Origin of the sequence: Algoriphagus persicinus, assembly GCF_035156415.1 — a bacterium.
GTDB lineage: Bacteria > Bacteroidota > Bacteroidia > Cytophagales > Cyclobacteriaceae > Algoriphagus > Algoriphagus persicinus.
In genome coordinates, this window is sequence record NZ_JAYEEY010000013.1 from 57,672 (window position 1) to 153,400 (window position 95,729).

The window sequence follows — 95,729 nt, forward strand, 5'->3', positions numbered from 1 at the left end:
CAGTCACTGGAACAGTGATTGGTTCTGATGGACTTCCCCTTCCCGGTACATACGTGACCGTAAAAGGCACAGCCCGCGGTGTGGTCACAGATGTGGACGGCACTTATTCCATTCCGGTTGTTGCCTCAGAAACATTGGTTTTCTCCTTCATAGGGATGAAAACTCAGGAAATCGAAGTGGGAAATCAGTCAACTATTGATGTAACTCTAGACGAGGACATGGCTCAACTGGAAACAGTGGAGGTAGTGAGCTTCGGATACGGTACGGTGAAACGCACGGATATGACTGGCTCGGTCGCCTCCATCTCAGGCAAGGAACTCTCCAGAATACCCGTGGCTAGTGCCGCTCAGGCTATTACCGGTCGCCTCCCAGGTGTGAATGTACTTACTACGGATGGTTCTCCCGATGCGGATATAGTAATCCGGGTGCGTGGAGGTGGATCTATCACGCAGGACAATGCGCCACTTTATGTAGTGGATGGATTTATTGTGGGTAGCATCAGGGATATTCCTCCTACAGACATACAGAGTATTTCTGTATTGAAAGATGCAGCCGCCACGGCTATTTATGGTGCACAGGCTTCCAACGGAGTAATTGTAGTGACTACCAAAACGCCAATTGCAGGAAAAGTATCAGTTTCTTACAACAATTTTTTTCAATATAAAACTCTTCCCAAGGACCGTAGGTACGAAGTGTTAGATCCCTATGAGTATGTGATGGCAAATTATGAATACGCTAAATTGAGGTCAGATGCTGACCTAAGAAGATTTGAAAGATTCTATGGAGTCTATGATGATCTGGAGCTTTACAAAGAAAAGCCCGGAACAGACTGGCAAGAGGAATTATTCGGAGACCCGAAAATGTCCCTCTATAATAATATCTCCCTCTCAGGTGGTACTGATAAGACTAAAGTGATGTTGAGTTTGACCAACAACACCGATGAAGGTTTGATGATCAATTCGGGTTACACTAGAAATGTAATCAACTTCAAACTGAATCAGGAACTTGGTGAGCGATTGACTTTCGATGCTGGGGCACGTATCACCAACACCGTGGTAGATGGTGCCGGTACTTCTGGTAGTGCACAGATCAATATCAAAGATGCAGTGCAGACCAGACCAGTAAATGGTATTGCTGATGAATTGGAGATTGATGTAAATCAGCTGAACTCCGAGGATGATTTTCAATCATTTCTATTAAGCCTTGTCAGCCCTGTAGAACTCGCCAAGCAGGATTGGAGAAAACGTACGGATAATGATTATGTGTTCAATGCAGGCCTAACTTGGAATATCTTGGATGGCTTGGATTTCAAAACTACGTTCAACGGATCAAAGACTTTCAGGGATGAATTAAGATTTTATGGGCCATTGACAGGCGAGTCCTTTAACAATGGTGGTAGCTTGCCACTTGGGGTGAAAACCAATAGAGAAAGCAACTCTTACCGATGGCTGAACAGTGTAAACTGGAAAGTGAATGGTCTTGGAGACAAGCATCAGTTAGACTTCTTGTTTGGTCAGGAGATTTACTCTTCCGGAGGAACTTATGCAATGATCAGATCAGAGGATTTCAGATTGTCCATTACCCCTGAGGAGCTTTTTGCAAATATGACTTTCGGTAGAGTGGATCGATTGGAAACTAGAAATGAGACCAATTCCAACAGATCCTCGCTTTTTGGTAGAGTGAATTATCAGTTCAACAACAAATGGCTATTGACCGGTACGGTAAGAGCGGATGCTTCCAGCAAATTCGCAAAAGAAAACAGAGTAGGCGTGTTCCCGGCAGTGGCTGTGGGATGGAAAATCTCTGAAGAAGGATTTCTTCGCAACTCAACTTTCGTAGATGAACTGAAACTGCGGGTTTCTTATGGAGAGACAGGTAACGATCGCATTGATGCTACTGCTACGCAGTTCCTGTTTCAAGGATCGACCAATCGTGGTCCCGGCTTTGGCAATGTGGATAATGTATATTATACGCCAAGCAGCTCAGTATTGTACAATCCGGATTTGGTGTGGGAGACTACCATCAACAGAAACTTAGGGTTGGATTTTTCTCTTATGAAAGCCAAGATCGAAGGTAGCTTGGATTTCTATTCCAACACCACTAGCGACCTTTTACTACAATCAGCTATTCCACCAAACACTGGTTTCAATTCTCAGTGGGATAACATCGGTAGTACTTCCAACAAAGGGTTTGAATTGGGGATCAATGTTTATATAGTAGACAAACCTGATTTTTCTTTGTCTGTGAATTTTAACACAGGTGTGAACATTGCCAAAATCGTAGAGCTTGATGGTACACAGGAAAGGTTTTTCCAGTCCAACTGGGCAAGTACAGATTTGAACAATATTAACGATTACTATCTGCAAGTGGGTGGTAAGCTAGGAGATATCTACGGGTATGTCAGCGACGGCATGTACAGTGTAGATGATTTTCAGTCGTATGATGCTGTTTCGGGAAACTATATACTAAAAGAGGGGATTCCCACCTCAGGACCAGTAGTCGGAAATACCAATATCAAGCCTGGCTACATGAAGCTGAAGGATCTAAACGGAGATGGTGTAATCGATGCTAATGACCGTAGAGTTATTGGGAATGCACTTCCGAAAAACCAAGGTGGATTTGGTATTAATGCTAGATTCAAAGGCTTCGATACGCAGATTTTCTTCAATTACCAGTTTGGCAATGATGTCTATAACACAGGTAAAATCCAATATAACCAGTTTAGAAGAACTACTTATGGCAACTTGCTAACGACCATGAGTTCAGACAATCGCTTCACCTACATTGATGTGGAGGGTACCTATACAGGCACTCCAGGTGAAGTAGTGACTGATCTAGGCCAATTGGGAGAAATGAATGCAGATAAATCCATGTGGTCTCACAGTAGCTTCGGTATTGCCGGGGCGGTGATATCAGATTGGGCAGTAGAAGACGGATCATTCATCAGATTGAACAATCTTACAGTTGGCTATTCTTTTCCTAGCACATTGATTTCAAAAATCGGTTTGTCTCAGCTGAGAATTTACGGTACGGGAAGCAATTTGAAATTGTGGACAGATTACTCTGGATACGATCCCGAAGTAAGCACTAGCCGCAGCAGCACCTATGCGGCCCTGACTCCGGGCGTTGACTACTCCTCATTTCCACGAAGCCGTTCTTTCACGGTGGGGTTAAATGTTACATTTTAAGGGATCTGAATTTTAAACCAATGAAATCGAGCATGACGAAGAACGTCACCCAGAGGGATGATTATTCCAAATGCGAGATTCCATGTGGCCTTTGAAAAACAATTATAAGCACATGAAAATCAAACATATAATACTAGCAGTTGTAGTGGGTATGAGTTTCTCTTGCCAAGACTTTCTTGAGCCGGAATCGCTATCCACCTTCGATACGAATTACATTTATTCCAACGTGGATGATGCGCGTAAAGGGGTTAATGCGGTCTATTCCCACTTTGGTCAGGATGCCTTTCGCTCCAGACTTTCCAATAATATGGCTGGAAATACTGATATAGAGCATCAAAGTGGATGGACTAGCTCAGGAGATAGATATCAGATCTGGGATCTCAATGCGCAGGAGACCAACAGGGATTTGGACATCGTCTGGACCTATGCTTACCGGGCTATCCGGGATGCCAACATTTCCATAGAAGGCCTTCGTGCCAGTGGGAAACTAGAATCTGCCGATGTGGCTGAAGCAGCTACCATGAATCATCTGCTCGGTGAAGCAGTTACGCTGAAAGCTTATTGGTACAGTATTTTGGTGTATTACTTCGGTGATGTTCCCTATGTGAATGATGCTCCCAAGGCTGGCAATGAGTTTAACCTACCAAAAGAGGATCGCAACATTATTTTATCTGGAGTGATTGCAGATATGATGGAAGTAGAGGAAAAGATGCTTTGGGCAGACGCGACGCCATTTGGTATAGAGCAAGTCACTAGAGAATACACCCTGGGTATGATCGCAAGAATCGCTTTGCAGCGGGGAGGATATTACGTACAAGAAGATCTTTCCCAAGTGAGAGCAGGTGATTACCTAGACTATTATCAGATCGCTAAGGCCTATACAGAAAAATTGATGCAGCTGAAAGACCGGGAGCTTCCTTCTGATTACCGTCAGGTATTCCTGAACCAGTCTAAATTTATTTCTCCTGTCAATGCTGATGTGCTTTTCGAAGTGCCTTTTGCACTGGGAAATGGCGATGTAGCCTGGAATATCGGGATCACGGTAGAAGGTGGCCCTACAGCCGCTCACAGCTTTGGCTCCGGAAATAACTATATGGCTATTCCGCCGACTTACTATTTTTCTTTTGACACATTAGACACTAGAAGAGACGTGACTTGTGCGCTGTATAAGGTCAATACGAGCTTCGAAAAAGAGTTCGTCAATAGCAGCACAAATATCGCACAGGGTAAGTGGAGCAGATCATTTTTGGAGAATCCTCCAGGAGCATCCTCAGCCAAGGGTACCGGTATTAACTGGCCTATGATGCGCTATGCAGATATTTTATTGATGTATGCAGAAGCTGAAAATGAACTCAATGGGCCTACAGCAGGAGCACAGGAAGCCCTGAAAAGAGTCAGAAGAAGAGCCTTCAACGATGGGCTATGGGCTGCTCGCGTAGATGCTTATGCAGCAAATGCATCTACTAGCAAAGCAACTTTCTTTGAAGCGATAGTAGATGAGAGAGCATGGGAATTTGGCGGAGAGATGATACGAAAGTACGAATTGATCCGCTGGGGAAATTACTCCGAGAAAATGGCCGAAACGGTAGAAGGATTAAAGGAAATGGCTGATGAGGCATACAATGGGACGAGTGATTTGCCCGATTATATGTACTGGAAAGTCAATGAGTCAGGGCAGTTTGTATTACTAAATCCTAATAGTAAAGTAGTCGCTCCACCGGATGATACTTGGACACAGGTTCCTTTCTTACTGAGCCTGCACCACGAAACCCTTCAATATGATGAGTGGATCACCAAAGACTGGGCAAATTACATCAATGGGCCAAACCCAGGTGTTGTTCGCTACATTTTCCCTATCCCTTCCACAGCTATCAACAATAGCCAAGGTACATTGACCAATGATGGTTATGGATTTTAATGAGGCTGTCAATAATCTAACAGAGCAACAATGAAAATTCTAAATAGAAATTTAAATACGTCCCTACTAATGCTACTAATAGCTTTTTTAGCTTTGTCAGCATGTAAGGAGGAGGAAGAGATGTTCAATCAGACCAGGCTATTCAGACCGGTACTGAACGAGGACTTGTACTCAGTCGGCAATACCATTGTCGTGGATATGGGCAAAATGAAAAGCGCACTTTCCTATACGTTGGAAGTAAGCCGTGACACCTTCAACACCATTGAATATGTGATTGAGACGGATACGTCCTATGTGGAAATTAGTAAGAAGCTGATAGGTGAAGAGCTGTTTTGGAACACGCTGTATCAAATAAGATCTACAGCACATGCGGTTGATCCTGCCTTTGACAGTGAACCGGCAGATCTTGGAAATGTACGAACCCAGCGTTTCCCGACTATATTAAATAATCCGAAGATCTTTGATGTCACCGATATAGCAGCCAGAGTCACCTGGACGAAAGCCGGAGCATCAGTCACAGGAGTGAAGGTATTTGCTGCAGATGATCTGCAATTAAATACCCCTTTGTTTGACGAGCAGGCTGTTTCCGCTGAGGAGCAGGAAAATGCCGAGGTAATAGTCTCTGGGCTTGATCCTGAGACAGCATATCAACTAGCTATCTACAGCGGGGAGACTCTTAGAGGGTGGGTGAATTACACTACCAAAACCGCAGATATCGATCCTTCCGCCCCCGGAGTAATAGATGTGCGTGATAGCGATAGCCCAAGTGCTGTGGCAGATGCTGTGCTCGCGGCGGCTGATGGAGATCTTATTTTGGTGAAAAGAGGAATGACTTATGATTTGCCAAGGGACGCACTGGATAAATCAATTACTATTCGGGCGGCGTACGGCTTTGGGGAGCAAAAAGCGAAACTTTATACCACGGGTAACTGGAATATTGCCAAAGGAGCGCAAATCGATCATATCCGGTTCATTGATCTGGAAATACGGGGAGCTGACTATTCTGGAGATTACGTGTTCAATCCTAATACCAGTGGAGTAAATGTCAGAGAACTCCTGTTCGAAAACTGCAAAATGGGTACGTTCAGAGGAATAATAAGGATCCGAGGTACTGTTACGCTGGAAAATTACATCATCAGAAATACCCTTGTGGACAGCATTGGTGGATATGGACTATTAACTACTGATACCAATCCGGCTGATGGTGAGATGACTGCCAACGTACAGAATATTGTGTTCGAATCCTCTACTTTCAACAAAATTCAAGCTGGAATTACTTCCAGAAACAATTCAAATTCTATCCTGATCGATGGTTGTACATTCGGGAATTTCATCAAGAGCAGTAACAGGATCTTCCGGTATAGAGGAGGCGATGAAAATAACAATGTGGCTAATGGCATTACGATTACCAACAGCATTTTTGGTCACGGTTGGGATGAAAGCGAGTCAGAGAATTATTCCATTCGAGGTATGGAGGGATTGTCGAATACCAACTTTAATCTGGTGAACAACTATAGTACCGCGAATTTTAGCTTCTCAGATGGTGAGATTCCAGGTTTTCCTATAGGGAATTATTCAAAAGGTCAAAATGACCTATGGGTAAATCCGGCATTGAATAACTTTAACTTCAAGGATAATGGCTTTGCAGGAAGATTCGATACGGGAGATCTGCGCTGGAGAGTGACTTTGTAACAGAGATGGTATTGGGTTATTGTATTTGTAGAATGGGTGTGGTGTTACCACACCTTATTCTTTTCCACTATTCCGAATTCTAATGAAGATAATTACGAAGGTTTTTATAGGTCTATTTGTGCTGTGCAGCAGTTTCGCGTGCAATGATTCCCCACAGCCAGTCGCAGGGTTGGATGAGGAGGAAAATGATGATACTATCCCTCCTTATGAGGGGTTGCCTTATGCATTTCCGGGTGCTGAAGGTTTTGGACAGTTGACCTCTGGAGGACGTGGAGGCAAGGTGTATTATGTGGACAAACTAACCGATGACGGCTCCCTAGGTACTCTTCGCTACGCGGTCAACCAAGCAGGCAAGCGTACCATATTATTCAATACTGGCGGGACTATCCAACTCAAATCAAAGCTTCAGATTAATTTTGGAGATATTACTATTGCCGGACAAAGCGCACCTGGAGATGGGATTACGATCCGGGACTTTCCTGTGGTGATCAATGCCGACAATGTGATCATCCGGTACCTGAGATTTAGGATGGGTGACATGGGTAAGCAGCAAGCTGATGCACTGGAGGCACGTTTCCACCAAGATATCATCATAGACCACTGCTCGATGAGCTGGTCCACGGACGAGACGGCGACCTTCTACGCCAATGAGAATACCACACTTCAATGGAGTATAATCTCCGAAAGTCTAAAAAACTCGGTCCATGAAAAGGGCTCTCATGGCTATGGAGGAATCTGGGGAGGTAAGCATGCTTCGTTTCACCACAATCTCCTTGCTCATCATGACAGTAGAAACCCACGGCTGGGTGAGGAAGCAGGCAAGGCTTTTGCCCTGACAGATCTAGTAGATGTACGAAATAATGTCATCTACAACTGGGGTTCAAATAGCGCCTATGGTGGAGAGGCAATGAATGTAAACATCGTCAATAACTACTACAAACCTGGTCCTGCCACACCTACGGGGTCGAAGCGTAACAGGATAGTCTCCATCGATAAGAATAAAAATGAAGGGACAGAAGTTTATGACATCTGGGGAAAATTCTATGTGGATGGAAACCTGATTGAAGGGAGTACGCAGGCTTCTCAGGACAATTGGGCTTATGGAGTTTTGAACCAATTTCACAGCAGCTATGGGAATGTCCCACAGGAAGCAATAGATGGGATTCGTCTGGCTACTCCGCATTCCATTGATAATAATGTAACGACACATGCTGCGGTGGAAGCCTTAGCATTGGTGTTGACAAATGCTGGAAGTTCTCTGGTATGGGATGAAGTTGATTTGAGGATTTTGGAGAATGTGAAGAATAATTCTTATTCATTTGAAGGCTCAGTGGGCAGTACCAAGGGAATAATCGATTCGCAAGCAGATGTAGGTGGCTGGCCAGAGCTTTCTGCTGGCACGCCAGTTGTCGATACGGATAAAGATGGAATTCCAGACGACTGGGAATCCAAAAATAAGCTTGATCCAAACCTGGCTAGCGACGGATCTAAAATTAAGGAGGGAACCCCCTATACCTATTTGGAGATTTATCTGAATGGGTTGATCAAGGATTTTCCACTGAGAGATTGAAATGGAAAAATCAATTATAAACATATGAAATTCGAACACTTTGCACTGAACGTGACCAATGCTTCTGCTGCCTCACTTTGGTATGAGGAGCACTTAGGTTTGACAGTGATCAAGAAAATGGCCGAACCTCCATACATGACCTTCTTGGCTGATGATAGCGGTACCGTCATGATTGAAATTTATTCCAACCCCAAAGGTGAGATGCTTGATTTTGAGAAGCTACACCCTCTGGCTATTCATTTGGCTCTAGTGTCTGAAGACCCGGATTCGGACAGGGATCGCTTAGTCGGTGCAGGTGCAAAATTGATTTCAGATGACATTTTGCCTGATGGCTCTCATCTCATCATTGTCAAAGACCCTTGGGGACTGGCACTTCAATTATGCAAGCGATCCACACCCATGATTTAAAAAAATTATATTATGATTTTGAAAAAAATAGTTGGATTAGGAGTACTCCTGTTGATTTCGTTTGCTTGTAAAGCTCAGATAGTTAGCGAAGCAGAAAGCCAATTTCTCGCAGACAATAAGGGGAAAACGCTTGCATTCCCGGGCGCTGAGGGATTTGGGAAATTCACTACTGGTGGCAGGGGCGGCAAAGTATTGGTGGTGACTAACCTCAATGATGATGGACCAGGTTCGCTTCGGGATATGATCCAAAAGAAAGAACCTAGGATTATTGTTTTTGCTGTTGCAGGCAATATCAAGTTGAAATCAAGCCTCGATATCAATTATGGAGATTTGACTATCGCAGGGCAAAGTGCTCCAGGTGGCGGAATTACCCTTCAAGGTTACCCTATCAAAGTCAAAGGGGATAATGTGATTATTCGCTATCTCCGAAGCAGGCTGGGAGATGAAATGAATGTTCAGGATGATGCCATGAGCGCAATCCGGGTGAAAAATGTCATCATTGATCACTGTTCCTTGAGTTGGGCGACGGATGAATGCGGATCTTTTTATGACAATGAGAATTTCACCCTACAATGGACCATACTTTCAGAAAGCCTCAATAAATCAGTTCACGAAAAAGGCGAACACGGTTATGGAGGGATTTGGGGAGGAAAGAAAGCTTCTTTTCTATATAACCTTCTCGCAGACCATAATAGCCGCAATCCACGTTTCAATGGCGCCCGATACCACAAAGAGCCTGAAAGGGAATGGGTAGATTTCAGAAATAATGTGATCTACAATTGGAAGGGTAATAGCTCCTATGCGGGCGAGGAAGGACAATACAACATCGTCAATAATTACTACAAGGCAGGTCCTGCTACCAAGTCCAACCGCGATAGAATTGTGGAGCCCTATAAGCCTTTTGCAAAGTTCTATGTCAATGGTAATGTGGTAGAAGGATTTGAGAATGTCACTGCGGACAATAGTTTGGGAATACAGGAAGTTGACCCTAAGGAAGTAGAAGTAGCTGAAGTTTTTGATTTTGCGGGAGCAAAAACACTGACTGCAAAAAATGCATTTCATGCTGTTCTGGAGAATGCCGGAGCAAGCTTTAGTAGAGATGCGATCGATAAGAGAATAGTTAAAGAAGTTGCTGTAGGAGTGAATGAATATGGTGCAAATGGAATCATAGATTCACAGGAAGATGTGGGAGGTTGGCCAAAACTCGATCAAGGAACAGCAAAAGTAGATTCAGATCAAGATGGTATGCCAGATGATTGGGAGAAGAAAAATGGGCTTGATCCAAAGAATTCAGAGGATTCTAAGAAGTATGACCTAGATGAGGAATACAGTAACATAGAGGTTTATTTGAATAGCTTGGTTAAATAGTTTTTTACAAATCGGGTAAAATCGGATCGTAGATTTTACCTTAGTGGTTATCACGTGTTAGAATCTTAATTGTCAATGAATGATCTTCAAATTCCTTTTGAACAAATCAGCTCGACGCTGAAGGAAATTTTACTTAAGTATGGTTTAGAAAAAGAAAGGGCACAGCGATGTGCTCTTCTTTTTGCGAAAGCTGACCTGGATGGAGTTCGCTCTCATGGAGTGAATCGCTTCTTCCTATTCCTTGACTTTATCAAAAAAGGCTTAGTTAATCCAGAGAAAGAGCCTCTAATAGTAAGTCAACTTGGGATGTTTGAGCGCTGGGATGGTCAGGAAGGCGTGGGAAATCTAAATGCAGACTTTGCCATGAATCGGGCGATTCAACTCTCTAAAGAATTTGGGATTAGCTGCGTCACCTTACAAAATACCAATCACTGGATGCGAGGAGGGAATTTCGGTTGGCAAGCTGTGGAAGCAGGATGCATCGGTATTTGCTTTACGAATACGATCCCGAATATGCCAGCATGGGGTGGTAGTGAACCTAAAATCGGAAATAACCCGCTGGTGATAGCGATTCCGAGAGCAAAAGGGTCAGTGGTCTTGGATATGGCCTTTACCCAGTTCGCTTATGGCAAGCTGAGCATAGCTAAATCTAAAGGAGAGCAGATGCCTTATGACGCTGGCTTTGACGATGAAGGGAATCTGACCAAAGATCCTGAAACAGTCATCAACAACCATCTAGGATTACCGATTGGTCTATGGAAAGGCTCAGGCTTAAGCATGGTTTTAGATCTTCTTGCTGCAGTACTTTCAGGTGGTAATGCTTCTTTTGAAGTTGGGAAATCAGGTCATGAGAGTTCCGTGTCGCAGGTTTTTCTTTGCTTTGACCCATCCAAACTTGAACTCACTGACTGGATAGAAACTAAATCAGATGCTCTGATTGAAGACCTAAAAAGCTCAGCGACTTTCGGTCAACAATCAGTTAGATATCCTGGAGAAAATACATTAGAAACCCGAAATAAATATCTTAAAAATGGAGTACCGATCTCAGAGAAGCTTTGGGCAGAACTTCAAAATGAATTAAAATCATGAGGCAACTAAAAATTGGAATAGTAGGGACGGGTGCTATCACTGGCAAGCATGCAGATGCAATCAGAGAAATCGAACAGGCAGAATTGGTGGCTCTATGTAGCAGTTCGCCCGAGAGAGCTAAGACAGCAGAAGAGAAATTTGGCATTAAGACCTATTCCGATGTCTCTGACTTTTTAACTCATCCTGAGCTTGATATTGTATGCATTTGCACGGCAAGCGGGCATCACCTGGAAGCTGGTTTATTGGCAGCAAGAGCTGGGAAGCACTTGTTGATTGAGAAGCCGATTGAAATAAATCTTGGCAGAGCAGATCAGTTGATTGATGTCTGTGAGGAAAATGGAGTAAAGCTTGGAGTCATTTTTCAAAATAGATTCTCGCCAGATTACTTGAAGCTCAAATCGGCGATTGAAGAAGGTAAATTCGGGAAGCTACTAATGGGAAATGCGCATGTGAACTGGTATAGAGCTCCGGAATATTACAGTAATAGCCCTTGGAAAGGAACGATGGAAGGAGACGGAGGTGGAGCATTTATTAATCAGGGCATACACACGATTGATCTTTTACTCGATGTGATGGGAGATGTGAAGTCAGTTTTCGCAAAAGTAAAGACCGCACTTCATCCTATCGAAGGAGAGGATTTGGGTGCGGCGATAGTGACTTTTGCGAATAAAGCTTTGGGAAATATAACGGCTTCTACGGCACTTTATCCTGGTCTTGCGGAGCGTTTGGAGATTTTCGGGAAAAATGGAAGTGCCGTATTAGAAGCTGGAAAATTGATTCAATGGAGTATTCAGGGCGAAGAAAATCAGCCGATTATAGCAGACAACAATGCTGGCTCAGGGGCTGCCGATCCGATGGCGATAGGTCATGCACTGCATAAAGCACAGTGGGAGGATTACTTGAATGCAGTTGAGAAAAATGAATCGGTGTTGGTAGATGGAAAAATGGCCCGAAAATCAGTCGAGCTGATCCGAGCCATTTATAAATCTTCAGAACTTGAGAAGGAAGTTGAGCTCCCTTTTATTGATCACTCCTAAAGTGAGACGCCTCTTTTCCAAGGGATAAAATCATCTTGACCGAGTATCATAGCTTTAGATTTCTCTTCTCCACTAGCTATCTTGATTACTTTTTCTAAGATTTCTTCACCCATCTGCCGGATATTTTTCTCTCCAGAGATCACAAAACCTGTATTGATATCGATGATGTCAGGCATTCGCTGGGTTAGTTTGTGATTGGAGGAAACCTTGATCACAGGTGTTACCGGGTTACCGGTAGGAGTGCCGAGTCCGGTAGTGAAAAGAATCATATTAGCACCTGCTCCAGCCATGGCAGTGGTGCTTTCTACATCGTTTCCGGGAGTACAAAGCAAATTTAAACCTGGAGTTTTAACATATTCACCATAGTCCAGCACGTCAGTTACCGGCGAGGTTCCACCTTTTTTGGCCGCGCCGGAAGATTTCATTGCGTCCGTGATCAGTCCATCTTTGATATTTCCCGGGCTAGGATTCATATCAAAGCCTGAACCTGCTGCCTCTGCTGCGCCTGCATAAGCACGCATCAAAGAAGAGAAGCGCTCTGCTTTATCATCAGAAACGCAACGGTTGATCAGTTCTTGTTCTACACCGCAAAGCTCTGGGAATTCCGACAAAATCGCCGTTCCTCCCAAAGCTACTACCATATCAGCAGCATAGCCTACAGCCGGATTTGCGGAGATGCCCGAGAATCCGTCGGAGCCACCGCATTCCAAGCCTACGACCAGTTTGCTCAAATGCGCTGGTTGACGCGTTTGGGTATTTGCTTCTACCATTCCTATAAAGGTCTCTTTGATAGCTCTGGTGAGTAGTTGTTGCTCCGTTCCTTCTACTTGTTGCTCCAGGATGATCAATTTTTTCTTGAAGTCAGGATTGATTATTCGCAACTTTTCTTCCATGAAGGAAGATTGGGCATTTTGGCAACCTAAACTCAAGATCGTCGCTCCGGCTACATTTGGATTATTGATATAGCCGGCGATGAGCGCGCAAAGTGCCTGTGAATCCGTTCTCGTGCCGCCACAGCCCACTTGATGATTTAGGAATTTAATCCCATCAATATTGTCAAAAAGTCGCTCCTCGGTTTTTTCTACGAGCGTCTCGACAGAAACGGAGTCGAATGAATTGGTTTGCCCTGACTTATAAAGGCTGGCCATTTCCCTTACCATTTTCTTGAATGGGTTTGGCTTACCAAAACCCAGCTCCTCGAGAAAAGCTTCTTTGATAATATCCACGTTTCTATTTTCGCAGAACACCATAGGAATTACCAGCCAATAATTCCCTGTTCCCACCTGTCCATCAGGTCGGTGAAAACCCATAAAAGTTTTGTCTCTGAATTTGCTGATATCTGGTGCATCCCATTGGTAGTCACCGGATTTTTTTCCAAAATCTTCAGCTTGGTGCGTTACATTTTGGATGCTGAGCACACCGCCGGAGGGGATAGTCGAAAGAGCTTTACCTACAATTCCCCCATACATAAAGACCTGATCGCCCTTTTTCAGGTCATTTATTGCGAACTTATGTTTGGCAGGAATGAAGTCTTTTAGGGTGATTCTTAAACTATTATGTTCAAAGGTTTCGCCAGCCGCTAGGTCTTGCAAAGCGACCAAAACATTGTCTTTAGGATGAATTTGTAATGTTTTATGGTTCATTGGAATTATTCATTATATTGCGCAATCGATTGCGCAAAGTAAGTGATTGTTATGCAATAACGAAAATCATTAGTAAAATTAAAACTATTGGGAAGGTCTCCAAATTCGAAATGTACACTTAACAAAATAGAGATTGGCAATGCAGGGGAATTACAGAGAAGATTCATGTATTGCTGTTTTCTGCTTTTAAATACCTTTTATCATAGAGACTAAATCGTTTCCGTAAATCGGCCTGAAATATCAACTTAGAAAGACTTATTATTGTGTAGTATGTTTTATGTTCAATAAACCCATGAGAATCAAAAAACTTCAAATCCTTTCTTTTTGTGTAGTGCTATCGCTTTTCTTGTCCTGTCAGGCTACCGGAGAAAAGCGAGTTATTAAGCTCGGCCATGGACTTGGCATCACTCATCCAGTGCATGAAGCAATGTTGTTTTTGGCCAAAAAAGCAGAAGAGAAATCCGGCGGAAAAATGGTCGTGAAGATCTATCCAAATCAACAGTTGGGAAGTGAGCGTGAACTGGTTGAACTTCTTCAGATTGGCAGTTTGGGAATGACCAAGGTATCTTCTGCTGCCCTGGAGGGATTTGCCCCTACTATGCAGGTTTTTGGGATGCCCTACTTATTCAGAGATGATGCACATCAACTTGCTGTTTTGCAGGGTGAGATAGGTAAAAGACTTTTACTTGATCCTCAGAAGTATCTTTTACGAGGTCTTTGCTACTATGATTCTGGGAAAAGAAGCTTTTACACTAAAAATAAACCAATAGAAACTCCAGCGGATCTTGCAGGGTTGAAGATCCGAGTGATGGAAAGTAATACTGCCTCCAACATGGTGAAAAGTTTAGGAGGTTCTCCGACTCCGGTTTCCTATGGTGAACTTTACACGGCCTTGCAGCAAGGTATAGTAGATGGTGCTGAGAATAATGCGCCGAGTCTTTATACATCCAAGCATTATGAGGTCTGTAAGTTCTATAGCATAGATGAGCATACTGCTTTGCCGGATGTGATGATTGTAAGTACCAAAGTATGGGAAAGTCTAAATGCCCAGGAGCAACAATGGCTTCAAGAAGCGGCTGATGAATCTGCTACATACGAATATAAAATCTGGGCAGAAGCTACCGAAGAATCTTTAAGCGAATTGAAAAAGGCTGGAGTGACTATCAGCTATCCCGATAAGGAACCATTCCGGGAAGCTGTTGAATCAATGTATACTGATCTCAAAGTACAACAGCCTGAAATCTATAAAATCGTAGAGGAAATTCGCGCTGTAAAATAACAATTAACCCAAAGTATCAACCCTATGTTTTCACCCCAAACCAAGATAAACCTGGATAAGTGGATTGCCCATTTTCTGGTCGTTTTGATGGCACTTATGGTGCTCAATGTGACCTGGCAGGTGGTTTCTCGTTATGTTTTTCAAAGTCCAAGTTCATTCACTGATGAATTGTCTCGTTACATGTTGATCTGGGTAGGAATGCTTGGCGCAGCCTATGTGGCAGGCAGAAATGAGCACTTAGCGATCGACATTCTCCTTACTAAACTTAAAGAAAAAGCGCAAGACAAATTGATGATTTTGATCAACTGCTGCATTCTGGTTTTCGCGCTCGTGGTAATGGTAATTGGGGGCTCGAACCTAGTTTACCTGACGTTTATCTTGGAACAGAGATCAGCAGTCTTGCAGATACCTCTTGCCTATATCTATGGGATCATCCCTTTTAGCGGACTACTGGTGATATACTACCAAGTAGTTGCAATTAAATTTTTGGCAACTATCAAAACCGCAGTGTAATGGAAATATTGAGCGTATTAGTATTAGTGATTTCCTTTCTATTCTTCTTAGGAATAGGGGTTCCAGTGGCATGGAGTCTAGGACTTTCCAGTATGCTGACTTTGATGGTAACAGTGCAGACTATGCCTGCCATTACCACCATTGCACAGCGTATGGGGACGGGATTGGATAGCTTTTCCCTTCTGGCAATTCCTTTTTTTATTCTTGCAGGTGAATTGATGAACCGAGGAGGGATAGCCAATCGTTTGATAGAATTTGCAAAAGCGCTCACGGGAAGGATGCGGGGTGGTTTACTGCATGTGAATATCATTGCTGCGATGCTTATGGGAGCGATTGCAGGTTCTGCAGTGGCCGCTGCATCTTCAATGGGAGGTATTTTGGGAAAAAGAATGGAAAATGAAGGTTATCCTAAAGAACTGGGAGCCGCAGTGAATATCACTTCTTCTACTACTGGATTGATCATTCCACCTTCCAATGTTTTAATCGTATATTCTCTTGCTTCAGGGGGAGTTTCTGTAGCGGCATTATTTGTCGCCGGTTATTTACCTGGCTTGCTGGTTGGTGGCATGCTGATGGTGACTGCTGCAATAATGGTGAGAATTCACAAGCTTCCGGCTGGAGAAGGCTCTACATTAGGTCTGATTTTGAAAACCTTTTGGCAAGCAGTACCGAGTTTATTTCTATTGATTGTAGTGATAGGTGGGATTATCGGAGGTGTATTTACAGCTACAGAAGCTTCAGCTATAGCGGTGGTTTATTCCTTAGTCTTATCCTTGATCTATCGTGAGCTGAAAGTAAAAGACTTGCCTTCTGTATTACTAAAGTCTGCGGAGACTACGGCTGTGGTAATGCTTTTGATCGCCACTTCTATGGCTATGTCATGGGTGATGTCCAGTGAAGATATTCCACAAAATATATCCAATGCTCTTTTAGGATTGAGTGATAATATTTTTGTAATCCTTATTATGATCAATTTGCTATTGCTCTTTGTGGGGATCTTTATGGATATGACTCCGGCGGTATTGATTTTCACACCGATTTTTCTACCTGTTGTGACGGCGTTGGGAGTTGATCCGGTACACTTTGGTATCATGATGGTGCTCAATCTATGTATTGGACTTTGTACTCCGCCAGTAGGTTCTATTCTCTTTATTGGTGTAGGAGTGGCAAATACAACGATACAGAAAATCCTGAAACCCATGCTCCCATTCTATTTTGCAATGGTCTTGGCGTTGATTCTGATTATGCTTTTCCCAGAGATTACACTTTGGCTTCCGAGAGTATTTGGAGTATAACAGTCAATTTCGAATCCCAATCAAAAAGCGGTAGTTTAACGACTGCTGCTTTTTTGTTTTTGGCTGTTCCATATAGGGCATGTAGAGTGAGGAAATTTCCATTTGTAATTGTTTATACAATTGAAGAGGGGTCGATTATCGTTTATTCAGTTTTTAATACGTGGAAGAACCCAAGCAGAAAACCCTAGAAAATTAACCTCTTCGTTTTTTTTTTAGAAATGTGGAAATCAGGATTTTAAAAGAGATTTCATTTATCCGACATCCGACATCCGACATCCGACATCCGACATCAATCTACCTCTCCACCTCTTTGAGATTTTCCATCTTCTTATTTCTTAGGAAGCCATTAATATCTTCGAAGTGCTCTTTTACCCGCTTATTTCCGAATTCAAATACTTTGGTTACCAATCCATCCAAGAAATCTCTATCGTGAGATACGATGATTAGCGTACCGTCAAAGGCTATCAAGGCATCCTTGATGATATCTTTAGTCTTCATATCCAAATGGTTCGTTGGCTCATCGAGAATCAGCAAGTTTACAGGCTCAAGCAGAAGCTTGATCATAGCCAGACGAGTCTTTTCACCACCAGAAAGCACTTTCACTTTTTTGTTGATATCATCTCCTTTGAACATAAATGCGCCCAAAATATCCTTCACTTTGGTACGTACCTCGCCAACAGCAATATGATCGATGGTTTCAAAAATCGTCAAACTTTCATCCAACAGTGAGGCCTGATTCTGCGCGAAATAGCCGATCATGGAATTGTGTCCCAGCTCGCATTTGCCTTCAAAATCAATTTCCCCCATAATCGCCTTGATCATGGTGGATTTACCTTCGCCGTTTTTACCTACAAAAGATACTTTTTGTCCTCGCTCAATCGTCATGGAAGCATTCTTGAAAACCACATGCTCATCGTAGCTTTTGCTCATGTCTTCTGCGATCACAGGGTAATTGCCTGATCTAGGGGAAGGAGGGAAGCGGAGTTTCAGCGCTGAGCTATCTACTTCATCCACCTCAATGATTTCCATTTTCTCCAGCATTTTCACCCGGGATTGTACTTGAAGTGTTTTGGAATAAGTTCCTTTGAAGCGGTCTATAAATCCTTGGATATCGGCAATGACAGCCTGTTGCTCTTCGTATTGCTTTTGCTGCTGCTCACGACGTTCTCTCCGGAGTTCTAGGTAATGGCTGTATTTGGCTTTGTAGTCGTACATCCGTCCCATTGTTAATTCAATGGTACGCGTCGTAATATTATCCACAAAGGCTCTATCGTGGGAAATTACAACGACAGCTTTAGCTTTATTCAGGAGAAAATCCTCTAGCCACTGAATCGACTCAATATCGAGGTGGTTGGTAGGCTCATCAAGTAGGATAAGATCAGGCTGTTGCAAGAGGATCTTTGCTAACTCAATCCGCATTCTCCATCCTCCGGAAAATTCCGAAGTGGAGCGAGTGAGATCAGCTCTATCAAAACCCAAACCAAGCAAAACTTTCTCTACCTCAGCTTCATAGTTCACTTCCTCGATGGCGTAGAACTTTTCCGAAAGCTCAGATACCTGCTCGATTAGCTTGTAGTATCCATCGGATTCGTAGTCAGTTCGCACAGTCAATTCCTCATTGATCCGCTCGATCTCCGTCTTCATATTCAGGTAGCTGGCGAAGGCTTTGGAAGTTTCCTCCATCACAGAGCAATCATCCGAAGTCAGCAGGTGCTGAGGAAGGTATGCCACCACAAAGTCTTTGGGTGCAGAAACGGAGCCCGAACTGGGTTTGGTCTGACCTGCGATGATCTTTAAAAGGGTAGATTTGCCAGCACCATTTTTACCCATAAGGGCAATTTTATCGGTTTCGTTGATGGCAAAGGAAATATTACTAAAGAGTGTGGAACCGCTGTGAATGACGGCGACATTATCTACTGAAATCATGCTTTTGGAATTGAAGGGGCAAAGGTAAATTTTTAAAGCAGAAATCTTAAGTGAGAAATCAAAAAAAACTGCTCCGATCATTTCGCAGTGCTTTTCAAATATTTGGTGCTAAGAGAAGACTTGAACTTAATTTAGACAAAACTAAGATAGCTGAGACATTGAGGCCCCAACACGTTGGGTTTCAACCATCCTCATTACCCTCAAGGAAAATAATATTCAGCCATTCGTTGATTTTATATATTTTTAGTTTTAAATTTTACCTTGATTTTTAGTGATCTCTAAATGGATTTGAACCAGATATTAAAACTTTAAACGATATGTCGCTACCGTATAAATTTTTGCTCCTTTCCGTAATGGCTTTGTTTGTTTTTTCTCAAAACAAGTTATTTGCTCAAGTTGAGAAGGAGACTAAGACTGAGAGCTCGGCCGAAATTTTCACGGCGAAACATGCCATTTATGGCGAATTGGTAGGAACTTCTACTGGTTATGCAATCAATTATGGCTTTATTTTTCATCAAAAACAAAAACTTAAGTATTCAGCAAGTGCAGGATTTTCCATGCGCTATCAAAATGAGATTGTCCGCTCATTTTCAGGTTTTTGGATACCTTCTTTCTCGACCGAGATATCAGCGCTTTGGGGAAAGTCTAAGGGCCATTTAGAATTCGGGACTGGCTTCGTAGCCTATCGCGATAAACAATTTATTTTTGATGAGGACTTTCCTAGAAATATTAGAGTACGGCAATATTGGGGTAAAACAATTGTCCCCAGGATTGGCTATCGGTATCAGAAGCCTCATGGTGGTTTATTTTTTAGGGCAGCTTATACCCCTTGGATTGAATTCAACAACATTGAAGGTACCGAAGATAAAGTTAATTTTCAGCCATTTGGAATTGGGCTTAGTCTGGGTTGGAGTTTCTAATGAGCCGTAAATACTTAGTATCACCTTTCTTCTAGACGTAAAAAAACCGCCCCGAACTTAATCGAAGCGGTTTTTCTACTCCAGGCATCGGTCACCCGATATCTAACAAATATTATACATTCACGCCCATGGCTTTTGCCATTGTAGCCCCGATCTCAGCCGGAGAATCTACTACGTGAATTCCATTTTCTCTCATGATTCTCATTTTGGCAGCTGCAGTATCATCAGCACCACCGATGATCGCACCAGCGTGGCCCATTCTGCGTCCAGCAGGAGCAGTTTGACCAGCGATGAATCCCACTACAGGTTTCTTATTGCCAGTTTCTTTGATCCACTTAGCTGCTTCAGCTTCGTAGTTTCCTCCGATCTCACCGATCATCACGATTGCGTCAGTCTCAGGATCATCCATTAGTAACTGTACTGCTTCCTTAGTAGAAGTCCCTATAATTGGATCACCACCGATACCGATAGCTGTAGATACGCCAAGACCAGCCTTAGCTACTTGATCAGCCGCTTCATAAGTCAACGTTCCTGACTTGGATACGATACCTATTCTTCCTTTTTTGAAGACAAAGCCTGGCATGATGCCTACTTTTGCTTCACCTGGGGTGATTACTCCCGGGCAGTTAGGGCCAATAAGTGTAGCTCCTCTTTCGATAATATATGGCTTAGCTTTCATCATATCTGCCACAGGAATGCCTTCTGTAATAGCGATGATAACTTTGATACCAGCATCTGCCGCTTCCATGATCGCATCAGCAGCAAAAGCCGGCGGCACGAAGATGATGGAAGTATCTGCACCAGTTGTTTGAACAGCTTCTTCTACAGAGTTAAAAACAGGCTTTTCCAAATGAGTCGAGCCTCCCTTACCTGGAGTGACACCACCGACTACGTTGGTCCCGTATTCGATCATTTGCTGTGCGTGAAAAGAACCCTCAGACCCGGTGAAACCTTGTACGATCACCTTGGAATTTTTATTTACTAGTACACTCATGATGCGATTTCTATAGTTTGGCACAAAAATATAACAAACAACCCGCCCACAAAAGAAAAGGGTAACAATATGCAGGGAATTCGTTGATTCTTTGAGAAAGCTAGCATTCCGTAGATGTAAAATGATGATAATGCTGGGTGCCCTATTTGCCTTATTGCCAGGTATTGATAAAAATAGTGCCTAAAGAGAAAGTCCTTTTGCGAAGCAATTGTTCTATTTCCGCTTGCCTGACGCATATTTTTTATATTTTCGATTCAAATTAGATTTATTACAGCCACCATGATCTATGTTTAGCCTTAAAATTCTCATCGTTGAAGACGATCCGGTTTCAGCTCTTTTGCTGCAGCGAGCACTCGAAAAAAGCAGACACGAAATACTTGGAATAGCAGATTCAGGAGAAAAGGCTCTTGATATTTTGTCCGAAAATCATGCCGACATGGTGATGATGGATATCAATTTGGCGGGTGAATTGGATGGGATAAAGACCACCGAAATCATCAATGATATTTATGATATTCCGGTAGTGTACCTGAGCGCAAGTTCTGATGCTGAGACACTTAATAAGGTGGTGGGGACCAACCCAAGTGCCTATGTGATCAAACCATTTAATATCCGTGAGTTAAACATGGTGATTGAATTGGCCATCTATAAAGACCGTAAGGAAAAAGAACTTCAAAAGCTCAATAATGAGCTGGAAGAGAAAGTAAAGCAACGTACGTTAGAGCTTTACAATGCCAATAAGGAGCTTACTAAAGCATTGGAAAAGGAGCGGGAAATCAATGAACTGAAATCTAGAATTGTGCTGAACGTTTCGCACGGCTTCAAAACTCCACTGACTTCCATTCTTAGTTCGGCGCAATTACTTCAGATTTATGCGGAAAAGGATCATCCTTTCAAGCTGAAGATTACCAAGCATGCGTTCAAAATTGAGAATTCGGTAAGAGCATTGAACAATTTGCTGACCAGTGTCCTGTTTTTTGGCAAGGCTGATGCGGATAAGATGGACTTCAAACCTAAAAAGATGTTTTTAGGAGCTTTCGTCAAAGAAGTACTTGACACAGTCAATGCAGGAAAGGAAAATGACGTTAAAATCAAGCCTGAATTAATCAATCTCCCAAAAGTGATTACCTCAGATAGTGAACTTTTGTATCAGATTTTCGAGAATCTTTTGTCAAATGGAGTGAAATATTCTAAGGATGGTCAAGAAGTGATTTTTAAGATTGAATATTCAGATAATAAATTGATAGGTACCATCCGTGATGAAGGAATTGGTATTCCTCAAGCTGAGCAAGACCAGCTTTTTGAGCGCTTTTTCAGAGCAAAAAATGTCGGGATTGTGGAAGGGTCAGGCCTGGGTCTTTCTATCGTGAAAAAATGTGTCGATGTTTTGAAAGGAGAAGTTAGCTTTGAAAGTAATACGAAAAAAGGCACAACATTTAGAGTAGAAATCCCGGTTAGTTAATCATGCTTTTTGAATCAAGAAATTTAAAATACAGGCATCCGGGCCAAAATCCAATAAATTTCCCCGACATCTCTTTGCCCCCTGGAGAATGTATGCTTGTACTCGGGAATTCAGGTTCAGGCAAGACTACTTTGTTGAATTTACTAGCAGGCATGTTAAGGCCAGAGGCAGGTGAAGTGAAGTTGGCGGGGCGGGGCTTAGGCACCATGAAAGAAGAGGAGTTGGATTTGTTTCGAGGCAAAGAGATCGGAATTGTCTTTCAAAAACCACATCTTCTCGCAGCGCTGAATGTCAAAGAGAATCTGCAAATGGCTCATTTTTTCGGCAAGGAGAAGGGACAAAATATTGAACAATTGTTGGGTGAATTGGGCTTGGGAAGCAAAGCTAAATCTTCCGTGCTGACCTTGAGTGAAGGAGAAGCACAGCGCGTGTCCATTGCACGGGCATTGGCAAATAGACCGAAGTTAATTCTCGCAGATGAGCCAACTTCAAGCTTAGATGATGATAATACTGAAAAAGTCATCAACCTACTTAAGAATCAAGCCACCAAGATCGGCGCGGCATTGATCATAGTCACTCACGATCAACGCGTCAAAGCCCATATTCCCAACTTTGTAGAAGTAAAAACGGCGTGAATTTATTTAAACTCAGTTGGAAATATTTAACATTCAGACCGCTTTCCACTGGCTTGAATGTGTTTTTGCTTGCTCTTGGATTGGCTATTATCACGGTGCTGCTACTTATTCAGGATCAGTTGGAGAAGAAGATGACCCAGGATGCAGCTGGGATTGACTTGGTAGTGGGGGCAAAGGGAAGTCCGCTGCAGTTGATTCTCGCAGGTGTTTATCATATTGATTTTCCTACAGGAAATATCCCGATGGATGAAGCACAGAAACTTTCTAGAAATCGACTGGTAAAAAATAGTATTCCTATGGCTTTGGGAGATAATCACCAAGGATTCAGAATTGTAGGGACCAACCATGATTATCCAGCACTTTACCAAGCTAAACTCCAAAGCGGTGTACTTTGGGTAAAGCCATTTGAAGTAGTTTTAGGAGCAGAAGTTGCAGAGAAGTCTAATTATAAAGTTGGAGATGAGTTCATAGGGAGTCATGGCATCAGCGTAGGGAGTCATGAGCATGATGCCAATAACTTCAAAGTAGTTGGAGTATTGGAGCGAAAAGGCAATGTCCTTGACCGTTTGATTTTGACTAGTGTGGAGTCTATCTGGTACACGCACGATGAAGGAGCCACTATGACACCGGATTCTACCACAAATCACGTAGCACATCAGGAGGTAGCTTTTTCAGATTCAGTAGCTACGAAGGGCTTCCCAATTACCACTGAATCCAGAGAATTGACCACGGTTTTGATCCAATATAGAAATCCAATGGCAGCGATCCAGCTTCCTCGGTTAATCAATTCCGGTACTTCTATGCAGGCAGCTTCGCCTTCATTTGAGATGTCCCGACTTTTCGAATTACTTGGGGTGGGAATTACCCTCTTGAAGGGGCTAGCCGTGGTGATCATAGGGATTTCGGGACTTGGGATATTTATTGCGCTGTACAATTCTCTCAAGGAAAGAAAATACGATCTGGCAATTCTGCGTGTACTTGGAGCTTCTAGAAGGCAGCTGTTACTTTTGATTTTTTTAGAAGGAATTATGCTGACATTTCTTGGGGCAATTCTCGGGATATTGCTGGGTCATACCTTTCTTGCAGTGATTATTTCGCAGAATGAGCAAGGAGTAGTCGGGACCCTTCAGCCATGGATTTTCCTCCAGCAAGAACTTTGGATAGTAGTTTATGCGTTAGTGGTGGGAGTTTTGGCTTCTATTATTCCGGCTCTTGCGGCATATCAAACAAGTATTGCAAAGCAATTAACAAAAGTCTAACTAGCGACTGATTAAAAAACTGAATAGATGATAAAGATGAAAATAGCCCTTTTGGTAGTTTTGGGGATGATTTTGGGACAAGCGTCCCTTTTGGCACAAAGTACAAATGTCTGGAAAAATCTTTCTGAAGTCACCTATAAAATCTCCGAAGATCAATATGGTGAACTCTATGTTCCTGTCTTCTCTGAGAATATCACCAAAATGGTAGGTAAAGTAGTGGAGGCAGATGGCTACATTATCCCATTTGAAGGCATGTTCAAGCCTGAGCATATCATCCTTTCCAGCTTGCCTTTGGCAGAATGCTTCTTTTGCGGTTCTGGTGGCCCAGAGACAGTGATGGAAGTAGATTTGGCATCGCCAATCAAATACACATCCAATAGAGTGCGGGTACGCGGAACGCTCACACTGAATAGCAAGGATCCTGAGAAACTCATGTATATTTTGACAAACGGGACCTTGGTGAATTAAGGGACTTTTGCTGGAGGTTGTTTTAACCGCTGAGATCGCAGAGTTTTTCGCTGAGATCACAACTTATGATTTAACTCTTCTCCACTAAAAAAAAATTAAATGGTTCAAGCCTACCTTCCGTCTTTGACTACTAAAAATTCTCAAAAATCATATTCAAAACAAGGTGTTTAACTTTCAAAAAGATTTGTAGGCTGTCAATTCTTGCGTGTTTTTTAGTCTAAGAAGTTTCACCCTAACAGCAAAGCTCTTTTTCCAATTCACGGAATTTCTCTAAAAGGCCAAGTGCTATTGGCCCTGGTTTTCCTGAGCCTATTTCACGTTCATCAATTTGAGTTACGGGAAGTAGCACCTTGGTGGTACTTGTAATGAATGCCTCATCAGCATTCAAAGCCTCTTGCATACTGACAGGCCTGATTTGTACGTCTCCGGCCAATTCTATCACATGTTTACGGGTAATTCCCATCAGGACATGTGCATCAGGAGTGCTGATAATTTCATTCTTTACGATGAAAAAATTGCTTCTGGAGCTCTCACTTACGGTACCGTTCCAATGATAAAGAACATCTTCAGCTCTTGCATCTTTCCAGCGCATGCTATCCCAGACTGGCAAGGCATAATTCGTGGTTTTGATTTCTGCTATTGGACGCACATATTCAAGAGAGAGCAATTTGATGCCTTTGTCATACTTCTCTTGAGCGGGGAAAATCAACGATTCGGCAAAGAGGAATAACTTACCTTTTGCAGGGGAAAAGTGATTTGGGGACACACCACCACTCAATATCATCCGAATTCCCCCTTCTTTGAGATGGTTTTTCTCGATCAGTTCATGAATTACCGCTTTCAATTCTGCCCGGGAATAGTCCAGTGGCAAAAAGGTTTTTTCTGCTGACGCAAAAAATCTATCAAGGTAACTGTCAAGAAAAAGTGGCTTAAAATTGACCGTTCGGAAAAAATCAAAAATCCCATATCCTCGGATTAAACCTAAGTCCATAGGATGAATCGTAGCTTTTTCAGAAGAGATAATTTGCCCATCGGCAAAGCAAAATGGTTTCATGATGTTGGGATTTAAGAGCAGCTAAAATTAACAGCTCTAGCCGAATAAATCACATTCTAATGGGATCTTACTTTATACTACTATATCTAGATTAAATAGTAACTTTGAGGCATATTAATGAAGTAATTATGAAGCGAACAATTCTATTTTTAATTTTGACCTCATTTTTATTGGTAAATGCCTGTGGCCCAAAGAGTCCGAGTGAAAATGAAAAACTCCGTGAGGAGGTAATTGCAGTTCATGATGAGGTAATGCCAAAAATGGGAAAGCTGAAATCACTAGAACGCCAAGCTCTTGAAAAGGCGGAGGAACTAAAAAGCCAAAATCCAATGGATTCAACAAAAGTAGAAGCATATGAGGCTCTCGGATACGATCTTAATCGTGCTCATGAGGCGATGTTTGAATGGATGCATCAATACGATCCGCTGGATGGAAAGAAATCTGATGAGGAACTCAAACAATATCTAGAACACCAGATGGTGCTGGTGTCTGCGGTAAATGTAGAAATGAAGGAAGCGTTGGCAAAAGCCGAAGCGCTTCTGAAATAGTCAGAAATTTGGTTTTTCCTGAAGATATTTTTCCACCTGCTTTGAAGTGATTTTTCCCTCCCTCATTCCCCAGATATTGTAGAGATACGTGCTTATCTGGGAAATTTCCAAAGGAGTGAGTTTTGGGCTAGCTGGCATGGGTTGATTATATACTTGTCCATTTACTACTATTTCTCCCTCTTGGCCGTGCTTCATAATCCATATTGCGTGGTGTATACTCTCCTTGAAATAATCTGCATCCCGCAATGGAGGAATCAACTTTCCTAATCCAAAACCGTCATTTTGATGGCAATTGCCACAATGATTTTCATAGATGGTTTTGCCTTCGACGGCATATTTCATCACCTCAGGGTCTTCTATTTGCGAAAGCGTGTTTTCCTCACTAGAACTTTTTGGGCTACATGCTGCAGCAAGGAGCAGGATGACCAGATACTTTTTCATTCTCCCAAAATCTTTGGAATATCTACCATCAGTTGACCTACCTGATCTGATTTGGTTCCGTCATAAACCCCTCTGATATGTCCATTTTGATCGATTAGTAGAAAAGCTCCTGAGTGCAAAAATCCCCCAGGCTCATCCTGATCAGCCTGGGCAGTAGTGATGTAGCTTGTTTGACCTAGCTCGTAAATTTTTTCTGCATTTCCAGTGAGAAAACTCCAGGTTTTAGCATTCTCTACCCCCAATTTTTGAGCATATTCTTTCAATACCTCTACGGTGTCATGAGTTGGATCAATGGTATGACTCAGGATTTTGAAGTTCGGGTTATCACCGAATTTTTCATAAACACGAAGCATTTCTTTCTTCATAATTGGGCAGATGGTGGGGCAGGTTGTGAAAAAGAAATCAGCCACATATACTTTTCCGTCCACCGATGCATTGTTCACAGTTTCTCCATCTTGGTTGGTGAATGAAAAATCCGCGATTTTATGGTAAACGGTATCCTGTACTAGCTTTCCATCAACTGTTTTTTCATCTATATGCCAATTTCCAAGTTTTGGGAGAGGAGTGTTTTTTTCTCCAGCAGGTTTGCACTGTGAAAATAAGAATAAGATCAGAACTAGAGAAAGGACCGAAAACGTCGTTTTCATGGTAATTTGGATTTATTTCTAAATTTTTTGTAAAGTCTGATAGCAAGCATGAGTGTGATCCCAAGTGTAATCAGCCCAGCCAAGCCCCATACCATACTCATCGTGCTTTTTAGTACAATCAGAAAGACGATAGCGAAAAGTAACAGCGTGGAAGCTTCATTCCATATCCTCAACTGTGTGGAAGTCCATCGGGTTCGGCCAGCTTGAAGTTCTTTGAAGAGTTTGTGACACCAGAGATGATAGCCATATAGTAAGATTACAAATCCTAGTTTGGCATGCATAAAGCCCATTTCCAGATACCCCATGCGCTGACTTAATACCCAGGTGCCAAAGATCAAGGTAAGAACTGCAGAAGGCCAGGTGATGATATACCAGAGACGTGAAGCCATCATATCCAATTGGGGTTTGAGGATGTTACGCTCCGCCTCAGGACGCTCCATTGCTTCAGTCTGATAGATGAATAATCGAACGATATAAAATAGCCCTGCAAACCAGGTGACTACAAAAATGATGTGAAGTGCTTTGAGGTACTCGAAAGTCATTCTCGGAATTTTCGACTAAATTAAGGCCTAATCTTTATAACCGCACTAATTTTTGAAAAGCTCTAAAATCATTTTCTGGATTATCGCCCTTATTGTGGCAGGACTTGTTGTTTATATTTTCATGGAGTCACTTTCTCAGCCAGGAATAGAGCGATTTGAAGGAAAATTTAAGGAGTTGTCAAGCTATAGAAATGAAAACAATACTGGCCCAGTGGTGCGAGTGTATGCCATACAGGCTTTAGATAGTTCTAAGGAATGGATGCAAGGATATGGAGATGCCATGCCCCATACAAAATACGGTAGGACAGTGGTGTTCTTTTTCTCCAGTGATATAGATCAGCAAATCAACTTGTCTCCGACTGATCCCTACTTCATGGAAGATATGCAGTCTTATGTGATAGCTACTTACCAAAAAAGTCCGATGGGAGATGTAAGTTTTACCAATGGGTATCCTAAATGAAAAAGCGCTTCACTCTTAACGAATACAAAGAAGGAGTGCTAGCCGGTGACAGAACTAAGCTCAGCCAGGCAATCACACTTGCAGAAAGCGCACTGGAAAGTGATTTGGCATTAGCTTCGGATTTGGTGCAAGAGGTTTTGCCATTTACCGGCAAGTCTATCAGAATTGGAATTACCGGAGTGCCTGGAGTTGGGAAAAGCACTTTTATTGAAGCTTTCGGTCAGCTACTCCTGGAGCAAGGGAAGTCCGTGGCTGTATTGGCAGTGGATCCTTCGAGCCAAAAAAGTAGGGGAAGTATTCTTGGCGACAAAACCCGCATGGAAAAGCTGGCCGGAGATAAGCGGGCTTTTATTCGTCCCAGCCCGACGGGAGGTGCCCTTGGAGGGGTTAGTTCCAAGACTAGAGAAGCGATGTTGCTTTGCGAATCAGCGGGATTTGAGGTGATTTTGGTGGAGACGGTGGGAGTGGGGCAATCAGAAACAGCAGTGAAGGGTATGGTGGATTTCTTTCTTTTGCTGATGCTGGCAGGAGCTGGTGATGAGCTGCAGGGGATCAAAAAAGGGATAATGGAAATGGCCGATGGCCTAGTGATACACAAGGCAGATGGAGCGAATGTATCAGAAGCCAACAAAGCAAAAGTAACTTATTCCAATGCATTGCATCTATTTCCTTTGGGGGAAAATGGTTGGACGCCAAAAGTTCTCATAGGGTCTTCCCACACCAAAGAAGGACTGAACCAAGTGCTGGAAATGATAAAAGATTTTCAAGAAAGATTAGTCTTGAATGGATTTTGGGAGAAAAATAGAGCTGATCAACGACTCAACTGGCTAGATGAAAGTATAGAACACCTTCTTGGGAAAGCATTTTATCAAAATAAAAAGATAGCAGAAAGCCTAGGTCAATCGAGGGAGAAAGTAAAATTGGGAGAAATTAGTCCCCTGACTTTGGCCAGAGAATTGACAGACTCATTCTTTAGAAAGATTAATATATCTCAATGAGAAAGCATTTGATCTGGATTTTTGCATTGACAATTGCATGTGCGGAATCAAAAACTACAAGTGAAAATCCACTAGAGTTTTCGACGAAGAAGTTTGAAAAAGAGCTTTGGTAGATGAAGAGTGCAGTAAATTGTCAATTTCCTATCCTTTTACTAGTGGAAGCGCTACTGCTGACAGTATCAACGATCACATTTAGAATCAGCTTATGGCTTATTTCCAATCAGATTCGGTTGGTAGTGATTTGACCCAGCGAGCAGATATTTTTCTGAACTCGTATAAAGAATTTAAGGAGGATTCCCCAGAAGCTCCCGGTGCTTGGGTGGTGGAGGTTGAAGCTGAAGTGAGCTACGAATCAGAAGAAACGATCTGTATTTTTTTCACTGAATACAATTTTTCTGGAGGAGCTCATCCCAATTCCAGCCGCTATTATCTGAGTTTTGATCGGAATACAGGAGAATATTTGAGTTTGGATCGTGTGATTTTGGATCAAAATAAAATGCTGGCACTCGCCGAACTTGCATTTCGAAACTACCATGATGTCAAAGGCATAGTGAGAGAGTAATTTACCCTATAAAACTCCTGAAATTTTCTCTATGAATTAAACTGTATTCTGCCTTATAGGTATCTCTGAATGATGATGGGATTGAGAATTTTGAATCAGGATTCCATTTGAATTCATACGCATTTAATTTACCGTCTTTTTCTTCGAGGTAATCAAGTTCTTGTTGGTTTTTGGTTCGCCAGAAATAGCTATTGACTTTTACTCCTTCATATTCTAAATATTTTAACCTTTCGGCCATCAGGAAATTTTCCCACAAAGCCCCAATATCGTTTCTTAATGCAAGTGGTTGCAGATTTTTGATCAACGCATTACGTACACCATTGTCATAAAAATATATTTTCTTATTCATCTTGATCTCTTTGCGTAGATTTCTGCTGAAGGTTCCCATTCGATAAATGACATAGGCTTGTTCTAGCAAATCAATATAGCTAATGACAGTTTTGACATCAACTTGAAGAGATCTCGATAGTTCATTGTAGGAAACTTCACTTCCCATCTGAAAAGCCAAAAGTTGCAGGAGTCGAAAGATTATATCTTGTTTTTTGATGATGCCCAAGGCCAGCACATCTTTATAGAGATAGCTTTCTGTGAGTTCGTATAGTAACGTTTCTTGGTCACTTACATTTGTAATAATTTCCGGATAGAACCCATAGACTAGCCGATTGGGTAAATCCTGTTCCGCGGCAATAAATCCTACATTCTGCTCGAATTCTTTCCAGCTGATAGGATAGAGATGAAATGTAGTCTTTCTTCCTGTAAGAGGTTCCTGAGTTAAGCCTGATAATTCAAAAGAAGATGAGCCGCTCAGGATAAGTCTTACATCCTGGATTTGATCGTGAATTATTTTTGCAGTGGGCCCTATGTTCTCGATTCGCTGTGCCTCATCTAAGAATACATATTTATTATTGCCGAGAATTGACTTGATCTGCATCGTATTTGGCGTATCTAAAAGGCGCCTGATGGTAGGGTCGTCTCCATCCAAAAAGAGGTAATCTTTTCCAGCCAGTAAATCATTTACAAGAGTAGTTTTACCTACTTGCCTAGGGCCAATTAAGAGGATCACCTTTTTCCGGTCTAGATTTTCAGAAAGGTTCTGAAAGTGCAATCGATTAAATTTCATGAATAAAAATACGATATTTATGGAATACAATCCACAAAAAGCCGTCTTTTTATGGATTTAGATCCATAAAAGTCTATTATATCATGAGAATATTTTCGATGTCATCAAAAAAGCCACTGAAAAAATCAATTTACAATGGCTTTTAAATGGATAAATTTGGGAAACTAGTAGCTTGATTTAATGGGGACTAATCTTTCGATCTTCCAATTTTAACATTTCAATAAACCAAGAATCCAGATGGTCCTCTTCCTGCTTCAAAGCTCCTGATTACCGAACCCGTCTCAGAAAGTATAGTTACCGTACCATTTCCTTGAAAACCATTGGAATTGGATACATAAATTTGATCTAAGTTGCCGTCATAGCCTATTCCATAGAATCCTGAGCCCGTCATCAATTCTGTGACGGTAGCAGCATTTCCTTCGATGCTGACACTGACTACTGCATCCTTGTAATCAGGCCATCCTGAGCTGGTCAACAGATACATTTTGTCATCTCCATCGAATGCAATTCTGCTGGTAGCATTCGCCACCGGTACTGTGTACATGCTTCCCAATGTCAGGCTGCCAAGATTTAAGGTATAGAAAATCACCTCATCTGCCCCCACTGCATACACCCAAAGAATCCCGTCTTCAGCATAGAATTGACGGGGAGAAGCATCTAAATCCATTGTAGCGATTACAGCTTCTTGAGTCACGTCTATGACTTCGATTTTGTTTTCTTCAGAGCCGGCGACGATGATGTAGTTTCCGTAGGAGAAAAGATCCTCTGGCTTGTTAGATACCTCAATTTTCTTAGAAACTACGCCGCCATCAAGACCATTCACCAGGGCTATATAGGAATCCGGTGTAGCATAGCTAGCATTATAAGGGCCATAGTCACTGATGAAAAGCTTACTTCCGTTCACTGCCAGAGATCGTGGCTGATCCAATTCTGCAGCCACAGCCCCTAAGCTTTTGAAATTCGATGGATTCACAATTTCTACTTTCCCGGTGTTGGCGACCAGATAAAGTCTGTCTGCCTCCAGTACCATGTCTTCCAGCAAACCTGCGAAAGGGCGAGAATTCTCTGCTTCGAAAATGTTGGGAAGAAGTTCTTCCGTAGTTGGATTCAGATGATATACTTCCCCGTCATTAGTTCCGAAGTTACCTTCGTTCATGACCAAAATACCATTGTTGTACTTTCCTAAAGGTTTTTCCTCACCGCTGTCGGAACAGGCAAAGGATACTGTGATCAGAGCAGAAGCCCAGAGTAGTTGGTTTAATTTCATGTTTAAGTTTTTTTTTGGTGAACCCGATAGCTATCGTGAGGAATCTCGCATTACGGATAATTATCCCTCCGTGTGTCGCCTGCGACATGCTCGTTTTCATAATAGTATGGATAAATTGAATTGATAAGATCTTCCTGGCATAGCTCTCAGGTAGAGCACTTGATAGTCTGTATTGAGTACATTGTTGAGTTGAAAACTTACGGGAAAGTGAAGCTTGCCAAGCTTAAGTCTCTCATAGCCTAGTCCGAAATTGAAGAGTTGAAATGATGGCATCATACGGGGATTATCAGACGTGACGGATCTTTCCCCCACTAAATACGTCCCTATGTAGGAAGTAAATCCTGATTTTTTTACTTGGAATTTTCCATTGGCTTGGTGCTGCGGTGTGTAGGGTAGCTGCTTACCAATGGACTGGTCATTCTCGTCCGCTCCATTGGTAGTTATAGCCTTGGAGAATGTATATGAAGTGGTCAACTCCCAGTTCCATGATCCAAGATCACCAGACAATCGTCCTTGATATTCTAAGCCTTGGTTGCTGACTTTCTTGATGTTTTCGGGAGTCCAGTAGCTTCCTTTTGGTAGCCAAATGATCCAATTGTTCACCGACATTTTGTAATAGGTCAAGCCCTGAGTCCAATTGAGTTTTCCTTTGCCGTTCCAAGTCAAGCCGATTTCTCCGCTCCAACTTTCCTCTGGCAGTAGATTGGGATTGCCTCCGGGATTCCAAAATCGATCATTAAGCGTGGGAACCTTAAAGCCTTTTCCTAGGGAAGTTTTTAGCTGTAAGGATTGAGAGTTTGTGTTCCAAAAGCTCCAATCCATTCCCAGATTTGGAGTGAAGGGAGCGAAGGTGCCTGAATAAACTAATTGGCGAAGGTTTAATGCAAAAAATAGATTCTCTGTGGCTGAAAATTTCGTGCTATGATACAATTCGATTCGTTCATCATCAGCTTTGTAAGTGCTTAGATCTCCTTGCGTTAGCGTGTATCTAGCACCTAGTTTAGAAGTCCATTTGCCAGAAATATCTTGATCCCAATCTCCCGCCAAGAAGTATTGCGTACTGTTGTTTTCACTGTCATTGAAAAGTTGCTCGTTTTTCACAAAACCAGTTTTCAGATTCCAAACTGACTTTTCCTCAAAATGAAAAAAGTCCACCACAGCTCTGTATGCCTGATCTTCCTGCAAATCGTTTGTGTGCGAACCCATTACTGGCTGGACTTCCCGATTGGTTTTATTCCACCAAAAAGCGGCTTTCACTTGATTATCGGCATTTAGGTTCCATGCCAAATCCTGAACAACTCCGATCTGCTCAAACTGTGCATGATCTTCTTTTACTTCTGGCGTTCCTATTCGTCCGAGATCGTTATAGCGGAAATTATTCTTCGAAAACTCACGGTAGACTTTGGTTTTGCTGCTGAAATTTTTCGAAGAGAATCCTGCAAATCCACTGGTGTTGAATAGACCAAAGCTGCCGATTTGTTGTGAAATTCTAGCTTGAAGACCTTTTCCAAATTCAGAATAAGTGCCCAAATGCACAGATCCGCCTATGGCTTCATTTCCAAATAGTGCTCCCGCATTTCCAAACTGCAAACTCACCTGATCGATGGCAGAAATTGGTAAAATCGACAAATCACTTTGCCCGAGTGAAGGGCTGTTGATCGGAAGGCCATTCCAAAAAACTGCCGTATGCCCGGACGAAGTACCACGAAAGGAAGGTGAAGCGATCATTCCGGCTCCGTATTGCCTCACGAAAACGGGCGATTGCTCCTGTAGGATGTCGCCAAGAGAACGGCCTTGGTAAGCTTGCAAATCCTTTTTGGCCAAGTTGATTACTTTTTGCCCTTGGGCAAATTGATCCAAAGCCGGCGCATAGACTTCCACTTCAGCCAATTTGACTGTGTCCTGAATTGGGCTATTAGCCACAAAAGAAAATACCCATACAAGCAAAAACATCCCTGATCGAATTAGTTTTAAATTCGATTCGGGCTTAAAGAGAAATGGGAAGAAGGGATCGAAGTCGATAAATCGACTCAGGTACGTTCTTCATTGCTTTTCCTCCGAAAGCACAGAATCAACAGAAATGGGCAGGTCTCCTGGCTCACCTTAATTTGCCGCCTTCTCATTCCGAATTCTTTGAGGAACAATGGCTTGGTTGACAAATTATTTGCGGAAAAATCCGCTCGGCTTACAGTTGCGGGGACAGCTTTGGTTTTACACCAAATTCCCTTTTAATCCCAAGAGCTCAGATGCGAGATTGGGAACCTATTTCAGCTGCAAAAGTAGATCGGGAAAGCTTAGAAAAAAAATCTGTTTGCTGACAAATTTTGGAAGTGGCGAAATCCCGAGCTTATTTTGGATTTCAATATCTCCAAGAATACCTGTGAAAAATCAACGATTTAGGCTCTTTATTACTGTAGTTTTTTTGATTGTAACCTATTCTTTTTCAGCGTGTAAGGATAGGAATGCAGGGGAAGCAAAAGAATTGGAAAGAGTAGTCCTGAGCTATGCTTCCGGATTTACTATTTCCCGGGGAAATAATTTTTGGGAGGTGGAAGTTACTCAGGCTTGGTCAGGTGCAGATAAGATTTTTAGCTATTTGATATTAGAGGAAAATGCCGAAAAACCAGCGGGAAGTTTTGATGCAATTATCCAGCTTCCTGTGAGGAAAGTTATCCTGACTTCGACCACACAGATTCCGCATCTGGACATGCTGAATGCGACGGACAAATTGGTCGGTTTTCCCAATCTGAATTTGATTTCTTCTAAAAAAACATGGGAGGTAATTGATGCTGGAAAAGTGGAGGACCTGGGCGCTGGGCCTTCGGCAAATACTGAAATGGTCATTGATTTGTCTCCTGATTGGATTATGATTTCTACTTTAGGTGATGATCTGAAATATTTGGATTTGCTGGAGCAAGCTGGGATTCCTGCAGTAATTAATGGGGAATATTTGGAGCAGCATCCGCTCGGCAGAGCTGAGTGGATCAAGTTTACGGGATTGCTTTTGGGGAAATATGAGGAGGCTAAAGCTGTGTTCGATAGGGTTGAAGATGATTATTTGGCGGCTGGGAAATTGGTCGGCGCTAGTATAGACTCTCTTCGTCCTACGGTGCTGAGCGGTGTGCTTTATCAGGATATTTGGTATGCTCCGGGAAGTGAGAGCTGGGGCGCAAAAATCCTCCAAAATGCTGGCGCAAGCTATATTTTCTCAGATCAAAAAGGAACCGGAAGTGTGCAATTGAATTATGAATTTGTGCTTGAAAATGCACTGGAAGCTGATTTTTGGATAGGTTCGGCTGATTTTTCTGATTTACAATCCATGGGAAATTCCGAACCTAGATACAAGGCTTTTAAGGCTTTCAAATCAGGAAATGTATTTTCTTACACACAGAAGCGTGGTAGAGAAGGAGGACTGGAATATTTTGAGTTGGGCTACATGCGACCGGATTTGATTCTAAAAGATCTGATCAAAATTCTTCATCCTGACTTACTTCCAGGTTATGAGTTGTATTTTTATCAACAACTCGATGAAAAAAAATAATCAGATTATCCTACTTTCCGCGGCTATTATTCTGTTGGTTTTGAGCTTTCTTCTTAACGTCAGCTTGGGCTCTGTATCTATAGCTACCAGTGAAATCCTGAAGGGTGTTTTTACCGGTGAATGGGTGAAAGAATCCCGTGAGCAGATTATTTTGAATTATAGATTCCCGAAGGCTTTGGTCGCAATCTTAGCGGGTATTGGTCTCAGCATCAGCGGACTTCAGATGCAGACTTTTTTCAGAAATCCGCTTGCTGGCCCTTTTGTGCTGGGGATTAGTTCTGGGGCAGGGCTAGGTGTTGCCATTTTAATGCTGGCTAGCTCAGCCTTTGGGTTTTCTGCTTTTGGCGGAACCATCAGTCCCTGGGCGATTGCGATTGCCGGGATAATTGGAGCTGGGTTGGTGTTGGCCACTGTGAGTTTAGTAGCTTGGAAAGTGCGAGATAGTATGACGCTATTGATCGTGGGTTTGATGTTTGGATCGGCTGTTTCAGCGATCATTTCTGTTCTGTCTTATTTTTCTGGTGCAGAAGCGTTGAAGTTATTTACCATTTGGTCTATGGGAAGTTTGGGAGGTTTGGTATGGGATCAGGTATGGGTTTTAGGTCTCGTTATTTTAATTGGACTGATTCCCGTAATCGTTTCGGTGAAGTCTTACAATGGAATGCTTCTAGGAGAAAGCTATGCGAAAAGTATGGGGATCAATCCAGATCGTTTGCGATGGTTGATGATTATCAGTACGGGATTATTGGCTGGGAGTGTTACGGCCTTTTGTGGGCCAATTGCATTTATTGGGATTGCTGTTCCGCACTTGGCCAGGATGGTTTGGAAAACTTCTGATCATCGGATTCTTTTCCCCGCTTCATCGCTGTTGGGTGCGAGTTTACTGCTCCTTTGTGATGCTGTTGGCCAGCTTCCGGGATCCGCTCAGACTTTACCGATCAATGCGGTAACTTCTCTGGTGGGAGCACCTATAGTGATTAGTTTAGTGCTTCGCAAAAACTTCAGCAAAGAATTTTAGGTTATGAAGAACGCATCAATCATAGGTGAAAATCTCAGTCTTGGCTACGCCAAAGGCAAAGTTCATAAGGAGATTCTAAGCGGATTGAACTTTGAGCTTTTTCAAGGTGAAATGTGCTGCTTGCTCGGGCCGAATGGTGTTGGTAAATCAACATTAGTAAAGGCTATTTTGGGTCAATTAAAACCGTTCGGAGGAGATATTTTGCTCTATAATAAGCCTATTGCTAATTTTTCCAGGGAAGCACTTTCTAAGGAGCTTTCAGTGGTGCTTACGGAGCCTTTTTTACCTGGGAATATGACTGTTGGACAGTTGGTGGCAATGGGGAGAATCCCGCATACGAGCTGGACAGGAAAGCTGCAGGAAGTGGACTTGTACGCAGTTCACAATGCGTTAGATGCCACTAAAATCTGGTATCTCAGGGATGAGCGATTGGGAGAAATCTCCGATGGGCAGAGGCAAAAAGCATTGATCGCGAGAGCGCTTGCTCAAGATGGAAAGGTGATGGTGTTGGATGAACCGACTGCTCATTTGGATCTGGTGAATAGATATGAAATCATGCACCTACTCCAGGAGATCTCAAAAAGTCAGGGAAAGTCAATTCTAGTGGTTACGCATGATTTGGAGATTGCTTTGGAAACAGCCGATCGGTTTTGGTTGATGAACTGTGGCACACCACTGGTCTCAGGGTTACCTGAGGATTTGGTGATTTCTGGAGAGATCAATCAGTTGTTGCCAGGTGAGAATTTTAGCTTTAGCATGGAAAAGGGCAGGATTGAATCTAAAATTGAAAGTATGAATTTTGATATTTCAGGCCCACGGGAACTTACTGTGTGGATAGAAAAGGCTCTTGAAAAAGCTGGGATCAACCAATTAGCAGAAGCGATTGAAGTCAGTAAAGATCCTTTTGCTATAAGCTATAAGCATCAGGTGTATAAAAATGTTGGAGAATTTGTGGAGAATTTGAAAAGCATCGTGTAACTGCATATAGGTTTTTACCACATAGAAAGAATAGGAAACATAATTTTTAAATCTTCCAATCTTCCAATTTTTCAATCTTGTAATTACAGATCCAAAATCGCCTTCACTTTACTTCTAAGCTCAGCAATTTCCTTTTGGCCTAACTCGCCAAGTTTTTCCAAAAACCTTCGATTGTCCAAAGCTCTGATTTGATAGATAAGAATCTCAGAGTCTTTTTCTAGTCCATAATTTCCTTGAGTGATGCCCACTCGAAGAATATTTTTCTTTGGTGTAAGCTGAGTAGTGAGTGGGCAAACAAGCGTCGAAGGATGGTCAACTTGATTGAGAAGGTTAGTTTGTATAATCACAACTGGCCGAATCTTGCCGGGCTCAGTTCCTTTTGAGGGATTTAGATTTGCTAGTCAGAGCTCAAACTGCTTCATCTTCTTCGATTAAAGCATCAAATACAGCGAGAATTTCTGATGAGCTTTCTTTGGCCAAGTTTGATGCTTCGGCAAATGAAGCACTTAATTTCTTCCGCTTTTGAAACTTGTTGTAAAATTCAAGCGCTTGATTGATGTAGCGGTTTCGAGCTACTTTTTTGTCCTTAAGAATCTCTTCTGTTTCCTCAAAGATATCTTTGTCTAGTTTTAAAGAGAGTGTTTTCATTGTCCTGTGAGTATATACTATAAATATATGCTAAATCTAAAAGGTTCATATAATTTCGTGTAGATTCAATCCATATTTATGGATTCTTAAGCGAAAAATCCTGTAGCTTTCCCTATATTTTGAGTTGAAATTAGACCCTACTTACTTTTGAGATTGTATGCTAGTTGAACTGATCCGTCTGGAATTCCTAAAAAGTTTCCGGTCCACGGCATTTGCTAAAAGCCTGATGGTGGCTATTTTTCTAGGATTCCTCGCGATTATGCTTTTGGGATATTTATTGATGGCTGGGTTATTTCTAAGTAGAATTATAGAGCAACTTGCTGAAGGACAGGATTCTATCCAAGTACTGAATGCTGGGCTGATCTTCTTCTTTCTTGCGGAATTTATGTATAGGTATTTTCTGCAAAAGCTCCCTGTGATTGAGTTGGAAAGTCTCTTGCACCTGCCGATTTCGAAGAAAAAAATCATGCATATGCTGTTGGGAAGATCATTTTTTTCCCCCTTGAGCATTATCGCTTTGTTGCTTTTTACTCCTTTTGCCTTTATGGAGATAGCAGGTCAATATGGTGATTTGGGTGCGATTTCTTGGCTAGGAGCGGTCGTGTTTATCAGCTGGACTTTACATTGGTTTATGCTTTGGTTCAAGCAGCGTTTTGAGGATAGTTTGATAGGAGTAGTGATTGTCTTTATTATTATTCTTTTAGGCGGAGGGTCTGCCTATATGGGTTGGTTTAATTTGGGCGAACTAGTGGCTCCGATTTTTACTTTTGCCATGGGGAGTTTTATCCCTTTGGCAGCCATGTTGGTTTTGTTTCTTGTCGGATATTACTTAGCATTTTCCTATTATCTGAACAATGCGTATCTGGAGGATTTGGCAAAAGAAGAGGAGATCCGATTTGTAAATCAATCGGTGGGATTCTTTTCCAGATTTGGTATGGCAGGAGAGTTGGCTAATTTGGAATGGAAGCTGATCATCCGTCACAAGAAGAGCAGGAGTTTCTTGATGCTGAGTGCCTTTTTCTTATTGTATGGGATGATTTTCTATGACAATCCTCAATACAATGATACTGGAGATGGCGGGTTTAGTTTCCTCTTTATCTTTGTGGGGGTTTTTATTACTGGGATATTCATGATCCAATATGGACAGCTTTTCTTAAGCTGGAACTCCGGCTATTTTGACTTTTTTCTTAGTCGAAAAGATGGAGTGAAAAATTTGGTGAGAGGCAAGTATCTTTTGCTAATTTCTATCTCTGTATTGTGCTTTTTGCTATCCATTCCCTATGTGTATTTTGGGTGGAAATTCTTGCTGATTCACTTAGCTACCTTCCTGTTCAATGCTGGTATAATGATCCATCTAATTATTTATTTGGCACTTTGGAAGCCGAAGCCCATGGATCTCAATAAAGGAGCAATGTTTAATTACGAGGGAGTCGGTGCAGCACAGTTTCTCATGATTATCCCGATGATGGTGGCTCCTTATGCAGTATATGTGCCTTTTGCCTTCATCTTCAATTCCTATGTAGGTCTGGCAGCACTAGGCACGATAGGGGTGGTAGGGATTTTATTCTTCAATAAACTTACTGCAGTTAATATTAACCGAGTATTGAAAAACCGATACGAAATTTCATCTTCATTCCGTCAAGAGTTATGATTCAAGTTACTGATCTCAAAAAGCAATATAAAGAAGTTGTCGTTCTCGATGTGGAGCGATTAGCAATACCAAAATCTGAGTGCTTTGGATTAGTTGGAAATAATGGCGCTGGAAAAACGACTTTGTTTAGGATTATGCTTGACCTCGTTCGTGCTTCACAAGGAAAGGTGGAAATAGATTCACAGGATGTGAGTAAATCTGAAGAGTGGAAGCGCACGACGGGCGCGTACCTGGACGAGCATATGCTATTGTCCTATCTGACTGCGGACGAATATTTTCAGACTCTACGCAAAATCTATGGTCTGTCCGAGGCTGATCTGCAATTGCACCTGGACAAATTTACTGAGTTATTCAATGAGGAGATTGTTGGCAAAAAAAAATACATCCGCGATCTATCCAAGGGTAACCTGAAAAAAGTGGGAGTCGCAGCGGCTATGATGGGGAATCCTGAAGTGGTCTTTCTGGATGAACCTTTTGAAAACTTGGATCCTAGCTCTCAGATTCGCCTGAAAAAATTGATTCTTCAGGAAAAGGGAAATTCTCAAGTTACCTTTTTAATATCCAGCCATGATTTGAATCATGTGACGGAGATCTGTGACCGAATTGTCTTACTTGAAAAGGGTAAAATCATCAATGACCTGAGAGATAAATCCGCGATGTTGGCTGAACTGGATGCTTATTTTACAGGCTGAACCACGGAAAACATGTTCATATAACTTTTAAAGTTGGACACGATAAAGAACATGTTCCATGCCCTACGACCGAAATATCCCCTTTTAATGACTTGCCTTTACTTCCTCCATCCAAGGAAGTGGAAGAAGATATTACGATTCTAAAAAAACTGGTTAACGCATCGGGTTCCTGGAGCTTCTTATAATTCTTGGGCCAGCCTGTATTTTATTTTTTAGGTTTATTTTATTTCCGGTTGCTATAGTTCTTTCAATTGAGTGTGGAGGTTACTTCTCCACAAGTGAGCATCGCCTGTCCATAATATGGGTTTATGACCTCTTTGGTGAAGCTCAACCAATCAGCTCCCTTATTCTCATTCGCCATGGGGCAATGCAGTACATAAAGTGTTTTATCATTAGGATTGAATGAAGTTTCTATCTCAATCATACTTTTGGAAACCTGTTGAAAAGGCTTTCTAATCTCCTCCAGCGTTTTAAAGTGCTCCACATGTTGCAGCGTGTTCTTTAAATCACTGCTCAGGCTCATCCAAACATTATGTGAATCTCCAGTAAACAAGGACATGTTTATGCCGTTAGCTAGCTTTAAAAATTTTGAGCCAGCTTCTTTTGCTTGATCTAAATTATCATTGGTCAACGCGTTTTTCATAGCCAGATATTCCGTAAACAGGGGCAGAAGGGACTCTTTAGCCTTTTGACTAACGGGAGCCTTTTTGGCCTCCTCTTTTTTCGGAGGTTCATTGGAGGCAGGCATTGTGCCATCACCATGGTTGTGTCCAGTCATCGCTGGGCCGCCTTCGGGGCTCATCATACTGGGCTTTCCGGCCAATTGTGCAGCAGCATCAATACTAAAGGTGCCATTTACAGCTATTTCTTCCCCTTCTTTCAGGCCACTTTCTATGATAAAGCTTTCACCTAGGGCAGGCCCTAAAACCACTTCTCGCATCGTAAAGCTCACTCCATTGCCGGTGGTGTTTTTTACATAGACTACCGAACGCTTGCCGGTCCACATTACGGCAGTTTTAGGGACCACCACATTATTTGATTTTATGGGGAGCTTCGCCGCTACTGTCCCTGAAGCAAACATCTCCGGTTTTAGGGTTAGCCCCTTGTTAGAGAATTCTACTCTAGCTTTGGCCACCCGTGTTTTAGGATCCATCACCGGATCAAGGAAAGTTATAGCACCATCAAATGTCTCACCGGGCAATGAGGCCACTGTAAAATTCACCTGATCACCTTTTTTGATCCAGGCCATATCCGATTCATACACATCAAACAGTACCCATACCTTTGATAGATCAGCGATCTCATAAATTGCCTCTCCTTTCTGAATGTAGTCGCCAAGGTTTACCATTTTCTCGGTTACATAGCCTGATACATCAGCCTGAACAGCAAACTCCTCTTTAGGAGTACCATTTTCTAAAATCTGCTCTACCTGGATTGCAGTTAGCTTCCAGTTTTTGAGTTTTTCTTTGGCAGAATTAAACAACTGAGGCTGTGTATCTTTGATTTTTTGAGCTTCAAATAATTCCTCTTGTGCCGTCACCAAATCCGGGGAATAGATATAGGCAATGGTCTGTCCCTTCTGCACAAACTCTCCGGTGAAATTGACAGTCAACTTTTCTATTCTCCCCGGTATATGGGAAGATTGGGAAAAAACCAGGCGTTCATCTTCCTGCACTTTTCCGTTCAGTCTTACCTGTTTTACCGGTTCCATGGTTCCCACAGCGGCAGTCTTGATATCAGCCAGCTGCATGGCCGTTGGGGACATGGATATCGCCATTGGGTCAAGTTCCGAATCTGTTGTTTCCAATGGAATTAAGTCCATTCCGCAAATTGGACAATTGCCGGGTTCGTTTTTTCGAATTTGTGGATGCATAGAGCAAGTCCATAAAGTTTCCAAATCGTTGCCTACGGAATGATTGTGTTCATCGTCATTTGTTTGAACAGACGTGCCGAAAAATAGCCATCCAAACAGCAATCCTATCACTAGGGTACTTAGCGCTACTATAGCTGTTGTTTTATTGAGCTTTTTCATATTATTTCTTCATTTGTCTTTTAAGTAATTGTGCGTTGATGGCTACTACCACGGTACTCAGGCTCATTAAAGCAGCACCAACTGCAGGGCTAAGAATGATGCCAACACCAGCCAATACGCCAGCAGCCAAAGGAACTGCCACGATGTTATATCCTGCTGCCCACCATAGGTTTTGCATCATTTTTTTATAGGTAGCTGTACCGAATAGAATCAAATTGGCAATGTCCTGTGGATTACTATTTACCAATATGATATCTGCGGTTTCGGCTGCTACATCCGTGCCTGATCCTACGGCAATACCCACATTGGCCTGTGCAAGTGCAGGCGCATCATTTACGCCATCACCGGTCATCGCTACAAACTCTCCTTTTTCCTGAAGTTCTTTAATGATGCGTTGCTTGTCTTCCGGAAGCACTTCTGCATAGTAGTCGTCCAGTGATAGTTGTTCGCTGACCGCTTTTGCTACCTGATGGTTGTCTCCTGTGGCCATCAATACTTTTATTCCTCTTTCTTTTAAGGTTTTAATTGCTGACAGTGATTCAGTCCTGATTTCATCTGCAAGAGCGATGAAGCCGGCTAATTTGTCGTCTATCAATATAAAAACCACCGTCTCATCTTCTGTTTTGAATGCATCAGATGGCATTTCCATACCCTGTTCCTTCAACATCCCCGGGCTTACGATTTTGATTTCCTGATCTTTTAAAGTTGCCTTTATTCCTTTTCCAGTGATGTTTTGGAAGTTTCTGGGTTCGTCTAATTCCAATCCTTCTGCTTTAGCTTTCTTGACGATTCCCCCGGCTATTGGGTGTTCGGAACTGTTTTCTATAGAAGCTGCGATTTGTAATAATTCATTGTCTGAGTATTTTTCGGAGGTGCTCTTGAAACGGGTTACTCCAAACTCTCCTTTGGTCAGCGTACCTGTTTTGTCAAAAATGATGGCCGATATTTTCCGTGCATTCTCAAAGGCTGTTCTGTTGCGAATGAGTAACCCATTTTTTGCTGAAACTGCTGTAGAAATGGCTACCACCAAAGGCACGGCCAGCCCTAATGCATGGGGACATGAAATAATCATCACCGTCACCATTCGTTCGAGTGCATACTCAAAGTCTTTTCCCAGACTTAGCCAAACAATCAGTGTAGTAATCCCTGCACCCAGGGCAATGTAGAATAACCATGAGGCTGCTTTATCAGCCAGGTTTTGGGTTTTGGATTTGGTCTTCTGAGCTTCCTTGACCATGCCGATCACTTTGGTCAGATAGGAGTCTTCTCCAATGTGCTTAACCTTGATTTTTAAAGTACCATTGTCATTCACTGAACCGCCAATCACCTGATCGTCCTTGTGTTTTGACACGGGTTTCGATTCTCCGGTAAGCATAGATTCGTTCACATGACTTTCTCCTTCTATTACGGTTCCATCCGCAGGGACTTTTTCGCCCGGCCGTACCAGAATCATGTCATTGCTTTGCAAGTCTTCAATAGACACATCTTCATGCTCCCCGTCCTCTTTGATTCTTCGGGCTGTGGAAGGCATCATTTTGGCGAGTTCCTGAAGTGCATTAGATGCACCCATAACCGACTTCATTTCTATCCAGTGGCCTAAAAGCATAATCACGATCAGGCTTGCCAATTCCCAAAAGAAGATTTTGCCACCAAGACCAAAGACCACTGCCGAGCTGTAGAAGTAAGCGACTGAAATAGCCAGAGCAATCAAAGTCATCATGCCCGGAGCTTTCTTTTTCACTTCATCCACCATTCCTTTCAGAAATGGCCATCCACCATAAAAGAAGATGATAGAAGAAAGCACAAACTGTGCGTAGCGGTCACCATTGAAGCGAAGTTCATAACCCAGCAGTTCCTGAATCATCGGAGCAAGCACAACTATTGGGATTGTTATGATCAATGAAATCCAGAAACGCTTCTTAAAATCTTCGATCATCATGGCATGATGGTCGTGGTGATCATGTCCAGTGTGATTATGATTTGAATCTTTCATGTGAGACTTTTGACGGTCATTATGGTGCTGATGGTTTTCGTGATTATGCTTTTCCATGATTACTTCGATTTTGCGGTTATATAATCTAACTCAGCTACTTTGGTGTGGTATTCTGCCAAAGCTGTAGCCTTCATCTTTTCATATTTTAGTAGTTGTTGTTGCATACGAAGAACCTCTTCAAACTCTCTTCCAGAGTTGCCATAGGCGGAAAATAGGAGGTTTAGTACTTGTTGGGATTCCTGTATCTGATGGTCGTAAAGCTGAAGCAGCTTTTGTTGTTGTTGGATTCCAAACCACGCCATTTCATAGCCTGAGATAAGGGTATTGGTATAATCTTCTTTTTGCAGTGCATAGCTTTCCTGCATGAGTTGCGCTTCCTTCACAGCAGCTTTGTACTTTCTCCTGAAAATAGGAATGCTGGCAGAAACCATTGGCATGAAAGCATCTTGACCATTGTCCACAGGGGCAGTCATGCCGGGGCCCAAATCAGTTCGCTTTCCCACTATGATGTAGTCAAATCCTACCCCCAACCTAGGAAGACCCTGTTTTACTGCAACATTCTCTGAGGCCTCACTTGCTTGGATTTTCAAATCCAGTTCATTAAGAATAGGATTTCGGACCAGTAGTGAGTCTTTTCTGAAGTCAGCAGGTAAGGAGTATTCTATAGTCAAGGAATCGCTGAGGGCTACCGCTTCATTCTCATTTCTGTTAAGCAAGGTATTAAAGGTGGTCAGGAGTGGTTTCTCTTTGACCTTTAAAATGCTCAGGTTGGTGGAGGCATCTTTGAGCATAATGTCCACCCGCAAGACATCTACCATAGCACCGGCTCCATTTTTAAACTTAGAATTGGTAATGGTTTTATAAGATTCCAGGATTTCAATGTTCCCCTGTTCAATCGCCTTCCATAGCTTAAGTTCATATAGCGGATAGTAGGCCGCTGCTACCTGGTAATGCAATGTGTTGCGGGCGTCCAAAAACGACTGGTATTTGGCCTCTGCCATTAAGGTGGCTACATCACCTTGAGCCCTGAGTGTACCGAACCAAGGAAACATTTGGGTGAGCGTAAACCGGGCCATTTGAGGTCCTACTCTTGTTTCAGTCATCTGGCCGAAAGCACTCACGGCAAATGTTGGGTCGGGTAGGGTACTCACCTGCGGTATTTTCTGCATAGCTGCCTCAAACTCTTTGTATTTTGCTTGCAATCCCGGATTGTTTTGGGTTGCTATTTTGAGATATGCATCTAGCGTTTGGGCATCGGCTATCCATGGAGAGCCCAAGAAAATGAATAGGATTAAGATATATTTCTTCATGATTGAGCTTTTATAATTTTACGTTCTTCTCTCCAACAGTAAAGCACAGGAACGATAAAGTAAGTGATGGCAGCAAAGATCATCCCACCAAATGCCGGGATTGCCATAGGAATCATAATGTCCGAGCCACGTCCGGTAGAGGTGAGAATTGGCAGCAAGGCAATGATGGTGGTGGCAGAGGTCATCACCGCAGGTTTTATTCTGCGTTGGCCTGCTTCCACGGTGGCAGCCCTGATTCCTTTCAGGTTATCTGTTTTATTTCGCTCAAAACTTTGATCCAAATAGGTGGCCATCAGTACCCCATCGTCCGTAGCAATTCCAAAGAGGGCAATAAACCCAACCCAAACGGCCACACTCAAATTGATGGTATGTATTTGGAACAGATCACGGAAATTGGTGCCGAAGAGGGAGAAGTCAGCAAACCAGTTTTGACCATATAGCCAAAGCATGATAAAGCCCCCACTAAATGCCATGGCGATACCAGTAAATACCATCAATGAAGTTGCTACTGACTTGAATTGAAAGTAAAGAATCAGAAATACGATGCCCAACACCAAAGGAACAATGATGGCAAGGCGTTTTTCGGCCCTTACTTGGTTTTCATAACTACCTGAAAACTTATAGCTCACTCCGGCTGGTACCAGTAATTCCCCTGAATCTATCTTGTCCTGTAAGGTTTGCTGTGCATCATTGACTACAGTGACTTCCGAAAAGCCGTCCCGTTTATCAAACAGCACATAGCCAACAAGGAAAGTTTCCTCACTCTTGATAGCCTGTGGACCCCGCACATATTCAAAATCTATGATTTGAGCTAAGGGAATTTGCGCTCCTGTAGGCGTTGGTATCAGGATTTTGCCAAGGGATTCAGGATCGTCCCTCAATTCCCTAGGGTAGCGTACGCGCACAGGAAATCGTTCACGACCTTCCACCGTGGAGGTGATTTTCATGCCTCCAATAGCGGTTTCTATCGTTTGTTGAACATCTTCTATATTCAAGCCATAACGAGAGATTTCGTCTCTGTCTATATTCAGGTGTATATAGGGTTTGCCCACAATTCTATCGGCAAAAACTGCCTCTGCCTTCACCGATGGCACTTCCTTCAGGATGTTTTCCAGTTTCAGTCCAAAATTTTCGATGGTTTTCAAGTCAGGACCATACACTTTGATACCCATTGGGGCACGCATGCCGGTTTGTAGCATGATCAATCGCGTTTCTATTGGTTGAAGTTTGGGTGCCGAGGTAACGCCCGGTATCTTGGTGACTTTGATGATTTCATCCCAAATATCATCCGGGGATTTGACATGCTCTCTCCAATTACGGAAATACTCACCATCACTATCAGCAATCAGGTCTTCAGCTTCAATTCTTTGCGCGAGTCCTTCTTGATTGGTCAAAGAATCACCTGCAATTGTGATGAATCGGTTATCATCATCCACCTTGAACCGTTGTCTGCGGCCCTTTTTAGTAAGTATGTACTGTGGTTTGTAGTTGATAATATTTTCATACATCGAAATGGGAGCCGGGTCAAGGGCAGATTCCACCCTGCCTAATTTCCCCACAGCAATCTCTACTTCAGGAATATTGGTCAAAAGCATATCCAGTTGCCCCAGCACTTTACGGTTGTAGGCTATACCCGAATGAGGCATGGCAGTAGGCATCAGCAGAAAACTCCCTTCGTTCAGAGAGGGCATAAACTCTTTTCCTACTCCCGGAAAGGAGTTGGCAGCTCCTGCCCAAAGGTTGGTTTCTTTTATATTCCAACCCACCTTCTCAAAACCTGTGGAGACAAATCCAAAAATAGTATTAACACCCAACCAAATATTGGCTCCTAGAAGGATGAGCAGCGTGGGAATCAGGAGAAACTTAATTTTATTGTTTAGGCACCAGGTTAGGATTCTTTTATAGTGATATTCCAAAAGTGTAAATCCACCGAGTATGATACTTACCAGTAAAGCGACAAATATAAAGTTGAGCAAAAGAGATTTGGACGCTCCCAGTGGCAACCAATATTTGGCCAAAAGCCAAGTCACTCCAGAAAGTACTACTATCAATTCTGCATAATTGAACAGAAATAAGACAGGCTTGGAAAAGTTTTCCTTTTTTGAATCAAAATTATTTTTCAGAATACCTATTGCCCCAAAAAGAATCAGCAACACAGCTCCCCACACCTGACCAATAAATAGAGCTAAGATTCCTACTAAAACTAACCCGTAGCTTCCGTACTTTTTGAGGAATTTGTTATTGATTTTGAAACCAAAGAACCAATGTGCCAGCGTAGGCATTATTATTAAACTCACTATCAATGCAGCTAGTAAGGCGAAATTTTGGTAAATGCCAACGGGCCGAAGAGCTTTCCTTCTGCGGCCTGCATGGTAAATACCGGAATAAAGCTGACGATGGTGGTGGAAACTGCAGTAAGAATGGCAGTAGCTACTTCGGAAGCGCCGTTATAAATTGTGTCAATCAGTTTTTGTCCCGGTGGTGCTTCATCGATATGCTTGATGATATTTTCTGATAGAATAACCCCTAAATCCACCATGGTGCCGATAGCAATGGCTATACCTGATAGTGCTACTATATTAGCATCCACACCAAAGTAGCGCATGGCGATAAATACCATGAGTACGGAAATCGGCAGTATGCTGGAAATGAGAAAAGAAGCCCTAAGATTGTACACCATCACAATTACCACCAGAATGGTAATGAGCACTTGAAGTGAAATGGCTTCTTCCAGAGTGCCCAATGTTTCATAAATCAATTCTGAGCGGTCGTAGAAAGGAATAATAGTCAATTGACTTTCCGTGCCATCTGCCAGAGTTTTCTTAGGTAGCCCGGGGGCTATTTCTTTGATTTTATCCTTTACGTTATTTATCACCTGCAAAGGATTTGCGCCATAACGAGCTACAACCACCCCACCAACCACTTCAGCCCCGCCTTTGTCTAATAAGCCCCTACGAGTAGCCGGTCCAAGTGATACGACACCAATATCTTTAATTCTTACCGGGACATTATCCTGCACGGCTACAACTGCTTTTTCTATGTCTTCTACTTTTTTGACGTACCCTAAACCACGCACCAGGTACTCCGCCTGATTGATTTCTATGGTTTTGGCACCTACGTCTTTATTGGATTTTTGAACCGCCTGCATCACTTGGTGCAAGGGGATATTAAAGGCTTTGAGTGCATCTGGATTGACATCAATCTGGTATTCTTGCACGAAACCACCAATGGATGCTACTTCCGAAACGCCCTCTGTGGCGTTCAGACCATATTTCACATAGAAATCCTGTACAGTACGGATTTCGTGCAAATCCCAGCCACCAGTAGGATTTCCTTGTTTGTCCCGGCCTTCAATGGTGTACCAATATACCTGGCCTAATGCAGTGGCATCCGGGCCAAGCGCAGGTTGCACTGCTTCGGGCAGCAGATCTCTAGGCAGTGCATTGAGTTTTTCGATGATGCGGGATCGGGACCAATAAAACTCAACATCTTCACTGAAAATGATGAAGATACTGGAGAAGCCAAATATGGACGAACTCCGTATAGATTTCACACCCGGTATCCCCAATAAATAAGTGGTTAAGGGATAGGAGATTTGATCTTCAATATCCTGGGGTGAGCGCCCCCTCCACTCGGTAAAGACGATTTGCTGATTTTCACCGATATCCGGAATGGCGTCCACAGGCACAGGATCGGAGGGCAAAGCACCTACTTGCCAACCGAAAGGCGCGGTAACAATACCCCAGGCAATTAAAGCGATGAGTATGAGAACTGTGACTAAACGGTTCTCAAGAAAGTATTTGATGATTTTGTTGAGCATTTTTCATTCAATTTGCTTTTAAACTGGATTGAGACAAGCGCAGGAGACAGCATGCGCAGGTAGCGTAGCAAAACACTACGCTGCAGTCAAAAATCTGAATGAAATGCTTAAATGATGAGGGATTGAACGAGCACAACTATGTCACGATCAATCAGAGGGGGGGAATAATCCCTAAAAGTATTGTAGTCCGCTTCAGGGGCAATGAACATGAACGAAACCACGGCATATAAAAAAGCAGTCATATGAAAGTCTGGAGCAGAAACTGGGGTAATAATGCTCAACTCCTTACTTCCCTCTGTTACTATAGAATGATCTTCACAGCAACTTTTTTCAGCTAGCTCGTGGTCGCAGTCGGGATCGTGCTTTTCAGATGCATTCTGTGATTTCATTAGATGCATATCACACGGCTTAGCTTCTGAAAAAAGTGCAATACTCTCCAATTGCCCCATGCAAAAATGCATGCCAAAGGTTAAGCTCGTAGAACTGAGCAGCACCAGGATGGATAATAAAATGGTCGATATTTTTCTGTGACGTTGCACTTATTCTTACAGATACAATTCAAAGGTACGATATTTTTCCTGTAGGGTTTGTTTCTTTCTCTATTGAAATATAGTTTCCTTCGAGGGATAGATGTGCTTATTGCCAAGTAGTGGATATTCAAATCCTATAAGATCTGCGAAAACCATCAACGATATCAAGAAGAAACATCGTCATACGAAAAGAAAGCTTGAAGTAAATAACTACACTGTATGGAGCAAAGATTTTTTGGGCGAATTCAGTCGATATCTTGGGATGGTAGGATATATTCCGAGAATTGTTGACAATATCCGCAGCCCTGAAATGCCATTGGATGTGGAATTACAAATTGACACCGCTGAGCACGTGGATTTTATTCCTGAATAATAGTCTGAATAGATGGAGTGCTTATCTTGATTATAAATCAAAACCCGTCAGAAATGACGGGATTTGTTGTTTTATTAGCCAAAATTTATGAGGAAAGATGTAGGTTATACCCTGTTAACAGAATGATAAATTTTCAGAAAAATTTTAAACTCCTGTTGCTTTTATAGTCAAGGAGCTTTATACTTAAGAAGTTTTTAGACACTTAACTAGTATTCTTTTATGAAATCTATTATGAAACAACCTTCCCCCCCCCCTCAAGTACAAATTTTTAAGTAGATCTGGGGTTTGGTCATTTCTACTTCTAGCCACGATGCTAATTATTACCTCTTGTGTAAGTGAGGAAGAACCTGTTGAGGTACCGGTTTCCGATATTCAGCAAGCAGTGGAAGATGCGAAGGCCTGGTTTGGGCCCCAAGAAGAGTTTGGGGTTCCTGTATCAGCAGGAGCGAATGCACGAGTAAGGAATCAGATCAAGAAAATCCATTGGAACAAGGCTATGGTACATGAAGAAGGAAGAGTGATCGAAGTGGAAATCACTTACAATGTTTTCTCAGTACCCATCCGCTCGGCAAAAACGATCAATGACATCAAAAGGAAACAGAAGGATGCATTTTTCAGATTGATTTTTGAGAAAAAAGAAGATAGGGGATTTAATATATTTATACTTAAGTATTTCCCTGAAGGAACTGCAGAAAACCAAAAGAAGCTTGACGTCAACAACTATACGGTGTGGAGCAAAGATTTTTCGGGTGACATTCAAATGGTCTCCTGGGATGAGGAATTGAGCACAGGATGGTTTGTGCAAAATGGGGAGAAGGTATATACCTACTTTCTAAAAAGTGATGCAGGTAAGAAAATAAGATCAAATACCAATGCGTCGCTTGATTGTACGCCAATATTAGAAGAAGTATGTATAACATGGGGTGATGATGAAGAAATGGATTGCAGTAGCGGTATATGTGAACTTCCAGAAGTTGGAATCGAGTGTTTTGATATAATAGCCTATGAGGATCCCGCATGCTCAGACCAATACAATCCGGGATCAGGACCGGGGACTTATACGGGACCAGGAGGATCAGGAGGTGGTTCAGGTACTGGCTCTGGAGGAGGAGGACCGACTATACAGCCACTGTTAGAAGATTTGTTATACGACAAACCTTTCGCATTGTTGGATAGTGATATTCCTTGTTCTCTGATAATGCAGTGGCTAGAGATAGCGAAATTCACCCCAGGTCAAGGTATAATTGACAAGCTCAATACTTATACTGCTTCCTATCCAGATCATGGGGATTATACGGTGTCTGATGTAGCTAATATTCAACAGATAGACAATGCCCTTAGCAAGGCTGTGAACATGGATTATTTTGCAGTTACTGTCTCTACACTTCCAGTTGTAAATGGATCTACCTTAGAGCCACAGCAGTTTCTGAATTACATCCGAACCAATATTAATTCGTTCACTGACCAAAGTTTGTCTACTTTTTCACCATTGCAGTGGGGAAGCATAAATGATACTAACTTAAGGAATTCGGGAAATCCTTATGGAGCAGTAATTAACATTGATATTCAAGGGCCTGAGAATGGGTCGGTTGTAACTTCCTTATCATCTCCGACTAGATGGATTTTCACTACGATTAGAGATCCAAAGTATGGGCATCATCCTGTAAGTGGCAATAGGGAGTTTGGGTACTCTGTTAATTCGAATGGATCTTACACTTTTTATACAAAAGGGGTGGATCGGCTGACAGGAGGGTTAGAAACATTTGCTCAAGCTGCTGCTGGAATACCTTTTACTAGTGCAGATAATCTATGGAAGTCCTTTCAAAATAAGTTAAGAGACTTTGTTAATCAAAATGGAGGATCAGCTTCAAAAATTGACCCTGTAATTCTAAGACCAGATTGGCCTGACGTATTAGATGTGATTGATGGGATTAAACCACCGAGCACGCTAAGTAAAGATTGTTAAGATATCACTAATATGAAACGAAGAATTGTAGTCAATTTTATCTTGGCATTTGTGTTATTACCAATTTTAAAAAATTCCCCAATGTTTTTTGACGTAGTGGTATTGGGTAATGAGATGCCATATCATTTGGCAATGGGCTATTGGAGGTACATGGAGATGTTTAGGTGGGAAAATTTCTTGATTTTGCCTTTGGTCTATCTAATATTAGTCTTGGTTCCCTATAACTTGGCTCTTCTTACAAATGCAATCCATCCTAAGTTTATTTATAAAAATATTTATGTTAAAATACTTATAATGACTGTTAGCCATTTGCTAGGTATTTGTATAGTGGGGTCATTTGCAAATATTTGGGCGTATCCTTTGTGGAAGAATGTGATCTATATAGGAATTGCTTTGCTTTACAGTGTTATTATGGCTCCGATTATTCATTTTGCTGTTGATAGAAGAGAAACCAGAGGCTTTCAGTGAAAATTTGTAAGATTGAAATAACAAAACCCGTCAGAAATGGCGGGTTTTGTTGTTTTACTAGTCAAAATTTATGAGGGAAGATGTGGGTTATCGCCTGTTAACAGAATGATAAATTTTCAGAAAATTTCTAAACTACTATTGCTTTTATAGTCACGAAGGTTTATACTTAAGAAGTTTTTAGACACTTAACTATTATTCTTTTATGAAATCTATTATGAAACACACTTACCCCCCCCTCAAGTACAAATTTTTAAGTAGATCTGGGTTTTGGTCATTTCTACTTCTAGCTATGATGCTCGGTATGGCCTCCTGTGTAAGTGAGGAAAAACCTGTTGAGATCCCAATCTCTGATGCTAAGCAAGCAGTAGAAGATGCGAAGGCCTGGTTTGGGCCGAAGGAAGAGTTTGGGGTTCCTGTATCAGCAGGAGCGAATGCACGAGTAAGGAATCAGATCAAGAAAATCCATTGGAACAAGGTGATTACCCATGATAATGGAAATGTGATCGAAGTGGCAGTAAAGTATTCTGCCCATGCAGTACCTATGAGAGATGATACTACAAGAGTAGCAATAAAGGAAAAGCAAAAGAGTTCTTTCTATCGGCTACTTATCCGTAAAGACAGTATGGGGAACTATTCAAAATCTCTGCTTAAGTTTTTTCCAGAGACGAGTATTGAAGGCCAAAGCCAGCTGGAAGTGAATAATTTCATGAGTTTAAGCAGCCAGTTTTCTGGTGATATCCAATTGACAGATTGGGATGAAAATCTGGAGACTGGTTGGCTCATTGCCAATGGAAATGTTGTTGAGCAATATTATGAGAAGAAGCACGGGATTAAAGAAAAGTCATACGCCAATGCTGTAGTAGAGTGTAGAAATGTAGAAAAAGAAGTATGTACTTATTATTATGAAGACAACCCCCTCTATGAAGAAGGGATCGGATGGGAGGAGCAAAATGTAGTTGAATGCTATTTCTATATAGTTCCAGAATGTTCAGAAATTGATGAAGAAGGTCCAGGATGGGCAGGTGGAACCCCAACAGGTCCAGGAGGAGGGGGAGGATCAGGAAGCGGTTCGGGTACTGGGTCTGGTGGAGGCACTGGCGGGCCGACGTTGCTGCCAGAGGATGAGATAGGTATTGATTGTGATAGCTATAACTTTAAGGATATTGGGTCTAATTGGCAGGAGGCAGGAGTTATTAATATTCGTTTTGATGTTAGGATTGTAGGCGGAGGGGTAAGAACTATGACTATAAATAGAGCTTTATATTTTGGTATGCCTGAGGAATTAATTTCTGGTGAAATTTTCTCTAAATTGGATGCAGCTAATTTTGCGACATCGGCAGTCCAAAGAGCAAGTGATTTGGCACATCATCTATATCTTTTTGATGCATCAACTTCTGAGACTACAGTAATTGCTGCATTCATGACTCTGTTAAAATCGCAAATGTCTCTTTATGGTGGAAGAGCCGATTATTATGGTTCAGGGTCTATCAATATTTCACCGATAGTTGCAAATTACGTGTTTATTGGTAATGGGATTTGTTTTTGAAAAGTATGAATTTTGAATTCCAGAAGTTGGTATATAAACATTACTCAAGTGTTCTCTCTGAGAATTCAGAAATCTCAGGAGAATTTGAAAAGTCACCAGAATTTTCAGTTTTATGGAGTAAACTATATGAGCAGGATCATTCCAAACTGATTAAGTCATTAAGGGAGGTTAAAAAATTCCTTGGTACTTCTAATGTCAAAGATTGTGATCGGATATCAATAATTGATAAAAGATGTGTTGGTTTAAAGTGTCTTTTAAATCGAAGTTTTTCGGGGGCAAATACTATTGATAAGTTTCTTGTAGTTTCATTAAGTTTAATCGCTCCAATATTTTTTTTTGAAATATTGAAGATTAATCATCATGAAGGAATTTTCATAAATGACCCTAAGATTATGGATGGAGATTTTTCTGAAGACCTGTTAACTCTATCTGAAAAACTTAAGATGTTGGGTTTCGATAGATTAGAAAAAGATGAGTGTCAAAAAAAGATTGAGCAAATAACATTTCCAAATATTCCTAAGGGGGAATTTACCTATTTCAATGCCTATTTTGCTAATACTTTATCTGATTTGTTTTATTAATGTTTTAGAAGTTAAAAGTACAAAACCGCAAAAAGGGAATGATTCAGGTTGTTAGGTTGGTATGTATTCTTCTCTGTCTAAATGTTTGTTTCTCGAGTATGAGTTTTGCTCAGGACAGTCTAACGGGCGTTTACTCCTGGATTCCCCAAGGTGTGGATCGTGGCAACCTGCAAATAGAACTTATGCAGGATCATCATTTTGATTATGCGCAATATGGAGGACATGGCGAAAAGACCATCAGTAAAGGATACTATTTTGTGAAGCAGGATACCTTGCTTTTATTTCATGAGGGCATTACGCACCCACATCCATCTTATTTTGAAGTCATTTCCAAAACGGATACAATTAGACGTGATTTCGGACTTGACTCTAGCTTTGGAGAAAATAGAGCTTCATTGAAGCTAAAAGTGGTAGATTATTCAGGTGAGACTATCCCACATACTAATGTGTCAATAATCAAAGGAAAATCAACGCTGAGCGGAGAAGTTACCGACGAAAATGGGGAAGCTAGAATTTATACTACTGGGAGGGAGGCTGAAAAAGTAGTTATTTCCTTTCTCGGATATAGAAATTTATATATTGATCTTGATGATTTCTGGGGATATATCACAGAGCTTAAAGTTGTGCTTTCCGATAAGTTTTCAAAATGAACTTAGGAGTTATCTGATTACAAGCGGTAACAATAGTGAATTTAAAATAATATTAAATGGTTCGACAGTATTTGGAGGCTGCTAATATGGTAACGAAATTCAATGAAACGTTAATTCTCTTTGGTTTTATAGCTTTGATTTCAAGTTGTGCTAACTTTAATGTCAAAGAAATATTAATTGATTTTGATTCAGATAATTCGGGAACAGTTGAGATAGATTTTTCTCAATATACTAATGGTATTAATTGGGACACACTCTATATTGTTAGACCTTATTCAAATGTCAAAGAATTCCAATTTTCAAATTGGAATTTGAATCAATTACATATGCTAGCGCAATCAGACAGTGAAATACTGGTATTATATTCTTTTAAAAAAAGAGTGGTGGGGTATTCCCTTATTCCAAGACGTTTTGATCTGCTTCAATTGTGGGAAGAAACCAAATGCCAAGATGATCCTTATATAAAGTTTGATTTAAAGAGGAGTAAATTTTTGTTTGTCAAAGACGGTGATGTATATAAGTTGGTAGACAGTGGAACCTAACTGAAGAAGAATAGAAGACTATATACAATCACCTTAATAATGCCTTATCTGGGTGAAGAATATACAGTTGGCAAGGCGTAGCTTTTAACTACGCCTTTCTATCATGTATAAGTTGTAATTCATGAAGAATAAAACGTCAAAATAAAGTGTTATTTCAATTTGAAAAGGATAGTTGGTAGATATTACCTAGCCCCAGTCATCAAGTTGTTTTTGACTACGCCTAGTTGAGTTTGGAGACTGCCTAGAGAGTGGAGACCAGAGCAGTGAAATCGCTACTGTTGGGTCTTCCTGTTTTAGTTTTAGCTTTTAAATAAAGAAAACCCATCAGAAATGGCAGATCATCTTTTGAGATATATTTGCCTTTAGGATTAAGGGATTGGTTTGAGTCCAACTTCTATTAAAATCTTATTAGTATGAAAATTTTCAGATTTATTGTGATTATATCTCTAATCGGTTGTTCAAATCAGGATAAAGATGTAGAAGAAATATTAATTGATGATGAAATTGGCACCGAGATTAACTCAGAAATGATGGATTTTTCGGATAGATATAAATCGAAAGGTAGCGATTTGCCGATTTGGGAAAATAGCAGCGATTTGCAGATCGAGGATTATATCGAAATTGTTGATATTAAAGAGTTTACCATTGCAGGGAAGAAATTTACCATCCTAAATAGTGAAAATATTGCAAACAATTTAAATCTTGTAACTAACGATAAATTGACATCTGATTATATTAAAGTTTTGAATTCTAAGGACGACAAGATTATTGCGATTGTCCAACAAATGAAAATAACCTCAGTAAATTTCAGAAAAGAAGCAGATTTACAATTAAGTGGAAACAATATATTTGATCTTTCTTTTGAAGCATATAAAGATAAGTTTCCTGGTTCATATAGTGTTAGAAATCTCAAACCTAACATATCTGATGTTTCTTATTATTATAATATAGATTCAGTTGAGACTTTAGATTTTACTCAACTAAATTCACAAGAATGCAAATTGAATTTCACTTGGGTTAATGGTTATTTGAAAGAAGTAGAGTATTCGATAATTGAAAAGTAGAAATTAATATTTAAAAAGTTTATTTTGTAAACTAACCCGTCAGAAATGGCGGGTTTTGTTGGTTATAATGAAAAACTATGATATGTCTAGTTGGTAAATTACAGCAATTGAATGAATAATATTGGGCAGGTTTTTAGAATAGTACTTTTACTTAATATAGCCACCTCCTGTACCTCTAATTCTGATGGAGATCATCATGTTTCAGGGAAGATTGTAGATTCTAAAACCAAGGAGCCAATAGGTCGGGTTTCAGTTCTACTGCAGCATAAAGACTCTTTAAATATTTCAGGTCATTTTATAGAAGGTGCTATCGCAAATAGCGAAGGTGTTTATTCTCTTGCTTATGAGGGAAATTTGGAGGATTGCGTGCTTTACTTTGGGATGGTAGGGTACAATCCAAAAGTTGTTGAAAATCTCTCAGTTTCAAAAATGCCATTAGATGTAGAATTACAAATTAATACCGCTGAGCACGTGGATTTTATTCCGGAATAATAGTCTGAATAGATGGAGTGCTTATCTTGATAATAAATCAAAACCCGTCAAAAATGACGGGTTTTGGTGTTTTACTAGGCAAGATTCATGGCAAAAAGATGTGGGTTATACCATGTTAACAGAATGATAAATTTTCAGAAAAATTTTAAACTACTGTTGCTTTTATAGTCAAGAAAGCTTAAACTCATTAAATTTTTAAACACTTAACTAGTATTCTTTTATGAAATCTTTTATGAAACACATTCCCCCCCCCTCAAGTACAAATTTTTAAGTAGATCTGGATTTTGGTCATTTCTACTTCTAGCTATGATGCTCGGTATGGCCTCCTGCGTGAGCGAGGAAGAACCTGTTGAGATACCTGTTTCTGATGTCCAGCAGGCAGTCGAAGATGCGAAGGCCTGGTTTGGACCGCAGGAAGAGTTTGAGGTACCTCTCCAATCAGGAGTGAATGCGAGAGTGAGGAATCAGATCAAGAAAATCCATTGGAACAAAGCTATGGTACATGAAGAAGGAAGAGTGATCGAAGTGGAGATCACTTACAATGTTTTCTCAGTACCCATCCGCTCGGCCAAAACGATCAATGACATCAAAAGAAAACAGAAGGATGCATTTTTCAGGTTGATTTTTGAGAAAAAAGAAGATGGGGGATTTGATATATTTATACTAAAGTATTTCCCTGAAGGAACTGTGGCAAACCAAAAGAAGCTTGAAACCAATAACTACACCGTATGGAGCAAAGATTTTTCGGGAGATATTCAGATGGTATCATGGGATGAGGAGTTGAGCACAGGATGGTTTGTGCAAAATGGGGAGAAGGTATATACCTACTTTCTAAAAAAAGAAAAGCAGATCGAATGCTAATGCTGCACTTAACTGCACGCCTATCATGGAAGAAGTTTGCTTTAGCTATGGAGATGATGAAGGAGAGATTACTTGTGGAGGTGGATATTGTGATATTCCGGAATTTGGAATAGAGTGTTTTGATATCATAGCCTACGAGGATCCAGCATGCTCAGACCAATACAATCCAGGATCAGGACCGGGGACTTATACGGGACCGACCGGCCCTACACCTGGAGGAGGATCGGGTAGTGGAAGTGGAGGAGGAGGACCGACTTTACTTCCAGATGATTGTAACACCTCAAAAGAAAACTTAAAAAGCGTTTTTCCAAATAGCGAAGATAATACTCTACAATCAATTGCAGATCATATTAACACTCATGGTGAAACGTTTGGGATAGATACTCCGGAAAAATTGCAACATTTTCTGGCGCAAGCAGGGCATGAAAGTACAAATTATGCTGGTAAGGAATTTGGTGCTTTTGAGGAGAATTTGAATTATAGATGGGCTGAACTTGGAAAAGAAGGGAATTGGGAAAACTATTTTAATCCAATTACCACCCCAAACGCGGATTCTTCAAAAGCCAATCCTAATGATTATAAGAAATCGGAAAGTAGTATTTATGTAAATGTAGAAAAACTAGCAAACCTAGTTTATCAGCGAGATTATTTAGGAAATACTTCATCTGGAGATGGTTATAAATATAGAGGGAGAGGGATTTTTCAGTTAACTGGAAAAGCAAATTATCAAAGCTTTACCCAGTTTTATCAAAACGCTTACAATTCTAAGTTAGATTTTGTAGCTAACCCTGATCTAATATCAAGCAATTTGGAACTTGGCGTAATTAGTGCATTATGGTTTTTTAACAATAATGTTCAGCACAAATTGACAATAAATTCAACTACAACTGTAAAAGATGTCACGAGGTTAGTTAATGGAGGTAAAAATGGATTAACTCACAGGCAGTCAATTTTCAACAAAACAATATCATTTATCATCTGTATTTAACCAATTTATTATATGAAAACTTTAATAATATTAGCTGTAACTTTAGGAATGTGTTTTATAATAAACATTAATAATCAAACTTCCATCATAGGTACTTGGGTTTCAACAGATGATACAAGTTGGAAAAGAATTTTTAAGACTGATGGAAAATGTTATGAATACTACGGTGGTCAATTGCAGGACACTTATGTTTATTCTATAAAAACAGGTGGGGTATTGTGTTCAAAATCGATAATACAAAAGCCAAATATTTCTTATCTGGAATTGATTAATGTTTCGAATAGTCAAGACAAATATTGTTATGAAATTGCCTCTTTGAGTCAAAATTATCTCCAGCTCATTTACTTCCAAAACGGAAAAAGCCAGCGATTCAAGAGGCAATAGAGGGGAAAAGATCTAGAAGATTTGTTGCCATACAAATGCAAATCCTCTCCCTTATAAAATGAATACAACCCTCCATTTTGGAGGGTTGTTGTTTTTTCAATCCATTTTAAATCGTAGAGGAATATATAGCCAAGCATCTACTGTGTTTCCATCAATGTTGGTAGCTGGAGTGATTTCACCATCATACATAGTAGCTACGCGAAGTGCTTCAAAGGCTAATTTTTCACTTACATTTTCGGGATTGACTACTTTAAATTCGCCATGCTCTCCAAATTCATTTACATATATCGCAAGAATGGCGGTTCCTTCTTCTCTATCCCTTCGGGAAGATGCAGGGTATTTCAAGTTTTGAATCATCATATTAGTCCAAAGATCCTGATCTAGTTTAGGGGTTGGCTCAAATACATTTTCATCTGCAGTCATTACTTCATCACTACCTGCCTTTCGGATTTCAAATTTCTTTTCCCCTTGAAAAAGTACTTCGCCTATTTGTTCGCCCTTGTCAAAGTATACAGCTTGGTAGAACCCATTGATACTATTCTTGATTTTCTTGGAAACCAATTTGCCGTCCGAGTCATAGGTCTCTGTGTTTTCTTCCGGAAAATTCCCTTCCTGATTATAACCATATCGTGTGACTTTTACGATTTGGTTTTTCAGATTGAAAATCCGCTCTATGGAAGTGCTGTCGGTAAGATCGACGATGATGGCTTTGTAAAAATAATTGATGCTATCATTTTCATTGATGGGATAGAAATGCTCATTCAATCTGACGATTTCCTTATCCTGAGCTATGGAGTGTGTGGAAGTAAGTCCAAGAATCATTGTTATGAGGAGAGAAAATCGGAAGCTACTTCTAAACGCCATATTTGGTTGACTAATAGTGAAGTTTAATTATACAAATACAATTGAAAAAATGCAATTCTTCTTTGGCAAATAGGTATAGTTCTACTTTAAGTCAAAAGCCTTTTATCCATCAAGATAAACCTTATTTTTGTAACTCATTCCTATTAAATAAGAACCAATGAACGCAATTAATCCAACCACCACACCTGCCTGGGCAAGATTACTGAAACTTGCCGAAGATCATAAAGACATGACCATACTTTCTCAATTCGATGAGCGGGAGCGCTTTGATAGATTGAGCATTTCGATGGAAGATATCTTGGTGGATTTTTCTAAAAATAGGTTGAATCCGGGTATTCTGGATGCGCTTTTTGATCTGGCTAGGGAGTGTAAACTCCATGTGGCGATTGAAGATATGTTCTCAGGAAAGCCTATTAATGTGACGGAAGGAAGAGCTGTATTGCATACTGCGCTTAGAAATCCAGCTGATGAGGCTGTGTATCTTGACGGTCATAATCTCATGGAAGATATCTCTGCAGTGTTGAAGAAGATGAAGTCCTTTGCAGACAAAATCCAAAATAGACAGTGGCTTGGCTACACTGGCAAGCCTATCAAATCGCTGGTAAATATCGGTATCGGGGGTTCTGATCTAGGCCCGGTAATGGTGACTGAGGCATTGAGGCCATATAAAAATCCTGATATCGAGTGCTATTTTGTTTCTAATGTGGATGGAACGCATATAGCAGAGACGCTGAAAAAGGTAGATCCTGAGACAACCCTTTTCTTTATAGCTTCCAAGACGTTCACTACACAAGAAACTATGACGAATGCGCATACTGCACGTGATTGGTTTCTGGAGCATGCTAAGATAGATTCGGCGGTGGCCAAGCATTTCGTGGCGCTTTCTACCAATGCCAAGTCCGTGTCTGAATTCGGAATTGACACTAATAATATGTTTGAGTTCTGGGATTGGGTAGGGGGAAGATATTCTCTTTGGTCTGCGATTGGTTTACCTATTGCCTGTACCATCGGTTTTGACAATTTTGAGAAACTGCTTGCCGGTGCCCATGCAATGGACAATCATTTCCGTCATTCTCAGTTTGACCGAAATATCCCGGTTGTCCTGGCGATGATTGGCATCTGGAACACCAATTTCCTTGGTGCGAGTTCCGAAGCTATTTTGCCTTACGATCAGTATATGCATCGATTTGCAGCCTATTTCCAGCAGGGAAATATGGAGAGCAATGGTAAATACGTAAGCCGCTCAGGAGAAAAAGTGAATTATACCACTGGCCCGATTATCTGGGGAGAGCCTGGAACCAATGGTCAGCATGCTTTTTATCAATTGATCCATCAAGGAACGCATTTGATTCCTTGTGATTTTATCGCTCCGGCGGTGTCTCATAATCCTATTGGCGATCATCATCAGAAGTTGCTGTCCAACTTCTTTGCTCAGACAGAAGCCTTAATGAAAGGGAAGTCTCTGAAAGAAGTGAAAGCAGAAATGAAAGCAGCTGGTAAGTCTGATGAGCAGATAGATGAAATTGCTCCGCATCGAGTTTTCGAAGGTAATCGACCTACGAATTCAATTTTGGTAAAAGAAATTAATCCTTACACTCTTGGTGCATTGATCGCAATGTATGAGCACAAGATTTTCGTGCAGGGAGTAGTTTGGGATATTTTCAGCTTTGATCAGTGGGGCGTAGAGCTTGGCAAAGTTTTGGCAAGTGGTATTCTTCCTGAACTAAATGGGGATGAAGAAATCACCGCTCACGATGGATCTACCAATGGCCTGATCAATGCCTATAAGAAAATGAGGTAAGTAAATCATAAAACATCTAAAACTAATTTATCCCCATGAAACACTTTATTCTACTTTTGATTTTGAGTTGTTTTTCTTCATCTGTTTATTCCCAAGAGTTTCGGTCTGTTGATAAAAGTCCAATGGACGTAGCGTATCTGCCGGATAATTTTGCCCATGACCGAAAAGCAGGTGAGGAAGCAATTGTAAAAGTGTATTACAGTAGGCCGAATAAGTCTGACAGAATTGTCTTTGGAGGGATAGTTCCTTTCGGGAAAGTATGGAGAGTTGGGGCAAATGAAGCTGTGGAATTCAAAGCTTTTAAAGATTTGACTATTGGTGGTGAAACACTTAAGGCTGGAACCTATTCGTTGTTTGCCATCCCGGGAGAAACCGAATGGACTATCATCATCAATTCAGACCAAGATTACTGGGGTGCATATAGTTATGATGAAAGTAAAGATGTAATGCGATTTAAAGTTGATTCGAACTCTATCCCAGAGGTTGTGGAAGCCTTCTCGATTCGCTTTGAAGGTCTGGGAAATAAATCTGCAGTGATGCGAATGGGATGGGATCAGACTAGGGTTGAAATTCCTATTTCTTACTGATTACAAATCATAAAAACGTCTTCATAAACTGGATAAAGACTGCATAGTCAGAGGGGATAGTTCCATGACCTCCGTCATGCATATAGTACCCAAGTTTGTTTTCCAGCAATGAAGTGTCTCCTGCGGCAGGCATTTCATCGTCTTGGGGACCATTTTCGCCAAAGAGTTCGTAAACTTTGGTAGCCTCTTGAGCTGCTATAAACTCCCCTTTTGGATCAGACCAATAATCAGTATTTCCAGTTTGAAGCAGAAGAGGCCTCGGTGCAATCATCGCTACGAGCGTATGTGCATCAAATGGGAAATCATCCACATGGGTAGAATATTCGTGATAATTCGGTGCAAATTGATAGTAATATCGAGAGGTGTCAGACATGTGCTTGATGTTTTCCCCAAAATCTCTTCTGGCAATTGCAGCGCCTCCTTCACCTGAGCAACTTGCGATGATCATTTTAAAACGCGTGTCTCTAATTCCTGTCCAAAGCACTGTTTTTCCCAAGCGGGAAACTCCCATAAGCGCAATGCGATTGGCATCTATCTGATCGTCTTTTTCAAAATAATCCATGGCTCTACTCAATCCCCATGACCAAGCAGAGATTGTTCCCCACTCATTTTCCTTGGGCGTAGTTTCGCCGGGTTTGAGAAATTCCTTCCGTATTCCATGCTCAAAACCTTTTTTGAAATCCGGATCTATATCGCCATAATAAACTGTGGCAAAGCCATATCCAGCGTCTATAAACTGCTCCACATTTGTAGTTCGGAAAACGCTTGCTTGATCTGCGGTAACTTTTTTGCCTTCTCTGTTCCAGATTTCTCCAACCCGCACTCCTTTATCATCGACTGTTTGAGAATTTGCTGTAAAGGAAATGGTGAAGAAAACCGGGGTTTTCTTGGGTGAATTCTTGGGTAAATAAATCAGCAAATCCATAGGATGAGCTTTGCTGTTCTCCGTTAAGTAAATTCGCACTTGCCTTCGGATTGCTTTGCCATTGAAAGCATCACTTTCTTTGTCAAAAACTTCAAATGCAATTGATTTTGGGGCAGGAGGTGTTTTTCCATACTGAAGCTCAGCAATAGACTTCAAAAGTTCCGGTCTTCTGTCTTTCATCCAAGCCACCGAATCCTTTATTTTTCGACCATTTTCCAAAGTGAATAGATCCGGCAAAGAATAGGGAGGGATGGCATCCTCATCATAGTTGACAGGGAAACCCGCAACTAGCCTGGGAGGCTCTTGCGTTTGGGAGAAAGCAAAAAATCTGATTGCGAAAAAAATCAAAAGAGCTAGAGCTATTTTCATAGGGTGCAAGGTTATTTAGGCTATGGCTTGATCGTTGGAGTAAGATGGCGAAAGGAATTGATTCAACTGTCCTGATGTACCGCGTTGTGCTTTAGGATTTATTCATTAAAGTCAAAATCCAAGGCTTGAGGTTATTTGAAAACTGAGTCTTGGAATAAATCTCAATCGGCTCATTTCTAAAAACCTATTCTTATATCTTAGCAAATCAAAAAACTAAAAGGCAATTAGCTTTCCAATAAGAATTCCCAGATATAAATGAAGAGTATATTTTCCAATCTCCTGTTTAAAGTATTTATTGCCATTGTCTTAGGTATTGTTTTCGGTCTTTATTTGCCTGAGTCCATCAACAGGATTTTCGCTACGTTTAATGCGTTTTTTGGGCAATTCCTGAATTTTGCCATCCCACTGATTATACTCGGCTTGATCATGCCAGCCATTTCTGACTTGGGCAAGGGAGCTGGGAGGTTACTGCTGATCACCGCAGCAATCGCCTATGGATCCACGCTCTTTTCTGGGTTTATGAGCTATTTCACCTCTTCTGCTATTTTCCCTTCACTTCTTGCTTCGCATGTCAATGAAGCGGCTGAGATCTCAGAGGCTGGAAAGGATTTAGAGCCTTATTTTAGTATTACCATTCCGGCTGTGATAGATGTGATGTCTGCGCTGGTGCTGGCTTTTGTCATCGGTTTGGGGCTTTCTTATCAGGAGAATTCTATGTTGAAGAAGGTGGTGAAGAATTTTGAGACCATTATCATGCAAGTGATCGAGAATGTGATTGTGCCTTTATTACCAATTTTCATCCTGGGGATTTTCGCAAATATGGCCTTCAGTGGTCAGGTATATTCCATTCTCTCAGTATTCCTAAATATCATTGGAGTCATATTTGCCATGCATATTTTCTTGCTGTTGCTGCAATATGTAATCACCGGAGCGATCGTTAAGAAAAATCCCATCCGCTTATTGGCCACCATGATGCCTGCCTATTTCACGGCACTGGGAACACAATCCTCAGCTGCCACCATTCCAGTGACGCTGGCGCAGGCTGAAAAGAATGGGGTATCCCCTAAAATTGCCGGCTTTGTGATCCCACTTTGTGCTACCATACACTTGTCTGGAAGTATCATGAAAATAACTGCCTGCGCGATGGCTTTGATGATCCTGGAAGGAGTGCCATACGATTTTGGGATGTTTGTCGGGTTTATTTTTATGCTGGGCATTGCGATGGTGGCAGCACCTGGAGTACCTGGGGGGGCGATTATGGCAGCCATTGCAGTATTGCAGTCTATGCTGGGCTTTAGCGAAGAAATGATCGGTTTAATGATCGCTCTCTATATTGCCATGGATAGTTTCGGTACTGCTTGCAATGTTACAGGTGATGGCGCGATAGCCTTGGTAGTGGATAAGATCACACAGGAGGAAAATACCCAATAATTTATTTCGCGTGATTGGCTTTAATTTGCTGATCATGGTTACCAATCTTAGTGCTGTTCATCGTGGAATACAAATCTCATAAGACGTCACATTACAGCTCGTTAAGCTGTTCAAAATCCAAGGCTTTAGCACCTATTTTTGACCGCAATACCTCAAAAAATACCCCCATAAAGTAGCCTCTTCACGGGGGTATATAGAATTTAATGCTTTGTAATCTAAAGCTTTTTAATCATCACATTCTTGAAGTAAACTAGATCGCTATGATCTTGAAGGGCAATTCTTCCTTTTTTGAACGTGCCGAAATTAGGCATGTCTTTGAACTTGCTGTCTGCAATCAACGCCTCCCACTCAGGAGTCCAGAGAGTAGTGCTTACCACAGTGGTACCATTCAGGATTAAATCCAGCTTACCGTTGTTGGCGATGATCTCTGCTGAGTTCCATTCATCAAAAGGCTTTACAGTTTCTTCACTGCTTACGATCAGGTCGTAAAGATCTCCAGCTCTATGACTGATTATTTTAGCGTCAGGATGACCTTCATTGTCCAGAACCTGCATTTCCATGCCTGTATTCCAGGAAGATTGATATTCCGGCGCCTCGTGGGAATAGAAGATCACGCCACTGTTTCCGTTTTGAGCGATTTTCCAATCGTACTTCAAATGGAAATTTTCGTATTCCTCATTCGTAACGATGTCGCCACCATCACCAGTTTGCCAGCCGTCTTTGTTTTTTGCATCAAGATATGCTTCACCATTCTCGATCTTCCAGGCTTTGCCTACTTCGCCTCCGCCGTATTTATGCCAGCTAGAGAAATCGTTGTTAGCAAATAGATCTACCCATTCTTCTTCTGTCGGAGCTTCTGCCACAGTTACTTCAGTTTCTGTTTCGACTGTTTTTTCGCCAGAGCATGAAGCAAGAAAACTTGCCAATGCTGCGACGATGATATAGTGTTTCCTCATCTTATTTTTTCAAAAGGAGCACGTACTTCACCATGTCTTTGGCATCTTCCATACTCACTGTTGGATGTGGAGGCATTGGGATTTCTCCCCATACCCCTACGCCACCATTGATTACTTTCTCAGCCAGCAAAGTAATGTTGGCCTCAGTTGTTTCATACTTTGCAGCTACATCTGCATAGGATGGCCCTACGATCTTTCTTTCTACCATGTGGCAAGAAGTACAGTCAGAAGTCTTAAGCTTTGCAAGTCCATTGATGTAGATTGGATCATCCTGGTATTTTTCTTCCAGGCTCATTTCTTTTTCTGGAGCAGCTGGAGTAGCCACTGTTTCTGTAGTTTCAGCAGTTTTTTCTCCACCGCCACATGCGAAAGTAAATCCTGCCAGAGCTACTAAGACAAGGTTTAAAGGTTTTGTGATTTTCATTAAATTAGATTTTAAAATTGAGTAGTTAGATTCCTAAAATTCGTTTATTGAATTCCTCGTCAGCTCCTCTGCCGGCGAAGTCATCAAATGCTTTTTCTGTTACGTTAATGATGTGTGAGGCAATAAATGGAGCGCCTTCTGCAGCTCCTTGCTCAGGATGCTTGAGAGCACATTCCCATTCTAAAACAGCCCAGCCATCGTAATCGTACTGCGAAAGTTTGCTAAAAATTCCGCTAAAATCAACTTGTCCATCACCCAAAGATCTAAAGCGACCTGCTCGCTCTACCCATCCTTGATATCCGCCATAGACTCCTTGCTTTCCTGTTGGGTTGAATTCAGCATCTTTTACGTGGAACATTTTGATTCTTTCATGGTAAAAATCAATGAATTGCAGGTAGTCCAAGCATTGCAGCACGAAGTGGCTTGGGTCATAAAGGATGTTTGCACGCTTGTGGTTATTGACTTTATCTAGAAACATTTCAAATGTCACTCCATCGTGCAAATCTTCTCCGGGGTGAAGTTCATAGCAGACATCTACGCCGTATTTGTCGAATTCATCTAGAATTGGAGTCCATCTTTTTGCCAATTCCGTGAAACCGGTTTCCACCAATCCAGCCGGTCTTTGAGGCCATGGATAGACAGTATGCCACATCAATGCTCCTGAGAAAGTAGCATGTGCAGTGAGCCCCATATTTTGGGAAGCTTTTGCTGCATATTTCAATTGTTGCACAGCCCAATCGGTTTTTCCCTGTAAGTTTCCTTGCAAATTAGCTGGCGCAAACCCGTCAAACAATTCATTGTATGCCGGATGCACTGCTACTAATTGGCCTTGGAGATGAGTGGAAAGCTCTGTGAGCTGCAAACCGGCCTCTTCTACGGTACCGATGATTTCGTCTGCATAGGTTTTGCTTTCTGCAGCTTTTTGTAAATCGATCATTCTGGCATCCCAAGATGGAATTTGAACTCCAGCATAGCCTAAGTCAGCCATGTAGGTACAAATGTTCTTCAGGTTATTGAAGGGTGCAGTGTCGTCAATAAATTGGGCGAGAAAGATCGCGGGTCCTTTAATTGTCTTCATTTTACTAAGGTTAAATTATTAGGTTCAAAAATTTATTTCTACTTCAAAAGGAGTCCACTTGACCTCGGACTCATTACTTTTCAATACGTGATCAATGAAAGCCATCCCTCTGATTCCATCTTCTATGCCTGGGTAGTCTTCCCATTCTGGTTTTGGGGTTATTCCTGCTCGTTCTGCATAAATGCATCTGGCAAAGTTTCTATACAAGTTGGCAAATGCTTCTATAAAACCTTCAGGATGTCCAGCAGGTGTCCTTGTGTTTTCCTTGGCCAGGGAACCCAAATAGCCGGTTCCAGCTCTAAGAATCTGATCTGGTTCGTCTGGCCAGCGTGCTATAAGGCTGTTGTTTAATTCCTGTTCCCACTCTAATCCGCCTTTCTCTCCATACACCTGAATTCTCAGATTGCTTTCTGCTCCAGTATTTATTTGCGAAGCCATGAGCACTCCTGATGCGCCATTTTCAAATCTCATTAGCACCACGCCGTCATCATCAATTGGCCTTCCTTTTACCTTTATATACAAGTCAGCACAAAGATGTGATACTTTCTCCCCAGACACGTATTCGGCAAGGTGGAATGCATGCGTACCAATATCCCCCATACATCCTGCCAAACCATTTCTTTTGGGATCAGTCCGCCATTCTGCTTGCTTATTGTTTTCAGATTCCAACAATTTCCAAAGCCAGCCCTGAGGGTATTCCACATAGACTTTTCTTACTTTTCCTATTTGACCCTTGGCGATCATTTGTTTGGCTTGTTTGATCATCGGATAGCCAGAATAGGTATGTGTCAACAAGAATCTATTTTTGGAAGCTTTGACAATGGGATACAGTGCTTTAGCTTCCTCGTAATTGAGAGTCAGAGGTTTGTCCAGTACTACGTGAAAACCGTACTTGAGTGCTTTTACGGTAGGGTCAAAATGCACATTATTTGGTGTCACGATCACGATTACATCTACTCGCTCTGATTGCGGAAGCTCCATTTCTCTGGCAAACATCTCGTCGTAACTGGCATAGACTCTTGCAGGATCCAGCATAAGCTCCTCACCTCGTTGTTTTGATTTTTCGGGATTTGAACTGAATGCCCCAGCAACTAGCTCGAACATTCCGTCCATCAAAGCTCCATTTAAATGAATGGCTCCAATAAATGATCCCGGACCGCCACCAATTAGTCCGATTTTTAATTTTGGTAAGGATGACATAAGGGAAAAGACTTTATATTCAGGATTAAATGCTTGAAATAATTGATTTCGAATGGAAAAACCTTCGCTCTTCGAGTGAATTGATAGAATAATTGATCAATAGCTCCATCATAGTATGAGTGGCTTTGCCAGTTAGTTAGAAGTCATTACTTCGGGAAGTCGTTAGAACTGCCTAAAATACTTCAAATTGGCCAAACTTTAAACTTTGGCCGACCCTTAAAAGTTAATCCTCACCAATAATCTGATGTCATCACTATGAATACCACTACCAAACTCCGACTATCCCTGATGATGTTTTTGGAGTTTTTTATCTGGAGCTCTTGGTTTGTGACGATGGGTACATTTTTGGGTTCAAATCTCCTGGCAAAAGATCAGGATATCTCACTGGCATTCTCTACACAATCATTTGGAGCGATTATCGCTCCCTTTGTAGTAGGGTTGATTGCTGATCGTTATTTTCATGCACAGAGAATACTTGGTGTGATCCATATTATTGGAGCAGGGCTGATGTATTTACTATATAATTCCATAGACTTCGGTGGATTTTTCCCCTTGCTGCTGATCTACATGATTTTATTCATGCCCACACTTGCGCTGGTGAATTCCATTTCTTTTAACCAAATGAAAGATCCTGCCAAGGAGTTTGCAAAGATCCGTGTCTGGGGGACGGTTGGCTGGATCACGGCTGGATTATTGATCAGTTTTATGTCTTGGGACAGCCAGGAAGGATTGAAAGAAGGCCTTTTGAAAAATACTTGGCTGATGGCGGCTATCAGTTCTTTGGTCTTGGGACTGTTTAGTTTTACGCTTCCCCACACGCCCCCTCAAGCCAAAGTGGCAGGGGAATTCAAACTTTCCGAAGTGCTTGGATTGGATGCTTTGGGATTGCTGAAGCATAAGAATTATGCGATTTTCTTCATATCCTCGATTCTGATCTGCATACCCCTCGCCTTTTATTATCAAAATACCAGTCCATTTCTGACAGAAATAGGTTTGGCAAATTCTACCGGTAAAATGGCCATGGGGCAAGTTTCGGAAGTTGTGTTTATGCTTGCTTTGCCTATTTTCTTTGCCAGATTTGGAATCAAAAAGACCTTAATGGTGGCCATGTTGGCTTGGGCTTTGCGCTACACTTTCTTTGCGTTTGGCGATGCAAACGAAGGCGTTTGGATGTTATTGGTAGGCATAGCTCTTCATGGTATTTGTTATGACTTCTTCTTTGTAAGTGGTCAGATCTATACCGATTCGCATGCTGGCCCGAGATACAAGTCTTCTGCACAGGGGTTGATCACCTTGGCTACCTACGGTGTAGGGATGCTGGTAGGCTTTTGGGCAGCTGGATTAATCTCAAATTATTATACTAATGAAGCTGGATTACATCTTTGGAAATCAATTTGGTTGGTTCCAGCTGGCATTTCTGTATTGGTTTTGCTACTTTTCATGGCTCTATTTAAGAAAGAACAAATAAATTCACCTCAATAAAACCCCTCATGACCAAACCTATTGACACAGGAAGAAGAGAATCTTTCAAAAAAGTTTTGCTTGGCGGTGCTGCATTCGGCACTCTTTCCTCTTTTGAAATGAAAGAAGAAAAACCCTACATCCTGAAAGGAAATATCAACCATGGCGTTTGCCACTGGTGTTTTCGGGATTTTAGCCTAGATGATTTCTGCGTAGAAGCGAAGAAAATCGGCATCAAAGGCATAGACCTAATCGGTCCAAGTAATTGGCATATTCTGAAGAAGCATGGACTGGATTCGTCTATGTGCAACGGCGCAGAGATCAGCCTTACAGAAGGCTGGGGCGAAACGAAGTATCATGAGCAATTAATAAAAAACTATACTGATGTAATTCCAAAGGTAGCTGAGGCAGGTTACAAAAATCTGATCTGTTTCTCCGGAAATAGGAGAGGAATGGACGACGAAACTGGCTTGAAAAACTGCCAAATCGGGTTGGAAAAAATCATTCCTTTAGCTGAAAAACATGGAGTCATCGTTCAAATGGAACTTCTTAATAGTCGAGTGAACCACAAAGATTACTTATGTGATAAATCTGCTTTTGGAGTGGAGCTTTGCAAGCGGCTCGGGAGTGAGAATTTCAAATTGCTATACGATATCTATCACATGCAGATCGATGAAGGAGATCTGATTAGAAGTGTACAGGATAACCACCAGTATTTTGGGCATTACCATACAGCTGGTAACCCAGGCAGGAATGAATTGGACGATACCCAGGAGATTTATTATCCAGCTTTGATGAAAGCAATAGTGGCCACTGGCTACAAAGGTTACGTGTCGCATGAGTTTCTTCCTAAGTCTGAAGACAAGATAGCTGCTTTGGCTCAGGGAGTTCAGATCTGTGATGTCTAACTAATTCGAAAACTTAAAAAACCATATTTATGGCAAATGAAGCATACGACGCAATTGTAGTTGGGTCTGGAATAAGCGGCGGTTGGGCTGCAAAAGAATTAACAGAAAAGGGACTGAAAGTTTTGCTTCTGGAAAGAGGGCCGAATGTAGAGCACATCAAAGATTATAAAACTGCTACACTCCCTCCGTGGGAAATACCCCATCGTGGTAGAAGGACACAAGATCAGTTGGAAAACCATCCAAATCTAAGAAGAGATTATGTGCTCAATGAGCTGAATCTTGACTGGTGGGCACACGAAGATGAGTCTCCTTACGTAGAAGAAAAGCCTTTCACATGGTTTAGAGGCTATCAGGTGGGAGGGCGATCCCTTCTTTGGGGAAGACAATCCTATCGGTGGTCTGACCTGGATTTCGAAGCAAATGCAAAGGAAGACGTGGCTGTGGATTGGCCGATACGCTACAAAGATATTGCGCCTTGGTATTCTTACGTTGAGAAATTTGTAGGTGTATCGGGTTCCAAAGACGGTTTGGATGTGCTTCCGGATGGAGAGTTTATGCCGCCTATGCCGATGAATTGTGTGGAGGTAGATGGTGCAGCTAAAATCAAAGAACATTATCAAGGCGCTAGAACTTGGACTATCGGCCGACCGGCGAATATCACTGAGCCACTCCCGGGCAGACCTGGCTGCCAATATAGAAGTAAGTGCTCTTTGGGTTGTCCTTTCGGCGGATATTTCAGCACGCAGGCCTCTACTTTACCGGCTGCTGAAGCGACGGGTAATTTGACTTTGAGACCATGGTCCATTGTTCGGAAATTGATTTATGACAAAGACACCAAGAAAGCTACCGGCGTAGAGGTGCTGGATGCTGAGACTAATCAAACGATAGAATACGATGCCAAAATCGTATTTCTATGCGCGTCCTCTTTCAATTCCACAGCGATTCTTATGCGTACAGCCACAGATATTTGGCCGGGTGGACTGGGAAGCAGCTCAGGAGAACTAGGTCATAATGTGATGGATCACCATTTCCGCTTGGGTGCTAGCGGTACCATGGAGGGCTATGAGGACAAATATTACTTTGGACGAAGACCAACTGGGCTTTATATCCCAAGATTCCGAAATGTGCATGGAGACAAAAGAGATTATCTCAGAGGCTTTGGTTATCAGGGTGGAGCTAGTCGTAGTGGATGGACTCGTGATGTGGCCGAATTGAATTTCGGTGCACCTATGAAGGAAGCCCTCACACAGCCGGGACCCTGGTCTATGGGAATTACCGCCTTTGGAGAGATACTTCCATACCATGAGAATACTATTAAATTAAGTGATTCTGTCAAGGATAAGTGGGGAATGGAAGCCTTGGTGATGAACGCTGAGATCAAAGACAATGAAATCAAAATGCGTAAGGATATGATGGCAGATGCAGCTGAGATGCTGGAAGTCGCAGGATTCAAGAACATCAATGAGTACGATAGTGGATATACCTTCGGGCAAGGTATCCACGAAATGGGAACAGCAAGAATGGGTCGCGATCCGAAAACGTCCGTTCTGAATGGGAATAACCAAGTATGGGAAGCGAAAAACGTATTTGTCACGGATGGGGCATGTATGACATCTGCGTCAGCAGTGAACCCTTCACTTTCCTATATGGCACTTACGGCAAGAGCGGCAGCTTTCGCAGTAGATGAATTGAAAAAGCAAAATCTCTAATCGTAAACGAAAAAACTATGACTATGAATAGAAGGGACGCTTTGAAAAGCGTCATGGTAATGATGGGAGGGACGATGATTGGTGCTACTGCAGTCATGACAGGTTGTACACCCGAAAACCAAATTGAAGGATTAGAGTTTGATCCAGATGATATTGCTTTTTTGGACGAGATAGGAGATACCATTATTCCTGAGACAGATACACCTGGGGCCAAAGCTGTTGGGATTGGATCATTTATGGTGATGATGGTGAAAGACACCTATGACGGAGATAATCAAAAGACCTTTGTGGATGGGGTAAATAAATTGAGAAAAGATTTCAAATCGTCCAATGGAAAAGATTTCATAGCTGCGCCTGCGGAAGAAAGATTAGCGTATTTGAATGGAATGTATGACGAGTTTAAAGCCAGCGGACAAGATAGAAGCCCACAGGTAATTAACATGCTTCGTGATTTAGCTGTACTTGGTTATTTCACTTCCGAAATCGGTGCTACCCAAGCCTTGAATTTTGTGGAAACACCTGGAAGATTTGATCCTTGTATTCCGTACAATAAAGGAGACAAAGCTTACGCTATTTAAAAAATCTAACCCTATATAAATTGCCTGCTCTTACCAAGGGCAGGCTTACTTATTTTATGAATAAACCTAGAAGAAAATTTATCCAAGTAGGGGCACTGCTTGGCGTTGGTGCCGCATTTTTACCCCTAGATTTTGCATCTGCAGCTAAGATGGGCATCAATGAGCCAGCAGCAAAAGCCAAGCTTTCTAAATTCGGAATCCAACTTTACTCCGTGAAAGAAGAAATGGCAAAAGATGCCGCAGGAACAATGCGTAAACTGGCCGGCTTTGGATACAAGCAATTGGAAGGATTTGATGGTGGAAAGGGCATTCTTTGGGGAATGAACCCCTCAGAATGCAAGATGCTATTAAGCGACATAGGAGTAGATTTTATTTCTTCCCATGCCAATGTGTTCAAGGACCTAGACGCTCAGGCTGAGCAGGCTGCAGAGGTAGGTATGAAATACTTAATCTGCCCTTACATCGGAGCTCAAAAGTCTGTGGACGAATGGAAAAAAGTGGCTGATAAATTCAACGCTGCCGGAGAAACACTTAGGTCTCATGGATTGAAGTTCGCTTATCATAATCACGATTATACCTTCAAAATGCTAGAGGGACAATTGCCTCAGGATATTTTGATGGAAAATACAGATCCTGACTTAGTTGATTTTGAATTGGATATGTATTGGGCATTCGTGGCAGGATACGATCCGTTGGAGTACATAGCCAAATTCCCAGAAAGGTTCAAGCTATGCCATGTCAAAGACGCTGAAGCAGCAGGAGGAAATGCTCATGATCGTGGCGTATTATTGGGGTCAGGGGAAATGCCTTATGCTGATCTTATCAAGAAATCAAAGAAATACGGTATGAAATATTTCATCGTAGAGCAGGAGCGATTTGTAGGAACTAATCCTATGGAGGCTGCTGAGAAAAACGCAGCCTATCTAGCTAAATTGAAGATCTGATTTAAGAAAATAATTTCTTATTCCTAAAGAGTAGAAAGTACAAGGCAAGTGCTAAAATGATCAACAAGGCCACTTCAAATTGAGACCAAATCTGGGAACGATTGATAATGATGTTGGCTTTGTTGATTAATTTCTCACCTTCTTCCAGTTGTATTTTGCTCAAGTTGTCAAGGTCTTGCTGGGCTTTACTGATTTTTTGATCGTATAGCTTCACCTGATTCATATTCACTCCTGAGGAGTCGGAATACAATAGACTATAACTTTTTATCTGTAGGTCATTTTCTACAATACCTCTGAAATCAGCCAAATATTGCTCTTCATTCTGCGTAAGATTCGTTTGCTCAAAATCTGAAACTATTCCCAGAATATTTTTTTCATGGGTAGCTATTTCATCCACCACTTTGGAATAGTCATAGTTGATATTACAGTGATCGACTAGCTTTTGGATCTTGAATAAATTCTCTGAAATTCTAAAAATATATCCCTCTACTACCAAGCGGTCATTATAGACTTCAGCGAAAGTGCTACTGATGTCTCTGAAGGCTTGTCGTTCCGTTAGATTTTTTCCATAAAACAAGAGCATCAGAAGACCAATAATCACAAGTGCCGTTAATTTTTTTCGCCTACCAGTATTTTCTTTCATAGAGATATTTTAAAGGGCTATGTATTTTTATCATTTTAATAAGAACTTATCTACTTCCCAAAGAATATTGACACTAAAAAGGAAAGTTCATGGCCAAATGCAATTCTGCCGTGGAAATATTATCTGTTTTAATAAAATTCAGGTTTTTTGTCGTAAACCCGCACGTAATCTACTTCCATTCGCTGTGGCCAAATGTCGGTCGCTATGCCTTGCTGACCTCCCCATCCACCGCCGACGGCTATGTTTAGTATCAAATGAAAAGGTTGGTCAAATGGCCACTCTTTGTAATCATTCCCTGTATTTTGAAATGTAAAATAAGTATCTCCATCAATGAGAAAATCTATTTTTTCCGCTGTCCAGGCAATGGCGTAGAGGTGGAATTCGGTGTGGAATTCGGGCACAAGTAGAAAACCTCCTTTTTGAGTCCCGATCCCGTGATTGAAGGCTTCGGTGTGCACAGTGCCGTGGACTTTACCCGGATCATATCCTACGTGCTCCATAACATCTATTTCCCCATTTTTGGGCCAGCCGCCGTAAAGATTTTTCTCTGGAAGCATCCAGATTGCCGGCCAAGTGCCACGACCCTGCGGTAATTTTGCCTTCACTTCTATATAGCCGTACTGCCATGCTGCTTTGCCTCTGGTGAGTATTCGGGCAGAAGTATATCCTTTGGGATGCGAGGTGTCCGCATGTGCTTCGATGATCAGTAGTCCATTTTCAATTCGGGTATTTTTAAGGTCATTTTGTGAATAATATTCCAATTCATCATTGCCCCAGCCGTGATCCCCCACGTCATATGTCCATTTATCAGGATTAGGTAATCCTTCCTGAGAAAACTCATCAAACCAAACTAATCGTGCTTTTTGGGCGTATAAGCATGAATTTGACAAATAGAAAAGAAATAGGAGGATAAAGGGTGTCTTCATTTTGGGTTTTTTGGTATCTACTTTGCGAAATACTAGATAGTCAATGTTTAAACTTAAACCACTAATTATGGCTAGTAATTTAAAATTAAAGGGAAACTGGAATATCTTGAAAGGAAAGATAAAAGAGAAATATGGAGACCTTACCGATGATGATTTGACTTATGTAGAGGGTCAAGAAGATCAGTTACTAGGTAGAATCCAAAAACGAACCGGTGAAGCTGAAGATAAGATCAAAAAAGAATTCTTCGAAGAAAAATAATCCAGAATATAATCCAAAGAAACGGCGCAAGCCGTTTTTTTTTATGCCTTATTTCCCCAAGACTCTTTTAGAATCATTTTTAACGGATAGGCGTAGTGCTTTAATAGATTGTTTAAATTTAACCAAAGAAATAAACCCAAAAATAATGGCATACTATCACAGACTGGGTACCATTCCGCCCAAAAGACACACACAATTCCGACAGCCCGATGGCAGTCTATACAAAGAAGAAGTAGTGAGCTCTAAAGGCTTTTCAGGAATTTACTCTACGCTTTACCATATCAATAATCCAAACCAAGTAAAGTCCATTGGTAAACCAGAACCTTTTTCTTGGACACCAGCTACTGAGCACGGATTGAATCAGACCCATTTGAAAACTTCCGATGTGGAATTCACCGGGGATGATTATTTATCTGCACGTAGAAATCTCATGATGAACGCTGATGTCATGATGGGGATTTGCTCTCCTCGGAAGCGGAAAATGGATTATTACTTCAAAAATGCAGACGGAGATGAATTGATCTATGTCCATGACGGAGAGGGTGTATTTTATTCTCAGTTTGGAAAGCTCGAAGTGCATAAAGGAGATTATATTGTGATTCCTCGTACTACGATTTATCGATTTGAATTTGAGGAAAAAGGCCCACTCCGACTACTAATCATAGAAGCAGCAGGAGCTATAGAGACGGTAAAGCGCTATAGGAACGAAGTGGGGCAACTGCTGGAGCACGCTCCGTACTGTGAACGGGACATTCGTCCACCGCATGAGCTTGATGTGGAAAAAGAAAAAGGAGATTACCTGGTACAGATCAAAAAGCAAGGAATGCTTCATCAGTATTCTTATTCACATAGCCCCTTGGATATTGTAGGTTGGGATGGGTATTTGTATCCTTACGCACTTTCAATTTATGATTTCGAACCAATTACTGGAAGAATTCACCAGCCACCACCAGTTCATCAGACTTTCCAAGCTTTCGGGATTGTGATTTGCTCATTTGTACCTAGGCTTTTCGATTACCATCCGCTATCTATTCCTGCTCCCTACAATCATTCTAATATTGATTCGGATGAGGTATTATATTATGCTGAGGGTGAGTTTATGAGCAGGAAAGGAATTGACAGAGGTTCGTTTACACTTCATATGGGAGGTTTGCCTCATGGGCCGCATCCAGGCACAGTAGAAAAATCCATAGGGGCAAAAGCTACGGACGAATATGCCGTGATGCTGGATACCTTCAAATCACTTCAGATCACGACTGATGCGCTGGAGTTTGTAGATGAAGACTACCCTATGAGCTGGACGGAATAAGTCTAATTGTTCTAAATAGGTGATAAAACATAAAGCCTCGATCAGCTAAGATCGAGGCTTTATGTTTTTACTAAATAGAGATTACTTTTTGTCCGTGATTTCTAGAATCGGCTGTCCGGTAGTTCCATTTGGAAGCTTAATGTCAAGCATCATTGAAAGTGTAGGTGCAATGTCCGTGATCGTGGCGTAGCGAGAACTCTCTCCAGCTGGCACATTCCAACCGTAGAAAATGATTGGAACATTGGTGTCATACGAATAACCCGTGCCATGAGAAGTGCCGGTTGCACCTCCTGCAAGCCATCCCGGTTCTAAAACAAAAAGAATATCACCGGAAGCTTTGTGGTTATATCCCATTTGAAGTAGCATTGGGCGTCCTACGGTAAATTCACTCGTTCGCATGGTAGTTCCTGTATACACTTCTTTAATGCCATCAAATTTCAATAAGAACTGAGCAATTTCATTTTCGAAATCTATTTGGTTTAATTCCTTCTCTCGAATTAAATCATGGTTAAGGAAAAGCTGGCCATTTGAGCTGTTGTTAATCCATTTTCCTTCACCATACTTTGAAGAAATATAATTTAATAACTCGGCCATTACAGCACCTGTGCGAATATTTCCACCGGGGATATTTTCACTTATCATATGTGTAGCTATTTCAGCCACGCCATGATCTGCAGATAGAAAAATTACATATTGGTCTTTGCCGTACGTAGTGTCTAGGTAGTCTAACAATTTTTCGATGTCTTGGTCCAGACGAAGATACATGTCCTCGATTTCTTTGGACTGTGGCCCAAATCTATGGCCTATATAATCAGGGGAAGAAAAGCTCAGCGCCAAGAAATCTGTTTCATCTCCCAATCCCATTTTTTCCCCTTCTAGTGCTGCCAGAGCAAAGTCTAGCGTTATTGAATTGCCAAAAGGAGTAGAGGAAATCAAGCCAAATTCACCATTAGTCTTTCTAAGCTCCTTTAGGTCATAAGGAAATGTTGGTTTTTCCTTGCCGTTGAATGGGCCTTCAAAAGGATTGTCATCTACCATGCTTGCCTTATAGGTATCGATAGGATAGAGGGTATTCCAAGTCTGGGAAAGGTAAGAGTCCACTGATTTCTTATCATTGAATTTATCTACCCACTTTGGTAATTTCTCATGGTAGTAAGAAGAAGACATGAATTCACCTGTGTTGGAATCAAACCAATACGCATCGCCTAAATGTCCAGCAGGGAGACTTGCCCCGCGGTCTTTGATCGCTATTCCTACTACTTTGGATCGCTTCTGAGAAGCTATTCTAAGTTCGTCTGTGATAGTTGTAGTCAGCAAGTTTCGCGGGCTGATAAATCCATTCTCGGCAGAACCGCCAATGTTGGTCACGGTAGTGTCTTCTGCACAATACATCATTCGATCTAGGCTTTTTACATACCAATCATTACTGATGACCCCATGGGTGGCAGGAGTAGTACCTGTGTAAACTGATGCATGGCCTGGCCCAGTATAAGTCGGAATATAGTTGTAATGGCCATTTTTCATCATAAATCCATCTCTCATCAATCGCTTAAATCCACCATCTGAATACCTGTCAGCAAAGCGATACAAATAATCTTGTCGCATCTGATCGACGATGATACCGACCACAAGTTTTGGCTTGTCAGTCTGCGCCTGAGCGAATAATGGGCCTGCGGCCAAAATAAAAAGTAAAAATACTATCCCGAATTTTCTCATGTTTTGATTTTTTTATTGCTCAAAGATAAGGATATGGCTCAATCTGTGGATTAAGACTTTGTTAAATGGTCAAAAGCGTTGACATTAGAATTCTTAATCTAATATGATCCCTATGAAAAAGACAATCTGGACCTTGATATTACTTGTATTCTCAGTTACTGCTTTCTCCCAATCCTATTTTGAGGATGGTCTTACCTCGGAATGGCACAAGGGAAGAAGAAATGAATTGAGGAAATTGATGCCAGCCAATTCCGTTGCCGTGTTTTTCAATAACCCTGTTAAAAATAGAACAAATGATGTCGATTATATTTATCACCCCAATACCGATTTTTTCTACCTGACAGGTTTTCGTGAGCCGAATGCGGTGCTAGTGATCTTTAGCGAAAAGCGGGAAATTAATGGTGGACTTGCTGATGAATTGGTTTTTGTGCAAAACAGAGAACCACAGGCTGAAATGTGGAATGGCAAGCGATTGGGGATAGAGGGAATGATGAATGAATTGGGCTTTGAGCAAGCACTAATCAATTCTGAATTTGCTGCTAAATCCGGTATCAATCTACAAGATTTTGATAAAATTTTAACCTTTAGTCTTTCGGAAGCTATTGAAGAAAGTAGCAGCAATAAGCCTTTAATTCAGATGGTGAATGAATTCAAGGCAGCTACAGCCTATCCTGAAAAGCTCAACGAGGTGAGTGCTCAGGTATATAAATTGATAAAAGACTCGGATCTGAAGACTTCTGATCGAGTAGTTCAAATGCTGAAAAGATATGGAAATCAATACCCTTACATGATGGAGGATCCGTTGATTAGCTCCTATTTGAATGCGGAGTCTCCTGAAAAGCGAATGGTAGTGAAGGGAGAAATCTCCGAGCAAAAACTAGACATTACTTCACTAGGGAGTATGATGGATGCGCTCAGGGAGGTAAAGACCCTTGAGGAAATTGCGTTGCTGAAGAAAGCCGTGCTAATCTCAGCCATAGGTCAAGTGGAGGTGATGAAAGCAGCGAAAATCGGAATGACAGAGCGTGAGATACAAGGTGTTCATGAGTTTATCTACAAGCGCTATGGAGCGGAAGAATTGGGCTATCCATCTATTGTAGGTGGGGGGAATAATGGTTGTATTCTTCACTACATCGAGAATGATAAGCGTGATTTGAGCGAAAGGCTGTTGTTGATGGATCTGGGTGCTGAATGGAGAGGTTATACTGCTGATGTGACACGTACTATCCCGGTCAATGGCAAATTCAATCAAGAAGAAAAGGCAATCTATGAGCTTGTGTATCAGGCGCAGGAAGCAGGCATAGCCATCTCAAAGCCAGGAGTAACTTTTCAGGAGATAGATGCTGCAGGTCGTGCTATCATCAATGAGGGACTTGCTAAGCTTGGGATTATTGAAAAAGGAGAGAGTCATATGTATTTTCCGCATGGCACCAGTCATCACATAGGTTTGGATGTCCATGATCGAAGTACTGGCAATGCACTTAGGGAGGGGGTTGTCTTCACAATTGAGCCGGGGATCTACATCCCGGAAGGATCTGCCTGTGACCCAAAATGGTGGGGGATAGCCGTTCGAATTGAAGATGATATATTGATCACGGCTGAGGGCAATATAAATCTCTCAAGAGATGCTCCGAGAACCGTCGCCGCGATAGAGGAGATGATGCGACTGCCTAGTGTACTGGAGGAGTGGGTTCTGCCTGAGATCGATTAAGGATGCCAATATGTATTTTAGTAGTTGTTTCTCGCAGCGACTATAACAAATGGTATATCTCCCGCCAAGGCGCTAAGGCGCAGTTTTTTATAATTTAATAAGTTTTAACCTGGTCTAAAAATGCATGAAAACGAGATTTCAAAGATAATCGTTGATATCGCCTTTTTGATTTACAAAAGGCTAGGGCCAGGGTTACTAGAATCTGTTAATCAGGCCGTGTTCGTATATGAATTAAATTCCAAAGGCCTTGATGTGAAGACTGAGATTGTAATCCCTGTACTTTGGAATGATATGAAATTGGATCAAGGATTTCGAGCTGACATCATTGTCAATAATAAGGTTATAAGCGAGCTGAAATCAGTAGAAATGCTTCTTCCTGTTCATCCAAAACAGCTAAGGACCTATCTTAGATTGACAGGACTAAGGCTTGGAATGCTAATTAATTTTAATGAAGATAAACTTACGGATGGAATAAAAAGGGTTGTAAACGGCTTAACCGACGAGTAAAGTTAAATATCTAGGAGAGCTTTGAAGATTGTTCAAAGAGTGCCAGAGTAAAATAAGATTGCGCCCTTGCGCCTTTGCGGGGGCTATTCATTTACAGCGAGCCGCCGCGCCGTTGCGAAAAAAAAATGGGTCTTCTGGAATTAATCCTTTCTCTTTAGATCACCCCGCTTAATAGACCGTATAAACTGCCCCCATGCGAAGGGATCGAGAAGTCTAAGCGTTCTGGGACCGTATAGATCCTGGTTTTGTATGGCTTGGCCTTGTTGGAAATATCGAAAATTTTCGTTTCCTGATGCTGGCATTGATTCAGCCCAACGAAGTAACATCTCAGGACTCATATTTGCCCGAGAGATGGACATTGGATCTACTACATTCAGTGCAATCACTGCTTGTTTGAATTCCTCCTCAGTAGGATAGGGCATCACTTCGATTTCTGCCAGGGCTATTTCATCCACTTGCATCGTAAGGATCAAACTTATTCTATCACTTTCCACTGTTCCGGGCACTTTAAAGGTTTGTTTTTTTAACCCTATAAAACTAAATACCACAGAATCACCTTCTAAAACAGGCATTGAAAAGTAACCAAATCGACCCGAACTAGTACCTCTTCCTTTCGTAGGTACGTAAATATTCACCCCCGCCACAGCATCTGTACTATCAGCATTAAGGATAATACCAGAAAGTTGGATTACTTTTTTTTCTTGCACATCTTGAGCATACACTTCCGGCGATGATGAAAATATTCCCATTAGGAAAACAAAGGTGGCACTAAGGAGTAATGAATTCTTCACAAATTAGAGGACTTTATGTAACGGCAATTACTGTTATTTCTGATGCGATATTACCCTAATTTCGGGTGAATTTTTATTTTACCCTCATAAACTCCGTTAAATCTTACAAATGCGGCTAAAAAATATCAGTTTAAACTACGGGCTTAGAATCTTTAAGGCTCTATCCGAAGAACCTAGAGTGAGAATATTCCATCTTCTGATGCTCAATAAGGAACTTTCGATTTCAGACATTGAGTTGATTCTTGATTTTACTCAAACTAAAACGAGCAGACACTTGATTTATCTTAAAAATGCCGGCTTGTTGGGAAGTAGGAGAGTAGATCAATGGGTGTTTTATTATATTTTGGAGGAGTATCTAGAAATCATTCAGACGATTTTTAAGTTTGTTCAAAAAGACCCCAGTCTCATCAAAGATCAGGAAACCTTTAATATTCTAAAATCCAATCGCGAACTTGCGATCAATAAAATTCAGAACAATCAGTACCGACGTTAACGCTCTTGAAAAGTTACCAACACCTCTTTTTCGATTTAGACCATACATTATGGGACTATGATCGAAATGTCCAAGAATCACTTGCCGAATTATTTCATCATTATAAATTAGAAAGTCTAGGAATATCATCCCCAAAGGTTCTAGTGGACTCTTTTTATGCAGTGAATTTCAAACTTTGGTCCGCCTATGATAAAGGTGAAATGCAGAAAGATGAGCTGCGAACTACGCGATTTCCAAGGATATTTGCTCATGCCGGCATAATAGATGCAGTAATTCCTGAAGAATTTGAAGGAGATTTTATGCACCGAACCTCAAGTAAACCTCATCTTTTTCCCCATACAATAGAGATCCTCGATTATCTAAAGCCGAAGTACAAGCTCTATGTAATCACCAATGGTTTTGACGAAAGTCAGGCGAAGAAAATGAATTCATCCGGTCTGAACGATTACTTTCAGTTAGTCGTGACTTCTGAGACTACGGGTCATAAAAAACCAGATCCAAGGATTTTTCAGTATGCTATGGAGCAAGCTGGCGCCCACAAAGAAAACAGCTTAATGATAGGGGACAATCCAATTTCAGATATCAAAGGAGCCTATAGTGCGGGCATTGATCAGGTGTTTTTCAATCCGCTCGGGAAGTCTATTGATTTGACACCGACGTATACTATTTCGCATTTGAGAGAACTAGAAGACCTTCTTTAGGGTTCTTTTACTCCAAATGCATAAGCCAATAGAACCTTCTGGTTATCTTTGGCCAAACAGAAAATCATAACCCCAGATATCATGCTCAAAGGTTTTTTTAATGTACCTATTCCGGTGAATGAGCCGGTAAAATCTTACGCTCCCGGAAGTCCCGAGAGAAAGGAATTGCAAACAGCCCTGAAAGAAGCTAGATCACAGCAAGTTGATGTGCCGATGTATATTGGTTCGGATGAGGTAAGAACTGGCAATACACATAAACTATCCCCTCCTCATGATCATCAGCATGTGTTGGGTTATTTCCACGAAGGAGATGCCTCACACGTAGAGCAAGCAATTGATGCTGCACTCGGTGCCAAGGAAGCTTGGGAGAACTTAGCTTGGGAACAAAGAGCTGCCATCTTCTTAAAAGCCGCGGATCTTTTGGCTGGTCCATATCGTGCAAAAATCAATGCTGCTACCATGCTAGGTCAGTCCAAAAATGCTATGCAGGCAGAGATCGATGCGGCTTGTGAGTTTATCGATTTCTTGCGCTTCAATGTGCAATACATGACTGAAATCTATGCACAACAGCCTCCGGTTTCTGGAAATGGCGTTTGGAATAGATTAGAGCAGCGTCCGCTTGAAGGATTTGTGTTCGCTTTGACTCCGTTCAACTTTACTGCGATTGCCGGTAATCTTCCCACTTCAGCTGCGATGATGGGTAATACCATCGTTTGGAAGCCAGCTTTCACGCAGATTTATTCGGCCAATGTGTTGATGCAGGTGTTCAAAGAAGCCGGAGTCCCAGATGGAGTGATCAACTTGATTTACGTGGATGGGCCGGCAGCAGGCGAAGTTATTTTCAAGCATCCTGATTTTGCAGGAATCCACTTTACAGGATCTACAGGCGTATTCCAGCATATCTGGAAAACTATAGGGGCGAACATCCATCAATACAAATCTTACCCTAGAATCGTAGGTGAGACTGGGGGGAAAGACTTTGTGATCGCTCACAAATCTGCGATTCCAAAAGCTGTGGCAGTAGGACTTGCCCGTGGTGCTTTTGAATACCAAGGGCAAAAATGTTCAGCAGCTTCACGTGCTTACATTCCTTCCAATATTTGGGATGAAGTGAAAGAAAGCTTAGTCGCTGATCTCTCCGATATGAAAATGGGCGGAACAGAAGATTTTACCAACTTCATCAATGCGGTGATTGACGAGAAGTCTTTTGATAAAATCGCGAAATACATTGACAATGCGAAAGCGAATCCTGCGGTGGAAATCATCGCCGGGGGCAACTACGACAAGTCTAAAGGTTACTTCATCGAGCCGACGGTGATCGTGACTCAGGATCCAATGTACACCACGATGTGCGAAGAGATCTTTGGCCCAGTGTTGAGTATTTATGTGTATGATTCAGAGCGATTTGAAGAAGCGCTGGAATTGGTAGATCAAACTTCCCCTTATGCCTTGACAGGAGCAATTTTCTCCCAAGATCGCTATGCGGTCGAATTGGCAACTATCAAACTCAGAAATGCTGCGGGAAACTTCTATATAAATGACAAGCCAACTGGTGCAGTGGTAGGTCAGCAGCCATTCGGCGGAGCGAGAGCTTCCGGTACAAATGATAAAGCTGGTTCTATGGTCAACTTGCTACGCTGGGTTTCTCCACGTACAATCAAAGAAACCTTCGTGTCTCCAGTAGATTACAAATATCCTTTCTTGGAAAGCGACCTTTGAGGTTTATAAAACCTCGAAGGTCTTGAGTACACAAAGTTGTATTGATCTTCAGAATAAAACCTTCGAGGAGAATGTTCGCTACGTTGTAGCTCACTATAGTATCTCAAAGGTTATAAAGAGCCTCGGATTTAAATTCGAGGCTTTTTCTTTTTAGCTGCTTGCGTTGGGGAGTTACTAACATTACTAAAAACTTTTTCAAAATCCACTCTTAGTATTATCAAAAAAAAATGCCCTTAATAAGCGTCACGCTATTGGGGGCATTTTAATTATTATTGTTTTTTACTAGGTAAGTGTGTGTGATTAATATTCTATCCTACCTTGTATTGTGCTCATTCCTTGGCCATTTGTACGATTGAAATATCCTATAACAGTTGCAGCACCGGATGCGTTTTCGAACTTTCCAGTTCCACCTACAATTTCCACTTCAGCTTCAAAATCAATTCTTTCTTCACTAGATGCTGTAATAGTGTTTTGTATGTTTTTGAACCATACTGAATTTCCTTTGCCATCTGTTGTAACCGAACTGACTTCGGGGTTATCGACTACTATGCCTAAAACCAATAATTGTTCAGAATAAAATTGTGTCACAGGAGCGCCAACAGTACCTAAACCATTCTCTCCGGACGTAACGCGTTGATTAAGAAAAGTAAGAGCTTTGCCCATATGGCTTGAATTACCAATGCCAGTTCCTGGGAAATAAGTGGGATTATTTGAAGGAAATATCCCATTTTCATCCATCGGTGTCAGTTGATTGGTAAATCGTTCAGTGTAGCTTCTTTCTACCGCTTTTTTTGCATTTGGATCTGCAGAAGAGGATGGTGAGTCAAGTACTTCGGACTCTGTAACTTGTTGAATTTGTGCGGGCTCTTCCATAGTAGGTACGCAGGAAGCCATTAAAACTGATCCAGCTAGTGTCATCATGCCTAGCTTTGCTCGAATTGATTTTTTCATATTTTTTTAGGGTTGGTTGTTGGTAAAAACATATTATTTTTAAGACTTTATAAGTTTTAAGTTGGATGATTTCAGAACTTATAAATACTAATATGTATTTGATACCAATAAAAATGCCAAAAAATAAATTTCTATAATATAAAATTTGTCTTAGTTACTTTTCGCCTTAATATACTATCTTAGTCGGTATTCTCAGAATAGTACTATTTTATGGTTTTTTTATATTCTTTATTACAGCTTCACAAATCTATTGTGTTCACACCTTCACACTAACAAATACATTGTCAGGCTATAGTCACCTACTATTTTCCATAATCAGCGATTTATTAATCAGAGGTGTATAATTTCTTTATTTGTAGTTATCCTTCTAAAATCTCGTAAATGAAAAAACTGTATTTGCTTTTCCTGATTATACTACTTTTATCATGCGCAGAAAAAAACGCTGAAGAAATCTACCAAGGTAAGCTACAAGAATTGCTTTTGGAGGATTTTAGCTTAGAAAAGGATTCTCTAACTAGACTATTTATAGATCTTCGAGTTTTGACCGATTCTGGCAAAGAGTATTTAGTCTATCCCCGATCAGCAAGATCAGTTAAAGGGACTTCCTTTGTTTTCGTAAATCTTCAAACTTCAAAAGAAGAGCATGAGATAATAATTCCTTCTGAAGGACCTGATGCAATGAATGGAGGAGGCTATTATTTACCGATTTCTCTCAATGAAGCTTTAGCTATAAATAGGCTAGGTTGGACAGCAACTTACAATTCTAAAGGGGTAAAAGTGTCAGAATTAAAAACTGAATTGAATCTATCTAATAAGATGGAAACTTTGGTTATGGCGGAAACTCGGAGAGGTATGATGTACTATGAACATCCCTATATTCAAATAGGTCAAAACCCCTCTCATCTAACCAATTTGTCAAAAAGTACAGGGTCTGGTGAAATGAGGTCTAGTTTTCCATTGGATTTCAAGTCATGGCTAACCAGAATAAATACAGAAACCGGAGAGGTCCAATATAGTGATATAGGAATACCTGAAGGGTATGAAATTTTTAAAAGTGACATGACTGCTACCCACCTTATAGGTGCATTTGATAGTAAAAGAGGTGTTTTTACTCTCGCTTGGCCATATTCCGAAGAATTATCCATTTTGGATGGTCTTTATCTCAAGAAGAAGATTATTGCCAAATCCTCTGTTGATTTTAATTTCCTTCCAAGTGAGATTATTCCATGGGGAGACATGTGGACAGCTTGGGCATTGCCTAAAGAAGCTTCAGCAAATGTTTTTCTGCTTTATGATTCTTACCGGGATTTGTATATCCGCTGCTCCAAGATCAAGGAATCTGGAACTGGAGAGACCAAATTTGAACGAACCAAACATTATGTTTTAAGTATTTATTCTGGTGATTGGGAACCAAAAGGGGAATACTTTTTTGATTTTGAAACCGAGTTGGATGTTGAAAACTGGTTCCTGACTTCCGAAGGCCTTTTCATCAACAAGCCCGAGCAGGAATCTGAGGATGCATATGAGTTTTATAAGATTGATCTGAGTCGGGTTGATGATAAATAGTAAAAAGAAGGAGTAAATTGCTTTGTGCCACTTTGCGTACTTCGTGGCTCGAAACTAAAAACGGCTGAATCACTCCAGCCGCCCGTAAATCGTAATTCTAAAATCGTAAGTTCTTAGGTATGCATTGCGCCATTCACTTGAAGCACTTGTCCAGAGATATAGCTGCTCATGTCAGACCCTAAGAATACACATGCATCAGCCACTTCTTCTGGTTTGCCGCCTCGCTTCATCGGAATTCCATCTCTCCAGCCTTGAACCGTTTTTTCGTCCAGCACTTCAGTCATTTCAGTCTCGATAAATCCAGGAGCTATAGCATTGCATCTGATATTTCTAGATCCCAGTTCCAAGGCTACTGACTTAGTGAACCCGATGATACCGGCTTTTGATGCAGCGTAGTTTGCTTGACCAGCATTTCCTTTCACACCTACTACTGAAGTGATATTGATGATAGAACCAGATTTTTGTTTCATCATCGTGCGGGTAACGGCTTTTACGGTGTTGAAACAGGATTTTAAATTGGTATTGATGACCTCATCCCAGTTCTCTTCTGACATCCTCATCAACAGATTATCACGGGTTATACCTGCGTTATTTACCAGAATATCCAAGGAGCCAAATTCGGCCACTACCTTATTGATAAGTTCTTCAGCGGAATTAAAATCGGAAGCATCAGATTTAAATCCTATGGCATTTTTCGGAACTGTTCCATGCCCGAATCCTTTTTCTACATTGTTATATGCCAACAATTCATGCTCTAATGAATCGGCTTTTTCTACACTTGAGAGATAAGTGAAGGCCACTCTTGCGCCCTCTTGAGCAAATTTAATGGCAATAGCTCTTCCTATGCCTTTAGATGCGCCGGTGATCAATGCCGTTTTTCCTGATAGTAATCCCATGAGGTTCTAAAATTTTGTATGGCCAAAATTAGAAAAAAAGCTAAAACTTCCGATTCTAAAATCGATTTCGCCAGTCTTTTGCATCATTTATAGGGTATTCATTTGTGAAATTGGGTTTATTAGAAATATAATTTGATAATTGGATAAAATGGCAGAATATATATTTCAAATAAGCGCGTTTGAATAGTTAAAACAGTTTTTCAACCTCGAAAACGGATGGAAACCAAATTTTTTTCTGAAGCCAAAAGGCCTATTTTTGCGTAGTTTCAATTCGTAATAAACCAAGATTTAGATATGTCTTCGACCAAATTTGACTTGATCGTGGTGGGCAGTGGGCCCGGTGGCTATGTAGCCGCTATCCGCGCTTCCCAACTCGGCCTAAAGACCGCCGTAGTAGAAGCTGCGGAATTGGGTGGTATTTGTCTTAACTGGGGCTGTATTCCCACTAAAGCACTATTGAAAAGCGCTCAAGTATTTGAATACATCAATCATGCGGCCGACTATGGCATTACCGTAAAGGATGCCAGTGCAGATTTTACTGGCATTGTCAAAAGAAGCCGTGGAGTAGCAGACGGAATGAGCAAGGGAGTGACCTTCCTGATGAAGAAGAATAAGATCGAAGTGATCAGAGGTTGGGGTAAAATCCAGCCGGGTAAGAAAGTTGAGGTAACTGATAGTGAGGATAAGAAAACCATCTATTCTGCTGATAATATCATTATCGCAACAGGTGCTAGATCCCGTGAGCTACCTTCTATGAAGATCGATAATAAGAAGATTATTGGTTACCGTGATGCGATGACTTTAGACAAAATGCCTAAGAAAATGGTAGTCGTTGGGTCTGGAGCAATCGGAATCGAGTTTGCCTATTTTTATGCTACCATGGGCACAGAGGTGACTATCGTAGAATTTTTGGATAGAATCGTACCCGTGGAAGACGTGGAAGTTTCCAAGACGCTGGAGAAACTCTACAAGAAAGCAGGGATGACCATCATGACTTCATCTGAGGTGACTGCGGTAGATACCAAAGGCACAGGTTGCAAAGTGACTGTGAAAACTGCCAAAGGTGAAGAGACTTTGACATGTGATATCGTACTTTCTGCTGCAGGTGTTGTTTCGAACCTAGAAAATGTCGGGTTGGAAGATGTCGGGATTTTGGTAGATAAAGGCAAAATCAAAGTTGACGAATACTATAAAACAAACATGCCGGGCTATTATGCCATCGGCGATGTGATCCCTGGGCCAGCCTTGGCTCACGTAGCTTCTGCTGAAGGAATTATATGTGTAGAGAAAATTGCCGGACAGAATCCAGATCCTTTGGATTACGGGAATATCCCTGGCTGTACCTATTGCTCTCCTGAAATAGCCTCAGTAGGAATGACTGAAGCGAAGGCCAAAGAAGCGGGATATGAGTTGAGAATTGGTAAATTTCCTTTCTCAGCCTCAGGAAAAGCCTCTGCCGCTGGCGCAAAAGACGGGTTTGTTAAACTTGTTTTTGATAAAAAATACGGTGAATTGCTCGGAGCACATATGATAGGAAGTAATGTAACAGAAATGATCGCTGAGATTGTGGCTATACGAAAACTGGAAACCACTGGTCACGAATTGATCAAAACCGTGCATCCGCACCCGACTATGTCAGAAGCAATTATGGAGGCTGCAGCTGCCGCTTATGACGAGGTCATTCACCTTTGATAAAAATATTTTGAAAAAAAAACTCACAAGACCTAAAACTATTGGTCTTGTGTTTTACTTTTAAGAAAGAATTTTTCAAACCACCGATTTTTGCAGGAAGAACAACTCATCGCCGGACTAAGGGCAAAAGACAGAAAGACTACCGAGTATTTGTACGACAAATACTCCAGAGCTCNGAAAGAATTTTTCAAACCACCGATTTTTGCAGGAAGAACAACTCATCGCCGGACTAAGGGCAAAAGACAGAAAGACTACCGAGTATTTGTACGACAAATACTCCAGAGCTCTCTATGCGGTGATCTCAAGAATTATTTTTGACAAGGACATAGCAGAGGAGGTTTTTCATGATTCCTTTGTGAAAATCACCAGAAAAATAGAGCATTACGATGAGTCAAAAGGACGTTTATATACCTGGATGGCAAATATTTGTCGTAATTCAGCCATTGATAAACTTCGCTCCAAAGAAATTTCACAATCCGGTAAGACCAACACAATAGATGACTTCGTATATGGAATGGAGAGCCAATCAGGCACCCAAGAACATATAGACGGTATCGGAGTGAAGGAACTGATGATCGAACTTAATGAAGATCAAAAGTTTATAGTAGAGTATATCTACTTCAAAGGGTATACGCATTCTGAGGTATCGGAGGAATTTGATATTCCTCTTGGCACTGTCAAGTCTAGGGTGAGAGCGGCCATACAAGTGTTGAAAAAAAATGTAGCAAGAATCTAGTGGATATTCAAACTTACATATCGTCAGGTAAACTGGAGCTTTTCCTACTCGGAGAGCTTACGGAGAGGGAGCGCGAGGAGGTCTTAGATCTTGCGAAGCGTTATCCTGAAATCCGAAAGGAGTTGGATGATCTGCAGGAGACTATGTTCGCCTTTGATAATATGACTGGTGTATCACCATCTCACGAAGTGAAGGATAAGATTTTCTCTACCTTAGAAAGTGACTTTATTCTGAAAGAGGCACCAAAATCAGCTGTTCCAGCTGACACCAAAGTGATACCAATAAGAAACCCATGGAAGCCTTTTGCAATCGCGGCATCCATTACGGCAATTATAGCCTCTGGAGCAGCATTTTATTATGCGGATAAATATCAGGTAAGAAACGATCAGTTTACAGCTCTGCTTCAAGATCAAAGCGTAATGGCAGGTAATCTCAATCAAGTGAAGCAGGAATTCGAGCTGAAGGATTCTCAGCTTGATAAGATCATTGCTGGTAACTTAAAGCGGGTGGAGATGAGAGGAGAGGGGTTTGAAATGCAAAAAAATGCTAAAGTAGATGTCTTCTGGGATCAAAATGCTCAGGAAGTCTTTGTGGCAGTGAATAATCTGAATGACCTGAGTGAAGAGTTTGATTACCAGCTTTGGGCGATTGGAGATGATGGGCCAGTGGGAATCGGTCTGGTGAATTCAGGAGAGAAACTGACTTTACAGCAAATGGAAGCTGTGGCACAGGCAGGAGCTTTTGCTATCACCATCGAGCCTAAAGGAGGATCCAAAGCACCGACACTGGAGAAGTTGGTAGTGCTTGGAGAAGTGGTTTAGAAATATAAAATTGAAAATGATTTAGTTATAATTGCCTGTTCTGAAAAGAACAGGCTTTTTCATTCAACCGAATTTGAGCCATTTTTAACTTGTTAACTTTAGTGTATGGAACTTCAACTCTCTACCCCTGCTTTACTTTTTTCGGCGATCACTTTATTGATGCTGGCCTATACAAACCGTTTTTTGGCGATTGCTAGCCTTATCCGGGGTCTTCATAAAAAATTTCTTGAATCACCAGATGAAGGTATTATTGTAGATCAACTCCATAATCTCCGAAGGCGGCTCACACTCATCAAAAACATGCAGCTATTTGGTGTTTTTAGCTTTTTATTGTGTGTGATTTGCATGTTTCTGCTGTTTCGTGGGATTACAATAGGAGCCAATTGGGTGTTTGTGGGCAGTATGTTGTCCCTACTCATCTCACTAGTTCTGTCACTGGTAGAAATTCAGATATCCACTAGAGCATTGAATTTGGAATTGGTTGACATGGAGGAAATATTTAGAAATCGAAGCAGTGGTCTTGATTTCATATTCAAAAAAGACTCAAAGAAAGATGAAGAATAAAGTTTTGTGGATTCCGTTTTTACTCTTAGTAATTGGTGCATGATGATAAACTTGACTGAACTACTTCCGGTAAAGGCCTGGTAAGTGAAATGTCTTATGAAGAAATTCAGCGATTACTTCTAAAAGATGAAGAGGGGAATATCACGGATTTCAACGTGCTTACTTTAGAAAAAGCCTTGATCTGGTCAAAAGGAAAAGTGCCATTGCACGAGGAGATCAATTGTATACAAGTTTTATCCAAAAAGGAGTTGATATTTTGGCGACAGATAGGCCGATAGAAGCTGCAGCTGCAATCAAGACTCTGGCGACATCAAAAAGCTCTAAATCCAAGTATTTTATAAAATGATTATTGACCTGAGAAGTGATACTGTCACCCGACCTACATCGGGTATGAAGGAGGCGATGTTTGCTGCCCCAGTAGGAGATGATGTTTTTGGAGAGGATCCCACAGTGAATGTACTGGAAAATAAAGTTGCTAAGCTCTTTGGGATGGAAGCAGCTATATTCTGTCCTTCAGGCACCATGACCAATCAGATTGCAATCAGACTACATACGCGCATTCAGGCAGAAGTCATTTGCCATAAATATTCCCATATCTACCTCTATGAAGGTGGTGGAATCATGTCAAATTCCTTGGCATCTGTGAAGCTCCTTGATGGGGATTCTGGTAAAATCACTGCTGATCAGGTAAAAGCTGCAATCAATCCGGATGATATTCATGCTCCGGAAACGACCTTAGTTTCTCTTGAAAATACGATGAACAAAGGCGGAGGAAGTATATACTCACTAGAGGAAGTCGAGCCGATAAGAGAAGTTTGCAACGCAAATGGTTTGAAATTGCACTTAGATGGTGCCAGACTTTTCAACGCGTTGGTAGAGTCAAAAGAAAACCCGTCGGACTGGGGCGCTCAGTTCGATACAATTTCTATCTGCTTGAGTAAGGGTTTGGGCTGTCCTGTGGGTTCCTTGCTTTTAGGTTCAAAATCGGATATCAAGCGAGCCAGTAAAATCAGAAAAGTATGGGGTGGGGGAATGAGACAGGCGGGGTTTTTGGCCGCAGCCGGGATTTATGCTTTAGATAATCACGTGCAGCGATTGACCGAAGATCATGCACGGGCTAGGACATTGGGAGAAATGCTCTTGAAATTGTCGTTTGTATCTGAAGTTTTTCCAGTTGCTACGAATATCGTGATTGGCAGATTGGAGGGAATTTTACCTGAAGAATTTTTGAAAAAATTGGCAGATAAGGATATCAAAGCTGTCAAATTTGGAGCGGATCTTGTCCGATTTGTGACTCATTTAGACTTTGATGATGATCAATTGGAGGAATTTGGTAAGAGAGTTGGAAGAATATGAATTCTGTTATCTGAAAAAGCGTGTAGAACCTTAATGACTCAACTCTTGGTAGTAAATATGTATATTCATAAAAATGAAGGAATATGGTATCTAGGGAAAAAGTATTAGAAGCTGCTAAGAATATGCCTATAGAGTTTTCAATCGATGATCTTATGGATAAGCTGCTTTTATTAAATAAAATCGAAATAGGATTAGATCAGTCCAAAAGTGGAGAAACGCTTACGGCTGATGAAGCGAAAAAGATGATCCAAGAATGGTCAAAGTAAAATGGCCCTAGCATACTATCGAAAATATTTATTCAATTCGAGAATATTATTTGCCGCTTTCATACAAGTTTGCCAACAAAATTACTGACCAGATTTTCTCTAAGGAGAGATTAATCACATCAATTCCAACTGTAGGAAGAGTGATACCAGAGTTGAATAATGAAAGTGTCAGGGAAATTATTTTTAAGCAATTCAGGATTATTTATGTGGTTTTAGAAAATGAATTGATTCATATCATGGCAGATCATACAAGCTAAAACCACTTTCTGAAATTTCGCTTTTCGGGTAATTTCTGTTCTGACAGCTTTTGTCTTAAATTAAAAAGTGGCTGTCTCATATTGATTTTCATTATTGGAGACAGCCTTTTTTATTCAATAGAGGCCGATTTCCTGAAATCGGTCTCTATTTTTTTGACTACTGTTTAACTCTTTAGCAATAGG

General features: G+C 41.4%; 88 protein-coding genes, 2 pseudogenes and 1 riboswitch (1 of these 91 only partly in view). Of the genes and pseudogenes, 61 read left to right on the forward strand and 29 right to left on the reverse strand.

All coding sequences use genetic code 11. The features are described 5' to 3' along the window. The 8 genes from U3A58_RS11775 to U3A58_RS11810 form a co-directional block, all read left to right on the forward strand. On the forward strand, positions 1-3,188 hold the 3' portion of the coding sequence (locus U3A58_RS11775) for a SusC/RagA family TonB-linked outer membrane protein (RefSeq protein ID WP_323823623.1). The gene continues 100 nt to the left of window position 1, outside the view; 3,188 of the gene's 3,288 nt are visible here — the last part of the coding sequence; the start codon falls outside the window, past its left edge; it ends in the stop codon at positions 3,186-3,188. A gap of 112 nt (positions 3,189-3,300) precedes the next feature. Continuing rightward, the gene (locus U3A58_RS11780) at positions 3,301-5,106 is read left to right on the forward strand and encodes a RagB/SusD family nutrient uptake outer membrane protein (RefSeq protein ID WP_323823624.1); all 1,806 of its coding nucleotides are present in this window, start codon (positions 3,301-3,303) and stop codon (positions 5,104-5,106) included. A 69-nt stretch (positions 5,107-5,175) separates the two neighbouring features. Then, a complete protein-coding gene (locus U3A58_RS11785) occupies positions 5,176-6,798 on the forward strand; it encodes a DUF5123 domain-containing protein (protein ID WP_323823625.1) in 1,623 nt (540 codons plus the stop codon). A gap of 82 nt (positions 6,799-6,880) precedes the next feature. Further along, positions 6,881-8,368, forward strand: a complete 1,488-nt coding sequence (locus U3A58_RS11790) for a pectate lyase family protein (protein ID WP_323823626.1) — start codon at positions 6,881-6,883, stop codon at positions 8,366-8,368. Positions 8,369-8,392: 24 nt separating this feature from the next. Next, on the forward strand, positions 8,393-8,776 hold the full coding sequence (locus U3A58_RS11795) for a VOC family protein (RefSeq protein ID WP_323823627.1): 384 nt from the start codon (positions 8,393-8,395) through the stop codon (positions 8,774-8,776). A 12-nt stretch (positions 8,777-8,788) separates the two neighbouring features. After that, the gene (locus U3A58_RS11800; RefSeq protein WP_323823628.1) at positions 8,789-10,144 is read left to right on the forward strand and encodes a pectate lyase family protein; all 1,356 of its coding nucleotides are present in this window, start codon (positions 8,789-8,791) and stop codon (positions 10,142-10,144) included. A gap of 75 nt (positions 10,145-10,219) precedes the next feature. Then, entirely contained in the window at positions 10,220-11,233 is a 1,014-nt protein-coding gene (gene yiaK / locus U3A58_RS11805; protein WP_323823629.1) for a 3-dehydro-L-gulonate 2-dehydrogenase, read from the forward strand. Then, positions 11,230-12,270 (forward strand): Gfo/Idh/MocA family protein, encoded by a 1,041-nt coding sequence (locus U3A58_RS11810; protein ID WP_323823630.1) that lies wholly within the window; start codon positions 11,230-11,232, stop codon positions 12,268-12,270. Before yiaK ends, U3A58_RS11810 begins: the two co-directional genes overlap by 4 nt. Here the strand turns inward: U3A58_RS11810 and U3A58_RS11815 are convergent. Beyond that, positions 12,267-13,913, reverse strand: a complete 1,647-nt coding sequence (locus tag U3A58_RS11815) for a UxaA family hydrolase (protein WP_323823631.1) — start codon at positions 13,911-13,913, stop codon at positions 12,267-12,269. The genes U3A58_RS11810 and U3A58_RS11815 overlap by 4 nt on opposite strands. Before the next feature lie 292 nt (positions 13,914-14,205). On the opposite strand from U3A58_RS11815, the gene U3A58_RS11820 reads away from it, so the two are divergent. Genes U3A58_RS11820 through U3A58_RS11830 form a run of 3 tightly spaced genes read left to right on the forward strand, consistent with a single transcriptional unit; the run spans position 14,206 to position 17,000 of the window. Then, on the forward strand, positions 14,206-15,192 hold the full coding sequence (locus U3A58_RS11820; protein WP_323823632.1) for a TRAP transporter substrate-binding protein: 987 nt from the start codon (positions 14,206-14,208) through the stop codon (positions 15,190-15,192). 24 nt (positions 15,193-15,216) lie between these two features. Next, entirely contained in the window at positions 15,217-15,705 is a 489-nt protein-coding gene (locus tag U3A58_RS11825; RefSeq protein ID WP_323823633.1) for a TRAP transporter small permease, read from the forward strand. Continuing rightward, on the forward strand, positions 15,705-17,000 hold the full coding sequence (locus tag U3A58_RS11830) for a TRAP transporter large permease (RefSeq protein WP_323823634.1): 1,296 nt from the start codon (positions 15,705-15,707) through the stop codon (positions 16,998-17,000). The genes U3A58_RS11825 and U3A58_RS11830 overlap by 1 nt, the downstream gene beginning before the upstream one ends. Before the next feature lie 294 nt (positions 17,001-17,294). On the opposite strand, the gene U3A58_RS11835 is transcribed toward U3A58_RS11830, so the two are convergent. Further along, positions 17,295-18,926: an ABC-F family ATP-binding cassette domain-containing protein gene (locus tag U3A58_RS11835; protein WP_323823635.1), complete on the reverse strand. Its 1,632-nt coding sequence runs from the start codon at positions 18,924-18,926 to the stop codon at positions 17,295-17,297. Between the two features lie 317 nt (positions 18,927-19,243). Here U3A58_RS11835 and U3A58_RS11840 point away from each other — a divergent pair, with 317 nt between their 5' ends. Beyond that, on the forward strand, positions 19,244-19,846 hold the full coding sequence (locus U3A58_RS11840) for a hypothetical protein (RefSeq protein ID WP_323823636.1): 603 nt from the start codon (positions 19,244-19,246) through the stop codon (positions 19,844-19,846). A gap of 112 nt (positions 19,847-19,958) precedes the next feature. On the opposite strand, the gene sucD is transcribed toward U3A58_RS11840, so the two are convergent. Next, positions 19,959-20,840: a succinate--CoA ligase subunit alpha gene (sucD, locus tag U3A58_RS11845; RefSeq protein ID WP_323823637.1), complete on the reverse strand. Its 882-nt coding sequence runs from the start codon at positions 20,838-20,840 to the stop codon at positions 19,959-19,961. Positions 20,841-21,126: 286 nt separating this feature from the next. Between sucD and U3A58_RS11850 the strand changes: the two genes are divergently transcribed. The 4 genes from U3A58_RS11850 to U3A58_RS11865 are packed head-to-tail and all read left to right on the forward strand — an operon-like array spanning position 21,127 to position 24,664. After that, positions 21,127-22,302, forward strand: a complete 1,176-nt coding sequence (locus tag U3A58_RS11850) for a hybrid sensor histidine kinase/response regulator (RefSeq protein ID WP_323823638.1) — start codon at positions 21,127-21,129, stop codon at positions 22,300-22,302. A 2-nt stretch (positions 22,303-22,304) separates the two neighbouring features. Next, positions 22,305-22,937 (forward strand): ABC transporter ATP-binding protein, encoded by a 633-nt coding sequence (locus U3A58_RS11855; protein ID WP_323823639.1) that lies wholly within the window; start codon positions 22,305-22,307, stop codon positions 22,935-22,937. Continuing rightward, the gene (locus tag U3A58_RS11860) at positions 22,934-24,196 is read left to right on the forward strand and encodes an ABC transporter permease (protein ID WP_323823640.1); all 1,263 of its coding nucleotides are present in this window, start codon (positions 22,934-22,936) and stop codon (positions 24,194-24,196) included. Before U3A58_RS11855 ends, U3A58_RS11860 begins: the two co-directional genes overlap by 4 nt. Positions 24,197-24,232: 36 nt before the next feature. After that, positions 24,233-24,664 (forward strand): hypothetical protein, encoded by a 432-nt coding sequence (locus U3A58_RS11865; RefSeq protein WP_323823641.1) that lies wholly within the window; start codon positions 24,233-24,235, stop codon positions 24,662-24,664. A 232-nt stretch (positions 24,665-24,896) separates the two neighbouring features. Here U3A58_RS11865 and U3A58_RS11870 read toward each other — a convergent pair whose 3' ends face one another. Next, positions 24,897-25,718 carry an aminotransferase class IV gene (locus tag U3A58_RS11870; protein WP_323823642.1) on the reverse strand — a complete coding sequence of 274 codons (822 nt, stop codon included), beginning with the start codon at positions 25,716-25,718 and terminating at the stop codon, positions 24,897-24,899. A gap of 128 nt (positions 25,719-25,846) precedes the next feature. Between U3A58_RS11870 and U3A58_RS11875 the strand changes: the two genes are divergently transcribed. Further along, positions 25,847-26,266, forward strand: a complete 420-nt coding sequence (locus U3A58_RS11875; RefSeq protein WP_323823643.1) for a hypothetical protein — start codon at positions 25,847-25,849, stop codon at positions 26,264-26,266. On the opposite strand, the gene U3A58_RS11880 is transcribed toward U3A58_RS11875, so the two are convergent. From U3A58_RS11880 to U3A58_RS11890, 3 genes are read right to left on the reverse strand one after another with little or no spacing between them, the layout of a single operon-like run. Next, positions 26,267-26,707, reverse strand: a complete 441-nt coding sequence (locus tag U3A58_RS11880; RefSeq protein WP_323823644.1) for a c-type cytochrome — start codon at positions 26,705-26,707, stop codon at positions 26,267-26,269. Further along, a complete protein-coding gene (locus U3A58_RS11885) occupies positions 26,704-27,354 on the reverse strand; it encodes an SCO family protein (protein ID WP_323823645.1) in 651 nt (216 codons plus the stop codon). Before U3A58_RS11885 ends, U3A58_RS11880 begins: the two co-directional genes overlap by 4 nt. Continuing rightward, positions 27,351-27,896 carry a CopD family protein gene (locus tag U3A58_RS11890; protein ID WP_323823646.1) on the reverse strand — a complete coding sequence of 182 codons (546 nt, stop codon included), beginning with the start codon at positions 27,894-27,896 and terminating at the stop codon, positions 27,351-27,353. Before U3A58_RS11890 ends, U3A58_RS11885 begins: the two co-directional genes overlap by 4 nt. 52 nt (positions 27,897-27,948) lie before the next feature. Between U3A58_RS11890 and U3A58_RS11895 the strand changes: the two genes are divergently transcribed. The 3 genes from U3A58_RS11895 (at position 27,949) to U3A58_RS11905 (ending at position 29,916) form a co-directional block, all read left to right on the forward strand. Further along, positions 27,949-28,356, forward strand: a complete 408-nt coding sequence (locus tag U3A58_RS11895) for a hypothetical protein (protein WP_323823647.1) — start codon at positions 27,949-27,951, stop codon at positions 28,354-28,356. Continuing rightward, the gene (gene meaB / locus U3A58_RS11900) at positions 28,353-29,354 is read left to right on the forward strand and encodes a methylmalonyl Co-A mutase-associated GTPase MeaB (RefSeq protein WP_323823648.1); all 1,002 of its coding nucleotides are present in this window, start codon (positions 28,353-28,355) and stop codon (positions 29,352-29,354) included. The genes U3A58_RS11895 and meaB overlap by 4 nt, the downstream gene beginning before the upstream one ends. Before the next feature lie 205 nt (positions 29,355-29,559). Further along, positions 29,560-29,916, forward strand: a complete 357-nt coding sequence (locus U3A58_RS11905; RefSeq protein WP_323823649.1) for a PdaC/SigV domain-containing protein — start codon at positions 29,560-29,562, stop codon at positions 29,914-29,916. Between the two features lies 1 nt (position 29,917). Here U3A58_RS11905 and U3A58_RS11910 read toward each other — a convergent pair whose 3' ends face one another. From U3A58_RS11910 to U3A58_RS11920, 3 genes are all read right to left on the reverse strand, one after another. Continuing rightward, positions 29,918-31,036, reverse strand: coding sequence for an ATP-binding protein (locus U3A58_RS11910; RefSeq protein WP_323823650.1), 1,119 nt, complete (start codon positions 31,034-31,036; stop codon positions 29,918-29,920). A 217-nt stretch (positions 31,037-31,253) separates the two neighbouring features. Then, on the reverse strand, positions 31,254-32,303 hold the full coding sequence (locus U3A58_RS11915) for a YncE family protein (RefSeq protein WP_323823651.1): 1,050 nt from the start codon (positions 32,301-32,303) through the stop codon (positions 31,254-31,256). A gap of 96 nt (positions 32,304-32,399) precedes the next feature. Continuing rightward, the gene (locus U3A58_RS11920) at positions 32,400-34,256 is read right to left on the reverse strand and encodes a TonB-dependent receptor (RefSeq protein ID WP_323823652.1); all 1,857 of its coding nucleotides are present in this window, start codon (positions 34,254-34,256) and stop codon (positions 32,400-32,402) included. A gap of 113 nt (positions 34,257-34,369) precedes the next feature. Then, positions 34,370-34,584: riboswitch (cobalamin riboswitch) on the reverse strand. A gap of 99 nt (positions 34,585-34,683) precedes the next feature. Between U3A58_RS11920 and U3A58_RS11925 the strand changes: the two genes are divergently transcribed. Genes U3A58_RS11925 through U3A58_RS11935 form a run of 3 tightly spaced genes read left to right on the forward strand, consistent with a single transcriptional unit; the run spans position 34,684 to position 37,840 of the window. Further along, complete coding sequence (locus U3A58_RS11925; protein ID WP_323823653.1) at positions 34,684-35,844, forward strand: ABC transporter substrate-binding protein; 1,161 nt, start codon at positions 34,684-34,686, stop codon at positions 35,842-35,844. Further along, positions 35,831-36,862 (forward strand): iron ABC transporter permease, encoded by a 1,032-nt coding sequence (locus U3A58_RS11930; protein WP_323823654.1) that lies wholly within the window; start codon positions 35,831-35,833, stop codon positions 36,860-36,862. The genes U3A58_RS11925 and U3A58_RS11930 overlap by 14 nt, the downstream gene beginning before the upstream one ends. A gap of 3 nt (positions 36,863-36,865) precedes the next feature. Beyond that, the gene (locus U3A58_RS11935) at positions 36,866-37,840 is read left to right on the forward strand and encodes an ABC transporter ATP-binding protein (RefSeq protein WP_323823655.1); all 975 of its coding nucleotides are present in this window, start codon (positions 36,866-36,868) and stop codon (positions 37,838-37,840) included. An 83-nt stretch (positions 37,841-37,923) separates the two neighbouring features. On the opposite strand, the pseudogene U3A58_RS11940 reads toward U3A58_RS11935, so the two are convergent. Next, positions 37,924-38,229 (reverse strand): annotated as a pseudogene (locus U3A58_RS11940) (type II toxin-antitoxin system PemK/MazF family toxin); the annotation flags it as partial. Between the two features lie 19 nt (positions 38,230-38,248). Then, complete coding sequence (locus U3A58_RS11945) at positions 38,249-38,488, reverse strand: hypothetical protein (protein WP_323823656.1); 240 nt, start codon at positions 38,486-38,488, stop codon at positions 38,249-38,251. A 157-nt stretch (positions 38,489-38,645) separates the two neighbouring features. On the opposite strand from U3A58_RS11945, the gene U3A58_RS11950 reads away from it, so the two are divergent. Continuing rightward, a complete protein-coding gene (locus U3A58_RS11950) occupies positions 38,646-40,139 on the forward strand; it encodes a DUF5687 family protein (protein WP_323823657.1) in 1,494 nt (497 codons plus the stop codon). Then, the gene (locus U3A58_RS11955; RefSeq protein WP_323823658.1) at positions 40,136-40,831 is read left to right on the forward strand and encodes an ABC transporter ATP-binding protein; all 696 of its coding nucleotides are present in this window, start codon (positions 40,136-40,138) and stop codon (positions 40,829-40,831) included. The genes U3A58_RS11950 and U3A58_RS11955 overlap by 4 nt, the downstream gene beginning before the upstream one ends. 247 nt (positions 40,832-41,078) lie before the next feature. On the opposite strand, the gene U3A58_RS11960 is transcribed toward U3A58_RS11955, so the two are convergent. The 5 genes and pseudogenes from U3A58_RS11960 to U3A58_RS11980 form a co-directional block, all read right to left on the reverse strand. Continuing rightward, on the reverse strand, positions 41,079-42,863 hold the full coding sequence (locus tag U3A58_RS11960) for an efflux RND transporter periplasmic adaptor subunit (RefSeq protein WP_323823659.1): 1,785 nt from the start codon (positions 42,861-42,863) through the stop codon (positions 41,079-41,081). A 1-nt stretch (position 42,864) separates the two neighbouring features. Beyond that, positions 42,865-44,913 carry a copper-translocating P-type ATPase gene (locus tag U3A58_RS11965; RefSeq protein WP_416377300.1) on the reverse strand — a complete coding sequence of 683 codons (2,049 nt, stop codon included), beginning with the start codon at positions 44,911-44,913 and terminating at the stop codon, positions 42,865-42,867. Between the two features lie 2 nt (positions 44,914-44,915). Then, the gene (locus U3A58_RS11970; RefSeq protein WP_323823660.1) at positions 44,916-46,166 is read right to left on the reverse strand and encodes a TolC family protein; all 1,251 of its coding nucleotides are present in this window, start codon (positions 46,164-46,166) and stop codon (positions 44,916-44,918) included. After that, a pseudogene (locus U3A58_RS11975) lies at positions 46,163-49,986 on the reverse strand (efflux RND transporter permease subunit). Before U3A58_RS11975 ends, U3A58_RS11970 begins: the two are co-directional and overlap by 4 nt. Before the next feature lie 107 nt (positions 49,987-50,093). Further along, positions 50,094-50,525 (reverse strand): HYC_CC_PP family protein, encoded by a 432-nt coding sequence (locus tag U3A58_RS11980; protein ID WP_416377301.1) that lies wholly within the window; start codon positions 50,523-50,525, stop codon positions 50,094-50,096. A gap of 100 nt (positions 50,526-50,625) precedes the next feature. On the opposite strand from U3A58_RS11980, the gene U3A58_RS11985 reads away from it, so the two are divergent. From U3A58_RS11985 to U3A58_RS12040, 12 genes are all read left to right on the forward strand, one after another. Beyond that, entirely contained in the window at positions 50,626-50,889 is a 264-nt protein-coding gene (locus tag U3A58_RS11985; RefSeq protein ID WP_323823662.1) for a hypothetical protein, read from the forward strand. A gap of 310 nt (positions 50,890-51,199) precedes the next feature. Then, positions 51,200-52,855, forward strand: coding sequence for a hypothetical protein (locus U3A58_RS11990; protein ID WP_323823663.1), 1,656 nt, complete (start codon positions 51,200-51,202; stop codon positions 52,853-52,855). A gap of 12 nt (positions 52,856-52,867) precedes the next feature. Next, positions 52,868-53,323, forward strand: a complete 456-nt coding sequence (locus U3A58_RS11995) for a hypothetical protein (protein ID WP_323823664.1) — start codon at positions 52,868-52,870, stop codon at positions 53,321-53,323. 289 nt (positions 53,324-53,612) lie between these two features. Beyond that, positions 53,613-54,869, forward strand: a complete 1,257-nt coding sequence (locus U3A58_RS12000) for a hypothetical protein (RefSeq protein ID WP_323823665.1) — start codon at positions 53,613-53,615, stop codon at positions 54,867-54,869. Between the two features lie 5 nt (positions 54,870-54,874). Next, positions 54,875-55,450, forward strand: coding sequence for a hypothetical protein (locus tag U3A58_RS12005; protein WP_323823666.1), 576 nt, complete (start codon positions 54,875-54,877; stop codon positions 55,448-55,450). Between the two features lie 98 nt (positions 55,451-55,548). Beyond that, on the forward strand, positions 55,549-56,100 hold the full coding sequence (locus tag U3A58_RS12010) for a peptidase associated/transthyretin-like domain-containing protein (RefSeq protein WP_323823667.1): 552 nt from the start codon (positions 55,549-55,551) through the stop codon (positions 56,098-56,100). Positions 56,101-56,156: 56 nt separating this feature from the next. Beyond that, positions 56,157-56,642: a hypothetical protein gene (locus U3A58_RS12015; RefSeq protein ID WP_323823668.1), complete on the forward strand. Its 486-nt coding sequence runs from the start codon at positions 56,157-56,159 to the stop codon at positions 56,640-56,642. A gap of 413 nt (positions 56,643-57,055) precedes the next feature. Continuing rightward, positions 57,056-57,706: a hypothetical protein gene (locus tag U3A58_RS12020; protein ID WP_323823669.1), complete on the forward strand. Its 651-nt coding sequence runs from the start codon at positions 57,056-57,058 to the stop codon at positions 57,704-57,706. A 111-nt stretch (positions 57,707-57,817) separates the two neighbouring features. Continuing rightward, positions 57,818-58,198: a peptidase associated/transthyretin-like domain-containing protein gene (locus U3A58_RS12025; protein WP_323823670.1), complete on the forward strand. Its 381-nt coding sequence runs from the start codon at positions 57,818-57,820 to the stop codon at positions 58,196-58,198. Positions 58,199-58,504: 306 nt separating this feature from the next. Continuing rightward, positions 58,505-59,059, forward strand: a complete 555-nt coding sequence (locus U3A58_RS12030) for a hypothetical protein (protein WP_323823671.1) — start codon at positions 58,505-58,507, stop codon at positions 59,057-59,059. Between the two features lie 25 nt (positions 59,060-59,084). Beyond that, complete coding sequence (locus U3A58_RS12035) at positions 59,085-60,047, forward strand: glycoside hydrolase family 19 protein (protein WP_323823672.1); 963 nt, start codon at positions 59,085-59,087, stop codon at positions 60,045-60,047. A 12-nt stretch (positions 60,048-60,059) separates the two neighbouring features. Further along, positions 60,060-60,431: a DUF2147 domain-containing protein gene (locus U3A58_RS12040; protein ID WP_323823673.1), complete on the forward strand. Its 372-nt coding sequence runs from the start codon at positions 60,060-60,062 to the stop codon at positions 60,429-60,431. A gap of 96 nt (positions 60,432-60,527) precedes the next feature. Here U3A58_RS12040 and U3A58_RS12045 read toward each other — a convergent pair whose 3' ends face one another. Next, on the reverse strand, positions 60,528-61,253 hold the full coding sequence (locus U3A58_RS12045) for an energy transducer TonB (RefSeq protein WP_323823674.1): 726 nt from the start codon (positions 61,251-61,253) through the stop codon (positions 60,528-60,530). A gap of 199 nt (positions 61,254-61,452) precedes the next feature. Here U3A58_RS12045 and pgi point away from each other — a divergent pair, with 199 nt between their 5' ends. Both pgi and U3A58_RS12055 read left to right on the forward strand, forming a co-directional pair. Continuing rightward, on the forward strand, positions 61,453-63,096 hold the full coding sequence (pgi, locus tag U3A58_RS12050) for a glucose-6-phosphate isomerase (protein WP_323823675.1): 1,644 nt from the start codon (positions 61,453-61,455) through the stop codon (positions 63,094-63,096). 35 nt (positions 63,097-63,131) lie between these two features. Continuing rightward, a complete protein-coding gene (locus U3A58_RS12055) occupies positions 63,132-63,683 on the forward strand; it encodes a DUF2911 domain-containing protein (protein WP_323823676.1) in 552 nt (183 codons plus the stop codon). Between the two features lie 7 nt (positions 63,684-63,690). On the opposite strand, the gene U3A58_RS12060 is transcribed toward U3A58_RS12055, so the two are convergent. Next, on the reverse strand, positions 63,691-64,977 hold the full coding sequence (locus U3A58_RS12060; RefSeq protein ID WP_323823677.1) for a glucuronyl esterase domain-containing protein: 1,287 nt from the start codon (positions 64,975-64,977) through the stop codon (positions 63,691-63,693). A 255-nt stretch (positions 64,978-65,232) separates the two neighbouring features. Here U3A58_RS12060 and U3A58_RS12065 point away from each other — a divergent pair, with 255 nt between their 5' ends. Next, entirely contained in the window at positions 65,233-66,408 is a 1,176-nt protein-coding gene (locus tag U3A58_RS12065) for a dicarboxylate/amino acid:cation symporter (protein ID WP_323823678.1), read from the forward strand. A gap of 215 nt (positions 66,409-66,623) precedes the next feature. Here the strand turns inward: U3A58_RS12065 and U3A58_RS12070 are convergent, their stop codons facing one another. Genes U3A58_RS12070 through U3A58_RS12085 form a run of 4 tightly spaced genes read right to left on the reverse strand, consistent with a single transcriptional unit; the run spans position 66,624 to position 70,066 of the window. Then, positions 66,624-67,364, reverse strand: coding sequence for a 3-keto-disaccharide hydrolase (locus U3A58_RS12070; RefSeq protein WP_323823679.1), 741 nt, complete (start codon positions 67,362-67,364; stop codon positions 66,624-66,626). Position 67,365: 1 nt separating this feature from the next. Next, on the reverse strand, positions 67,366-67,788 hold the full coding sequence (locus U3A58_RS12075; protein WP_323823680.1) for a c-type cytochrome: 423 nt from the start codon (positions 67,786-67,788) through the stop codon (positions 67,366-67,368). A 25-nt stretch (positions 67,789-67,813) separates the two neighbouring features. Continuing rightward, a complete protein-coding gene (locus U3A58_RS12080; protein WP_323823681.1) occupies positions 67,814-68,866 on the reverse strand; it encodes a sugar phosphate isomerase/epimerase family protein in 1,053 nt (350 codons plus the stop codon). Between the two features lie 24 nt (positions 68,867-68,890). After that, positions 68,891-70,066 carry a Gfo/Idh/MocA family protein gene (locus U3A58_RS12085; RefSeq protein ID WP_323823682.1) on the reverse strand — a complete coding sequence of 392 codons (1,176 nt, stop codon included), beginning with the start codon at positions 70,064-70,066 and terminating at the stop codon, positions 68,891-68,893. A 255-nt stretch (positions 70,067-70,321) separates the two neighbouring features. Here U3A58_RS12085 and U3A58_RS12090 point away from each other — a divergent pair, with 255 nt between their 5' ends. From U3A58_RS12090 to U3A58_RS12110, 5 genes are read left to right on the forward strand one after another with little or no spacing between them, the layout of a single operon-like run. Then, the gene (locus U3A58_RS12090) at positions 70,322-71,548 is read left to right on the forward strand and encodes a nucleoside permease (RefSeq protein WP_323823683.1); all 1,227 of its coding nucleotides are present in this window, start codon (positions 70,322-70,324) and stop codon (positions 71,546-71,548) included. Positions 71,549-71,556: 8 nt separating this feature from the next. Beyond that, complete coding sequence (locus U3A58_RS12095; protein WP_323823684.1) at positions 71,557-72,435, forward strand: hydroxypyruvate isomerase family protein; 879 nt, start codon at positions 71,557-71,559, stop codon at positions 72,433-72,435. Positions 72,436-72,464: 29 nt separating this feature from the next. Further along, positions 72,465-74,144: a GMC family oxidoreductase gene (locus U3A58_RS12100; RefSeq protein ID WP_323823685.1), complete on the forward strand. Its 1,680-nt coding sequence runs from the start codon at positions 72,465-72,467 to the stop codon at positions 74,142-74,144. Between the two features lie 17 nt (positions 74,145-74,161). Beyond that, positions 74,162-74,722, forward strand: a complete 561-nt coding sequence (locus U3A58_RS12105; protein WP_323823686.1) for a gluconate 2-dehydrogenase subunit 3 family protein — start codon at positions 74,162-74,164, stop codon at positions 74,720-74,722. 56 nt (positions 74,723-74,778) lie between these two features. Further along, positions 74,779-75,666: a sugar phosphate isomerase/epimerase family protein gene (locus tag U3A58_RS12110; protein WP_323823687.1), complete on the forward strand. Its 888-nt coding sequence runs from the start codon at positions 74,779-74,781 to the stop codon at positions 75,664-75,666. A 1-nt stretch (position 75,667) separates the two neighbouring features. Here the strand turns inward: U3A58_RS12110 and U3A58_RS12115 are convergent, their stop codons facing one another. Next, entirely contained in the window at positions 75,668-76,309 is a 642-nt protein-coding gene (locus tag U3A58_RS12115; RefSeq protein WP_323823688.1) for an MCP four helix bundle domain-containing protein, read from the reverse strand. 128 nt (positions 76,310-76,437) lie between these two features. Beyond that, positions 76,438-77,235, reverse strand: coding sequence for a glycoside hydrolase family 16 protein (locus U3A58_RS12120; protein WP_323823689.1), 798 nt, complete (start codon positions 77,233-77,235; stop codon positions 76,438-76,440). A 67-nt stretch (positions 77,236-77,302) separates the two neighbouring features. On the opposite strand from U3A58_RS12120, the gene U3A58_RS12125 reads away from it, so the two are divergent. Both U3A58_RS12125 and U3A58_RS12130 read left to right on the forward strand, forming a co-directional pair. Next, positions 77,303-77,494, forward strand: coding sequence for a CsbD family protein (locus U3A58_RS12125; RefSeq protein ID WP_323823690.1), 192 nt, complete (start codon positions 77,303-77,305; stop codon positions 77,492-77,494). Positions 77,495-77,639: 145 nt separating this feature from the next. Next, positions 77,640-78,803, forward strand: a complete 1,164-nt coding sequence (locus tag U3A58_RS12130) for a homogentisate 1,2-dioxygenase (protein ID WP_323823691.1) — start codon at positions 77,640-77,642, stop codon at positions 78,801-78,803. An 81-nt stretch (positions 78,804-78,884) separates the two neighbouring features. On the opposite strand, the gene pafA is transcribed toward U3A58_RS12130, so the two are convergent. Beyond that, a complete protein-coding gene (gene pafA / locus U3A58_RS12135) occupies positions 78,885-80,519 on the reverse strand; it encodes an alkaline phosphatase PafA (protein WP_323823692.1) in 1,635 nt (544 codons plus the stop codon). A 112-nt stretch (positions 80,520-80,631) separates the two neighbouring features. Between pafA and U3A58_RS12140 the strand changes: the two genes are divergently transcribed. Beyond that, positions 80,632-82,230, forward strand: a complete 1,599-nt coding sequence (locus U3A58_RS12140; protein WP_323823694.1) for an aminopeptidase P family protein — start codon at positions 80,632-80,634, stop codon at positions 82,228-82,230. A 120-nt stretch (positions 82,231-82,350) separates the two neighbouring features. Next, positions 82,351-82,737 carry a GxxExxY protein gene (locus U3A58_RS12145; protein ID WP_323823695.1) on the forward strand — a complete coding sequence of 129 codons (387 nt, stop codon included), beginning with the start codon at positions 82,351-82,353 and terminating at the stop codon, positions 82,735-82,737. A gap of 140 nt (positions 82,738-82,877) precedes the next feature. Here U3A58_RS12145 and U3A58_RS12150 read toward each other — a convergent pair whose 3' ends face one another. After that, positions 82,878-83,486 carry a carboxypeptidase-like regulatory domain-containing protein gene (locus tag U3A58_RS12150; protein WP_323823711.1) on the reverse strand — a complete coding sequence of 203 codons (609 nt, stop codon included), beginning with the start codon at positions 83,484-83,486 and terminating at the stop codon, positions 82,878-82,880. Positions 83,487-83,637: 151 nt separating this feature from the next. Here U3A58_RS12150 and U3A58_RS12155 point away from each other — a divergent pair, with 151 nt between their 5' ends. From U3A58_RS12155 to pruA, 3 genes are all read left to right on the forward strand, one after another. Further along, positions 83,638-84,021, forward strand: coding sequence for an ArsR/SmtB family transcription factor (locus tag U3A58_RS12155; protein ID WP_323823696.1), 384 nt, complete (start codon positions 83,638-83,640; stop codon positions 84,019-84,021). A 5-nt stretch (positions 84,022-84,026) separates the two neighbouring features. Further along, the gene (locus tag U3A58_RS12160; RefSeq protein WP_323823697.1) at positions 84,027-84,722 is read left to right on the forward strand and encodes a YjjG family noncanonical pyrimidine nucleotidase; all 696 of its coding nucleotides are present in this window, start codon (positions 84,027-84,029) and stop codon (positions 84,720-84,722) included. An 81-nt stretch (positions 84,723-84,803) separates the two neighbouring features. Further along, positions 84,804-86,441, forward strand: coding sequence for an L-glutamate gamma-semialdehyde dehydrogenase (gene pruA / locus U3A58_RS12165; RefSeq protein ID WP_323823698.1), 1,638 nt, complete (start codon positions 84,804-84,806; stop codon positions 86,439-86,441). 300 nt (positions 86,442-86,741) lie between these two features. Here pruA and U3A58_RS12170 read toward each other — a convergent pair whose 3' ends face one another. Continuing rightward, positions 86,742-87,392 carry a hypothetical protein gene (locus U3A58_RS12170; protein WP_323823699.1) on the reverse strand — a complete coding sequence of 217 codons (651 nt, stop codon included), beginning with the start codon at positions 87,390-87,392 and terminating at the stop codon, positions 86,742-86,744. A 381-nt stretch (positions 87,393-87,773) separates the two neighbouring features. Between U3A58_RS12170 and U3A58_RS12175 the strand changes: the two genes are divergently transcribed. After that, positions 87,774-88,958 (forward strand): hypothetical protein, encoded by a 1,185-nt coding sequence (locus tag U3A58_RS12175; protein ID WP_323823700.1) that lies wholly within the window; start codon positions 87,774-87,776, stop codon positions 88,956-88,958. A gap of 113 nt (positions 88,959-89,071) precedes the next feature. Here the strand turns inward: U3A58_RS12175 and fabG are convergent, their stop codons facing one another. Further along, positions 89,072-89,854, reverse strand: a complete 783-nt coding sequence (gene fabG / locus U3A58_RS12180) for a 3-oxoacyl-[acyl-carrier-protein] reductase (RefSeq protein WP_323823701.1) — start codon at positions 89,852-89,854, stop codon at positions 89,072-89,074. Positions 89,855-90,148: 294 nt separating this feature from the next. Here fabG and lpdA point away from each other — a divergent pair, with 294 nt between their 5' ends. The 8 genes from lpdA to U3A58_RS21845 all read left to right on the forward strand — a co-directional run bounded on the left by lpdA (position 90,149) and on the right by U3A58_RS21845 (position 95,546). Then, the gene (gene lpdA / locus U3A58_RS12185; RefSeq protein ID WP_323823702.1) at positions 90,149-91,546 is read left to right on the forward strand and encodes a dihydrolipoyl dehydrogenase; all 1,398 of its coding nucleotides are present in this window, start codon (positions 90,149-90,151) and stop codon (positions 91,544-91,546) included. A gap of 202 nt (positions 91,547-91,748) precedes the next feature. Then, positions 91,749-92,282 (forward strand): RNA polymerase sigma factor, encoded by a 534-nt coding sequence (locus U3A58_RS12190; protein ID WP_323823703.1) that lies wholly within the window; start codon positions 91,749-91,751, stop codon positions 92,280-92,282. After that, a complete protein-coding gene (locus U3A58_RS12195) occupies positions 92,282-93,103 on the forward strand; it encodes an anti-sigma factor (RefSeq protein ID WP_323823704.1) in 822 nt (273 codons plus the stop codon). The genes U3A58_RS12190 and U3A58_RS12195 overlap by 1 nt, the downstream gene beginning before the upstream one ends. A 105-nt stretch (positions 93,104-93,208) precedes the next feature. Further along, positions 93,209-93,667, forward strand: coding sequence for a DUF2721 domain-containing protein (locus U3A58_RS12200; protein ID WP_323823705.1), 459 nt, complete (start codon positions 93,209-93,211; stop codon positions 93,665-93,667). 89 nt (positions 93,668-93,756) lie between these two features. Then, a complete protein-coding gene (locus tag U3A58_RS12205) occupies positions 93,757-93,945 on the forward strand; it encodes a hypothetical protein (protein ID WP_323823706.1) in 189 nt (62 codons plus the stop codon). Positions 93,946-94,009: 64 nt separating this feature from the next. Next, positions 94,010-95,023: a threonine aldolase family protein gene (locus tag U3A58_RS12210; RefSeq protein ID WP_323823707.1), complete on the forward strand. Its 1,014-nt coding sequence runs from the start codon at positions 94,010-94,012 to the stop codon at positions 95,021-95,023. 83 nt (positions 95,024-95,106) lie between these two features. Then, the gene (locus U3A58_RS12215) at positions 95,107-95,289 is read left to right on the forward strand and encodes a hypothetical protein (protein ID WP_323823708.1); all 183 of its coding nucleotides are present in this window, start codon (positions 95,107-95,109) and stop codon (positions 95,287-95,289) included. Positions 95,290-95,339: 50 nt separating this feature from the next. Then, entirely contained in the window at positions 95,340-95,546 is a 207-nt protein-coding gene (locus U3A58_RS21845) for a type II toxin-antitoxin system RelE/ParE family toxin (protein WP_416377302.1), read from the forward strand. Positions 95,547-95,729 lie beyond the last annotated feature (183 nt).

Bases quoted from the DNA above. Each gene is read 5' to 3' on its own strand.
- U3A58_RS11780 (WP_323823624.1), top strand. From the start codon at position 3,301: ATGAAAATCAAACATATAATACTAGCAGTTGTAGTGGGTATGAGTTTC.
- U3A58_RS11785 (WP_323823625.1), top strand. From the start codon at position 5,176: ATGCTACTAATAGCTTTTTTAGCTTTGTCAGCATGTAAGGAGGAGGAA.
- U3A58_RS11790 (WP_323823626.1), top strand. From the start codon at position 6,881: ATGAAGATAATTACGAAGGTTTTTATAGGTCTATTTGTGCTGTGCAGC.
- U3A58_RS11795 (WP_323823627.1), top strand. From the start codon at position 8,393: ATGAAATTCGAACACTTTGCACTGAACGTGACCAATGCTTCTGCTGCC.
- U3A58_RS11800 (WP_323823628.1), top strand. From the start codon at position 8,789: ATGATTTTGAAAAAAATAGTTGGATTAGGAGTACTCCTGTTGATTTCG.
- yiaK (WP_323823629.1), top strand. From the start codon at position 10,220: ATGAATGATCTTCAAATTCCTTTTGAACAAATCAGCTCGACGCTGAAG.
- U3A58_RS11810 (WP_323823630.1), top strand. From the start codon at position 11,230: ATGAGGCAACTAAAAATTGGAATAGTAGGGACGGGTGCTATCACTGGC.
- U3A58_RS11815 (WP_323823631.1), bottom strand. From the start codon at position 13,913: ATGAACCATAAAACATTACAAATTCATCCTAAAGACAATGTTTTGGTC.
- U3A58_RS11820 (WP_323823632.1), top strand. From the start codon at position 14,206: ATGAGAATCAAAAAACTTCAAATCCTTTCTTTTTGTGTAGTGCTATCG.
- U3A58_RS11825 (WP_323823633.1), top strand. From the start codon at position 15,217: ATGTTTTCACCCCAAACCAAGATAAACCTGGATAAGTGGATTGCCCAT.
- U3A58_RS11830 (WP_323823634.1), top strand. From the start codon at position 15,705: ATGGAAATATTGAGCGTATTAGTATTAGTGATTTCCTTTCTATTCTTC.
- U3A58_RS11835 (WP_323823635.1), bottom strand. From the start codon at position 18,926: ATGATTTCAGTAGATAATGTCGCCGTCATTCACAGCGGTTCCACACTC.
- U3A58_RS11840 (WP_323823636.1), top strand. From the start codon at position 19,244: ATGTCGCTACCGTATAAATTTTTGCTCCTTTCCGTAATGGCTTTGTTT.
- sucD (WP_323823637.1), bottom strand. From the start codon at position 20,840: ATGAGTGTACTAGTAAATAAAAATTCCAAGGTGATCGTACAAGGTTTC.
- U3A58_RS11850 (WP_323823638.1), top strand. From the start codon at position 21,127: ATGTTTAGCCTTAAAATTCTCATCGTTGAAGACGATCCGGTTTCAGCT.
- U3A58_RS11855 (WP_323823639.1), top strand. From the start codon at position 22,305: ATGCTTTTTGAATCAAGAAATTTAAAATACAGGCATCCGGGCCAAAAT.
- U3A58_RS11865 (WP_323823641.1), top strand. From the start codon at position 24,233: ATGAAAATAGCCCTTTTGGTAGTTTTGGGGATGATTTTGGGACAAGCG.
- U3A58_RS11870 (WP_323823642.1), bottom strand. From the start codon at position 25,718: ATGAAACCATTTTGCTTTGCCGATGGGCAAATTATCTCTTCTGAAAAA.
- U3A58_RS11875 (WP_323823643.1), top strand. From the start codon at position 25,847: ATGAAGCGAACAATTCTATTTTTAATTTTGACCTCATTTTTATTGGTA.
- U3A58_RS11880 (WP_323823644.1), bottom strand. From the start codon at position 26,707: ATGAAAAAGTATCTGGTCATCCTGCTCCTTGCTGCAGCATGTAGCCCA.
- U3A58_RS11885 (WP_323823645.1), bottom strand. From the start codon at position 27,354: ATGAAAACGACGTTTTCGGTCCTTTCTCTAGTTCTGATCTTATTCTTA.
- U3A58_RS11890 (WP_323823646.1), bottom strand. From the start codon at position 27,896: ATGACTTTCGAGTACCTCAAAGCACTTCACATCATTTTTGTAGTCACC.
- meaB (WP_323823648.1), top strand. From the start codon at position 28,353: ATGAAAAAGCGCTTCACTCTTAACGAATACAAAGAAGGAGTGCTAGCC.
- U3A58_RS11905 (WP_323823649.1), top strand. From the start codon at position 29,560: ATGGCTTATTTCCAATCAGATTCGGTTGGTAGTGATTTGACCCAGCGA.
- U3A58_RS11910 (WP_323823650.1), bottom strand. From the start codon at position 31,036: ATGAAATTTAATCGATTGCACTTTCAGAACCTTTCTGAAAATCTAGAC.
- U3A58_RS11915 (WP_323823651.1), bottom strand. From the start codon at position 32,303: ATGAAATTAAACCAACTACTCTGGGCTTCTGCTCTGATCACAGTATCC.
- U3A58_RS11920 (WP_323823652.1), bottom strand. From the start codon at position 34,256: ATGTTTTTGCTTGTATGGGTATTTTCTTTTGTGGCTAATAGCCCAATT.
- U3A58_RS11930 (WP_323823654.1), top strand. From the start codon at position 35,831: ATGAAAAAAAATAATCAGATTATCCTACTTTCCGCGGCTATTATTCTG.
- U3A58_RS11935 (WP_323823655.1), top strand. From the start codon at position 36,866: ATGAAGAACGCATCAATCATAGGTGAAAATCTCAGTCTTGGCTACGCC.
- U3A58_RS11945 (WP_323823656.1), bottom strand. From the start codon at position 38,488: ATGAAAACACTCTCTTTAAAACTAGACAAAGATATCTTTGAGGAAACA.
- U3A58_RS11950 (WP_323823657.1), top strand. From the start codon at position 38,646: ATGCTAGTTGAACTGATCCGTCTGGAATTCCTAAAAAGTTTCCGGTCC.
- U3A58_RS11955 (WP_323823658.1), top strand. From the start codon at position 40,136: ATGATTCAAGTTACTGATCTCAAAAAGCAATATAAAGAAGTTGTCGTT.
- U3A58_RS11960 (WP_323823659.1), bottom strand. From the start codon at position 42,863: ATGAAAAAGCTCAATAAAACAACAGCTATAGTAGCGCTAAGTACCCTA.
- U3A58_RS11965 (WP_416377300.1), bottom strand. From the start codon at position 44,913: ATGGAAAAGCATAATCACGAAAACCATCAGCACCATAATGACCGTCAA.
- U3A58_RS11970 (WP_323823660.1), bottom strand. From the start codon at position 46,166: ATGAAGAAATATATCTTAATCCTATTCATTTTCTTGGGCTCTCCATGG.
- U3A58_RS11990 (WP_323823663.1), top strand. From the start codon at position 51,200: ATGCTAATTATTACCTCTTGTGTAAGTGAGGAAGAACCTGTTGAGGTA.
- U3A58_RS11995 (WP_323823664.1), top strand. From the start codon at position 52,868: ATGAAACGAAGAATTGTAGTCAATTTTATCTTGGCATTTGTGTTATTA.
- U3A58_RS12000 (WP_323823665.1), top strand. From the start codon at position 53,613: ATGATGCTCGGTATGGCCTCCTGTGTAAGTGAGGAAAAACCTGTTGAG.
- U3A58_RS12005 (WP_323823666.1), top strand. From the start codon at position 54,875: ATGAATTTTGAATTCCAGAAGTTGGTATATAAACATTACTCAAGTGTT.
- U3A58_RS12010 (WP_323823667.1), top strand. From the start codon at position 55,549: ATGAGTTTTGCTCAGGACAGTCTAACGGGCGTTTACTCCTGGATTCCC.
- U3A58_RS12015 (WP_323823668.1), top strand. From the start codon at position 56,157: ATGGTTCGACAGTATTTGGAGGCTGCTAATATGGTAACGAAATTCAAT.
- U3A58_RS12020 (WP_323823669.1), top strand. From the start codon at position 57,056: ATGAAAATTTTCAGATTTATTGTGATTATATCTCTAATCGGTTGTTCA.
- U3A58_RS12025 (WP_323823670.1), top strand. From the start codon at position 57,818: ATGAATAATATTGGGCAGGTTTTTAGAATAGTACTTTTACTTAATATA.
- U3A58_RS12030 (WP_323823671.1), top strand. From the start codon at position 58,505: ATGATGCTCGGTATGGCCTCCTGCGTGAGCGAGGAAGAACCTGTTGAG.
- U3A58_RS12035 (WP_323823672.1), top strand. From the start codon at position 59,085: ATGGAAGAAGTTTGCTTTAGCTATGGAGATGATGAAGGAGAGATTACT.
- U3A58_RS12040 (WP_323823673.1), top strand. From the start codon at position 60,060: ATGAAAACTTTAATAATATTAGCTGTAACTTTAGGAATGTGTTTTATA.
- U3A58_RS12045 (WP_323823674.1), bottom strand. From the start codon at position 61,253: ATGATTCTTGGACTTACTTCCACACACTCCATAGCTCAGGATAAGGAA.
- pgi (WP_323823675.1), top strand. From the start codon at position 61,453: ATGAACGCAATTAATCCAACCACCACACCTGCCTGGGCAAGATTACTG.
- U3A58_RS12055 (WP_323823676.1), top strand. From the start codon at position 63,132: ATGAAACACTTTATTCTACTTTTGATTTTGAGTTGTTTTTCTTCATCT.
- U3A58_RS12060 (WP_323823677.1), bottom strand. From the start codon at position 64,977: ATGAAAATAGCTCTAGCTCTTTTGATTTTTTTCGCAATCAGATTTTTT.
- U3A58_RS12065 (WP_323823678.1), top strand. From the start codon at position 65,233: ATGAAGAGTATATTTTCCAATCTCCTGTTTAAAGTATTTATTGCCATT.
- U3A58_RS12070 (WP_323823679.1), bottom strand. From the start codon at position 67,364: ATGAGGAAACACTATATCATCGTCGCAGCATTGGCAAGTTTTCTTGCT.
- U3A58_RS12075 (WP_323823680.1), bottom strand. From the start codon at position 67,788: ATGAAAATCACAAAACCTTTAAACCTTGTCTTAGTAGCTCTGGCAGGA.
- U3A58_RS12080 (WP_323823681.1), bottom strand. From the start codon at position 68,866: ATGAAGACAATTAAAGGACCCGCGATCTTTCTCGCCCAATTTATTGAC.
- U3A58_RS12085 (WP_323823682.1), bottom strand. From the start codon at position 70,066: ATGTCATCCTTACCAAAATTAAAAATCGGACTAATTGGTGGCGGTCCG.
- U3A58_RS12090 (WP_323823683.1), top strand. From the start codon at position 70,322: ATGAATACCACTACCAAACTCCGACTATCCCTGATGATGTTTTTGGAG.
- U3A58_RS12095 (WP_323823684.1), top strand. From the start codon at position 71,557: ATGACCAAACCTATTGACACAGGAAGAAGAGAATCTTTCAAAAAAGTT.
- U3A58_RS12100 (WP_323823685.1), top strand. From the start codon at position 72,465: ATGGCAAATGAAGCATACGACGCAATTGTAGTTGGGTCTGGAATAAGC.
- U3A58_RS12105 (WP_323823686.1), top strand. From the start codon at position 74,162: ATGACTATGAATAGAAGGGACGCTTTGAAAAGCGTCATGGTAATGATG.
- U3A58_RS12110 (WP_323823687.1), top strand. From the start codon at position 74,779: ATGAATAAACCTAGAAGAAAATTTATCCAAGTAGGGGCACTGCTTGGC.
- U3A58_RS12115 (WP_323823688.1), bottom strand. From the start codon at position 76,309: ATGAAAGAAAATACTGGTAGGCGAAAAAAATTAACGGCACTTGTGATT.
- U3A58_RS12120 (WP_323823689.1), bottom strand. From the start codon at position 77,235: ATGAAGACACCCTTTATCCTCCTATTTCTTTTCTATTTGTCAAATTCA.
- U3A58_RS12125 (WP_323823690.1), top strand. From the start codon at position 77,303: ATGGCTAGTAATTTAAAATTAAAGGGAAACTGGAATATCTTGAAAGGA.
- U3A58_RS12130 (WP_323823691.1), top strand. From the start codon at position 77,640: ATGGCATACTATCACAGACTGGGTACCATTCCGCCCAAAAGACACACA.
- pafA (WP_323823692.1), bottom strand. From the start codon at position 80,519: ATGAGAAAATTCGGGATAGTATTTTTACTTTTTATTTTGGCCGCAGGC.
- U3A58_RS12140 (WP_323823694.1), top strand. From the start codon at position 80,632: ATGAAAAAGACAATCTGGACCTTGATATTACTTGTATTCTCAGTTACT.
- U3A58_RS12145 (WP_323823695.1), top strand. From the start codon at position 82,351: ATGCATGAAAACGAGATTTCAAAGATAATCGTTGATATCGCCTTTTTG.
- U3A58_RS12150 (WP_323823711.1), bottom strand. From the start codon at position 83,486: ATGGGAATATTTTCATCATCGCCGGAAGTGTATGCTCAAGATGTGCAA.
- U3A58_RS12155 (WP_323823696.1), top strand. From the start codon at position 83,638: ATGCGGCTAAAAAATATCAGTTTAAACTACGGGCTTAGAATCTTTAAG.
- pruA (WP_323823698.1), top strand. From the start codon at position 84,804: ATGCTCAAAGGTTTTTTTAATGTACCTATTCCGGTGAATGAGCCGGTA.
- U3A58_RS12170 (WP_323823699.1), bottom strand. From the start codon at position 87,392: ATGAAAAAATCAATTCGAGCAAAGCTAGGCATGATGACACTAGCTGGA.
- U3A58_RS12175 (WP_323823700.1), top strand. From the start codon at position 87,774: ATGAAAAAACTGTATTTGCTTTTCCTGATTATACTACTTTTATCATGC.
- fabG (WP_323823701.1), bottom strand. From the start codon at position 89,854: ATGGGATTACTATCAGGAAAAACGGCATTGATCACCGGCGCATCTAAA.
- lpdA (WP_323823702.1), top strand. From the start codon at position 90,149: ATGTCTTCGACCAAATTTGACTTGATCGTGGTGGGCAGTGGGCCCGGT.
- U3A58_RS12200 (WP_323823705.1), top strand. From the start codon at position 93,209: ATGGAACTTCAACTCTCTACCCCTGCTTTACTTTTTTCGGCGATCACT.
- U3A58_RS12205 (WP_323823706.1), top strand. From the start codon at position 93,757: ATGTCTTATGAAGAAATTCAGCGATTACTTCTAAAAGATGAAGAGGGG.
- U3A58_RS12210 (WP_323823707.1), top strand. From the start codon at position 94,010: ATGATTATTGACCTGAGAAGTGATACTGTCACCCGACCTACATCGGGT.
- U3A58_RS12215 (WP_323823708.1), top strand. From the start codon at position 95,107: ATGGTATCTAGGGAAAAAGTATTAGAAGCTGCTAAGAATATGCCTATA.